This is a genomic window from Burkholderia sp. BCC0506 (genome assembly GCF_902833145.1).
GTDB lineage: Bacteria > Pseudomonadota > Gammaproteobacteria > Burkholderiales > Burkholderiaceae > Burkholderia.
On the sequence record NZ_CADFEN010000001.1, the window covers coordinates 115,344 to 226,539 of the forward strand.

The 111,196-nt window shown below is 68.2% G+C and carries 111 protein-coding genes and 4 pseudogenes (2 of these 115 only partly in view); 62 read left to right on the top strand and 53 right to left on the bottom strand.

Annotated elements, in window-relative coordinates; all coding sequences use genetic code 11:
- From HWX62_RS00440 to HWX62_RS00450, 3 genes are all read left to right on the top strand, one after another.
- A protein-coding gene (locus HWX62_RS00440; RefSeq protein WP_175931302.1) for an MFS transporter crosses the window boundary here: on the top strand, positions 1–1,036 show its 3' portion. It extends 284 nt beyond the left edge of the window; the window shows 1,036 of its 1,320 coding nt (coding positions 285–1,320); its start codon lies beyond the left edge, outside the window; its stop codon occupies positions 1,034–1,036.
- A 43-nt stretch (positions 1,037–1,079) separates the two neighbouring features.
- The gene (locus HWX62_RS00445) at positions 1,080–2,027 is read left to right on the top strand and encodes a dihydrodipicolinate synthase family protein (RefSeq protein WP_175931303.1); all 948 of its coding nucleotides are present in this window, start codon (positions 1,080–1,082) and stop codon (positions 2,025–2,027) included.
- Between the two features lie 427 nt (positions 2,028–2,454).
- The gene (locus HWX62_RS00450; RefSeq protein WP_175931304.1) at positions 2,455–3,102 is read left to right on the top strand and encodes a hypothetical protein; all 648 of its coding nucleotides are present in this window, start codon (positions 2,455–2,457) and stop codon (positions 3,100–3,102) included.
- Positions 3,103–3,232: 130 nt separating this feature from the next.
- Here the strand turns inward: HWX62_RS00450 and fliD are convergent, their stop codons facing one another.
- Complete coding sequence (gene fliD, locus HWX62_RS00455) at positions 3,233–4,747, bottom strand: flagellar filament capping protein FliD (RefSeq protein ID WP_175931305.1); 1,515 nt, start codon at positions 4,745–4,747, stop codon at positions 3,233–3,235.
- A gap of 947 nt (positions 4,748–5,694) precedes the next feature.
- On the opposite strand from fliD, the gene HWX62_RS00460 reads away from it, so the two are divergent.
- The 12 genes from HWX62_RS00460 to HWX62_RS00515 all read left to right on the top strand — a co-directional run bounded on the left by HWX62_RS00460 (position 5,695) and on the right by HWX62_RS00515 (position 17,958).
- Complete coding sequence (locus HWX62_RS00460; RefSeq protein ID WP_175931306.1) at positions 5,695–6,108, top strand: DoxX family protein; 414 nt, start codon at positions 5,695–5,697, stop codon at positions 6,106–6,108.
- 305 nt (positions 6,109–6,413) lie between these two features.
- Entirely contained in the window at positions 6,414–7,379 is a 966-nt protein-coding gene (locus HWX62_RS00465; RefSeq protein ID WP_175931405.1) for an SDR family oxidoreductase, read from the top strand.
- A gap of 512 nt (positions 7,380–7,891) precedes the next feature.
- Complete coding sequence (locus tag HWX62_RS00470) at positions 7,892–8,752, top strand: transporter substrate-binding domain-containing protein (protein WP_175931307.1); 861 nt, start codon at positions 7,892–7,894, stop codon at positions 8,750–8,752.
- A 92-nt stretch (positions 8,753–8,844) separates the two neighbouring features.
- A complete protein-coding gene (locus HWX62_RS00475) occupies positions 8,845–9,567 on the top strand; it encodes an ABC transporter permease subunit (RefSeq protein WP_175931308.1) in 723 nt (240 codons plus the stop codon).
- Between the two features lie 12 nt (positions 9,568–9,579).
- Entirely contained in the window at positions 9,580–10,329 is a 750-nt protein-coding gene (locus HWX62_RS00480; RefSeq protein WP_175931309.1) for an ABC transporter permease subunit, read from the top strand.
- A 27-nt stretch (positions 10,330–10,356) separates the two neighbouring features.
- On the top strand, positions 10,357–11,148 hold the full coding sequence (locus HWX62_RS00485; protein ID WP_175931310.1) for an ATP-binding cassette domain-containing protein: 792 nt from the start codon (positions 10,357–10,359) through the stop codon (positions 11,146–11,148).
- A 7-nt stretch (positions 11,149–11,155) separates the two neighbouring features.
- Complete coding sequence (gene hutH / locus HWX62_RS00490) at positions 11,156–12,649, top strand: histidine ammonia-lyase (RefSeq protein ID WP_175931311.1); 1,494 nt, start codon at positions 11,156–11,158, stop codon at positions 12,647–12,649.
- A gap of 50 nt (positions 12,650–12,699) precedes the next feature.
- Positions 12,700–13,455, top strand: a complete 756-nt coding sequence (hutC, locus tag HWX62_RS00495; protein WP_175931312.1) for a histidine utilization repressor — start codon at positions 12,700–12,702, stop codon at positions 13,453–13,455.
- A gap of 368 nt (positions 13,456–13,823) precedes the next feature.
- A complete protein-coding gene (locus HWX62_RS00500; protein WP_175931313.1) occupies positions 13,824–15,173 on the top strand; it encodes a reverse transcriptase family protein in 1,350 nt (449 codons plus the stop codon).
- Between the two features lie 325 nt (positions 15,174–15,498).
- Positions 15,499–15,828 carry an H-NS histone family protein gene (locus tag HWX62_RS00505; RefSeq protein ID WP_175931314.1) on the top strand — a complete coding sequence of 110 codons (330 nt, stop codon included), beginning with the start codon at positions 15,499–15,501 and terminating at the stop codon, positions 15,826–15,828.
- A gap of 280 nt (positions 15,829–16,108) precedes the next feature.
- Entirely contained in the window at positions 16,109–17,356 is a 1,248-nt protein-coding gene (locus HWX62_RS00510; protein ID WP_175931315.1) for an MFS transporter, read from the top strand.
- On the top strand, positions 17,353–17,958 hold the full coding sequence (locus HWX62_RS00515) for a DNA-binding protein (protein ID WP_175931316.1): 606 nt from the start codon (positions 17,353–17,355) through the stop codon (positions 17,956–17,958). The genes HWX62_RS00510 and HWX62_RS00515 overlap by 4 nt, the downstream gene beginning before the upstream one ends.
- 99 nt (positions 17,959–18,057) lie before the next feature.
- Here HWX62_RS00515 and HWX62_RS00520 read toward each other — a convergent pair whose 3' ends face one another.
- The gene (locus tag HWX62_RS00520) at positions 18,058–19,038 is read right to left on the bottom strand and encodes a helix-turn-helix domain-containing GNAT family N-acetyltransferase (RefSeq protein ID WP_175931317.1); all 981 of its coding nucleotides are present in this window, start codon (positions 19,036–19,038) and stop codon (positions 18,058–18,060) included.
- A gap of 273 nt (positions 19,039–19,311) precedes the next feature.
- Between HWX62_RS00520 and HWX62_RS00525 the strand changes: the two genes are divergently transcribed.
- Positions 19,312–19,689 carry a sugar ABC transporter ATPase gene (locus HWX62_RS00525; RefSeq protein WP_175931318.1) on the top strand — a complete coding sequence of 126 codons (378 nt, stop codon included), beginning with the start codon at positions 19,312–19,314 and terminating at the stop codon, positions 19,687–19,689.
- Between the two features lie 81 nt (positions 19,690–19,770).
- Here the strand turns inward: HWX62_RS00525 and HWX62_RS00530 are convergent, their stop codons facing one another.
- The 5 genes from HWX62_RS00530 to HWX62_RS00550 form a co-directional block, all read right to left on the bottom strand.
- The gene (locus tag HWX62_RS00530; RefSeq protein WP_175931319.1) at positions 19,771–20,946 is read right to left on the bottom strand and encodes an ABC transporter ATP-binding protein; all 1,176 of its coding nucleotides are present in this window, start codon (positions 20,944–20,946) and stop codon (positions 19,771–19,773) included.
- On the bottom strand, positions 20,943–21,596 hold the full coding sequence (locus tag HWX62_RS00535) for an ABC transporter permease (RefSeq protein ID WP_175931320.1): 654 nt from the start codon (positions 21,594–21,596) through the stop codon (positions 20,943–20,945). Before HWX62_RS00535 ends, HWX62_RS00530 begins: the two co-directional genes overlap by 4 nt.
- Positions 21,597–21,606: 10 nt before the next feature.
- Entirely contained in the window at positions 21,607–22,518 is a 912-nt protein-coding gene (locus HWX62_RS00540; protein ID WP_175931321.1) for a glycine betaine ABC transporter substrate-binding protein, read from the bottom strand.
- Entirely contained in the window at positions 22,515–23,231 is a 717-nt protein-coding gene (locus HWX62_RS00545; RefSeq protein ID WP_175931322.1) for an ABC transporter permease, read from the bottom strand. Before HWX62_RS00545 ends, HWX62_RS00540 begins: the two co-directional genes overlap by 4 nt.
- 604 nt (positions 23,232–23,835) lie before the next feature.
- Positions 23,836–24,930, bottom strand: a complete 1,095-nt coding sequence (locus tag HWX62_RS00550) for an AraC family transcriptional regulator (protein ID WP_175931323.1) — start codon at positions 24,928–24,930, stop codon at positions 23,836–23,838.
- A gap of 251 nt (positions 24,931–25,181) precedes the next feature.
- Between HWX62_RS00550 and HWX62_RS00555 the strand changes: the two genes are divergently transcribed.
- Genes HWX62_RS00555 through HWX62_RS00565 form a run of 3 tightly spaced genes read left to right on the top strand, consistent with a single transcriptional unit; the run spans position 25,182 to position 29,488 of the window.
- Positions 25,182–26,570, top strand: a complete 1,389-nt coding sequence (locus HWX62_RS00555) for an APC family permease (protein ID WP_175931324.1) — start codon at positions 25,182–25,184, stop codon at positions 26,568–26,570.
- Positions 26,571–26,620: 50 nt separating this feature from the next.
- The gene (locus HWX62_RS00560; protein WP_175931325.1) at positions 26,621–28,018 is read left to right on the top strand and encodes an aspartate aminotransferase family protein; all 1,398 of its coding nucleotides are present in this window, start codon (positions 26,621–26,623) and stop codon (positions 28,016–28,018) included.
- A 30-nt stretch (positions 28,019–28,048) separates the two neighbouring features.
- A complete protein-coding gene (locus tag HWX62_RS00565) occupies positions 28,049–29,488 on the top strand; it encodes an aldehyde dehydrogenase family protein (protein ID WP_175931326.1) in 1,440 nt (479 codons plus the stop codon).
- A 62-nt stretch (positions 29,489–29,550) separates the two neighbouring features.
- Here HWX62_RS00565 and HWX62_RS00570 read toward each other — a convergent pair whose 3' ends face one another.
- The gene (locus HWX62_RS00570; RefSeq protein ID WP_175931327.1) at positions 29,551–30,381 is read right to left on the bottom strand and encodes an FCD domain-containing protein; all 831 of its coding nucleotides are present in this window, start codon (positions 30,379–30,381) and stop codon (positions 29,551–29,553) included.
- A 229-nt stretch (positions 30,382–30,610) separates the two neighbouring features.
- On the opposite strand from HWX62_RS00570, the gene HWX62_RS00575 reads away from it, so the two are divergent.
- From HWX62_RS00575 to HWX62_RS32935, 11 genes and pseudogenes are all read left to right on the top strand, one after another.
- On the top strand, positions 30,611–31,819 hold the full coding sequence (locus HWX62_RS00575; protein WP_175931328.1) for an ABC transporter substrate-binding protein: 1,209 nt from the start codon (positions 30,611–30,613) through the stop codon (positions 31,817–31,819).
- Between the two features lie 70 nt (positions 31,820–31,889).
- Positions 31,890–32,750 carry a branched-chain amino acid ABC transporter permease gene (locus HWX62_RS00580; RefSeq protein WP_175931329.1) on the top strand — a complete coding sequence of 287 codons (861 nt, stop codon included), beginning with the start codon at positions 31,890–31,892 and terminating at the stop codon, positions 32,748–32,750.
- Positions 32,747–33,790: a branched-chain amino acid ABC transporter permease gene (locus HWX62_RS00585; RefSeq protein ID WP_175931330.1), complete on the top strand. Its 1,044-nt coding sequence runs from the start codon at positions 32,747–32,749 to the stop codon at positions 33,788–33,790. Before HWX62_RS00580 ends, HWX62_RS00585 begins: the two co-directional genes overlap by 4 nt.
- Entirely contained in the window at positions 33,787–34,554 is a 768-nt protein-coding gene (locus HWX62_RS00590; RefSeq protein WP_175931331.1) for an ABC transporter ATP-binding protein, read from the top strand. Before HWX62_RS00585 ends, HWX62_RS00590 begins: the two co-directional genes overlap by 4 nt.
- Positions 34,551–35,252: an ABC transporter ATP-binding protein gene (locus HWX62_RS00595; RefSeq protein ID WP_050013633.1), complete on the top strand. Its 702-nt coding sequence runs from the start codon at positions 34,551–34,553 to the stop codon at positions 35,250–35,252. The genes HWX62_RS00590 and HWX62_RS00595 overlap by 4 nt, the downstream gene beginning before the upstream one ends.
- Before the next feature lie 34 nt (positions 35,253–35,286).
- Positions 35,287–36,576 (top strand): Zn-dependent hydrolase, encoded by a 1,290-nt coding sequence (locus tag HWX62_RS00600; RefSeq protein ID WP_175931332.1) that lies wholly within the window; start codon positions 35,287–35,289, stop codon positions 36,574–36,576.
- A complete protein-coding gene (locus tag HWX62_RS00605) occupies positions 36,573–38,075 on the top strand; it encodes a M81 family metallopeptidase (RefSeq protein ID WP_175931333.1) in 1,503 nt (500 codons plus the stop codon). Before HWX62_RS00600 ends, HWX62_RS00605 begins: the two co-directional genes overlap by 4 nt.
- Before the next feature lie 127 nt (positions 38,076–38,202).
- Positions 38,203–39,390, top strand: a complete 1,188-nt coding sequence (locus HWX62_RS00610) for a beta-propeller fold lactonase family protein (RefSeq protein WP_175931334.1) — start codon at positions 38,203–38,205, stop codon at positions 39,388–39,390.
- Positions 39,391–39,437: 47 nt separating this feature from the next.
- Positions 39,438–39,701 carry a hypothetical protein gene (locus HWX62_RS00615; RefSeq protein WP_175931227.1) on the top strand — a complete coding sequence of 88 codons (264 nt, stop codon included), beginning with the start codon at positions 39,438–39,440 and terminating at the stop codon, positions 39,699–39,701.
- A 378-nt stretch (positions 39,702–40,079) separates the two neighbouring features.
- Positions 40,080–40,541, top strand: a complete 462-nt coding sequence (locus HWX62_RS00620) for a hypothetical protein (RefSeq protein WP_175931335.1) — start codon at positions 40,080–40,082, stop codon at positions 40,539–40,541.
- Between the two features lie 40 nt (positions 40,542–40,581).
- A pseudogene (locus tag HWX62_RS32935) lies at positions 40,582–40,779 on the top strand (alpha/beta hydrolase); the annotation flags it as partial.
- On the opposite strand, the gene HWX62_RS00625 reads toward HWX62_RS32935, so the two are convergent.
- From HWX62_RS00625 to HWX62_RS00635, 3 genes are read right to left on the bottom strand one after another with little or no spacing between them, the layout of a single operon-like run.
- Positions 40,736–42,724: a DUF4034 domain-containing protein gene (locus HWX62_RS00625; protein ID WP_244135906.1), complete on the bottom strand. Its 1,989-nt coding sequence runs from the start codon at positions 42,722–42,724 to the stop codon at positions 40,736–40,738. The pseudogene HWX62_RS32935 and the gene HWX62_RS00625 sit on opposite strands and share 44 nt — an antisense overlap.
- Before the next feature lie 14 nt (positions 42,725–42,738).
- A complete protein-coding gene (locus HWX62_RS00630; RefSeq protein ID WP_175931337.1) occupies positions 42,739–43,521 on the bottom strand; it encodes a DUF1266 domain-containing protein in 783 nt (260 codons plus the stop codon).
- Positions 43,515–44,846: a hypothetical protein gene (locus HWX62_RS00635; RefSeq protein ID WP_175931338.1), complete on the bottom strand. Its 1,332-nt coding sequence runs from the start codon at positions 44,844–44,846 to the stop codon at positions 43,515–43,517. Before HWX62_RS00635 ends, HWX62_RS00630 begins: the two co-directional genes overlap by 7 nt.
- A gap of 608 nt (positions 44,847–45,454) precedes the next feature.
- Here HWX62_RS00635 and ampC point away from each other — a divergent pair.
- The gene (gene ampC, locus HWX62_RS00640) at positions 45,455–46,624 is read left to right on the top strand and encodes a class C beta-lactamase (protein ID WP_175931339.1); all 1,170 of its coding nucleotides are present in this window, start codon (positions 45,455–45,457) and stop codon (positions 46,622–46,624) included.
- A gap of 359 nt (positions 46,625–46,983) precedes the next feature.
- Here the strand turns inward: ampC and HWX62_RS00645 are convergent, their stop codons facing one another.
- Positions 46,984–47,439 carry a DUF4148 domain-containing protein gene (locus HWX62_RS00645; RefSeq protein WP_244135907.1) on the bottom strand — a complete coding sequence of 152 codons (456 nt, stop codon included), beginning with the start codon at positions 47,437–47,439 and terminating at the stop codon, positions 46,984–46,986.
- 220 nt (positions 47,440–47,659) lie between these two features.
- Between HWX62_RS00645 and HWX62_RS00650 the strand changes: the two genes are divergently transcribed.
- Complete coding sequence (locus tag HWX62_RS00650; RefSeq protein WP_175931340.1) at positions 47,660–48,679, top strand: aldo/keto reductase; 1,020 nt, start codon at positions 47,660–47,662, stop codon at positions 48,677–48,679.
- Between the two features lie 17 nt (positions 48,680–48,696).
- Positions 48,697–49,113 (top strand): SRPBCC family protein, encoded by a 417-nt coding sequence (locus HWX62_RS00655; RefSeq protein ID WP_175931341.1) that lies wholly within the window; start codon positions 48,697–48,699, stop codon positions 49,111–49,113.
- Between the two features lie 122 nt (positions 49,114–49,235).
- On the opposite strand, the gene HWX62_RS00660 is transcribed toward HWX62_RS00655, so the two are convergent.
- The 5 genes from HWX62_RS00660 to HWX62_RS00680 form a co-directional block, all read right to left on the bottom strand.
- On the bottom strand, positions 49,236–50,147 hold the full coding sequence (locus HWX62_RS00660; protein WP_175931342.1) for a LysR substrate-binding domain-containing protein: 912 nt from the start codon (positions 50,145–50,147) through the stop codon (positions 49,236–49,238).
- A gap of 136 nt (positions 50,148–50,283) precedes the next feature.
- Complete coding sequence (locus HWX62_RS00665; RefSeq protein WP_175931343.1) at positions 50,284–51,066, bottom strand: ABC transporter substrate-binding protein; 783 nt, start codon at positions 51,064–51,066, stop codon at positions 50,284–50,286.
- 40 nt (positions 51,067–51,106) lie between these two features.
- Positions 51,107–52,543, bottom strand: a complete 1,437-nt coding sequence (locus tag HWX62_RS00670) for a (2Fe-2S)-binding protein (protein WP_175931344.1) — start codon at positions 52,541–52,543, stop codon at positions 51,107–51,109.
- Positions 52,540–52,839 (bottom strand): (2Fe-2S)-binding protein, encoded by a 300-nt coding sequence (locus tag HWX62_RS00675; protein WP_175931345.1) that lies wholly within the window; start codon positions 52,837–52,839, stop codon positions 52,540–52,542. The genes HWX62_RS00670 and HWX62_RS00675 overlap by 4 nt, the downstream gene beginning before the upstream one ends.
- Positions 52,832–53,956, bottom strand: a complete 1,125-nt coding sequence (locus tag HWX62_RS00680) for an FAD-dependent oxidoreductase (protein ID WP_175931346.1) — start codon at positions 53,954–53,956, stop codon at positions 52,832–52,834. The genes HWX62_RS00675 and HWX62_RS00680 overlap by 8 nt, the downstream gene beginning before the upstream one ends.
- Positions 53,957–54,105: 149 nt before the next feature.
- Here HWX62_RS00680 and HWX62_RS00685 point away from each other — a divergent pair, with 149 nt between their 5' ends.
- The gene (locus HWX62_RS00685; protein WP_175931347.1) at positions 54,106–55,020 is read left to right on the top strand and encodes a LysR substrate-binding domain-containing protein; all 915 of its coding nucleotides are present in this window, start codon (positions 54,106–54,108) and stop codon (positions 55,018–55,020) included.
- Between the two features lie 67 nt (positions 55,021–55,087).
- On the opposite strand, the pseudogene shc reads toward HWX62_RS00685, so the two are convergent.
- Positions 55,088–57,124 (bottom strand): annotated as a pseudogene (gene shc / locus HWX62_RS00690) (squalene--hopene cyclase).
- Between the two features lie 53 nt (positions 57,125–57,177).
- Between shc and HWX62_RS00695 the strand changes: the two are divergent.
- Positions 57,178–57,861 (top strand): TetR/AcrR family transcriptional regulator, encoded by a 684-nt coding sequence (locus HWX62_RS00695; protein WP_175931349.1) that lies wholly within the window; start codon positions 57,178–57,180, stop codon positions 57,859–57,861.
- Between the two features lie 197 nt (positions 57,862–58,058).
- On the opposite strand, the gene HWX62_RS00700 is transcribed toward HWX62_RS00695, so the two are convergent.
- Positions 58,059–58,967 (bottom strand): LysR family transcriptional regulator, encoded by a 909-nt coding sequence (locus tag HWX62_RS00700; RefSeq protein ID WP_175931350.1) that lies wholly within the window; start codon positions 58,965–58,967, stop codon positions 58,059–58,061.
- 130 nt (positions 58,968–59,097) lie between these two features.
- On the opposite strand from HWX62_RS00700, the gene HWX62_RS00705 reads away from it, so the two are divergent.
- The 6 genes and pseudogenes from HWX62_RS00705 to HWX62_RS32945 all read left to right on the top strand — a co-directional run bounded on the left by HWX62_RS00705 (position 59,098) and on the right by HWX62_RS32945 (position 61,616).
- Positions 59,098–59,508, top strand: a complete 411-nt coding sequence (locus tag HWX62_RS00705; protein WP_175931351.1) for a cupin domain-containing protein — start codon at positions 59,098–59,100, stop codon at positions 59,506–59,508.
- Positions 59,505–60,431, top strand: a complete 927-nt coding sequence (locus tag HWX62_RS00710; RefSeq protein WP_347879927.1) for a carboxymuconolactone decarboxylase family protein — start codon at positions 59,505–59,507, stop codon at positions 60,429–60,431. Before HWX62_RS00705 ends, HWX62_RS00710 begins: the two co-directional genes overlap by 4 nt.
- 71 nt (positions 60,432–60,502) lie before the next feature.
- Positions 60,503–60,633, top strand: a pseudogene (locus tag HWX62_RS33265) (oxidoreductase); the annotation flags it as partial.
- 48 nt (positions 60,634–60,681) lie between these two features.
- Positions 60,682–60,909, top strand: coding sequence for a tautomerase family protein (locus HWX62_RS00715; protein WP_175931352.1), 228 nt, complete (start codon positions 60,682–60,684; stop codon positions 60,907–60,909).
- 94 nt (positions 60,910–61,003) lie between these two features.
- A pseudogene (locus HWX62_RS32940) lies at positions 61,004–61,148 on the top strand (LysR family transcriptional regulator); the annotation flags it as partial.
- Positions 61,149–61,220: 72 nt separating this feature from the next.
- Entirely contained in the window at positions 61,221–61,616 is a 396-nt protein-coding gene (locus tag HWX62_RS32945) for a hypothetical protein (RefSeq protein ID WP_244135908.1), read from the top strand.
- Here the strand turns inward: HWX62_RS32945 and HWX62_RS00730 are convergent.
- Together HWX62_RS00730 and HWX62_RS00735 are read right to left on the bottom strand one after the other, a co-directional pair.
- A complete protein-coding gene (locus tag HWX62_RS00730) occupies positions 61,553–62,497 on the bottom strand; it encodes an alpha/beta fold hydrolase (protein ID WP_175931408.1) in 945 nt (314 codons plus the stop codon). The genes HWX62_RS32945 and HWX62_RS00730 overlap by 64 nt on opposite strands.
- Positions 62,498–62,549: 52 nt before the next feature.
- Positions 62,550–63,443 (bottom strand): LysR substrate-binding domain-containing protein, encoded by an 894-nt coding sequence (locus HWX62_RS00735; RefSeq protein WP_175931409.1) that lies wholly within the window; start codon positions 63,441–63,443, stop codon positions 62,550–62,552.
- A 169-nt stretch (positions 63,444–63,612) separates the two neighbouring features.
- On the opposite strand from HWX62_RS00735, the gene HWX62_RS00740 reads away from it, so the two are divergent.
- The 4 genes from HWX62_RS00740 to HWX62_RS00755 all read left to right on the top strand — a co-directional run bounded on the left by HWX62_RS00740 (position 63,613) and on the right by HWX62_RS00755 (position 67,212).
- Positions 63,613–64,143, top strand: a complete 531-nt coding sequence (locus tag HWX62_RS00740) for a sugar ABC transporter (protein ID WP_175931353.1) — start codon at positions 63,613–63,615, stop codon at positions 64,141–64,143.
- Positions 64,136–64,462, top strand: coding sequence for a hypothetical protein (locus HWX62_RS00745; protein ID WP_175931354.1), 327 nt, complete (start codon positions 64,136–64,138; stop codon positions 64,460–64,462). Before HWX62_RS00740 ends, HWX62_RS00745 begins: the two co-directional genes overlap by 8 nt.
- A gap of 18 nt (positions 64,463–64,480) precedes the next feature.
- Positions 64,481–65,326: an MBL fold metallo-hydrolase gene (locus HWX62_RS00750; RefSeq protein ID WP_175931355.1), complete on the top strand. Its 846-nt coding sequence runs from the start codon at positions 64,481–64,483 to the stop codon at positions 65,324–65,326.
- A gap of 320 nt (positions 65,327–65,646) precedes the next feature.
- Entirely contained in the window at positions 65,647–67,212 is a 1,566-nt protein-coding gene (locus tag HWX62_RS00755) for a methyl-accepting chemotaxis protein (protein WP_175931356.1), read from the top strand.
- Positions 67,213–67,221: 9 nt separating this feature from the next.
- Here HWX62_RS00755 and HWX62_RS00760 read toward each other — a convergent pair whose 3' ends face one another.
- Complete coding sequence (locus HWX62_RS00760; RefSeq protein WP_175931357.1) at positions 67,222–67,629, bottom strand: DUF3224 domain-containing protein; 408 nt, start codon at positions 67,627–67,629, stop codon at positions 67,222–67,224.
- Between the two features lie 79 nt (positions 67,630–67,708).
- On the opposite strand from HWX62_RS00760, the gene HWX62_RS00765 reads away from it, so the two are divergent.
- Positions 67,709–67,852 carry a hypothetical protein gene (locus HWX62_RS00765; protein WP_244135910.1) on the top strand — a complete coding sequence of 48 codons (144 nt, stop codon included), beginning with the start codon at positions 67,709–67,711 and terminating at the stop codon, positions 67,850–67,852.
- A gap of 73 nt (positions 67,853–67,925) precedes the next feature.
- On the opposite strand, the gene HWX62_RS00770 is transcribed toward HWX62_RS00765, so the two are convergent.
- Positions 67,926–68,756 carry an alpha/beta hydrolase gene (locus tag HWX62_RS00770; protein WP_175931358.1) on the bottom strand — a complete coding sequence of 277 codons (831 nt, stop codon included), beginning with the start codon at positions 68,754–68,756 and terminating at the stop codon, positions 67,926–67,928.
- Positions 68,757–68,923: 167 nt separating this feature from the next.
- Here HWX62_RS00770 and HWX62_RS00775 point away from each other — a divergent pair, with 167 nt between their 5' ends.
- The 4 genes from HWX62_RS00775 (at position 68,924) to HWX62_RS00790 (ending at position 72,359) form a co-directional block, all read left to right on the top strand.
- Positions 68,924–69,373 (top strand): MerR family transcriptional regulator, encoded by a 450-nt coding sequence (locus tag HWX62_RS00775; protein WP_175931359.1) that lies wholly within the window; start codon positions 68,924–68,926, stop codon positions 69,371–69,373.
- Positions 69,374–69,545: 172 nt separating this feature from the next.
- Positions 69,546–70,463, top strand: a complete 918-nt coding sequence (locus HWX62_RS00780; RefSeq protein ID WP_175931360.1) for an acetoacetate decarboxylase family protein — start codon at positions 69,546–69,548, stop codon at positions 70,461–70,463.
- A 43-nt stretch (positions 70,464–70,506) separates the two neighbouring features.
- On the top strand, positions 70,507–71,757 hold the full coding sequence (locus HWX62_RS00785; RefSeq protein ID WP_175931361.1) for a saccharopine dehydrogenase NADP-binding domain-containing protein: 1,251 nt from the start codon (positions 70,507–70,509) through the stop codon (positions 71,755–71,757).
- A 122-nt stretch (positions 71,758–71,879) separates the two neighbouring features.
- Positions 71,880–72,359, top strand: coding sequence for a MerR family transcriptional regulator (locus HWX62_RS00790; RefSeq protein ID WP_175931410.1), 480 nt, complete (start codon positions 71,880–71,882; stop codon positions 72,357–72,359).
- Here the strand turns inward: HWX62_RS00790 and HWX62_RS00795 are convergent.
- Together HWX62_RS00795 and HWX62_RS00800 are read right to left on the bottom strand one after the other, a co-directional pair.
- Positions 72,356–73,063, bottom strand: coding sequence for a type 1 glutamine amidotransferase domain-containing protein (locus HWX62_RS00795; RefSeq protein ID WP_175931362.1), 708 nt, complete (start codon positions 73,061–73,063; stop codon positions 72,356–72,358). The two genes, HWX62_RS00790 and HWX62_RS00795, sit on opposite strands and share 4 nt — an antisense overlap.
- A gap of 131 nt (positions 73,064–73,194) precedes the next feature.
- Positions 73,195–73,848, bottom strand: coding sequence for a TetR/AcrR family transcriptional regulator (locus tag HWX62_RS00800; protein ID WP_175931363.1), 654 nt, complete (start codon positions 73,846–73,848; stop codon positions 73,195–73,197).
- Positions 73,849–73,947: 99 nt separating this feature from the next.
- Here HWX62_RS00800 and HWX62_RS00805 point away from each other — a divergent pair, with 99 nt between their 5' ends.
- Positions 73,948–75,423, top strand: a complete 1,476-nt coding sequence (locus HWX62_RS00805; RefSeq protein ID WP_175931364.1) for a coniferyl aldehyde dehydrogenase — start codon at positions 73,948–73,950, stop codon at positions 75,421–75,423.
- 52 nt (positions 75,424–75,475) lie between these two features.
- Here HWX62_RS00805 and HWX62_RS00810 read toward each other — a convergent pair whose 3' ends face one another.
- Positions 75,476–76,354, bottom strand: a complete 879-nt coding sequence (locus tag HWX62_RS00810) for a LysR substrate-binding domain-containing protein (RefSeq protein WP_175931365.1) — start codon at positions 76,352–76,354, stop codon at positions 75,476–75,478.
- A gap of 132 nt (positions 76,355–76,486) precedes the next feature.
- Here HWX62_RS00810 and HWX62_RS00815 point away from each other — a divergent pair, with 132 nt between their 5' ends.
- Complete coding sequence (locus tag HWX62_RS00815; RefSeq protein ID WP_175931366.1) at positions 76,487–77,119, top strand: NAD(P)H-dependent oxidoreductase; 633 nt, start codon at positions 76,487–76,489, stop codon at positions 77,117–77,119.
- Between the two features lie 34 nt (positions 77,120–77,153).
- Here HWX62_RS00815 and HWX62_RS00820 read toward each other — a convergent pair whose 3' ends face one another.
- Positions 77,154–77,771, bottom strand: a complete 618-nt coding sequence (locus tag HWX62_RS00820; protein ID WP_175931367.1) for a LysE family transporter — start codon at positions 77,769–77,771, stop codon at positions 77,154–77,156.
- A 67-nt stretch (positions 77,772–77,838) separates the two neighbouring features.
- Between HWX62_RS00820 and HWX62_RS00825 the strand changes: the two genes are divergently transcribed.
- On the top strand, positions 77,839–78,762 hold the full coding sequence (locus tag HWX62_RS00825; RefSeq protein WP_175931368.1) for a LysR family transcriptional regulator: 924 nt from the start codon (positions 77,839–77,841) through the stop codon (positions 78,760–78,762).
- A 738-nt stretch (positions 78,763–79,500) separates the two neighbouring features.
- Positions 79,501–79,833, top strand: a complete 333-nt coding sequence (locus HWX62_RS00830) for a cupin domain-containing protein (RefSeq protein ID WP_175931411.1) — start codon at positions 79,501–79,503, stop codon at positions 79,831–79,833.
- A 169-nt stretch (positions 79,834–80,002) separates the two neighbouring features.
- Here the strand turns inward: HWX62_RS00830 and HWX62_RS00835 are convergent, their stop codons facing one another.
- A complete protein-coding gene (locus HWX62_RS00835) occupies positions 80,003–80,302 on the bottom strand; it encodes an H-NS histone family protein (RefSeq protein ID WP_175931370.1) in 300 nt (99 codons plus the stop codon).
- A gap of 228 nt (positions 80,303–80,530) precedes the next feature.
- On the opposite strand from HWX62_RS00835, the gene HWX62_RS00840 reads away from it, so the two are divergent.
- Entirely contained in the window at positions 80,531–81,019 is a 489-nt protein-coding gene (locus HWX62_RS00840) for a RidA family protein (protein WP_175931371.1), read from the top strand.
- 57 nt (positions 81,020–81,076) lie between these two features.
- Here the strand turns inward: HWX62_RS00840 and HWX62_RS00845 are convergent, their stop codons facing one another.
- Positions 81,077–81,322 carry a hypothetical protein gene (locus HWX62_RS00845; RefSeq protein WP_175931372.1) on the bottom strand — a complete coding sequence of 82 codons (246 nt, stop codon included), beginning with the start codon at positions 81,320–81,322 and terminating at the stop codon, positions 81,077–81,079.
- Between the two features lie 81 nt (positions 81,323–81,403).
- On the opposite strand from HWX62_RS00845, the gene HWX62_RS00850 reads away from it, so the two are divergent.
- The 4 genes from HWX62_RS00850 (at position 81,404) to HWX62_RS00865 (ending at position 84,847) form a co-directional block, all read left to right on the top strand.
- Positions 81,404–81,784, top strand: coding sequence for a hypothetical protein (locus tag HWX62_RS00850; protein ID WP_175931373.1), 381 nt, complete (start codon positions 81,404–81,406; stop codon positions 81,782–81,784).
- 103 nt (positions 81,785–81,887) lie between these two features.
- Positions 81,888–82,940 carry an ankyrin repeat domain-containing protein gene (locus HWX62_RS00855; RefSeq protein ID WP_175931374.1) on the top strand — a complete coding sequence of 351 codons (1,053 nt, stop codon included), beginning with the start codon at positions 81,888–81,890 and terminating at the stop codon, positions 82,938–82,940.
- A gap of 356 nt (positions 82,941–83,296) precedes the next feature.
- Complete coding sequence (locus tag HWX62_RS00860; RefSeq protein WP_175931375.1) at positions 83,297–83,548, top strand: hypothetical protein; 252 nt, start codon at positions 83,297–83,299, stop codon at positions 83,546–83,548.
- A gap of 324 nt (positions 83,549–83,872) precedes the next feature.
- Positions 83,873–84,847: a helix-turn-helix transcriptional regulator gene (locus HWX62_RS00865; RefSeq protein WP_244135911.1), complete on the top strand. Its 975-nt coding sequence runs from the start codon at positions 83,873–83,875 to the stop codon at positions 84,845–84,847.
- Positions 84,848–84,879: 32 nt separating this feature from the next.
- Here HWX62_RS00865 and HWX62_RS32905 read toward each other — a convergent pair whose 3' ends face one another.
- Positions 84,880–85,074, bottom strand: coding sequence for a hypothetical protein (locus HWX62_RS32905; RefSeq protein WP_175931377.1), 195 nt, complete (start codon positions 85,072–85,074; stop codon positions 84,880–84,882).
- A gap of 566 nt (positions 85,075–85,640) precedes the next feature.
- Here HWX62_RS32905 and HWX62_RS00870 point away from each other — a divergent pair.
- From HWX62_RS00870 to HWX62_RS00880, 3 genes are read left to right on the top strand one after another with little or no spacing between them, the layout of a single operon-like run.
- Positions 85,641–86,627 (top strand): TRAP transporter substrate-binding protein, encoded by a 987-nt coding sequence (locus HWX62_RS00870; protein ID WP_175931378.1) that lies wholly within the window; start codon positions 85,641–85,643, stop codon positions 86,625–86,627.
- Complete coding sequence (locus HWX62_RS00875) at positions 86,624–87,202, top strand: TRAP transporter small permease (protein WP_175931379.1); 579 nt, start codon at positions 86,624–86,626, stop codon at positions 87,200–87,202. The genes HWX62_RS00870 and HWX62_RS00875 overlap by 4 nt, the downstream gene beginning before the upstream one ends.
- Positions 87,203–87,206: 4 nt before the next feature.
- On the top strand, positions 87,207–88,559 hold the full coding sequence (locus HWX62_RS00880) for a TRAP transporter large permease (protein WP_006481162.1): 1,353 nt from the start codon (positions 87,207–87,209) through the stop codon (positions 88,557–88,559).
- A gap of 96 nt (positions 88,560–88,655) precedes the next feature.
- On the opposite strand, the gene HWX62_RS00885 is transcribed toward HWX62_RS00880, so the two are convergent.
- The 23 genes in view from HWX62_RS00885 to HWX62_RS00995 are tightly spaced (at most 58 nt apart) and all read right to left on the bottom strand, a layout consistent with a single transcriptional unit that may run on beyond the window.
- The gene (locus HWX62_RS00885) at positions 88,656–88,898 is read right to left on the bottom strand and encodes a hypothetical protein (RefSeq protein WP_175931380.1); all 243 of its coding nucleotides are present in this window, start codon (positions 88,896–88,898) and stop codon (positions 88,656–88,658) included.
- A gap of 32 nt (positions 88,899–88,930) precedes the next feature.
- Positions 88,931–90,349 (bottom strand): FAD-binding oxidoreductase, encoded by a 1,419-nt coding sequence (locus HWX62_RS00890; RefSeq protein WP_175931381.1) that lies wholly within the window; start codon positions 90,347–90,349, stop codon positions 88,931–88,933.
- 2 nt (positions 90,350–90,351) lie between these two features.
- A complete protein-coding gene (locus tag HWX62_RS00895) occupies positions 90,352–90,894 on the bottom strand; it encodes a permease (RefSeq protein ID WP_175931382.1) in 543 nt (180 codons plus the stop codon).
- A 37-nt stretch (positions 90,895–90,931) separates the two neighbouring features.
- Positions 90,932–92,011 carry an ABC transporter permease gene (locus tag HWX62_RS00900; RefSeq protein WP_175931383.1) on the bottom strand — a complete coding sequence of 360 codons (1,080 nt, stop codon included), beginning with the start codon at positions 92,009–92,011 and terminating at the stop codon, positions 90,932–90,934.
- The gene (locus HWX62_RS00905) at positions 92,004–93,017 is read right to left on the bottom strand and encodes an ABC transporter ATP-binding protein (RefSeq protein WP_175931384.1); all 1,014 of its coding nucleotides are present in this window, start codon (positions 93,015–93,017) and stop codon (positions 92,004–92,006) included. The genes HWX62_RS00900 and HWX62_RS00905 overlap by 8 nt, the downstream gene beginning before the upstream one ends.
- A gap of 11 nt (positions 93,018–93,028) precedes the next feature.
- Positions 93,029–94,102, bottom strand: coding sequence for a TauD/TfdA family dioxygenase (locus tag HWX62_RS00910; RefSeq protein WP_175931385.1), 1,074 nt, complete (start codon positions 94,100–94,102; stop codon positions 93,029–93,031).
- 3 nt (positions 94,103–94,105) lie between these two features.
- Entirely contained in the window at positions 94,106–94,768 is a 663-nt protein-coding gene (locus HWX62_RS00915) for a class I SAM-dependent methyltransferase (protein ID WP_175931386.1), read from the bottom strand.
- 28 nt (positions 94,769–94,796) lie between these two features.
- On the bottom strand, positions 94,797–96,041 hold the full coding sequence (locus HWX62_RS00920; RefSeq protein ID WP_175931387.1) for a citrate/2-methylcitrate synthase: 1,245 nt from the start codon (positions 96,039–96,041) through the stop codon (positions 94,797–94,799).
- A 1-nt stretch (position 96,042) separates the two neighbouring features.
- On the bottom strand, positions 96,043–97,893 hold the full coding sequence (locus HWX62_RS00925; protein ID WP_175985062.1) for an acyl-CoA dehydrogenase: 1,851 nt from the start codon (positions 97,891–97,893) through the stop codon (positions 96,043–96,045).
- On the bottom strand, positions 97,893–98,984 hold the full coding sequence (locus HWX62_RS00930) for a hypothetical protein (protein ID WP_175931389.1): 1,092 nt from the start codon (positions 98,982–98,984) through the stop codon (positions 97,893–97,895). Before HWX62_RS00930 ends, HWX62_RS00925 begins: the two co-directional genes overlap by 1 nt.
- The gene (locus tag HWX62_RS00935; RefSeq protein WP_175931390.1) at positions 98,981–100,555 is read right to left on the bottom strand and encodes an acyl-CoA ligase (AMP-forming), exosortase A system-associated; all 1,575 of its coding nucleotides are present in this window, start codon (positions 100,553–100,555) and stop codon (positions 98,981–98,983) included. Before HWX62_RS00935 ends, HWX62_RS00930 begins: the two co-directional genes overlap by 4 nt.
- Positions 100,556–100,571: 16 nt before the next feature.
- Positions 100,572–101,747, bottom strand: a complete 1,176-nt coding sequence (locus tag HWX62_RS00940) for a PLP-dependent decarboxylase (protein ID WP_175931391.1) — start codon at positions 101,745–101,747, stop codon at positions 100,572–100,574.
- Positions 101,737–102,726 carry a 3-oxoacyl-ACP synthase gene (locus HWX62_RS00945; protein WP_175931392.1) on the bottom strand — a complete coding sequence of 330 codons (990 nt, stop codon included), beginning with the start codon at positions 102,724–102,726 and terminating at the stop codon, positions 101,737–101,739. Before HWX62_RS00945 ends, HWX62_RS00940 begins: the two co-directional genes overlap by 11 nt.
- A gap of 1 nt (position 102,727) precedes the next feature.
- Positions 102,728–103,711 (bottom strand): ferritin-like domain-containing protein, encoded by a 984-nt coding sequence (locus HWX62_RS00950; RefSeq protein ID WP_175931393.1) that lies wholly within the window; start codon positions 103,709–103,711, stop codon positions 102,728–102,730.
- 1 nt (position 103,712) lies between these two features.
- Positions 103,713–104,342 (bottom strand): hypothetical protein, encoded by a 630-nt coding sequence (locus HWX62_RS00955; RefSeq protein WP_175931394.1) that lies wholly within the window; start codon positions 104,340–104,342, stop codon positions 103,713–103,715.
- A 1-nt stretch (position 104,343) separates the two neighbouring features.
- Entirely contained in the window at positions 104,344–105,225 is an 882-nt protein-coding gene (locus tag HWX62_RS00960; RefSeq protein WP_175931395.1) for a hypothetical protein, read from the bottom strand.
- Between the two features lie 7 nt (positions 105,226–105,232).
- On the bottom strand, positions 105,233–105,487 hold the full coding sequence (locus tag HWX62_RS00965; protein ID WP_011350104.1) for an acyl carrier protein: 255 nt from the start codon (positions 105,485–105,487) through the stop codon (positions 105,233–105,235).
- A 58-nt stretch (positions 105,488–105,545) separates the two neighbouring features.
- Positions 105,546–106,631 carry a hypothetical protein gene (locus HWX62_RS00970; protein WP_175931396.1) on the bottom strand — a complete coding sequence of 362 codons (1,086 nt, stop codon included), beginning with the start codon at positions 106,629–106,631 and terminating at the stop codon, positions 105,546–105,548.
- Between the two features lie 13 nt (positions 106,632–106,644).
- Positions 106,645–107,982 carry a hypothetical protein gene (locus HWX62_RS00975; RefSeq protein WP_175931397.1) on the bottom strand — a complete coding sequence of 446 codons (1,338 nt, stop codon included), beginning with the start codon at positions 107,980–107,982 and terminating at the stop codon, positions 106,645–106,647.
- Positions 107,972–108,715 (bottom strand): outer membrane lipoprotein-sorting protein, encoded by a 744-nt coding sequence (locus HWX62_RS00980; RefSeq protein ID WP_175931398.1) that lies wholly within the window; start codon positions 108,713–108,715, stop codon positions 107,972–107,974. Before HWX62_RS00980 ends, HWX62_RS00975 begins: the two co-directional genes overlap by 11 nt.
- A complete protein-coding gene (locus tag HWX62_RS00985; protein ID WP_175931399.1) occupies positions 108,712–109,929 on the bottom strand; it encodes an ABC transporter permease in 1,218 nt (405 codons plus the stop codon). The genes HWX62_RS00980 and HWX62_RS00985 overlap by 4 nt, the downstream gene beginning before the upstream one ends.
- Positions 109,901–110,611 (bottom strand): ABC transporter ATP-binding protein, encoded by a 711-nt coding sequence (locus tag HWX62_RS00990; RefSeq protein WP_175931400.1) that lies wholly within the window; start codon positions 110,609–110,611, stop codon positions 109,901–109,903. The genes HWX62_RS00985 and HWX62_RS00990 overlap by 29 nt, the downstream gene beginning before the upstream one ends.
- Positions 110,608–111,196: the end of a fatty acyl-AMP ligase gene (locus HWX62_RS00995; RefSeq protein WP_244135912.1), read on the bottom strand. 1,175 nt of this gene lie beyond the right edge of the window; only the last 589 of its 1,764 coding nucleotides appear in the window; the start codon falls outside the window, past its right edge; its stop codon occupies positions 110,608–110,610. The genes HWX62_RS00990 and HWX62_RS00995 overlap by 4 nt, the downstream gene beginning before the upstream one ends.

Sequence of the window (111,196 nt, forward strand, 5' to 3'; positions counted from 1 at the left end):
GTCGTTCGCGCAGGCGGCGGGCGGCATCGTGTCCACCTTCGGCTGGTTCATCGTCGCGCGCATCGTGCTCGGCATCGGCGAGGCGCCGCAATTTCCGTCAGCCGCGCGCGTGGTGAGCAACTGGTTTCCGCTGCGTGCGCGCGGCACGCCGACCGGCATTTTCAATGCCGCGTCGCCGCTCGGCACCGCGCTTGCGCCGCTGCTGCTGTCGGTGCTGGTTGCTGCGTTCCACTGGCGTTGGGCGTTCATCGTGACCGGGGCGCTCGGCCTCGTCGTCGCCGTCGTGTGGTTCGCGCTGTATCGCGATCCGGTGCGCGCGCAACTGTCCGCCGCCGAACGCGCTTATCTCGATGCCGATGCGCAAAGCGTCGCCGCCGCACCGAAGCTGACCTTCGCCGAATGGCGCAGCCTGTTCTCGCACGGCACGACCTGGGGGATGCTGATCGGTTTCTTCGGATCCGTGTACCTGAACTGGGTCTACCTGACCTGGCTGCCGGGCTACCTGACGATGGAGCGGCACATGAGCCTGATCCGTACCGGGTTTGCCGCATCGGTGCCGTTTCTGTGCGGATTCGTCGGGTCGCTGGTCGCCGGCTGGCTGTCGGATCTCGTCACGCGCCGCAGCCGGTCGCCGGTCGTGAGCCGGCGCAATGCGGTGGTGGCCGCGATGCTCGGGATGGTCGCGTTCACGATTCCGGCCGCGCTCGTGCAAAGCAATACGGTTGCGCTTGCCTGCATCTCGGTCGTGATCTTTCTCGCCAACGCGGCGTCCGCGTGCTCGTGGGCGCTCGCGACGGCGGCCGCGCCGCCGAGCCGCATCGCGTCGCTCGGCGCGATCCAGAATTTCGGCGGCTTCATCGGCGGCGCGCTGGCCCCGATCCTGACCGGCATCATTGCGCAGCAGTGGTCGTTCGTGCCCGCGCTGCTCACCGCGGCGGCGATTGCGTTCACCGGTGCGATGGCCTATCTGCTGCTCGTGCGCAAGCCGATTCCCGAGCAGGCCGCGAACGCCGCGCCAGGACCGTTGCCGGCGTAATCGTGCCGCCTGCATTCGCATTCACTGAAGGAAGGAGAAACCGATGCAACACCCGCAGCAATCGAACGTGATCATCGAAGGGATCGTACCCGTGATGCTGACGCCGTTCGACGATGCCGGCGCGATCGACTACGCCGGGCTCGAGCGGCTCATCGAATGGTATCTGGCGCACGGCTCGGATGCGCTGTTCGCGGTCGCGCAATCGAGCGAGATGCAGTTCCTGAGCCTGGCCGAACGCGCGGCGCTCGCGCGCTTCGTGGTCGAGCGGGTGGCCGGGCGCGTGCCGGTCGTCGCGTCCGGGCACATCAGCGACGATCTCGACGCGCAAGTCGCCGAACTGTGCGCGGCCGCCGAATCGGGCGCGCAGGGCGTCGTGCTCGTGACCAACCGGCTCGATCCGCAACGCAAGGGCAGTGCCGCGTTGCTCGACCATCTCCGCCGGCTGCTCGCGCGATTGCCGTCGGATCTGCCGCTCGGCCTGTACGAATGTCCGGCGCCTTACCGGCGGCTGCTGTCGGATGACGAACTGCGCGCGTGCATCGACACGGGCCGGTTCGTGATGCTCAAGGACGTGAGCTGCGATCTCGCGACGGTGAAGCGGCGCGTCGCGCTCGCCGCCGGGTCGCCGCTGAAGATCCTGAACGCGAACGCCGCGATCGCATGGGACGCGATGAAGGCCGGGTCCGCCGGTTTCAACGGCGTGTTCACCAATTTCCATCCCGATCTCTACCGGTGGCTGCGTACGCAAGGCGACACGAATCCGGCGCTGGCCGACGAACTGTCGACGTTCCTGGTCGTCTCGGCGGTATCGGAGGCGCTCGGTTACCCGGCGCTCGCGAAGCTCTATCACCAGCGGATCGGCACGTTCGGGTCGATCAAATGCCGTGCGATCGATTACGACGTGCGCGAACGGTTCTGGGCGCTCGATGCGGTGCTCGACAAGATCGTGGCCGGCACCGAACATTTCCGGCGACGGATCGCCGCGTCATGACATAGGACGCGCCGCGCCATTGGCACGGCGCGTGATCGTCTCGCGTGCCGTGCAGGTGGCCGGCACGCCCGCTGCGTGCAAGAACGACTTGCTTTGCGCGATGCGCCGCAATCGCGGCGCCATCATCGGGATTCCGATCCTGTCGACGGCGGTAACGCCTGCCGCCTTACCATCCGACCGTCATTCGGCGGTCATTCCCGATATCACGAACGCGAACCGCGGCGATCCGCGAGCGCGGTGTCGATGCACGCGTGGCCAACCTGCCACGCGTCGTATCGACCGTGTCTGACGGACTGTCGACATGTCTGGCTCAGAGACGACAAAAGCGCACAAATCTGCGCAATCCCGCGCCCGTCCGTTGTAACGGTTCGTAATACCATGCCGCGGAGTGATTTTTGCCGATGAACCGCTGAAGCCGCATCCGCCCATGCAACACATGACGACGACAAGCCAGCCGCCGATCCTGGCGGCGCCGGTTGATCCGATGCTGCACGCCGTGATCGACGAGGTCGTCCACCGGAGCGTGTCGGAGGCGACGACGCGCAGCGGCTACATGCGCTGCGCCGACTATGCGATCGTCGGCGCGCGGGTGCTGACGCTGCTGACTGGCAAACCCTATCGGCCGTTCGCGGGCGGCGAAGTCATGGATTTCGGCGACGGCATCCTGTACGCGCTATGTACGACGCGCGAGCGGCGCCGCACCGCGCGGCATCTGTCGCAGCTCGCGCGGTATCACTGCTGGATCGAAGCGCGGCACGACGACGTGGGCGGGCACATGCGCAAGGAGATCGTCGACTTCACGCTGCGGCATGACCAGACCGTCGCGAACCAGCTGGGCATGCCGTTCGCGCGTGCTTACCGGGCCTATTTCTGGGGTTGGGAGGACGAGCATGCGGTACCGGCCGAATTGCACGATCATCCGGTGTTCGCGAAGCAGGGGCCCGTATGGCGCTGGGCCGAGCGTGAATGCACGTCGCTGCTGCGTGCGTACGAGCACGAACGGCCCGGCTATTTCGGGCGTCGGGTGTCGCGTGCGATCGATTTGTTCGCCGACCGCGTCGAAGGTCTCGGCTGACGCCTCCCTGCTGCAACGACAACCGCGAGCCGTGTGCGGGCGACGATGAGGCGAACCCGGCGGGCGCTGGCGCATCGCCGGGCAGGAACGACGCTGTCTTCCGGCCGCGCGCACTGCGCGACCCGGCCATTCACTTGCTGGACAGCGTGCCGTTGCTGTTCGCACCGCCGAACAGTCGCGTGAGGTACTGCGTGTTGGTGTTCATCCGGGCCATCAGCGTGTTGAGCGCGGTGAACTGCGCCTGATACTGCCTCGTCAGTTGCGCGGCATAGTCGGACAGATCCGACTGCTGCTGCGCGACGCGTTTCAGATCGGCGGTCAGTGCGGTCGTGCGTACGTCGATCATCCCGTTCTTCTTCGTGAACAGCGCGATCTGGTCGGCCAGGCGCGTGCCGATCCCGTTCTCCGGATTGAACAGGCGCGCGACCCCCGACGGATTGGCGGACAGCGCGCTGTCGAGCTTCGCGCTGTCCACGTTCAGCGTGCCGTCCTTCTCGAGCTTGATGCCGATCGACAGCAGGTTCACGTGTGCGTTTCCGTTCTCGGCGACGGCGCCGCCGTCGACGCCGCGCGCGACGATCGACGCCAGCGAGTTGCGGATCGTGTTCAGCGTCGAATCGCCGATCAGCGCGCCTTGCGAGCTCGCGCCTGCCGTGTAGCTCGACAGCGCGCCCATCGTCTTGACGACCGTGTTGTACAGGCTCGCGAAATTCGCGATCGTGGCGGCTTGCGACTTCGTGTCGGGACTGACCGTCAACGTCTGCGTATCGGTCGCGCCGACCGCGGCCGCCGACAGGTTCAGCGTGATGCCGGTCAGCACGCCGGATACCGCGTTGCTCGCGCTGGTCGATGCGATCCCGTTGAGCGTGAATTTCGCATCCTGCGCGACGGCGCTTTGCCGCCAGGCCGCCGCGCCGTTCGCCGAATCGATCTTCGATGCGCCGCCGGACGGGTCGGCCGTCGACGTGACGCCGAGGTTCGACAGGCCGTTGTCGTTGGACACGTTGCCGACCGCGACGCTGATCGCGTTCGCCGCGCCCGTCTTCGACGATGCGAGCACGAGGTGGGCGCCGTCCGTGCCGTTGATGACCGTCGCGCTGATCCCCGGATTGCCCGCCGCGCCGTTGATCGCCGCCGCGATACCCGCCAGCGTGTTGTTCGTGCCGCCGACTTCGACCTTGAACGGCTGGCTGCCGAGCGACAGCGTGAGCGTGCCGGTGCCGAGCGCGTTGCGGCCGTTGAAGCCGGCGGACGACAACGCCTGCGCGGTCGCGATCTGCGTGACGCCGACCGTGTAGGTGCCGGCGACCGCCCCCGCGCCGGCCGTCGCGGTCAGGCCCTTGCCGCTCGCGACGGCGTTGAACGTCGACTGCAGTGCGCCGTTCTTCAGCGACGTCAGGCCCGCCTCCAGCGCACCGAGCGCCGACGACAGCGCGCTGAATGCGGAAATCCGCGTGTTGCCGGTCGTTTGCGAAGCGGCAAGCGTTGCGGCCCGGCCGGCCGTTTTCGCGTTCACGAGCGTCTTGACGAGCGAGCCGACGTCCATCGCCGGATTGCCGGTCGAACCGTTGATGATCGATTGCGCGGCCTGCTGCATCAGGCTGTTCGCGTTCGCGCCGCTGTTGACGGGCGTGTTCGTTGGCATGGGTGAGCTCCGGTTGAAAGGGGCGAACGGCGTCGTGCCGGCTTGCAGTGATCGGGGTGGGCCGGCGCGGTGCTCTCGCGTGCATGCCGCTTCCCGCGACGCCCGCAACGAGGTGTCGGGAAAACGTAAGAATGAATCGGTGCGCTATCGTATTCTTAAATCGATATGGGTCGGTAATTTTTGGTCATCTTTTTTGAGAAAAAATATACGTTCCGGGTGGGTAAGAAATGAGTATTAAAGGCTCGAAGTTTTTTGCCGTTAACCGACAACTTCGCATGTATCCATTCACGGTTTTCCAGAATGGAAATGCACGGAACGCGTGAACGTTTGCAGCGAATGTTTCGGCCGGATCGCTGAACATCGTGCAGGCGGGGGGTACCTAAATAGCGGATTGCACGCTGGATATCGGACGCCGATCCGTGCGCGTCCGACATATCGCTCCGCATGCCGTGTCAAGCGCGGATGCATGAAGCGCATTCGTTTGCCGATTCATTTTTCCGAACCATCTGGCGTTGCACGATTTCGCGGACTTACCCGATGGTCGAGCAGGTCCGTTTAATTGGATTCGGAAATGTTGATTGAATGCGGTGACGTAAAAACCGCGACAATTCTCGTATGCCTGAAGTTGGAAGAGGCGTCTGGAGTCCCCTCCCGGCCGGCATTTGCCGGCGTCGGCAGTTTCTTCACTTTGTCCACTCAAACGAGACAGAAAATAACTTTTTGAAGGATTGATGATTTGCTGCGGGACAGTAGACTGCACCCGTGCTTCGCCAGAACCGATCCCGAGCGTGCCGCCCGTCGTGGCGGCACCGGCCGGATTCTTCGGCGGCCGGCCATGTGGCTTGCCGTCCGATTGCGCGAAGCGTGGTCCGTTGCCGGCATCGCGCGCCGATTGGGCGCGCAGCGGCACCGGCTGCATCAAACCGTCAATTCAAAGGGTGATTGCCATGCGTTACGTTTCGCTGGAGTCGAAGAAGGACGAGCTGCTGCTGGCGGCTCGCGTGCTGATGATGATTTTGTTCGTGCTGTTCGGCTGGCAGAAGCTGAACGGTTTTTCGGGCACCGTCGCGTATATGGCGTCGACCGGGAACCCGGCGCCCGAGCTCGCGGCCGTGATCGCGGTGGCGGTCGAACTGGTCGGCGGCGTGCTGATCGCGATCGGCTTCTATACGCGTCCGCTCGCGCTGGCGTTCGCCGCCTATACGCTCGCGACCGCGCTGATCGGCCATCGCTACTGGGCGCTGCAAGGGATGGAGCAGTACATGGCGATGATCAATTTCTACAAGAACGTGAGCATCATCGGCGGGCTGCTGTTGCTCGCGTCGACCGGGCCGGGGCGGTATTCGGTTGATCGGAGGTAAGGCGGGGCGGCGTTTTCGTTCGGTATCGGCAGGCCCGGTGCGCGCGAGCGTGCCGGGTTTCGTTTTGGCACATGCCCGAGGATCGACGCGCGTGCCGACTACAGAACGGGGGGCGTGACCAGGCAAGGCGGACAGCGCGTGCGCTCGCGGCCGGATTCCGCATCGCGTCACGCATTGCGCGAAGCCGTTGGCCGGCGCGAAACGGGCGAAGAACGGGGGCGATCATGTTCCCGACGGGATGCGAGTCGTTCATGTCGTTCAATAGGCCCGATAATCCCTTCGTTTCCCGTGATTTATCGCTACCCATGCCAAACCCGATTTCGCCGACCGACCGTCCGACCGTCCTCCTCATCGGCGCCGCTGGCCTGCTCGGCCGCGCGGTGGCCGCGTCCTTGTTCCGTGAACCGTCGCTGACGCTGCTCGCGACCATCCGGAACCCACACAGTGCCGGCGCGAAACTGCTCGCATTGCCGCCGGAAAACCTCGCCGAACTCGACGTCCTCGACGAGCCGGCCCTCGAACGCCTGTTCGAAACCCGCCGGCCGGCTGCCGTCGTCATTTGCGCGGCCGAGCGCCGCCCCGACGTCTGCGAACGCGACCCGGCCGCGGCCCGCGCAATCAACGTCACCGCTCCGGCCCGCATCGGTGCGCTCGCCGCACGATACGGCGCATGGACGCTCGGCATTTCGACCGACTACGTGTTCGACGGCAAAGCCGCCCCCTACACCGAAGACGCCGCCCCGAACCCGCTGAACATCTACGGCCGCACCAAACTGGAAGGCGAGGCCGCGCTCCTCGCCGCCTCGCCGCTGTCGTGCGTGCTGCGCCTGCCGCTGCTGTTCGGCCCGATCGCGGACTGGAGCGAATCGGCCGTCACGAGCCTCGTGCCCGCGATTGTCGCTTCCGCGCGGCCAGGCGCCCACGCTGTCGGCATGGACGCATGGGCGATCCGTTACCCGACCTATACGCCCGACGTCGCGGACGTCATCCGCGACCTGACGTTGCGCCATCTCGCGGGGGCATCGATCACGGGCATCCGCCATTGGTCGGGCGAGGAGCCGATGACGAAGTACGACATCGCGCAGCGGATTGCGGCCGCGCTCGGCATCGATGCCGCGCTCGCACCCGTCACGCAACCGACCGACGCGACGCCGCGCCCGTACGACTGTCATCTGGATGCCGCGCGCGTGCGCGCGCTCGGGATCGATTACGCGACGCCGTTCGATACGGCGCTGCGGGCCGTGCTGCGCGATGCGCCACAGGCACCGTAGGACCGGCACCTTTCGCACGGCTCGCGGTATCCCGTCGGCATCGACTCACCGCTTCACCGCCGACCGGACAGCCGCTCATCGCCTACGGAAGCCGGGCAAGCCACCGCCCGATTCATTGGACAAACGAAGCGTCCGCGCCGCTGACGATGCGCGGCCGTTGGACTTCGATGCGGGGGCTGTACTGCGCGAGGCCATCGCATGCGGTAGCGCGCAGGCACCGCGCGGCGACAATCCTCAGACGTGTGTCACGGTCGAGCGGCTTCGTGATCGAATCCGGAATTTGTCTAGTCATCCTTGAGATTCGGCCACTCGAATTGCACCAGAAATGTGCCGGAATTCCCCGTAACGACGCGCGCCAGGCCCCTGAAATTAGGGGATTTCCCGCGTTTACCCCGTTTTTATTGATCACCGCTTGTCGCGCTGTTTTTCTTCTTGCATGCTTGTATAGACAAATTCCTGAGGCGGCTTGCTGCACCGAAGGGATGGCGAACTTCAACGCAAGGAGAACTCTCGTGAACGGCAAGCGCATCAAGTGGGCAATCAGGACGATCGGCGTCATCGCGGCTGCGGCGGCAACGCTCGCGGCGCCGGTACAGGCCAAGGAATGGAAGACGGTGACGGTCGCGCTCGAAGGCGGCTACGCGCCGTGGAACCTCACGCTGCCGGGCGGCAAGCTGGGCGGTTTCGAACCGGAGCTGCTCGCCAACGTGTGCGAGCGGATCAAGGTGCAGTGCAATATGGTCGCGCAGGATTGGGACGGAATGATTCCCGGCCTGCAGGCCGGCAAGTTCGATGTCCTGATGGATGCGATTTCCATCACGCCGGAGCGCGAAAAGGTCCTGCTGTTCTCGCGTCCGTATGCGGCGACGCCGGCGACGTTCGCCGTCACCGATACGAAGATCCTGCCGAAGGCCGCGCCCGGCGCACCGATCGTCAAGCTGACCGGTGACGCCAACGCGGACAAGCCGACCGTCGACACGCTGCGCAAGCAGCTGAAGGGCAAGACGATCGGCATCCAGTCGGGCACCGTCTACACGAAATTCATCAACGACAGCTTCAAGGACATTGCGTCGATTCGCGTGTACAAGACGTCGCCCGAACGCGATCTCGATCTGGTCGCCGGGCGCATCGACGCCTCGTTCGACGACGTGACGTACTACGCGGCGAACAACGCGAAGAAGGAAAACGCATCGATCGTGCTCGCGGGGCCGAAGCTCGGCGGCCCGATCTGGGGGCCGGGCGAGGGGCTCGCGTTCCGCAAGCAGGACGCCGACCTGAAGACGAAGTTCGACACGGCGATCGCCGCGGCGCTCGCGGACGGCACCGTGAAGAAGCTCGCCGACAAGTGGTTCAAGACCGACGTGACGCCGTAACGGCGTGTTCGGCCGCCGCCGCGTCAATCCGTCGAACGATACGCGGCGGCACGCATCCAGCGGATTCACTCAACGCATGCCGGGAGGCACGCATGGCGATTCTTGAAATGCTCGGTTTCGGTACCGAAGGCTGGGGCGGCGTGCTGCTGCTCGCCGCACTGATGACGGTCGCGCTGACGCTCGCCGCGCTCGCGGTCGGCGCCGTGATCGGCGCGGCGATCGCGGCGGCGAAGCTGTCGCGCTACCGCAGCCTCCGCCTGCTCGGCGATCTGTATACGACGGTATTTCGCGGCGTGCCCGAGCTGCTCGTCATCTATCTGTTCTACTTCGGCGGCTCGACACTCGTGACGGCCGTCGGCCAGTGGTTCGGCGCGGAAGGCTTCATCGGCGTGCCGCCGTTCGTGATCGGTGCGCTCGCGGTCGGGATGATCTCGGGCGCCTATCAGGCGGAGGTCTATCGCGCGGCGGTGCTCGCGGTGTCGAAAGGCGAGCTCGAAGCGGCGCGCTCGATCGGCATGCCGCGCAGCATGGTGCTGCGGCGCATCCTGGTTCCGCAGGTGCTGCGCTTTGCGCTGCCCGGTATCGGCAACGTGTGGCAACTGAGCCTGAAGGATTCCGCACTGATCTCGGTCACCGGTCTTGCCGAGTTGCTCCGCACGAGCCAGATCGCCGCGAATTCGACGCACCAGTACTTCGTGTTCTTCGTCGCGGGCGGTGCGCTGTATCTGCTGATGACGGGCTTGTCGAACCGCGTGTTCAACCGCGCGGAAGCGATCGTCGGCCGCTCGTTCCGCCGCAATTTCGCGCGCAACTGACGGAGAACGGGCATGTCCATCGATTTCGCTTTTCTCGTCGACACGCTGCGCCAGCTGCTCGCGGCCGTGCCGACCACGCTCGGCCTGTTCTTCGCCTCGCTCGTGCTCGGCGGCCTGCTGTCGCTCGTGATCGTCACGATGCGCGTGTCGCCGCACTGGCTGCCGAACCGCTTCGCGCGTGCGTACATCCTGGTATTTCGCGGCTCGCCGCTGCTGATCCAGATGTTCCTCGTGTATTACGGGCTCGGTCAGTTCGGCGTGATCCGCGAGAGCTTCATGTGGCCGCTGCTGCGCGAGCCGTACGTCTGCGCGGTGTTGTCGCTCGCGCTGTGCACGGCGGGCTACACGGCCGAGATCGTGCGCGGCGGGTTGATGGCCGTGCCGGTCGGGCAGATCGAGGCCGGCTATTCCATCGGCTTGTCGGGCTTTGCGCTGCTGCGGCGCGTGATCGGCCCGATCGCGTTGCGCCAGTGTCTGCCCGCGTATTCGACCGAGGCCGTGCTGCTCGTCAAGTCGACCGCGCTCGCGAGCCTCGTCACGGTGTGGGAAGTGACGGGCGTCGCGCAGCAGATCATCCAGCAGACCTACCGGACGACCGAAGTGTTCGTCTGCGCGGCCGTCATCTATCTGGGCCTGAACTTCATCGTCGTGCGCCTGCTCGGCGCGCTCGAATGGCGGCTCTCGGCGCACCTGCGTGCGCCGAAGCCGTCGTCCGGTGCGTCGGCCGCGGCGACCCGCAATGCCCAGCGCGTCGCGTCCTGAGCGCGCCATTCTTTCCAGGAGAATCCGATGAACACCGCTGCTCCCGTTGCGCTGTCGGTCAGAAACATTCACAAGTCGTTCGGCGATCACCACGTGCTGAAGGGCATTTCGCTCGACGCGCACGAGGGCGACGTCATTTCGATTCTCGGCGCGAGCGGATCGGGCAAGAGCACGTTCCTGCGCTGCCTGAACCTGCTCGAGACACCCGACGACGGCTCCGTCGCGCTCGCCGGAGAGCAGTTGGCGATGAAGCGCGCCCGCGACGGCAAGCTGCACCCGAGCGACCGGCGCCAGGTCGACCGGATCCGCTCGCAGCTCGGGATGGTGTTCCAGAACTTCAACCTGTGGTCGCACATGACGGTGCTCGACAACCTCGTCGAGGGGCCGCTGCGCGTGCAAAAGCGCAGCCGCGCGGAAGCGGTGGAGGAGGCCGAGGCGCTGCTGGCGCGCGTCGGCCTCGCGGACAAGCGCGGCTACTATCCGGCGCACCTGTCGGGCGGCCAGCAGCAGCGTGTCGCGATAGCCCGCGCGCTCGCGATGCATCCGAAGGTGATGCTGTTCGACGAACCGACGTCGGCGCTCGACCCGGAACTGGTGGGCGAGGTGTTGCGCGTGATGCGCTCGCTGGCGGAGGAGGGGCGCACGATGCTGGTCGTCACGCACGAAATGGGTTTTGCGCGTCACGTGTCGAATCGCGTGATGTTCCTGCATCGGGGCGAGGTCGATACGGACGGGGCGCCCGACGAAGTCTTCGGCGGCCAGGCCTCCGAGCGCTTCCGGCAATTCGTGTCGAGCCACCACGACCGCACCGCGAACTGAGGCTGCCATGACCGTATTCCGTGCGGCGCAGCCGCTCGACTGGCGACAGGTTGCGGCGGTGGCGGCCGGCGAGCCGCTGGCGCTGGCCGACGAGACGCGCGCGCGCGTCGTGGCCGCTCGCGAACTCGTCGACGAGATCGTCACGCGCGGGATTCGCGCATACGGCGTCAATACCGGCGTCGGCGCGCTGTGCGACGTGATCGTGTCGCCGGCCCAGCAGAGCACGCTGTCGCACAACATCCTGATGAGTCACGCGGTGGGCGTCGGCATGCCGCTCGGCGCCGCCGAAACGCGCGCGATCATCGCGGCCGCGATCAACAACTATGCGCACGGGCATTCGGGCGTGCGTGCCGACGTCGTCGAACAGCTCGTCGCGCTGCTCGAGCACGATTGCCTGCCCGAAGTGCCGGCGCACGGCTCGGTTGGGTACCTGACCCACATGGCGCACGTCGCGCTCGTCTGCGTCGGGCACGGCCATGCGCGCCATCGCGGCGAGCGCCTGCGCGGCGACGAGGCGCTGCGGCGCATCGGCCGCGAGCCGCTCGTGCTCGGCGCGAAGGAGGGGTTGAGCCTCGTCAACGGGACGCCGTGCGTCACGGGGCTGGCGGCGCTCGCGCTGGCCCGCGCGGAACGGCTGCTCGACTGGGCCGACTGGATCGCGGCGATGAGTTTCGAGAACCTCGGCGGGCAACTCGCCGCGTTCGATCCGGCTTCGCTCGCGCTGCGGATTTCCCCCGGTATCGAGCAGGTCGGCGCCCGTTTGCGTGCGCTGCTGGCGGACAGCGTCATGCTTGCCGCGGCGAGCGGCCGGCATACGCAGGACCCGCTCAGCCTGCGCACGATTCCGCATGTGCACGGCGCGGCGCGCGACGTGTTCGACGTCACGGCGCAGGTCGTCGATCGCGAACTCGCGTCCGTCACCGACAATCCGATCGTGGCCGGCACGCGCGACGCGCCGGCCGTGCATTCGCAGGCGCATGCGGTCGGCGCCGGCATCGCGCTCGCGATGGACAGCCTCGCGGCGGCGATGGCCCAGGTCGCGGCGATCGCCGAGCGGCGTCTCGACCGGCTCGTGAATCCGCTCGTCAGCGGGCTGCCGGCGTTTCTTGCTGCGCCCGGAGGGAGCTGTTCGGGTTTCATGATCGCGCAGTACACGGCGGTCGCGCTGGTCGCGCAGAATCAGCGGCTTGCCGCGCCGGCGAGCCTCGACGGCGGCATCACGTCGGGGCTGCAGGAAGATCACCTGTGTCATGCGACGCCGGCCGCGCTGAAAGCGCTCGACATCATCGAGAATACGACGCGCGTGCTCGCGATCGAGCTGCTGGCCGCCGCGCAGGCGTACGATCTGCAGCCGGGCGAAACGGAGCGGGCCGCATCGACCGACGCGCTGTGGCGGCATGTGCGCGAACGCGTGCCGGCGTATCACGACGACCGGCCGCTCGCGGACGATATCGCGATCGCGGCCGGCATCGTCGCCGGTGTGCCGCCTTCGTTGCAGTGACGACGATCAAAGGCGGGCCCATCACCCCACATTCATTCGGTCGAGGGCGCATGAGCGAAACGGTACGCAAACTTTCCGCAGGGCCGGCGCAGGCATCGGCCGACACCGTGCCGGCGCGGGCGCTGCCGGCCTATCAGCAGATCAAGCGCTACGTCGTCGAGCGGATCGCGAAGGGCGACTGGAAGCCCGGCGCCGCGATCCCGACCGAGGCCGAACTGGTCAAGGAATTCGGCGTGGCCCGGATGACGGTGTCGCGCGCGCTGCGCGAACTGACGGCCGAGCGCGTGCTGACGCGCATCCAGGGGGCCGGCACGTTCGTCGAGCGCCGGCATTACGAATCGACGGTGCTGGAGATCCGCAACATCGCGGACGAGATTGCCGAGCGCGGCCATCGGCACAGCGCGCGCGTGCTGCTGATCGAGCGCAGCGTCGACCCGGACGCGATCGATGCGCTCGGACTGCGCGCCGGCCCCGTGTTTCATTCGCGCATCGTGCATTACGAGGAGGACGAACCGATCCAGTTCGAGGATCGCTACGTCAATCCGGCCTTGTTTCCCGCGTATCTGGAGCAGGACTTCACGCTCGAGACACCGAATCACTATATGGTGCGACTGGCGCCGATCCAGCGTGCGGAATTCCGGATCTACGCGGAGAAGCCCAATGCGCAGGTGCGTCGGCATCTCGTGATGGAAATCGGCGAGCCGTGCTTGCTGCTCCGCCGCCGCACGTGGGTCGGCGAGCAGGTCGCCACGTCGGTCAGGCTGTGGCATCCGGCGTCGCGGTTTCATCTGGCAGGCAAGATGTAGGGAAGGGGCGCGTGGGCATGGGCCGCAGCGGCGCCACGTCGTTCCTGCATCGAAAGGCGATACACTGCGCGGGTTCCCCGATTCAGTCTGGAGCATCGGGGAGCCGGGCGGCCGCATCGCGGCGTCGCCGCGCATCCCGTCTCGTCCGGCGCGATTTGACACCCGGCGTCGCCGCCCATTAAAGTCGCGACGCGGGGCGGTGGGTCAAGCACACGCCCGGAACAGGCAGCCGATGTTCCAGGACTACGGGGCTACCCCGTGGATCAGATCGACACGCCGATGCGTCGCAAGTGCGCATGTTGCGCGTTGCGCAACGACTGCTCTCGCAGCACCAGTCACGTTGGCTCATCGTCCCGCCTCTCATTCTCATGCACTCATCCCTGCGCGACACCACCCGCACGATTGCCGAGGCGATGCTCGCCGGTTCGCCCGAACGCGACGGCGTCGCCGCCCGGATGGCCGCCGTGCTCGGCGAAGCGCCGCCGTGGACGCACGAATGCGCGGCCCTCGCGCTCGTCCGCTTCGGCGCGAACTGGGCCGATACCGACACCGACGCACTCGCGGCGGTCCTGGCCGACGCGCCCGCGTTCGTGCGCGCATGGTATGGCGACCGGCGGCCGGCGGTGATCCGCATCGTGCGGCGGCCGCTGGTCCAGCGGCCGCTCCCGGCGCCGCTTGCCGGCTGCGACGTGCCGCATTGGCCGACGCCCGGCGATCTGGCCGGGTGGCTCGGCGTGAGCGTGCCGGAACTCGACTGGTTGTCCGATCACTGGCGTGTCGACGCGCGCAGCAGCGCGACGCCGCTGCATCACTACACGTACGTCGCGGTCGACAAGCGCAGCGGCGGGTGCCGCCTCGTCGAAACCCCGAAGGGGCGGCTGCGCGAAGCGCAGCGCCGCCTCCTGCACGGGTTGCTCGACCGCATTGCGCCGCACGGCGCGGTACACGGTTTTCGCAAGGGGCACGGGATCGTGTCGTTCGCGGCGCCGCATGCGGATCGCGATGTCGTCGTGCGCTTCGATCTCGCGGATTTCTTCGTGTCGGTGCGCGCCGCGCGCGTCCATGCGCTGTTCGCGACGCTCGGGTATCCGGCCGAAGTCGCGCGCACGCTCACCGGGCTGTGCACCAATCGCGTGCCGTCGGCGCGGCTGCTCGCGCCGGACCTGCGCGACCGGTTCGACTGGATCGGCCGCCAGCGCTATCGGGAACGGCACCTGCCGCAGGGTGCGCCGACGTCGCCGGCGCTCGCGAACCTGTGTGCGTTCCGGTTCGACATGCGGCTCGCCGCGCTCGCGCGTTCGCTCGATGCGACCTACACGCGCTATGCGGACGATCTCGCGTTTTCCGGCGGCGACGCGCTGGCGCGCGACATCGAGCGACTGAAGATCCGGGTCGCGGCGATCGCACTCGAGGAAGGCTTCGCGCTGCAATGGCGCAAGACCCGCGTGATGCGGCGCGGCGCGCGGCAGCAACTGGCCGGCGTGGTCGTCAACCGTCATCCGAACCTGGCGCGCGACGCATTCGATCGCCTGAAGGCCATCCTGACCAACTGCATCCGGCACGGCCCGGCGTCGCAGAATCGCGACGCGCATCCGGATTTCCGCGCGCATCTGGCCGGACGCGTCGCGCAGGCGACGGCGCTGAACGCGGCGCGCGGCGCGAAACTGCGCGCGCTGTTCGACCGGATCGCATGGGAGGCCGGCGGCGAGGACTGCTGAACCTTCGGCCCCGCATCGTCTCCGGTCGGCAGACTTCTGCATCGCGATGCCGCGCACTGCTATCATTCGCGCCATGCCGCACCGGTGCCACGTGCGGCGACCCCTCGCCGCCGCCGTTCGCCCCATGCATGCGGACGCGGCGTGCCGCCCGTTGCCGGCCTGGTCCTGTTCGTCAGTGACGCACGACGTCGTTTAGTGCGCATCGCGCAAACCATGCCGGCTCAGGTGGACGATTCGCCTATTTGACAGCCCCGATCGGCGGAACTTCGTGGTAGGTTCGGCCATCGGAGCTTTTTGCAAAAACATGCCCAAAGAGGATGAATACATGACCCAGGCCCTGCAGGAACTCGAAGCACAACTTCGGGACCTGAACATCAAGCTGTCGGAGGCAAAGCAGAAGGAGAAGCAAGCCGCGCTCGCGGCCTTCAAGGAACAGGTCGAGCTGTTGGGCATTTCGCAGCAGGAAGTGCTGAGCGCGCTCGGCTACATCGTCCAGCGCAAGCGCAAGGCGCCTGCCAAGTACTACGATCCGTCCACTGGCCGCTCATGGTCGGGGCGCGGCCCGCGGCCGAAATGGCTCGAAGGCAAGGATCTCGACGCGCTCGCCGTCGACCGCGGGGCCAAGACCTGGTGGCCCGGCGACGACCAGGGCTGAAGCCCGCCGCGCCGCACTACCCTCCGGCGCCGTCCGGTTCGCGTACGCGCGCCGGACGGCCATCTCCCGGCAGCCTGCCGTCTTTCATCCGGTGTCCGGCCTGATCGCGACATCGTCTGCCTCGCCGCCGACACCGGATCCACCTTTTCCCGTTCTCTGTTCCGCTCGTTGCCCGCCGTTTTCCGCCTGGCGCGCGGCCAGCGCGCGCCGACGCGCGTCCGCCTCCGTCGTTCGCGGGCACAGGCCTTAGAATGTCGCCGGACATTCGTGGCAGGACACCATGGCAGCAAACATGAAATCTTCGGCGCTCGGCGGCCCGTCGGCCCCGCGCGTGGAGCAGGGCGGCGCGTACGCGTGGAAGGCGCTGGCCGGATCGGCGATCGGCTATGCGATGGACGGCTTCGACCTGCTGATCCTCGGCTTCATGCTGCCGGCGATCACGGCGGCGCTGCACCTGACGCCCGGGCAGGGCGGCGCGCTGGTCACGTGGACGCTCGTCGGCGCGGTCGCGGGCGGCATCGTGTTCGGCGCGCTGAGCGATCGCTACGGGCGCGTGCGCGTGCTGACCTGGACGATCCTGCTGTTCGCGATCTTCACCGGCCTGTGCGCATTCGCGCGCGGCTTCCAGGATCTGCTCGTCTATCGCACCATCGCGGGCATCGGCCTCGGCGGCGAGTTCGGGATCGGCATGGCGCTCGCGGCCGAAGCGTGGCCGGCAGCCAAGCGCGCCCGCGTGTCGTGCTACGTCGCGCTCGGCTGGCAGGTCGGCGTGCTGCTGGCCGCGCTGCTGACGCCGGTGCTGCTGCTCCACATCGGCTGGCGCGGCATGTTCGTGGTCGGCGTGCTGCCCGCGCTGCTCGCATGGGCGATGCGCAACAAGCTGCACGAGCCGGAGGCGTTCGTGCGGCGCGCGACGCAGCCGACGTCCAACGCGTTCCGCATGCTCGTCGCCGACGGCCGCACCGCGCGCACGAGCCTCGGCATCGCGATCCTGTGTTCGGTCCAGAATTTCGGCTACTACGGGATCATGATCTGGCTGCCGACTTTCCTGTCGAAGCAGATGGGTTTCTCGTTGACGAAATCGGGGCTGTGGACCGCGGCGACCGTCGTCGGGATGATGATCGGCGTCTGGGTGTTCGGCCAGCTGGCCGACCGCATCGGCCGCAAGCCGACGTTCCTGCTGTACCAGCTCGGCTCGGTCGTGACGGTCCTCGCGTATGCGCGGCTGTCGGACCCGACGGCGATGCTGTGGGCCGGCGCGCTGATGGGGATGTTCGTCAACGGGATGGTCGGCGGCTACGGCACGCTGATGTCGGAGGGCTATCCGACGGCCGCCCGCGCGACCGCGCAGAACGTGCTGTGGAACATCGGCCGCGCGGTCGGCGGCTTCGGCCCGGTCGCGGTCGGCGCGCTGGCCGCGCACTACTCGTTCCAGACGGCCATCGCGTTGCTCGCCGGCCTCTATGTGCTCGACATGGTCGCGACGCTGTTCCTGATCCCCGAACTCAAGGGTGTCGAACTCGAATGAACGCGCCGCGCGCACGCGCCGCCTCGACTTCACCGGAAACCACGATGCAACGGAACAACAGGACGATCGGCGTGATGGGCTCGGGCAAGGAGCCGTGGCTCGCGTTTTCGGAACCGCTCGGCGCGTGGCTCGCGCAGGCCGGGTTCAACCTGCTGACGGGCGGCGGGCAGGGCGTGATGCTGGCGGTCGCGCGCGCGTTCGCCGGCGTGCCCGGTCGGGCCGGGCGCTCGATCGGCATCCTGCCGACGCGGGCCGATCCGGTCGCGGGTTTCGTGCCGCTCGACGGCTATCCGCATCCGTTCGTCGACATTCCGGTCCTCACGCCGCTGCCGCGACGCGAACCGGGCGCCGCGCCGGACACGATCAACCGCAACTACGTGAACGTGTTGAGCAGCGACCTGATCGTCGCGCTGCCGGGCGGGCACGGGACGGCCGAGGAGATCGCGCTCGCGCAGCGCTGGCGCAAGCCGCTCGTGTGCTTCGGGCCGGACGGTGCGTTTCGGGACCTCGCGCCGGGCGCCACGTGCACGTCGTCGCTCGACGACGTGATCCGGTTCGTCGACGATGCGTTTGCGGTGGAGCGGGCGGAGGCGGTGCGATAGGTCGGTCGAGCCATTCGACGATTGCCGCTGTGTAGCGTCCTGTTTTTGTGGCGAGTGTCATGACGCCCGCCGGATCGACGATGGATGGTCCATTGCGCCTCAACCGCCCGCCGGCCCGGCCCGACTGAAGCGCTGCTCGACCACCTCGGTCCCCCACTGCGTGCCCGCGGATTCGCTCGTCAGCGCAAAGCCGAACGACTCGTACAGATGGCGTGCGGCATCGAGCCCCTTGAAGGTCCACAGGTAGGTCTCGCAAAACCGGTGTTCGTCGACGAATCGCATCGCGAGCGTCATCAACTGTCGCCCGACGCCCGAGCCGCGCAATGCGTCGTTGACGATGAACCAGCGCAGGTGCGCGACACCTGACGCCGGGTCGCCGTCGATCGCGAGCGATGCGAGCGTCCGGCCGTCTTCCTGGCACAACCAGAGCGTCTTGCCGTCGGCCGGCAGCGCGCCCGCGAAGGCAGCCAGTTCGGTCGCCACCCGCTGCTCGAAGAACGCGCCGAAACCCCAGTGTTCCGCGTAGAAGCGCGCATGCAGGCTCGCGATGTCGCCGATACAGCCCGGCTGGTAGCCCTCGCGAATCGCCGGTGCGTCGGCGGGCGCGACGGGCGCCCTGGCTGCGTTGTCCTGCGCGAGCGCATCGGCATACAGCGCGAGCGAACGCAGCAGCGCCTGCTGATCGGCCGGCATCATGCGGCGCAGCGCGTTCGACACCTGATCGGTCGCGAACGTGTCGATTTTCTTCCGGAGCTTTTTGCCTTCGGCGGTCAGGTACAGCTCGATCGCGCGCGCGTCCTCGCTCGACACGCGCCGCTCCACGATACCGGCCGCTTCGAGCCGCGCGAGTTGCCGGCTCGTGTTCGACTTGTCGAGCCGGAGGATGGTGCCGAGATCCTTCGCGTTGATGCCGGGCGCCATCCCGATCTCGAGAATCGCATGCACGGCCGACGGGGCCCAGTCGCTGTCGGCCAGCGTCGCGCGCATGAAGCCGAGCTCGCGCACCAGTTTGCGCGAAAAATCGCGCAGCTCGAGGATGGTCGCGTCGCGCGGTTTGGCCGGCGCGTCGATGAGGTCCATGGTGTGCCCCCAAAAAAGGTTGCGGATCGCAATCAATAATAGTTGCGGGTCGCAACTTGAGCAAGGCGGATCTCTACGTGGATCGATTGCTTCCGGGCGATGGGTTGCGCCGGCACGGCGAGCGCGGGGACCCGCCGAACCGGCGAGGCCGAGACTGGTAATGAAGCGGATGGCCCGGCGCGGCGAAGTGGCCGCATACTGCGTGGAGCTGGCCGACCTGCGAGCAGGCATCGACCGATTCTCGATCGACGACCGAGCACCCCGGAGATCACGATGAACAAGCTGTTGCCGATAACGATCGCGTTGCTTGCCGGAAGCGGCATCGGCGCGGCGCCGCTCGATGCTGCCGGCGCGACGGATGCGTCGCCGTGCAGCGCCGCGCATGCGGCCGATCAGGGCGGCGGGAACGCCGCGATGCCGGGTACCTCGGTGCGCAGTTTTTCGACGGCCGGTTGTTCGGGCGCGGTATTGCAGGGCGACCGCGCGAGCGCGACCGTCAACGGCGACAGGATCGAGTTGCGCGACGGCGTCGTCTATGTGAACGGCCGGTCCTATGGCGCGGTCACGCCTGCGCAGACGGTCGAATACGAGGCCGCGCGCGACCGGCGCACGTTGAAGGTCGACGGAAAAATCCGCACGCCGCTGCGCTGATGCGTACCGGCTTTTTCTGCAACGTGCGGCATCGATTCGCTTCCCGAAGCCGGTGCAACGAAGCACCGGCCCGGGCGCGATTCAGGACGTCGCGAGCGCGGCCACCGCGTCGGCCGGACTGCCCGGCGGCTGGCCGGTTTGCCGGCGCGACCGGCCGGAGCTGAGATACGCGGCGATCGAGTCCTGCGTGATCTCGCCGAGCCACGCTCCGTCGGGATCGAGCACGGGCATCCACGAAACGCTGTACTGATACATCTTCGACAGCACGATGCGCAGGTTGTCGTCCGCCGCGACGCCGGCCGGGAACGGCGTCACGCGTTCGCCGCACACGCCGCCGTCGGTGCGTGCCGCGCGGCGCGTCACGTAGCCGAGCGCCCGGCCCGCGTCGTCGAGCACGGTCAGGTAGCGGCAGTCGGTTTCGTCCATCACCGCCAGCGCGTGCGCGAGCGGCGTATCGACGCGCGCTGTCTCGGGCTGCGTGGCGGCGTCGCCGGCCTTCACGAGCAGCAGACGCTTGAGCGTGCTGTCCTGGCCGACGAACTGCGCGACGAATTCGTCGCGCGGGCGCGCGAGCAGCGTGTCGGGGTGATCGTACTGAACGAGCTGGCCGCGCCGGAACACGGCGATGCGATCGCCGAGCTTGATCGCCTCGTCGATGTCGTGGCTCACCATGATCACGGTCTTGTTCAGTTGCCGCTGCATCTGGAAGAACTCGTTCTGGATCGATTCGCGATTGATCGGGTCGACCGCGCCGAACGGCTCGTCCATCAGCAGCACGGGCGGATCGGCGGCCAGCGCGCGAATCACGCCGACGCGTTGCTGCTGCCCGCCGGAGAGCTCGCGCGGATAGCGTTTCAGGTACAGCTTCGGATCGAGCGCGACCATCGACATCAGGTCGCGCGCGCGCTCGGCGCAGCGCTTCTTGTCCCAGCCGAGCAGGCGCGGCACGACGGTGATGTTCTCCTCGATCGTCATGTTCGGGAACAGCCCGATCTGCTGGATCACGTAGCCGATGTGGCGCCGCAGGTCGACTTCGTTCAACTGCGCCGTATCCTCGCCGTTGATGCGCACGCGGCCCGACGTCGGGGCGATCAGCCGGTTGATCATCTTGAGCGTGGTGGTCTTGCCGCAGCCCGACGGGCCGAGGAACACGCAGATTTCTCCTTCGGGCACCGACAGGCTCACGGAGTCGACCGCGCGCACGGGCTGGCCGTCCTTGCGCGTGAAGGTCTTGGTCAGTTTGTCGAGTTCGATCATGTCTTCTGCACTCCCTTCGGTGTCAATGCACGTTGCAGCATCTGCAGCAGCCGGTCGGCGACGATCGCGAGCAGGCTCACGAGCACCGCGCCCACCAGCAGTTTCATCATGCTGCTCTGTCCGATCGCGCGCAGGATCAGCGTGCCGAGGCCGCCCGCGCCGATCACGGCGGCGATCGTCATCACGCCGATGTTCATCACGACCGCGGTGCGCACGCCCGCGAGAATCACGGGCACCGCCAGCGGCAGGTCGACGAGGCGCAGGCGCTGCCACGACGTCATCCCGATGCCGGTGCCGGCTTCCTTGATCCCCGCATCCACGTTATGCAACGCGAGGTAGGTGTTGCGCATGATCGGCAGCAGCGAGTAGAGGAACACGGCCGTGATCGCGGGCGCCGCGCCGATGCCCTGGCCGAAGCGCGAGAAGAGCGGGATCATCAGGCCGAACAGCGCGATGGACGGCAGCGTGAGCACGAGCGTGGCGACGCCGAGCAGCGGCCCGGCGAGCCAGTCGTGGCGATTGATCAGGACGCCGAGCGGTACGCCGGCGACGATCGCGCAGCCCACGGCAATCGCGACGAGCCACACGTGCTGCAGCGTGAGCTGCAGCAGCTCGGGCCAGCTCGAAGCGAGATAGTCGAATACGTTCATCAGTTCTCCTTCAAGGTAGCGGGTGGGTGCGCAGGAACGCATCGGCGACGTCGCGCGGAGATCGGCCGTCGAGGTCGACGGCCTTGGCCATCGCCTGCATCGCGTCGTTGTCGAGCGCGGCCGACAGCGCGTTGAGCTGCGTCGCGAGTTTCGGATTGCTTTCGAGCGTACCCTTGCGGACCACGGGCGTCGCGTTGTACGGCGGGAAGAAATGCCTGTCGTCCTCGAGCGGCACGATGCCGAAGCCCTTCACGCGGCCGTCGGTCGTATAGACGAGGCCGATCTTCAACTGGTTGTTGTGCAGGGCCGTATAGACGAGCCCCGGATCCATCTGCTTCAGTTGCGCGCGGCTGAACTGCATGCCGTAGGCGGCGAGCAGCGGCTTCAGGCCGTCGGGGCGGTTCGCGAATTCCGCATCCATGCCGAATACGTAATGCTTCGCGGCCGGATCGTTCTTCAGGTGCTCGGCGAGCTGCGACACCGTGCGGATGCCGGTGGCCTGCGCGAGTTCGCTCGGCAGGCCGATCGCATAGGTGTCGTTGAGCGGCGACGCATCGAGCCACACGAGTCCGCGCGGCACGTCGAGCGCCTTGACGCGCCGGTACATCTCCTCGGGCGACAGCTTGTCCGGGATCTTGTTGTAGACGAGCGCCGCGGTGCCCGTGTAATCCCACATCAGGTCGAACTGGCCGTTTTCCAGTGCGCTGCGCGCGAGCGTACTGCCGAGCCCGGCGCGGACTTCGACGTCGTAGCCGCGCGAGCGCAGGTATTGCGACGTGAGTTCCGCGAGCACGTATTGCTCGGTGAAGTTCTTCGCGCCCAGCACGAGCTTCGCGGCGAATGCCGGCGTGCTGGCCGCGACACACAGTGCGCCGGCGGCGCCCAGGCGCGCGAGCGATCGAAGGAAGCGTTGAAGCGTCATGCGGCACCTCCGTGGCGGGCGAGCCAATGGCGGCTGCCGGCAGCGACGATGCCGTCCAGCACCAGCGCGAGGATCGCGGTGAGCGATGCGCCGAGCAGCAGCAGCGGCTGGTTGTCGAGGTAGATGCCGGGGAAGATCAGCGAGCCGAGGCTGTCCGCGCCGATCAGGTACGCGAGCGGCGCCGTCCCGACGTTGATCGCGAGCGCGGTGCGCACGCCGCCGACGATGATCGGCAGCGCGTTGGGCAGCTCCACGCGCACCAGCGACTGCCAGCCCGTCATGCCGATGCCCTTGGCGGCTTCGCGCAGCGCGGCCGGTACGTTCTTCATGCCTTCGTACGCATTGCGCGTGACGGGCAGCAGCGACGCGAGGAACAGCGCGACGATCGCCGGCACGTCGCCGATGCCGAAGATGCCGAGCGCGATGGCGAGCACGGCGAGCGACGGAATCGTGTTGCCGATGTTGAAGACCTGCATGAAGCGCTCGGCCTGGTGCTGGAAGCGCGGCCGGCTCAGCAGCACGCCGGCCGGCACGCCCACGGCGATGGCCAAGGTCATCGAATAGGCGACCAGCAGCATGTGCTGGCCCGCGTAGTAGCCGAGATCGTCCGAGCGCTGATGGAACGTCTCGGCGCCGATGCCGCGCGCCAGGGCCCATCCCACGGCGATGATTGCCACCAGGCTGCCCACCCGCTGGACAGTGCGTCGAGTCATGAAGATACGCCTCCTCGATTCGGTGCGGCGCGCGCAGGCGCACGCCGCGATGACGCCGAACGGCGCCGCGATGGAAGTTCGTGATCCCGGCATGGCCGCGATTGAACTGACGGAAACAGTGCTGCCGGCTGCACCGAGGTGCGGCTGGCGTCGGGTGAACGCGACGACGCGTTCGTCTGATTGTCAGGTTCGGCTCGGCGGCGCCGTGACGGCGAGGCGCGTTCGAGCAGGGCACCGTCGTGTGAAGACGGCATGGATGCGCTCGGCTGGAAGCCGACCGCTGGGGCCGGTGGCCCCTTTGACGTGGCGAAACGGATGCATACGCAACGAAGTGCGAAATGACATCACGTTGCGCACGAGATCATGCGTTTTGTGATGAAGTTGACGCGAGTATAGAACAATCGATGGAGCGCGTCCAGCGTGGCGGACGATCGCGGCGACGCGTCGCCGGGCATGCGGGAGCGAAGAAACGGATGAGTGGAAGTTGATTCGAACAACGTATCAGTTGAAAAAATCCGTCGTTGCGGCAGGACGTTCGCCTGCGGTTTCGCTGCCGAATGCCGTAGACGCACCCGCGTTCGGCAGGTGCGCCGGCACATCGGGTTCACGCGTCGACGTCCGACTCCGCGCGCGGCGTCTTGCCGGTCCAGCGCCGGTACGCATGACGGAAACTGCGCGGCTCGCTGTAGCCGAGCCGCTCCGCGATCGCGGCGACCGTCAGCGCGTGATCGTCGAGCAGCCGCACGGCTTCGTCGCGACGCACGTCGTCGAGCAGCGACTGGAACGTGATGCCGTCCTTGTCGAGCCGGCGGCGCAATGTGCGTTCGGTCAGGTGCAGTGCGCTCGCGAGCGCCGTCATCGACTTGAAGCGCGCGAGGTCGCGCGCCATCAACTCCTTCGCGCGATCGGCGAAGCGCGTGCCGACCGACGCGGCCCACTGCCGTTCGAGTATCTCGCACTGGCCGTGCAATGCATTGAAGCTGACTTCGTTCGCGAGACGCGGCGCTTCCGTGCCGTTCACCGACGTGAACACGAGCCGGTTATCGTCCGCATTGAAGACGACCTGGCAGCCGAAGTGGCGCGCGTAGTCGGCCGCGTTGCGCGGCGTGCGGCGTGCGAGCCGCACCTGCTCGGGCCACACCGGCTTGCCGACGAGATCGGACACGATCAGGCGCAGGCTCGACAGGCACATGTCGGTCTGGAACACCTCGAGATCGGGCTCGCCGTTGTAGCGGCCGATGGTCACGCTCATGCCGCCCGCATGCGCGTCGACGCGCACGTCGAAATACAGCCCCATGAACAGCGGAAACTGGCCCATGCAGCGGAATGCCTGCATCACGGAGCCGCTGATCAGCATCGCGTAACCGGCGAGACCGAGCGTCGACACATGCAGCCGCGCGCCGATCGACAGCCCGATCGACGGCACGCCGCTGCAGCGCAGCAGGTTGCGGAAGCAACGTTGCTCCTGGCCGCGATTCACGTGCAGGTTCGGCGACGCGACTTCGTCCGCGCCGAGCCCCGTGCCTTCGAGCAGCGCGGCGCGGTCGATGTGCCGCACGCGGCACTCGTCCAGCGCGACCGCGATCGCATGGACGGTGGCGGGAATATCCTCCTGGCGCCCGGCCGGGCGCGCGAGGCCGAGCGCCGAACGCAGGCTGCGTTCGGCCCGGCTCTGGTTGCGTTGGGAGCGGCTGGTCATGATGCCGATGCGGTGACGGGGTCGCGTAGAACATAGCCGGAATGTCCGCAAAACGCCAGTGCCGCACAGCAGCATGCAAGGCGGAACGGCACGATGCGCGACCGTATGTCCGGAAATATCCCTCGATAACGTCCGCTTTTCTCATTCGTCGTCGATTTTTTGACGCACCACACTTTCTGCCAGTCGTGCCCTGGCGGCAGTGCCGGATGCACGCGTGTTGAAGTCATGGACGCCACCCACGTGAGGACAGCATGGACAACGCCAGGCCAGGTCGAACCGCATCAGCCGCCGCGACGCAAGACTTCGGCGAATACGCGCGACGCGGCGGCACGGACACGCGCAAGCCGCATCCGCTCGGACTCGCGACGCTGGTGATCTTCGGCCTCGCGTACATGCTTCCGATGACGGTGTTCACGACCTACGGCCTCGTCACGAACGAGACGAACGGACACCTGACGGCCGCGTACGCGGTCACGCTGATCGCGATGCTGTTTACCGCGCGCAGCTACGGCCACATGGCGCGGCTGATGCCGAGCGCCGGGTCGGCCTATACGTTCGCGAGCCGCAACTTCGGCACGTCGGCCGGCTTCATGGTCGGCTGGGCGTTGCTGATGGACTACCTGTTCATCCCGATGATCAGCTATCTCGCGATCGGCATCTACATGAAGCAGATCTTTCCGACGGTGCCGGCCAGCGTATGGATCGTCGGCAGCATCGCGCTGATCACCGTGCTGAACATCGTCGGCATCCGGCTCGTCAATCGCGTGAACCTGATCCTGATCGCGAGCCAGCTCGTGTTCATCGCGGTCTTCGTCGTCGCGTCGGCGCAGGTCGCGGCCGGCGAAGGGCTGTCGATGGCCGTCGAGTTGCCGTCGTCCGGCGATGCGCGCGCGATCTTCGCCGGCTCCGCGATCCTGTGCCTGTCGTTCCTCGGCTTCGACGCGGTCACCACGCTGTCGGAGGAAGCGCACGAGCCGCGGCGCACGGTGCCGCGCGCAATCGTGCTCTGCACGCTCGCGAGCGGCCTGCTGTTCATGCTGATCGCGTATGTCGGCCAAGTGGTGTTTCCCGACTGGCATGCGTTCAAGGATCTCGATTCGGCGAGCCTCGAACTGATGCGGCGGGTCGGCGGCCGCACGCTGTCGGCGTTCTTCGTCGCGGTGTACGTGGCCGGCTGCTTCGCGAGCGCGATGGCGGGCCAGGCGAGCGTGACGCGCGTGCTGTTCGCGATGGGCCGCGACCGCGTGCTGCCCGAATGCGTGTTCGGCCATCTGCATGCGCGGCTGCGCACGCCGGTGCGCGCGACGCTCGCGGTCGGCGTCGTGTCGCTGTCCGCGCTGTTCATCTCGCTCGATCTCGCATCGACGATGATCAGTTTCGGCGCGCTCGTCGCGTTCGCGATCGTGAACCTGTGCGTGATGCGCAGCTATCTCGGGCGACCCGAACATCGCGATGCCGCGGGCTGGATCGCGTACGGCCTGATGCCGGCGATCGGCTTCGCGATGAACGTGTGGCTCTGGTCGGGGCTGTCGCGCCAGACGTTCTACGTCGGCATCGGCTGGCTCGTGCTCGGGTTATGCCAGCTCGTGTGGCTGACGCGCGGCTTCACGCGCCCGGCGCCGACGCTGTCGATGCATTGAATGACCGGCCGCGCGATGCCGGTTCTGAAACCCTGAAGGAGGAGTGATCCATGAACGCCGTTGACGTCAATTCCGCCGCGGACCTGCAGGCGCTCGGCAAGCGCCATCTGCTGATGCACTTCACGCATGCCGATGCGTACCGCGACAACGCGCTCACCGTGTTCGACCGCGGCGAAGGCTGCTGGCTCGTCGATCGCAACGGAAAGCGCTATTTCGACGGGCTGGCCGGGCTGTACTGCGTGCAGGTCGGCTATAGCCACGGTGCGGAGATCGGCGACGCGATCCGCGAGCAGATGGCGCGGCTGCCGTTCGCGACCAACTGGGGCGTGGGCCACGAACCGGCGATCCGGCTCGCGCATCAGCTCGCGGCGCTCGCGCCCGACGGCTTGAACCGCGTGTTCTTCACGTCGAGCGGCTCGGAGTCGAACGAATCGGCGATCAAGCTGGTACGCCAGTATCACCAGTCGCGCGGCGAGCCGCAGCGGCGCAAGTTCATCGCGCGGCGCGTCGCGTATCACGGCACGTCGTTCGGCGCGCTCGCGCTGAACGGGATGACCAATTTCCGCAAGCACTTCGAACCGTTGATGTCGGGCGTGCGGCACGTGGGCAACACGAAACGTTACGGTCGCCCGGCCGGCGAGACGGAAGCGCAGTTCACGCGGCACCTGCTCGACGAGATCGAATCGCTGATCGTGCAGGAGGGGCCGGACACGGTCGCCGCGATCGTCGTCGAGCCGCTGCAGAACGCGGGCGGCAGCCTGACGCCGCCGGCCGGTTATGTGGCCGGGCTGCGCGACATCTGCGACCGGCACGGCGTGCTGCTCGTGGCCGACGAGGTGATCTGCGGGTTCGGCCGGCTCGGCGAGTATTTCGGGTCGGCGCGCTACGGGCTGAAGCCGGACATCATCACGTTCGCGAAAGGCATCGCGTCGGGCTACGTGCCGCTCGGCGGCGTGATCGCGAGCGACGCGGTCGTCGACACGGTACTCGACGGGCCGCAGCAGATGTTCCTGCACGGTGCGACGTACGGCGGTCATCCGGTCGCATGCACGGCCGCGCTCGCGAACCTCGCGATCATGGAGCGCGAAGGCGTGCTCGCGAACGTGCGCGACAACGAAGCGGTGTTCCGCCGGACGCTCGACGGGCTGCTCGAACTGCCGTGCGTCGGCGACGTGCGCGGCGACGGCTATCACTACTCGCTCGAACTCGTGACCGACAAGGCCGCGCGCCGCTGGGCGGCTGATATCGGCGCGCAGGCGTTCGTGTCGACGATGCTCGCGCCGGCGCTCGTCGACGCGGGGCTGCTGTGCCGCGCGGGCGTCGATCACGAAGGCACGCCGATCGTGCAGTTCTCGCCGCCGCTTGTGATGTCGCGCGACGAAATCGGGTGGTTCGTCGCGCAGATCCGCGACATCCTCGTCGATACCTACGCACGGGCGACGCGCTGAGCGCGGCGTCCTTCATTTCAGGAGCATTCGATGCGAACGTCACGACAATCCTACATCGACGGTCAGTGGCTCGATCCGGCCGACGCACGCTCGATCGACGTGATCGATCCGGCTACCGCGCGACCGTATGCACAGCTTGCGATCGGCGATGCGGCCGACGTCGATCGCGCGGTTGGCGCGGCGAAGCGGGCCTTCGATACCTATTCGCGTTGGTCGGTGGACGAGCGCGTCGCGTTGCTGACGCGCGTCCTCGACATTTACCAGCGCCGCTACGAAGAAGTCGCGCAGACGATCAGCCAGGAGATGGGCGCGCCGATCGCGTTCGCGCGGGCGATGCAGGCCGCGGTCGGCACCGCGCACCTCGAACAGACGATCCGCGCGCTGCGGTCGTTTCGCTTCAGCACGCAGACCGGTTCGCTGCTGGTGTCGCACGAGCCTATCGGCGTGTGCGCGCTGATCACGCCGTGGAACTGGCCGATCAACCAGATCGTGTGCAAGGTCGCGCCGGCGCTGGCCGCCGGCTGCACGATGGTGCTCAAGCCGAGCGAGATCGCGCCGTTCAGCGCGATCCTGTTCGCGGAGATCCTGCACGAAGCCGGCGTGCCGCCCGGCGTGTTCAACCTCGTGCACGGCTACGGGTACGAAGTGGGCGACGCGCTGTCGCGGCATCCGGACGTCGACATGGTGTCGTTCACGGGCTCGACGCGCGCGGGCATCGAGGTCGCGAAGGCGGCGGCCGATACCGTGAAGCGCGTGCATCAGGAGCTCGGCAGCAAGAGCCCGAACCTGATCCTGCCCGACGCCGACATCGAGGACGCCGTCGCGCGCGGCGCGCGCAGCTGCTTCAGCAACAGCGGCCAGTCGTGCAACGCGCCGACGCGCATGCTGGTGCACGTCGATCATCTGGCGCGGGCCGAGCAGGCGGCGCGTCGGGAAGCGGCGCGCACCGTCGTCGGCAATCCGCGTTCGGCGGAAACCGGCATCGGGCCGGTGGTCAGCCGCACGCAGTTCGATCGCATCCAGCACTTCATCCGGCTCGGGATCGAGGAGGGTGCGACGCTCGTCGCCGGCGGCCCCGGCCGGCCGGAGGGGCTGGCGGACGGGTTCTACGTGCGGCCGACGGTGTTTTCGAACGTCACGCCGCGCATGACGATCGCCACGGAGGAAATCTTCGGGCCGGTGTTGTCGATCATGACCTACCGAACCGAGGACGAGGCCGTCGCGCTCGCGAACGATTCGGTCTACGGGCTCGCGGCCTACGTGCAGTCGAAGGATCTCGAGCGCGCCCGCCGCGTTGCGGCGCGGTTGCGCGTCGGCAACGTCCACATCAACTACCCGGCATGGAACCCGGCCGCGCCGTTCGGCGGCTACAAGCGCTCGGGCAACGGGCGCGAGTATGCGGAGTTCGGCCTCGTCGAGTATCTGGAGACGAAGGGCACGACCGGGTACACGGAAGACGGCGCCCGATGACGACCCGGTCGCCCGGATGAACCGCGCGGCGCTTGCGTTGCTGCGGGTGTCGGTGCCGCCGCTCAGCGTTCTTCCGGATCGACCGCGGCCGCGGGCCGCCTGCGGATCTCGGAATCGAGGATCAACCGCCCGCGCAGCTTGCCCTTCATCCGCTTCACGTGCTTGGGCGCCTCGGTCATGTGCTCGACCATCAGCGCACGGACGCGCTCGGTATCGCGCTCGCGCGCGGCCTGCAGGATCGCCTTGTGAATCGATACGTTCGCTTCGCCGAAGCGCTTGTGCTCGGCGAGCGGCGTATCGTTCCGGAACTCGATCAACTGCCGGATCATCTCGTTGATCAGTTCGCAGCTGAAGCGCAGGAACGGATTGGGATTCGCGGCCGCGAGGATGTCGTGGAACGTCGTGTCCTCCTGCCGCTGGCGCAGCATGTGGCCGCGATCGTGCACGCCCGAGCCGCCGTCGCAGCACGCGATGTTCGCTTCCAGCGCCGCGAAGTCGCGCTCGGTCAGGTGCGGCACGGCGCCGGCGGCCAGCTCGGGTTCGAGCAGCTTGCGCACCGTATAGATGTCGTCGATCGTCACGTCCTTGAAGAACAGGTAGTTCTGCAGCAGCTGAAGCGTGCGGTCGAGCGGCACCTCGACGACCATCCCGCCGCCCGACGGCCCCGTCGTGACCTTGATGAGCCCCTGCACCTCGAGCGACTTCAGCGCCTCGCGGATCGTGCTCTTGCTCACCGCGTAGAGCTGCTGCAGCTCGGCCTCGCGCGGCAGGCGGTCGCCCGGCTTCAGGTCCTTCTCGGTGATCAGCCGCTTGATCTCCTCGGCGACGAGGTCGGCCCGCTTCGGCTGCTTGATTTCGACCGCGAGGCCCGCCCTGGCTCGGTCCATGACCATCTTCACGACTCCTTTGTCTGGCTGCGCGCCGCGTCATCGTCGACGACCGGTCCCGGCGCGGGTACGGAATTTTGCCTGATTGACACCAATTTTGATCAACTCTAGCATCAGGTTCATTCTATTTATCATGATAAATAGAATGAACCGGCGGCGCGCAGCCAGCAAGGGCGTGGGCACGGTTTGGCAGTCGGTCGTATCGCGTGTGTCCCCCATCATGAGGAGCGTCAACTTGAATCGCCGAGAACTGTTGAAACTGGCCGCGCTGTCGGCCGTGCCGGGCGCGCTCGGCAGCATGTCGTCCCGTGTCGCGTTCGCGCAGGGCGCGCCCATCCAGCTTGCCTGCCCGGTGCCGATGTCCGGCCCCTTCGCCGCCAACGGCAAGTACGCCGATCTCGGCATGCAGCTCGCGGTCAAGCAGTACGGCAAGGTGCTCGGCGCGCCGCTCACCTATACGGCGCTCGATACCGAGGGCAAGCCCGCGACGGCCGTGCGGCGTGTGCAGGAGATCGCGCAGCAGAAGGGCGTGCGTTTCTTCGCGGGCGGCATCCTGTCGTCCGAATCGCTGGCGATGGGCAAGGAAGTGCAGAAGGCGGGCGGCGTGTTCATCACGACGGCCGGCGCGGACGAGATCACCGGCAAGGATTGCAACGCGGCGACGTTCCGCTGGTCGGTGCCGACCTTCGGTGCGATCGAGCAGACGGTGCGCCCGTTGATCCAGATGCTGCCGAAGGCGAAGCGCTGGTACACGATCACGCCGCAATACGTGTTCGGCGACGGCCTGCTGTCGGCCGCGAAGGCGGTCTTCAAGGAGAAGGGCATCGAGCACGTCGGCAACAGCTATCACTCGCTCGCCGAAAAGGAGTTCAGCGGCTACCTGACGAATGCGGCGGCCGCGCAGCCGGACGTGCTGCTGATCCTGAACTTCGGCTCGCAATCGTCGGACACGCTGCGCCAGGCCGTCAGCTTCGGGATGAAGCGCAACTGCACGATCCTGCTCGCGTGGGCGTCGGGGCTCGAGCAGTTCGAGGCGCTCGGCCCGGACATCTGCGACGGCGTGTATTTCGGCGCGCAGTACTGGCACGGCATCGATTCGCCGCTGAACCGCGATCTCGTGAAGCGCGCGAACGCCGCGTTCAACGCGAACCCGAACTACAGCCTCGCGGGCTCGTACATCTGCTCGAAGATCCTGATCGACGCAATGGTGAAGGCCGGCAGCGCCGATCCGAAGAAGGTCGTCGCCGCGATGGAAGGGATGAAGTACGACGGCCTCACCGGCCCGGAGGAAATCCGCAAGGGTGACCACCAGGTGCTGAAGAACTACTACCTGCTGAAGGGCAAGCCGAAGAGCCGGATGAAGAACGCGGACGACTATGCCGACATCGTCAGCTCCGGCCAGTCGTTCCTGCCGCTCGACAAGACGGGCTGCAAGCTCGCGTGACGCCGCGCATGCGTTCGCGGCGCCGCGCGCGCCGCGGGCGTCCGTTACCTTCCTTTCCGACACGGAAGCCATGAACGTCTATCTGCTGCAGATCGTCAACGGCATCGGCGTGGGCATGCTGTATTTCCTGCTCGCCGTCGGCCTGTCGATCGTGTTCGGCCTGCTGCGCTTCGTGAACTTCGCTCACGGCGCGTTCTATCTGCTCGGCGCGTATCTCTGCTACCAGGCGCTGCAATGGTCGACGAATTTCTGGGTCGCGCTCGCGATCGTGCCGCTCGTGGTCGGCGCGTTCGCGTGGGGCGTCGAAAAGCTCGTGCTGCGCCATGTGTACGCGCAGCAGCACGAATTCCACATCCTCGCGACGGTCGGGCTCGCGCTCGTGCTGCAGGAATGCGCGATCCTCGCGTGGGGGCCGCTCGGCGACAACGTGCCGCCGCCCGACGCGCTGAACGGCGTCGTGATCTGGGGCGGCTTCGTCTACCCGAAGTACCGGCTGTTCGTGATCGGGTTCACGGCCGTTCTCGCCGCGCTGCTGTGGTGGGTACTCGAAGGCACGCGGCTCGGCAGTACGGTGCGCGCGGGCAGCGAGTCGACGGAGATGGTGGCGCTGCTCGGCATCAACGTGACGCGCGTGTTCAGCCTCGTGTTCGCGCTCGGCGCGGCGACGGCCGCGCTGGCCGGCGTGCTCGCCGCGCCGATCCGCGGCGTCGATCCGTTCATGGGCATCGAGGCGCTCGGCGTCGCGTTCGTCGTGGTCGTCGTCGGCGGGATGGGGAATTTTCTCGGCGCGCTCGTCGGCGGGCTGCTGGTCGGCATCGTGCAGAGCCTGATGAGCACGCTGTGGCCGGAAGGCGCGCGGCTGATGATCTACGTGGCGATGGCGGCCGTGCTGCTGCTGCGTCCGAACGGTTTGCTCGGGAGGGCCGCATGATCGATTCATCGAAACCGCTGCCGCCGGGCGCGGCGGCGTCGCGACGCCTGCAGCCGTGGCGCGGCGTGCTGCAGCGGCCGGAAGGCTGGCTCGCGGCGGTGGCCGCGTGCGCGTTGCCGCTCGTGTTGAGTTCGGGCTCGCTCGCGACCGAAGTGCTGGTGTTCGCGCTCGCCGCGCTCGGCTGCAACCTGCTGCTCGGCTATACGGGGCTGTTGTCGTTCGGGCAGGGCATCTTCTTCGGGCTCGGCAGTTATGCGGCGGGGCTGGTGCTGACACGCGGCGTCGCATCCGTGACGGCCGCGCTGGCTGCTGCCGCGGTGCTCGGCGCGGTCGCGGCCGCACTCGTCGGCTGGTTCTCGATCCGGCAGCGCGGCACGTACTTCGTGATGCTGACGCTCGCGTTCGGGCAACTGTTCTACTTCCTCGCGTACACGACGCCGGACGTGACGGGCGGCGACAACGGGCTACTCGACATCCCGCGCCCCGCGCTCGCCGCATTCGGGCATCCGCTCGTCCCGCTCGATTCGCCGTGGCGCTACTACGGCTTCGTCGCGGTGCTGTTCGTCGCGGTGTTCTGGCTGCTGCTGCGCGTGTCGCGCTCGGTGTTCGGCCGCACGCTGCTCGCGATTCGCGACAACGAGGCGCGCGCGGCGGCGGCCGGCTACGACGTGAAGCGCTTCAAGCTGGCCGCGTTCGTGATCTCGGGCGCGGTCACGGGCCTCGCCGGCGCGCTGCACGCGCTGATGACGGGCATCGCACCGCTGTCGAACATCGACTATCACACGAGCGAGATGATCCTCGTGATGACGGTGATCGGCGGCACGGGCAACCTGTTCGCGTCGGTGCTCGGCGCGGCGTTCTACGTGCTGTTCGCGGACTGGCTGTCGACGCTGTGGCCGCGCTGGCTGCTGCTGCTCGGCCTCGTGCTGATCGCGGTCAGCCTGTTCATGCAGCGCGGGTTGTGGGGGCTGGGCGAACGCATCGCGGCGTCGCTGCGGCGTGGCGATCGCACGGTGGTCACGGTCAAGGAGCGGCAATGAGCGAAGCGATTCTCGAAGCGCGCGGCGTCGTCAAGCGCTACGGCAAGTTCACCGCGCTGGGCGGCGTCGATCTGCGCATCATGCCGCGCACCGTGCATTCGGTGATCGGCCCGAACGGCGCGGGCAAGACGACGCTGTTCCATACGCTGACCGGCACGTTGCCGATCACGTCCGGCTCGATCCTGTTCGACGGCCACGACGTGTCGCACGAACCCGATCACAAGCGCGTGCGGCGCGGCATCGCGCGCTCGTTCCAGGTGACGAGCCTGTTTCCGAACCTGAGCGTGCGCGAGAACCTGCGCGTCGCCGCACAGGGCGTCGAATCGCGGCGGGCGCTGAATCCGTGGGCGCCGCCTCGCGGGGCGCTCGCGCAAGACGGCATCATCGACGACGTCCTCGAGCGGCTCGGCCTGCAGCGCTTCGCCGAGACGGCGTCCGGCGCGCTGTCGCATGGCCAGCAGCGCCGGCTCGAGGTCGGCATGGCGCTGGCCGCGCGCCCGCGTGCGATCTTCCTCGACGAGCCGACGTCGGGCATGGGCATCGACGATCTCGACGACATGAAGGCGCTGATCCGCGGCCTGCGCGACGACTACACGGTCGTGCTGATCGAACACAACATGGGGATCGTGATGGACATCTCGGACACGATCACGGTGATGCAGCAGGGGCGCGTGCTGGTCGAAGGCACGCCCGACGCGATTCGCGGCGACGCGCGCGTGCGCAGCGCCTATCTCGGCAACATGATCACCGGAGGCCGCGCATGATGCTCGACGTGAAGGAGGTGCATGCCTGCTACGGCAAGAGCCACGTGCTGCAGGGCATTTCGCTGAACGTGAACGAAGGCGAGACGGTGACGCTGCTCGGCCGCAATGGCGCGGGCAAGTCGACGACGCTCAAGACGATCGCGGGCGTCGTTGCGCCGACGGGCGGCACGGTGACGTTCGCGGGCCGGCCGGTATCCGGGCAGCCGGCGCACCGGATCGCCGCGCGCGGGCTGTGCTTCGTACCCGAGCATCGCGGGATTTTCCGGCTGCTGTCGGTCGAGGAAAACCTGCGGCTCGGCGCGCGCCGCGATTCGCCGTGGCAGCTCGACGACATCTACCGGATCTTCCCGCGCCTGAAGGAGCGTCGCCGCAACGGCGGCGCGCAGTTGTCGGGCGGCGAGCAGCAGATGCTGGCGATCGGCCGTGCGCTGATGAATCATCCGCGGCTGCTGATGCTCGACGAGCCGGTCGAGGGGCTTGCGCCGGTGATCGTCGAGGAGATCGTCGAGCAGCTGAAGCGGATCAAGGCGGCCGGCGTCGCGATCCTGCTCGTCGAACAGAACCTCGAAGTGTGCACGCAGCTTGCCGACCGCCACTTCGTGATCGAGCAGGGCGTGATCGTCTACGAAGGCAGCAACGCGGCGTTCGCGGCCGATCACGACGTGAAGGACCGGTACCTGGGCGTCGGCGTCGCATGAGCGCCGCGCCCTGTCAATGCGAGGAATGGCAACGATGCAAGTACAGGATTTGACTCCGGGCGTCGCGGCGTCCGGCTTGCGCGTCGACGGCGCGCGGCTGTGGGACAGCCTGATGCGTCTCGCGCGGATCGGCGCGACCGACAAGGGCGGCGTGTGCCGTCTCGCGCTCACCGAGCTCGATCGCGACGCGCGCGACCTGTTCGTCACCTGGGCGAAGGCAATCGGCTGCACGGTGCGCGTGGATGCGATCGGCAATATCTTCGCGCGGCGCGCGGGCGAACGGGACGACCTGCCGCCCGTGACGACGGGCAGCCATATCGACACGCAGCCCACTGGCGGCAAGTTCGACGGCAACTACGGCGTGCTGGCCGGCCTCGAGGTGCTGCGTACGCTCGACGACGCCGGGGTGCGCACGCGTGCGCCGCTCGAGGTGGCCGTCTGGACCAACGAGGAAGGGTCGCGCTTCGTCCCGGTGATGATGGGTTCCGGCGTGTTCGCGGGCGCATTCACGCTCGACCATGCACTCGCGCAATGCGACCGCGACGGCGTGTCGGTGCGCGACGCGCTGGCCGCGATCGGCTATGCGGGCAGTGCGGACGAGGGGCATGGCGCGCATCCGGTCGGCGCGTATTTCGAAGCGCATATCGAACAGGGGCCGGTGCTGGAAGCGCACGACACGACGATCGGCGTGGTCGAGGGCGCGCTCGGACAGCGCTGGTACGACGTGACCGTCCACGGGATGGAGGCGCATGCGGGCCCCACGCCGATGGAGTTGCGGCGCGATGCGCTGCTGGTCGCGGCCGATCTCGTGCGAGCGGTGAACGGCATCGCGCGCGCGCATCCGCCGCACGGCCGCGGCACGGTCGGCTGGGTCGACGTGCATCCGAATTCGCGCAACGTGATTCCCGGCCGCGTGACGCTGACCGTCGACCTGCGCGCGGCCGACGACGCGACGCTGACGGCGATGGATACGGAATTGCGTGCGGCATGCGCGGACCTGGGCGCGGCGGCCGGGATGCGGATCGACATCGAGCCGGTCGTGTATTTTCCGCCGCAGCCGTTCGATCCGGCGCTGGTCGAGCAGGTTCGCGCCGGCGCGCGCGCACTCGGGCTGTCGTCGATGAACGTGATCAGCGGCGCGGGCCACGATGCGGTGTATCTCGCGCGCGTCGCGCCGACCGCGATGATCTTCGTGCCGTGCAAGGACGGCATCAGCCACAACGAGATCGAAGATGCCGATCCGGTGCATCTGGAGGCCGGCTGCAACGTGCTGCTGCACGCGATGCTCGGCGCTGCCGGGATCGCGGAGGGCGCTGCCCGATGAAGATCCTGATCGCCCGGATGAACCACGAGACCAATACGTTCTCGCCGGTGCCGACGCCGCTCGCCGCGTTCGGCCGCAACGGCCCTGACTGGGGCGACGACGCGTATCGCGCGAATCGCGGAATGCGTACCGCGATGGCCGCGTTCATCGACGCCGCCGAGCGCGCGGGCGCCGACATCGTGACGCCCGTGTCGGCGGCCGCGAACCCGAGCGGGCCGGTCGCGGCCGACGCGTATACGGCGATCTGCGATGCGATCGTCGCGGCGGCGCCCGGCTGCGACGCGGTGATGCTCGACCTGCACGGCGCGATGGTCGCCGAGCAGAGCGCGGACGGCGAGGGCGACCTGCTCGCGCGCGTGCGCGCCGCGCTGCCCGATGCGCCGATCGCGGTCGCGCTCGACCTGCATGCGAACGTCACGCAGAAGATGATCGACAACGCAGACGTGATCGTCAGTTTCAAGACCTATCCGCACGTCGACATGTATGAGACGGGCGACCACGCGGCGCGGCTGCTGCTCGACCGGCTGCACGGCCGCGCGCGGCCCGTGCTCGCGTGGCGGCAGCCGCCGCTGATGACGTCGACGCTGCGCAGCGCGAGCGCCGAAGGCGCGATGCGGCGCGCGGTGGAGGCCGCGCGCGCGGCCGAGGCTGAAGGGATGCTCGCGGTGTCGATCCTGCCCGGCTTCTCGCTCGCGGATATTCCCGCGCCGTGCATCAGCGTGGTCGTGGTGGCCGACGGCGACCGCGCCGCGGCCGACGCGGTGGCCGAGCGCATCGCGCGGCAGATCTGGGATGCGCGCGACGAATTCGTCTATCGCAGCGCGCCGCTCGCCGAATCGGTCGCGCAGGCCGCCGCGCTCGCCCACGGCGCGAGCCGCCCGGTACTGATGCTCGATCACGGCGACAACTGCATGTCGGGCGGCCCGTGCGACACGATGGACCTGCTCGAAGCCGCGCTCGCGCATGGGCTCGACGGGATCGTCAGCGGGCCGTTGTGCGACCCCGAAGCCGTCGCGGCGCTGATCGACGCGGGCGTCGGTGCAACCGTCACGGTGCCGGTCGGCAATCGGCTGCCGTCGCACGGCGGCGTGCGGCGCGAACCGTTTCGCGCGACGGGCATCGTGCGCGCGATCACCGACGGCGAATACGTGATCACGGGGCCGACGTACACCGGGCAGCGTGCGTACATGGGGCGTGCGGCCGTGCTCGACATCGGCACGGCCACGCTCGTCGTCACCGAGCGCACGCAGGAGCCGTGGGATCTCGGCGTGTTCGAGAGCGTGGGCGTCGATCCACGCCGGGCGCGCTTCCTGCTGCTGAAGTCGCGGATGTATTGCCGGCCGGTGTTCGTGCCGATCGCGGCCGCGCTGGTCGAATGCGACAGCCGGGGCGTGACCGGTTCGGATTTCGGGCTGTTCCGCTACGAGCGGCTCGCGCGGCCGGTCTATCCGCTCGACGACGTCGTCGCGTGGTCGTCGGGCACGCGTCGCACGGATTGACGGAATCGAACCGGGAGCGAGACGCCGGGTCGGCCCGCTTTCGGGCATCATCCGATGGCGCCGGCCCGTCGGGCAGCAGGGCCGGGCAATCCATTGCGTCCGCAACCGATCCGGAGAACCGACCGCCATGCATTCGAATCCTTTCCGCCTGCGCAGCGCGCGCCTGCTCGCCGCGCTGACCCTCGCCACGACCGCCGTTGCCGTGCATGCCGCCGACTGGATCGTGTCCGGCAACGACGGCAAGTACCAGCGCGTCGAGGGCCGCGACACCTATCTGCCTTCTCCGCCCGCCGACACGCTGACGTTGCTCGACGCCAGCACGTTCCCGCCGAAAGTCGCGCTGCAGGTCGACGTCGAGAACGGTATCCAGGGGCCGCCGCAGGCCGTCGCGATCACGCCCGACGCCAAGCTTGCGCTGGTCGGCGCGCCGACGCGCTATGACACGGCCGCGAAGCAGCTCGTATTCGATACGTTTCTACAAGTCGTGAATCTCGACGGCGCACCGCCCGCGATCACGCGCATCGAGCTCGGCACGCATCCGCAAGGGATCGCGATCGACCGCTCGGGCCGGCTCGCGCTCGCCGCCAATGTCGACGGCAGCGTGTCGATCCTGCGCATCGACGGCGCGCAGGTGACGCTCGACGGCAACCTGAAGATCGGCAAGAAGCGGCTGGCCGGGATCAGTTTCACGCATGACGGCAAGCATGCGCTCGTGTCGCTGCGCGACGAGCAGGGCATCGCGGTGCTGAACGTCGACGACGGCAAGGTGACCGACAGCGGCGCGCGCCTGAGCACGGGCGTCGCGCCCTACACGATCGACGTGTCGAGCGACGGCCGCTGGGCCGTCGTCAGCAACGTCGGGCTCGCCGGGCTGCCGGGTTACACCGGCACGCTCGCGGGCGACGCCGATTCGGTCGCGCTGATCGACGTGTCGCGCGTGCCGTTCCGCACGGTCCAGTACCTGACGGTGCCGTCGCTGCCGGAAGGCGTCGCGATCTCGCCGAACGGAAAATGGATCGCGGTGCAGGCGATGGACGGCTCGAACCTGACGGCCGACAACCCGGGCCGCCACAAGCGCGGCAAGGTGCTGCTGTTCGAGATCCGCGACGGGCAAGCCGTGAAGGTGAACGAGGTGCCGGGCGGCGAAGCCGCGCAGGGCATCGCGTTTACCGCCGACAGCCGGCACGTGATCGTGCAGTTCAACGTCGAACGGCAGCTTGCGCTGTATGCGGTCGACGGCGGCAAGTTGCGCGATACGGGCAAGCGGATCGCGTTGACGGGCGGGCCGTCTTCGTTGAGGACGTTGCCGCGCTGACGCGCGTCGCGGCGCTTGTTCGCGGCTCGTGGGTCAGCCGTGAGACGGTGGAATACATCATCGCGCGGCGCGACGAAGCGTCGTGGGCCGCGCAAGCCGGCGGCGCCGATCGCGACGAAACGTACGCGGGCCGTCCGGCCGCGCCCTTACGGACGCAGCAGATCGAATCCGCCGAATACCACGACACCGCTGAGCACGATCATCGCGACGGAGTGCTGGCCGAAGTAGAGAATCGCGGCGGCGAGCCACGTCGTGATGCAGAAGGCGCCGATGCGGGCCATCGTGTGTTCCTCGAATGTACGATGAATTGAATGCGTGCCACGCGCGGCGTTCGCCGCTCGAGCGGTGAGCAGGGCACGCACGCAGGCGAACGGAAAAGGCGACCCGGGAAGCCGCGATGGCGTCGTCGGCACATGCCGCATGCCGCGCGTCGACGGGCCGGGAGTCGAAGCCGGCTGCATCGCGCAAGCGGGCCCGAACGCGGCATCCGACGTGCGCATTCAGCCGGCGAAGCGGCGATTTTACCAGCGCTATCGTGCCGCCAATCTGGCCCTTTCGCGATCAATTGCGGTCATCGTCGGGCAATCCATCCGGCCCCGAGATTCAAGTTTCGTGTGACGAATGCCGTCAACGAACTGGAAGGCGATTTCCGCCCCGTCCCCTCGTTTACCGACCCACGGACCGATACGATGCAGATCGATTTCTCCACGACCGCGCGATCGCCGCTCGCGGACAGCGGCGCGACCGCGAACCCGCCCGTCGCGACGGCGTCCACCGGCGGCGCAACGGATGCCGCGAGCACGCCGGGTACGGCCCGCGCCACCGACACCACCACCGGCACGAAGGATTCGACCGGCGCCACCGGCGAAACGCTCGGCGCGGCGGGCGCGTCGGCGGAAGACCCGGCGGTCGCCCAGTTGAAGGCGCTGATCGAGCGGCTGCAGAAGCAGCTCGCGACAGTGGAGCGGCAGATGGCCACCGCGGCGCAGCGCGCGAAGGACGACCCGGCCGCGGCCGTCGAACAGCAGTCGCTGAGCGCGCAGGCCGGCGCAATCTCGGCCGCGCTCGCGACGGCGATCTCGCAACTCGCCGCGGCGCTCGAAAAATCCGGCGGCTCGCCGTCGGGCGGGCTGGTGTCGACGCGGGCCTGAGCGGCCACGGCCGCGGCCGCTCGGGCCGCGCGCATGACGATCGGCGATCGCCGTGCCGGTGGCGATCGTGCAGGGCGAGCACGACGAATTCATCCGGCTCCGGGATGCGGCGCAGCTCGCGCGCACGATCCCGGGCGTGCCGCTGACGATCCTGCCCGGCGTGAGCCATTTCGCGCCGCTGCAGCGGCCCGCGTTCAGACCATCGCGTTGTCGGCGCCGGGGATTTCGTGCGCCTTGATCTGCTTGCGCTGCAGCTTGTAGCGCAGCTTCCCGAGCATGCCGTCCTCGTGGCTGACGCGCGTGATGGTGCGCACGTACTCGTCGTCCGGCGCGATGGCCTGCGCACCCATGATCCAGCGCACGCTTTCGCGATAGTCGTACAGCGACTTGTCGTTGATGTCGGCGAGGAAGAACGACAACGATGCCATAGCGGTGGGATGGCCGGCTTCGGCATGGCGACGCAGTTCGTCGACGTAACGATGGCGCGACGCGTGATCGTCGATGTCGCCGATGAACATCAGCATGCAATCGAGGCCGTCCGTATGCCCCATCTCGTGCGCCTTGCGCGCGGCCTCGACGGCCTCGACCTGCATGCGCGCACGTTCGGCGCGGTCCGTGCTGGCCTGCCCGATGTGATGGTACGTGTAGCCGAGCTGGTACGCGGCCATGTTGCCGCCGGCTTCCATCGATTCGCGGAAGTAGTGGGCGGCGCGGTACGGATCGCGCTCGACATGCATGCCTTCCTTGTAGAAGCAGCCGAGCAGGTAATCGCACGAATCGCCGCCCGCCTCGTAGCCAAGCTTGCAGATGGCGAAGGCGTCGGCGGGGCGCCGGTTTTCATACTCCAGTGCGGTGGCGATCTGGTTCCATGCGAGCGAGCCGGGCTCGTTCAGGCGTGCGGCTTCGAGCCACGCATCGCCGCGCACGGGGTCCTGCGCGAAACCGAACGTGCCGATGCGGTGCCCGTAGCCGCGCAGGATCATCGCCGACGTGCACGCGCGCGCGTCCGATGCCCGTTCGATTGCGCGGGTCAGCCAGTCGCCGTCCGGATCGAGGCCGAGCGCGAGCCGCACACCCATCGCCATCGCGCGGTTGTCGTCGATCGGCTCGTTGCGTTCGGCTTCCCGCAGCCGTGCGTAGGCCTGTTCATACTCGCTGCGCTTGAAATGGCTGTAGGCGAGCCAGTGCAGCGTCTCCCAGCGGTGATACGGATGCAGCGCGGCCTTCGCGCGTGCGAGCGTCGCGGCGATCGCGTGGCGCGCATCGTCGTCGTCGTCGTTCGCATCGAGCGTGTTGCCGGCGTAGTCGTCGCGCCAGATCTCGTGCAGCAGCCGGTCCTTCTCGACCGCATCGAGGTGCGCGCACGCGTCGGACCCGACGAAGGCGCGGATGTGCTCGTGCGAGCCGCCCCAGCGCGGCTGCATGTACCAGATGAACGTGCGCATCGACAAGAACTGTTTCGGGTGGATGTGCAGCGTCGCTTCCATCCAGTACCACTTCTCCTTGCGCAGCTTCCTGCCCTGGACCGGGCCGGGCAGCGCGTCCGGAAATTCCGCCGGGCAGGCGACCGGCAGGTCGGGGTTCAGTCCCGAACGCGCGAACATGTGCTGCAGTTCGGTGCGCGTGGTTTCGTCTTCGGTACCGACGTTCAGATGCAGTTCGGTGACGGGCCAGCGGCGCTCGCGCACGAGCCGCGCGAGCCATTCGGGTTCGCCGAACGACGACACGCTCGTGAAGATCGCCATCGGCGCGCTCCACATCGTCGGCGCGAGCACCAGCGCGCGCAGCGCGGCGACGAGCGTCAGCGTCGCGCACGCATGCGCGCCGATCCAGCCGGCTTCGGTCACCGTTTCGGCCCAGCCGCTGCCGCGGCACTCGTAGGCCCAGTGATGCCAGTAATGCGCTTCGCACAGCCAGGCGTGCGCGGAGCGCGGGTTCGCCGCCTGCCATGCGCGCAGGCGCGCGAGGCCTTCGGCGCCGGCGTCGATGCACGGCTGCACGTCGGCCGGCAGCGCGCCGACGTATTGCGCTTCGGCGCTGCGATCGGCGAAGCTGGCGGCGAGCGCGGCATCGAGTCGCGCGTCGAGTGCGGCATAGTCGCCTGCGCGCAGCAGCGCGTCGACGTCGCAAATGAACCAGCGGGATTTCGCGGGCGGAATCGGGTCGGCGGAAGCGGGGGACATGTCGGTATCGGCGGTCATGACGAAACGGGTTGGGGATCGAAGATGCGGTAGCGCTTCCACGGCAGCGAAAGCCAGTTTCCGGACGGATTGCGCAGGTACTCGCGCACTTCCTGCGTCGCGCGCGACGACGCGGGGCCGTCCTGTCCGCTGCCGCGCAGCCACTGCTGGCGCGCTCGCGCATACGCGAGCCCGAAGTCTTCCCAGCTGTCGAAGCTGTCCTGCGCGCGCTGTGCGTTGAGCAGCAGCACGACCCAGGCATGCTGCTCCGACGCCCAGCCGAGCAGCGCGATGCAGCGCACGAGAAACGCGGTGCGCGCGCAATCGAACGCGAGTGCGTCGCGCACGCGCCCGACGGCGGCGAGCTGTTCGTAGAAGCCGTCGTGCGAGCGGCCGACGCCGCGGATCCAGCCCGCGAGGATCGCCGGTACGCGCTGCACGATCTGCCACTCGGGCAGATCGGCCGGCAGGTCGAGTTCGCGCCGTAACTGGCGCGCGAGCTGTTCGCGCTGCGAGTCGGGCAACGCATAGACGAGGTCGTCGCAATCGCAGCGCAGCCCGTTGCGGATCAGCAGGATGTCGGCCAGCGCGAGCGACCAGCGGCGGCGGTTCGGCGGCGCCTGCTCGGCCCGCGCATGCGCGAGCCTGACGGCCGCGGTTTGCCGCACCGGCACCGCGCTGTCGGCGCCCGCGGCCTGGTCGGCGTCGACTTCGCGAACCATCCGCGCGGCGATGCGGAACGAACGCCACACGTACCACACGAGCCACAGCACGGCCGCGCCAAGCAGCAGTTTCAGCATGACGGGCTTCCCTCCGCCGGCACGGGGAACGCGAACGCCACGCACAGCGCGGGATCGATCGCGATGCCTTCTATCTCGAATGCGGCCGCGGCCGGCGGTGCGTCGGCTTCGCGCGTGGCCGGCAACGCGTGGCGCGCGGCCGCCGCGACGGCCGGATCGATCTGCCGCAACTGGCCGAGCGCATAGGGTGCGTTGCGCAGCAGCAGCCATTGCAGCACGGCCGGCGGCTGCTCGAAATGCTCGATCAGGTGGAAGTTCGCGCTCATCACGCTCAGCAGATGGTCGGGCGAGCGCACGTCGGTGACGAAGGTCCAGGCGCCGGTGGTCGCGCCCGGCGCATCCGGCTCGAACACGAGGCCCATGCCCTCGCAATCGGGATGACGCTCGCCGCGCGGCGCGAGCGTGCGCAGGAACTGCCGGACGTCGTCGGCATAGCGGCGCACCGGATGGCGATTCTGCTTGCCCTTGATCTGGTCGATGCGCAGGCCCTCGCTGCTCGCCTGCAGGCTGATCGTCACGTGCGGCTGGTTGCCCGCGCCGCGCAGCGTGAACAGACGCAGCCGGCCGTCCCGCGCGGCTTGCGCGTACTGCTCGCCGTAGCCGCCGCGCAGCCGGCGGCGATCCGCGAACTGGCCGAGGCAGTGCTGCATGTAGTACGACTCGTAGGCGAGTTCCTCGCGCAGCGCGGCGTGATCGCCGATGAATTCGAACACGATCCCGTTCGGCGTGCGCAGCACCTCGCGCAACGCGAGGCCGCTGCTCGGCACCCAGCCTTTGTCGCGGCGCGCCTGCATGCGCTGGTGCTCGCGCTCCCACATGTCGAGCGCCATCGCGCAGGTGATGCGTTGCAGTTTCTGCGCGAGGCGCGTGCCGGCACGCGAGCGCAGGAATTCGACCAGCACGCGCTCGCGATCGATCAGCAGCATGTGCTCGGGATCGATGAAGTAGAGCGGCGCCGGCCGGGCGGCGGGCGGCAGCGTCGCGTCGGCCGGTGGGCCGGATACTGGGCCGGATGCCGGGGATGCCGGGGATGCCGGGGATGTCGCTGACGCCACGGCCCCCGATTGCGCGCGGAACCGGCGCACGAGCCATTCGGGCGCCGGCCGGTCGGCGCCGGCGAGCGCGCGGTAATCGGCGAGCGAAACGAGCGGCTGCGCCTGCTCGAACGCACCGACGACCCAGCGGAAGAAATGGTTGCCGAGCCACGCGCGGATCTCGGCCGGATCGCCGCGCTCGGTGCTGCGGCGAGCGATGGCCGCCTTGATGTCGGGCGCATTGACGACGTCGCGCGGCCGATAGGCCGACGCGGCCACGGTTTCGGTCACGGGCTCACTCTCCGGTCGGGCAGGGCGTGCGCGGGCGGGGCGCGCGGAACCCTGGCGGTTCTTTTGGCTCAAGGGCGAAACGGCGGACGTGCGCGCAAAACGCGCTGGCGTCGCGTATTCCGGTTCAGGTCGGTCGACGCGTGACGATCACGTGACCGAACGGGAGCCGATGACGCGGGAGCGGGCGATCGGGAAAGGGCGATTCATTGTTTCTCTCAGGTCGAATTTTATTTTTTGCTGCCGCGAGTCTACTTCGATCCGTGCGGATGAAGCAATCGCGAGGCTCGCCGGCGCCCGTGGATCTGACAAGTCTTATCTCTTTTTCGTCGATTTTCGATGCGGCGCCATTCGGCCGCCGGATTCGATACTGTTAAAACCGACAGGTTTTCCCGGAAAACCGGCGGGCGGCCCCTGCGATGGCGGCGTCGTCGTCCGGTATGCCGCGTACCTCATAAGTTTTTCTTTCGGCTCGCGCAACATATCGTCGATTGTTGGCGGCCTGGCGGTAGCGGATAGTCGCGCTTCGACAGGCCGGTCGCCGCCCTTTTCGCGTTGCACGGCCGGCTCTGTTGTCCATGCAACCATCTGAAATCGAAGGAACCGCACCCATGCGATTCAATGCGACACGCTTCGCCGCGACGCTGTTCGTCGCCGCATGCGCGACCGCGATGGCCGGCCGCGCGGCCGCCGTCACGCCGGACGCACTCCACGACACCGTCACGCGACAGATCGCGCCGCTGATGAAGCAGTACGCGATTCCCGGCATGGCGATCGGCATCGTCGCCGACGGCAAGCCGTACGTGTTCGACTACGGCGTGATGTCGAAGCAAACCGGCAAGCCCGTCACCGGCGACACGCTGTTCGAGATCGGCTCGGTCAGCAAGACGCTGACCGCGACGCTCGCCGCCGACGCGCAGGAAGGCGGCGAGCTGTCGCTCGCGGACCCGGCGGCCAAGTACCTGCCGGCGGTGCAGGGCAAGCCGTTCGGCGTCGTCACGCTGCTCGATCTCGGCACGCATACGCCGGGCGGGATGCCGCTGCAGGTGCCGGACAGCATCCGCGACGACGCGGCCCTGATCCGCTACCTGCAGGCGTGGCGGCCCACGTACGCGCCGGGCACGACCCGCACGTACTCGAACGTCGCGATCGGGATGCTCGGGTGGCTCACCGCGAAGGCGATGCACAAGGATTTCGCGGTGCTGATGGAGCAGCGGCTGTTCCCCGCGCTCGGCATGACGCACACGTACATCGACGTGCCCGCCGCGCGCGAGGCCGACTACGCACAGGGCTATACGCAGGACGGCAAGCCGATCCGGATGACGGGCGGCATGCTGTGGCAGCCGGCCTACGGCGTGCGGACCACGGCGGCCGATCTGCTGCGCTTCGTGCAGGCGAACATGGGGCTGGTCGATACGGCGCCGCGGCTGAAGCGCGCGCTGGAGCGCACGCAAACCGGCTATTTCCGCGCGGGGCCGCTGACGCAGGACCTGATCTGGGAACAGTATCCGTATCCGGTCGCGCTGCCGACGCTGCTCGAAGGCAACGCGCCGAAGATGCTGTTCGATGCGACGCCGGCGAGCGCGATTCAGCCGCCGCTCGCGCCGAGCGCGGACACGTGGATCAACAAGACGGGTTCGACCAACGGCTTCAGCACGTATGTCGCGTTCGTCCCCGCGAAGCGGATCGCGATCGTGATGCTCGCGAATCGCAGTTTTCCGATCGACGCACGCGTGAAGACCGCGTACCGGATTCTCGCAGCGCTTGGCGACGGGCGGTAGCGTCGTGTCGTCCGCCGATCGGGAAATGCCGATGGGCCCGTCGGGCGCAAAACCGTTTTGACATGCATCCGCCGCCGGACGGCAATCTCGCCGGGTTGCTCGTCGACGAAACCGTCGAGTTCCGTCAGTCGGTTCATACGGTCTACTACCGAAACGCACGATCGTCGTCGCGCGTCTCCGGCTTTCTGGACGACCATTTCAAGCCTGACGACGCAACGCGTCGATGCAGTCGTGTAGCCGATGGCGTTCGCCACGCGCGCGGCCCGAATGCCTGGTCAGGCGATTCGGGCCCGCCATGCGAGGGACGGACGAGCGGTTGCGCGTATCGAAAGGCGTGCTCTCTTGCGCGTCGATGCGACTCAATGTCCGCGATAGATCGAGTCGCGGCCGTTGATCATCGTCGCGCGGCCGGATTCGCTGGTGGTGCGGGCTGCGCTGCCGTAACCGGTTTTGTCGGAGGACGGTGAGGCGTTCGGCGCTGCCTGCGCGACGGCGTTTTCACGCACGCGCTGTTCGGCGGCGAGGATCGCGGCCGGATACTGGTTGTGATCGAGCGCCGGCGTGTAGCCGACGGCCGCGAGGCGGGCCATCTCGGCTTTCACTTCGGCACGGGTCAGTTGATGGTCGGCCGGTTGCGCGAACGACAGCGCCGGTGCGGAAAGGATCAGCGCGGCAAGGGTGGAAGAAACGAGCGTTTTCATCGTGGGTACCTGTCTGGTTGAGTGAGCCGCAACCGACGTCGACCGCGTCGATGTCGTTGCGCGTGCAGCCAATATAGGGATGGCGGCGCGCAGGAAAAACGGCTGCCGGCCCAAATGATTTTTGACATGGAGTCACGAATTGAACGTGGATTCGCTCGAAAGCCTTGCCGGTCGGGCGTCCTGCCGGAACAGGGAGGAGGGGCGGGACATCGGTACAGGCCGAAAAAAGGCCATTCAGACCTCCCGGGACTCAACTGTGTCGAATTCCGTCTTGGACAGACTTAACCTGCGTCCCTAGACTGAACTCGCTTTCCCTCATTCCCTGGAGAAAACCATGAGTCTCAAAGACACGTTGCCCGGCCACAAGATCCTCGGTTTCGGTACGGCCCCGCTCGGCAACATGTTCCGCAACATCCCCGACGCGGAAGCCGCGGCCACCGTCGAAGCCGCGTGGCAACACGGCATCCGCTATTTCGATGCGGCCCCGTTCTACGGTGCCGGCCTGGCCGAAATCCGCCTCGGCGACGCGCTCGCGAACCATCCGCGTGACGAATACGTGCTGAGCACGAAGGTCGGCCGCGTGATCCTCGACGAAATCGAAGACGTGTCGGCGCGCGATCTCGGCGAAAAGGGCGGCCTGTTCGAACACGGCCGGCCGAACCGCATCGTCAACGACTACTCGGCCGACGCGACGCTGCGCTCGATCGAGGACAGCCTGAAGCGTCTGCGCACCGACCGCCTCGATATCGTGTGGGTGCACGACATCGCGCAGGACTTCTACGGCGACGAATGGCTCGCGCAATTCGAAGTGGCGCGCAAGGGCGCATTCCGCGTGCTGAGCAAGCTGCGCGAGGAAGGCGTGATCAAGGCGTGGGGCCTCGGCGTGAACCGCGTCGAACCGATCGAACTGGTGCTCGACCTCGCGGAGCCGCAACCGGACGGCATGCTGCTGGCCGGCCGCTACACGCTGCTCGATCACGAGCGCGCGCTGCAACGCGTGATGCCGGCGGCGGCCGCGCAGAACGTGGGGATCGTCGTCGGCGGCCCGTACAGCTCGGGCGTGCTCGCGGGCGGCACGCACTTCGAATACCAGAAGGCGTCGCCGGACATCCTCGCGAAGGTCGACCGGATCAAGGCGATCGCCACGCGCTACGACGTGCCGATCAAGGCCGCCGCGCTGCAGTTCTCGATGTCGCATCCGGCGACCGTCGCGGTGATCCCGGGCGCGAGCCGTCCGGAGCGGATCGCGGAAGACCAGGCCGCGCTGAACGTGGCGATTCCGGCCGACTTCTGGCGCGAGATGCGCGAACAAGGTCTGATCGCGGCCGATGCGCCGCTGCCGGCCGGTCGTTGATCTTCGAAGGTGATGACATGGCACAGGCCAATGCAGGTATCGAGATCGCGGCTTCGGCCGACACGGTCTGGCAACTGATCGGCGGCTTCGGGTCGCTGCCCGACTGGCTGTCGTACATTCCGGCCAGCGAGCTGAGCGAAGGCGGGCGCGTGCGGCGTCTCGCGAATCCGGCGGGCGACGCGATCGTCGAGCGGCTGGTCGCGTTCGACGAAGCGGAGCGCAGCTATACGTACGCGATCCTCGAGGCACCGTTCCCGGTCGTGAACTATCGCTCGACGCTGCGCGTGCGCGAGAACGGCCCGAACGCGTCGACCGTCGAGTGGTCGGGCACGTTCACGCCGCACGGCGCGAGCGACGACGAAACCGTCAGGCTGTTCCGCGGGATCTACGAAGACGGCCTCGCGGAACTGGCGAAGCGCTTCGCGGCGGCTTGACGGCAGCACGTCGCATCGTGCGATGCGAGCCGGATCGTCCGGCGCCTGCCGCGCCTTCGTCCTGGGTCTCGACCTGCGGCGAAGGCGCGGGCGCATCGATGGCGCGCCGCGCGTTCACGGCTTCATTTCCCGACCGCCGCCGCGACGTCCTCGCCGGTCAGGATCTCGCGGAAGATCCCGACCAGCGGCCGCAGGTTGACCTTGTGCCATGCGGCCCACAGCGGCGTGCGGTAGCTGAACCACGGCAGCTCGCGCAACACGACGCCTTCCGGCACCTGGTGCCGCAGGCTCTGCTGGATCATCGTCACGCCGAGCCCCGCGGCGACGAGGCCGAGCGCGGCGAGCGGCTCGGTCGCCTCCACCGAAATGTCCGGCGAAAAGCCGGCCTTCGCGCAGGCCGCGACGAACGCGCCGTGACGCGGCGCGCTGTCCTGCTGCGTGACGCCGATCCACGCCTGCGCGGCGAGATCGTCGGCGACGAGCTTCTTTTTCTTCGCGAGCGGATGCCCGTCGGGCATCGCGAGCAGCATCGGATCGTCCAGCACCTTCGTCGAATCGAGTTCGGGATCGTCGGGCGCCGGCGGCTCGGTGACGAGCGCGATGTCGAGGCTGCGCTCGCGCAAGCCTTCGAGCTGCGCGGCCGATTGATAGTTATACAAAGCGATATGAACGGACGGGCGCTCGGCGCGCAATGTTTTCAGCGCGCGCGGCAGGACGCCCGAGTGCGTCGCCGTTTCGAGGTAGCCGATGCACAGGCCGCCTTCGTCGCCGCGACCGAGCCGGCGCGCGAGCGATTCGAGCCGGTTCGCGTGGCGCAGGAACGCGTGCGTTTCGCTGAGGAACGTGCGCCCGTCACGCGTCAGGCGAATGCGCTGCTGGCTGCGTTCGAACAGCGTGAGGCCGAGCTTTTCCTCGAGCTGGGCGATCTGGCGGCTGAGCGGCGATTGCGAGATGTGCAGGCGTTCGGCGGCGCGGCCGACGTGTTCCTCTTCCGCGACCGCGATGAAGTACTGAAGCTGGCGGATGTCGAGCATGTCAGACCTTACGGGACTCAAGTTGCAAAGATTATGTCCCAAATGGACTTATTCATGCAACCGGGACCGGATCCAGCTGCCTGCCACGACGCGGCGCGCACGAGCTTCACGAGCGGGGTCTGGCCCGCCCGCGGCGTCAGTTCCCGTACATGTCGAAATCGAAATACTTCGACTGGATCGCGTGGTACGTGCCGTCGCTGCGAATCTGCGCGATGGCGCGGTTCAGCGCGTCGCGCAGGTCGGTGTCGGCCTTGCGCACGCCGGCCGCGTCGCCGTTGCCCATGATCTTCGCGTCGTACACCACGCCGCCCGCGAACGAGAAGCCCTTGCCGCGCGGTGTCGCCAGGAACCCGAGCTGGCCCTGCACGGCATCCATCAGCACGGCGTCGACGCGGCCGGTGACGAGATCCGCGTACGCCTGGTCGTAGCTCGGATACGGCACGACCTCGACCTTCGCGGCCGCCCACTTCTCGCGCGCATAGGTTTCCTGGACGGTGCCCTGTTCGACCGCGACGCGCTTGCCGGCGAGCTTCGCCGCGTCCGGCAGCAGCCCCGATCCGGTGCGCGCGATCAGCCGCGTCTGGTTGCGGTACAGGCGATCGGTGAAGTCGATCTGCTGGCGCCGCTGTTCGGTCGCGGCCATCGACGACAGGATCACGTCGAACTTGCGCGCCTGCAGCCCGGGGATCAGCCCGTCGAAACTGCTCGACACCCACACGCATTTCGCATTCAGCTTCGCGCACAGCGCGTTGCCGAGATCGATGTCGAAGCCTTTCACGCTGCCGTCGGTCGCGGTCGATTCGAACGGCGGGTAGGTCGGGTCGACGCCGATGCGGATGGTCGTCCATTCCTTCGCCGACGCCAGCGACGCGAAGGCCATCGCGGCGGCGGAAAGGAGAATCGTGATGCGCGTCTTCATGGTCAGGCTCCGTTCGTGTGGGGAAGAGTGGGCATGCGCGTCAGCTCGGGAATTCGCCGCGCTCGAAATCGTTCGACAGCTCGAGGGCGTCGGCCATCTCGCCGACGGTGACCGGCTTGATCGGCGCGCGGATCCGGTAGTGACCGACGTCGCCGACGCCGCGCTGCTGCACGTCGGCGATCAGTTCGCCGACCGTCGTGCCGCACCAGCGTCCCTGGCACGGGCCCATCCCGCAGCGCGTGAACGCCTTCATCTGGTTCGGCCCTTGGCAGCCGAGCGCCGCGAGCGTGCGGATCTCGCCGGCCGTGACTTCCTCGCAGCGGCACACGATCGTGTCGCCATCGGGGCGGCGCAGCGCGGCGGGCGGCGTGTACAGCGCGTCGAGCAGCGGGCGTACCGCGAGATGGCGGTGCAGCGCGCGCAGCAGCGGGCGTTCGCGCGCGGCCTGCCGTTGCGCGTCGAGCGCGCCGAGTTGCGCGGCGATGTCGAGCGCCGATATTTCGCCGGCGAGTGCCGCCGCCTGCGCGCCGCCGATGCCCGCGCCGTCGCCGGCGATCCACACGTGCGGCACGCTGCTGCGGCCGCGCGCGTCGCGCTGCGGACGCCAGCAGGCCGACGATTCGTCCCATTCGTGTGCGCAGCCCATCGAGCGCGCGAGCTGCGTCGACGGAATGACGCCCTGGTGGAGCAGCACGAGCGACGTGTCGAGCGTGTGCACGATGCCCTCTTCGTCGCGAAAGCGGATGCGTTCGGCGCGCGTGCCGCCGTCGATGCCGATATCGGTCGCGCCGCGATAGACGGGCACGCCGGCGTGGCGTACCGCGCGCAGCATGCGCCAGCCTTTGAGCAGATAGTCGGCGCCGCGCAGCGCCGGCAGCGCATGCGCAAGCGCACGCCGCCACGCATCGCGCGGTGTGGTATCGACCAGCGCGCGCACGCGCCGGCCGGCATGCAGCAATTGCGCGGCGAACAGCCACAGCAGCGGGCCGCTCCCCGCGAGCACGGCGTCGGCGGACGGCGCGAGGCCCGACGCTTTCAGCAGCGTCTGCGCGGCGCCGACGCCCATCACGCCGGGCAACGTCCAGCCGCGCACCGGCCACGGCCGCTCCTGCGCGCCGGTCGCGATCAGCACCGCGCGCGCGCCGATTTCGAGCGTGCCGCGCGACGGGCCGCCTTGCGTGAGCATCGCGACAGGCGCCGGCTCGAACGCGACCTGCCACACGACGCTGCGCGGCAGGTAGTGCGCGCCGCTGGCGAGCAGGCCGTCGACGAGCGGGCGGCCGGCCGTGTAGTCGGCACCGAGCCATTGCGCGAGCGGCGCCGGCGCATCGGCCACGTTGCGGTAGATCTGGCCGCCGGGCGCGCGGCCTTCGTCGGCGACGACGACCGACAGGCCGGCCGCGCGCGCGGCGATGGCCGCCGCCATGCCGGCCGGCCCGGCGCCGACGATCAGCAGGTCGCACTGGCGGCGCGTCATGCGAGCCTCGCGTTGCCGTGCATCGAGCGCACCTGCATGCCGTCGGCGACGGGCATCATGCAGCCTTGCAGGTTCGGCACGCCGTCGATTTCGACGAGACAGTCGAAGCACACGCCCATCATGCAGAACGGGCCGCGCGGCGCGCCGCTCACCGCGCTCGTGCGGCAGGCGGCCGAACCGGCGGCGAGCATCGCGGCCGCGACGCTGTAGTGCGCGGGCACGTCGTGCGGCGTGCCGTCGATATGGAGACGCACGCGTTCGGGCGTCGCGGCGGCGGGAATGACGGATTCAAACATGCCGGGCTTCCGTGGGCGCGGCGAAGCGCGCGGTGGTAAAGGCGGACAGGTCGGCCGGCGGGGCGCCGCCGGCGATCCACGGCGCGACGAGATCCGCGTGGGCCGCCGCGAGCGTCACGCCGCTGTGGCAGATCGCGATGAACGCGCCGGGATACGTGGCCGACGCCTCGTAGACGGGCAGGCCGTCGGGCGTCATGATGCGCAGCGCACCCCACGCCCGCACGATGCGCGCCTGCGCGAGGGCCGGGAACGCCGTGCGGGCGCGGCGCGCGATGTCGACCATCGCCGGGCGCGTCTGGCCGTCGTCGAAGCCGACGTCTTCGGCCGAGTCGCCGAGCAGCACCGAGCCCTCCGGCGTCTGCCGGACGACGAGCGTCGGATAGTCGAGAAACGGCGCGAGGCGCTCGGTGACCATGATCTGGCCGCGCAACGGCGAGATCGGGGCGCGCAGGTCGACCATCGGCGCGAGCCGCGCGTTGTCGAGGCCGGCCGCGAGCACCACGCGGCCGGCTTCAAGCCGCGCATGGCGCGTGTCGATCTCGAAGCGCCCGGCGCGCGGACGAATCTCGGCGACTTCGCTGCGCGGCAGATAGACGCCGCCGCACTGCTGGAATGCCTGCAACATTGCGCGCAGTGTGGTGAGCGGATTCGCGTGGCCGTCGTTCGGCGACCACAGCGCGCCGGCCAGCAACGGCGACGCCGCGGGAACGAGACGGCGCAGCGCCGCCGGATCGAGTACCTCGTACGACAGCGCGGCATCCTGCCGGCGCAGCGATTCGAGCAGGTCGGCCGCGCCGTCGAGTTCCGCGCGATGCTCGAACAGCTCGATGCCGCCCGGGCGTTCGAACGCGCAGTTCACGCCCGTGTCGCGCTGCAACTGCGCGGCGAACGCATGCCAGCGCTCGGACGATTCGCGTGACCAGCGCGCATACGGCAGGCAGCGGCCACCCTTGCCCTGCACCCACACGAGCCCGAAATTGCCGCGCGCCGCGCGAAACGCGATGTCGTCGCCGTCGCACACCGCGACGCGCTGGCCGAGACGCGCGATGCCCCACGCGATGGCCATGCCGACGAGCCCGCCGCCGGCCACGACGACGTCGAAGCGGCGCGCGGTCATGCGCGGCTCCGGTGTCGCGGGCGAGGCGGTTGCGTGTTATATCCCATGGCGGCGCGGTTCCTTGCTTTCGGTAAGTTGCGAAACCGATGTTCGGACAGGCAAAATGGGCTGTCCAATACAGCTTGATCAACGATCCATAATCCAGTGTTATGACCACGCCCTCGCTCAGGATTCGCCAGATCGAAGCGTTTCGCGCGGTGATGCAGCGCCATACCGTCACGCGCGCGGCGCGCGAGCTCCATATCTCGCAGCCGGCCGTGAGCCGGCTGATCGCCGATCTCGAGGAGCGGGTCGGCTTCGTGCTGTTCGAGCGGCAGCAGGGGCGCTTCACGCCGACCGCGCAGGCGCGCGTGCTGTACGAGGAGGTCGAACGCGCGTTCGTCGGCCTCGATCGCGTCGCGCAGGCCGCCGAACAGATTCGCGCGATGCGTCGCGGCACGCTGCGCGTGGCCGGCTCGCCGGCCGTCGCGCTCGACCTGCTGCCGGAGCTCGTCACGCGCTTCTCGCACGCGCACCCGGGCGTCGACATCACGCTGCTCGCGCACAGTGCGTCGACCGTCGTCGACAAGGTCGCGTCGGGGCAATGCGATGTCGGGCTGATCGCCGAGCCCGTCCCGCATCCGGCCGTGCGCGGCGAACGGCTCGCGGAGGCGGCGATGCGCTGCATCGTGCCGCGCGGGCATCGGCTCGCGCGCAAGCGCGTCGTGCAGCCGGCCGACCTGCGCGACGAATCGTTCATCTCGTTTCCGCCGAGTTTCGAGGCACGCAGCGCGATCGATCGCGTGTTCGTCGAAGCCGGCGTGTCGCGCGTGCTGTCGATCGAGGCGCAGCTGTCGCGGACGATCGTCGCGTTCGTCGCGAACGGCGCAGGCGTCGCGCTGATCGACCCGGTGACGGCCGCGTATGCGGACCGGCGCGTGGCCGTCAAGCCGTTCGAGCCGGCCGTGCCCGATCACTTCTATCTGGTGACGTCCGCGTCGCAGCCGCTGTCGATGATCGGCGATGCGTTCTGCGCGGCGTTGCGCGATGCGTTCGCGCGGATGCGGGAGAAAGAGGCCGAGTGAGTCGGCGCGGGAAGGAAATCCGTCATGGCCGCGCCGGGCGCCGTCGGGCACCGCGGCGCGTGGTCGTTCAGGCGACAGCCGTGTCGGCTGCGTCGACGGCTGCGGGCGCCGCCGCGGCAGCGCCCGCCAGCCGCCTATAGCGCGCGAGCGCCCACAGCGGGAAGTACGCGGTATAGCCGTGATACTTCAGGTAGAAGATGCGCGGAAAGCCCGGCGCATTGTGCGAGCGGTGCCACCAGAAGCCGTCTTCCTGCTGCACCGACTGCAGATACGCGATGCCGCGCTTCACCGAATCGGATTCGCAGTCGCCGAACGCCATCTGCGCGAGCAGCGCCCACGCGGTGCAGTTCGACGTGCTCTCGCCGCCATTCGTGCCGGCCAGCTTCGGGTCGAGGTAGCTGTCGTTCGTCTCGCCCCAGCCGCCGTCGGCATGCTGCCGGGCCCGCAGCCACGCGATCGCGCGTGCGATATAGGGCTGCGACTTGTCCTCGCCGGCGAGCGCGAGGCCGGCCAGCACGCTCCATGTGCCATAGAGGTAATTCGTGCCCCAGCGGCCCCACCAGCTGCCGTCGGGCTGCTGCGTGCGCTTCACGTACTCGATGCAGCGCGCGAGCGACGCGCGTTCTTCCGCGCGCTTCGTCACGCCGAAGCACAGCAGCACGCGGCCCGATACGTCCTCGGTCGGCGGATCGAGCAGCGCGCCGTGATCGGCGAACGGAATCGCGTTCAGGTACATGCGGTCGCAGTCGGCGTCGAATGCCGCGAAGCCGCCGTTGCGCGATTGCAGCCCGCGCATCCAGTCGAGCGCGCGCGCGACGCGCGGCGCATACGGGTGCGTGCCGTCCGTGTGGCGATGCGTGCGGCCGCGGCGATCGAGCATCGCGGTGACGACCGCCGTGTCGTCGATGTCCGGGTAGTACGGGTTCGCGTACTGGAACGCCCATCCGCCCGGCTCGACGTCGGCCGGGACGTTCTCGATCCAGTCGCCGCGCAGGTCGTTCACCTGCCGCCCGGCCAGCCAGTCGTACGCACGTGCGATGCGTGCATCGAGTTCGCGCAGCGCGCCGGCCGGCTCGCCGGTGTCCGGCGCCGCGACGCCGCGCGCCTGTTCGAGCGCCATCGTGCTCCACGCGGTGTCCCACACCGGCGACAGGCACGGCTGGCAATACATGCTGCCGTCCGGGCGCGTGACCAGCAGCTTGTCCAGCGCGTTTTCGCAATCGCGTCGCAGCGGATGGTCGTCCGGCTAGCCGAGCACCTGCATCATCTGGTAGCTGTACACGATCGGCGGGAAGATGCCGCCGAGCCCGTCCTCGCCGTTCATCCGCTCCGCGCACCAGGTTTCCGCATGCCGGATCGCGCGCTGCCGCAGGCGCTTCGGCATCAGCGGCTCGATATGGCGCACCGTGCGGTCGAGCGCGAGGAACAGGCGGCGCATGCCGCGCGCGGGCGGGAAGTACCGGCGTTCTGCTTCCGGCGGCGTGACGAACAGCTCGCGGATCGAGACGTTGCGCGGATTGCGCGCACGCGCCTTCAGCGAGCACAGCACCAGCAGCGGCACCATCGTCGTACGCGCCCAGTACGCGACCTTGTACATCGAGATCGGCACCCACTTCGGGAACAGCACGAATTCGACCGGCATGAACGGCGCCGCGCGCCACGGCACCTGGCCGAACGTCGCGAGCAGGATGCGCGTGAACACGTTCGCGCGCGCCGCGCCGCCGAGCCTCAGGATCGCGTCGCGTGCGCGGACCATGTGAGGCGCCTGTTCGCTGTCGCCGGCCGCCTTCAGCGCGAAGTATGCCTTCACGCTGCACGACACGTCCGGCGCGCCGTCGACGTACAGGTCCCACGCGCCGTGCGTGTCGAGCCGCTGGTTCGCGCGCAGGTAGCGCGCCATCTTCTCCTGGCGCACGTCGTCGATCTTGTCCATGAAATGCATCATCAGGATGTATTCCGCGGTGATCGTCGCGTCGGATTCGAGCTCGAAACACCAACTGCCGTCGGGCTGCTGAAGACGCACGAGTGCGTCGCGTCCACGGGCGATCGCAGTGTCGAGCGCGGACCAGGGAGAGGGGGCCGTTTTGTTCATGCGGCGGATCATACCATCCAGCCGGAATGTTTATATCGAGACGCGCGGGTGCTACCATCCGCACCATGAAAAAACGCCTCGAACCCGCGCCGCGCGACGTGTCCGCGCCCGTCGAAACGGCTGGCACGCCCGGTGTACGGGCACCGGAAGGATCATCGGCACCGGCTGCCGCCGTGGCCGGCGTGCGGCGAAAAAAAGCGCCGGACCAGGTGCGCGCGCAATTGCTGGCGGCGGCGTCGGAGATCGCGACGCATCACGGCGTGGCCGCGTTGACGCTCGATGCGGTGGCCGAACGGGCCGGCGTGACGAAAGGCGCGCTGCAATATCACTTCGCGAACAAGCAGGGGCTGCTGGATGCGCTGTTCGGACAGGCGACCGAGCGGTTCGGCGCGCAGATGGCCGCGCGGATCGCGGCGGATTCCGGCGGCGACGGCGCGGCGGCGCGCGCGTATCTGCATGCGGTGCTCGATACGGCCCATCCGGCCGCGAGTATCGAGGTGCTGCGCGTGCTGGTCGCGTCGATGATCACCGAGCAGGACACGCGCGCGCGATGGTCGGTGCCGATGCGCGAGTGGACGCGGCCCGACCCGGTGCCGCTCGGGCAGGCCGCGACGCTGATGATCTGCCGGCTCGCGGCCGACGGGTTGTGGATTTCGGAACTGCTCGACAGCGTCGAGGTATCGGCCGAATTGCGCGCGGAGATCGTCCGGCAGCTCGATGCGATGACCAAGGGCGTGTTTCCGAAGTGATGCGCGGCACGGGATCGATGTCGTCAGGCGAGAATTGGTCGCACGAGGGTGGGGTTCGACGTGCCACGCGTATCGAGGTCGTGATGGCCGATCACGTTTGCCCGGGACTCAACTCCGTTCCGTTCGATCCCGCGGCAGCGCCTGCATGGGGCATGGCCTTTCGGACGCTGCCGGCTGTTACCCACGGGCGTGACCGCTCATCCTTGCCGCGGGTTGCGTTGATACCCGGCCCTGAGCGCGTCGACCACGAGCTCCACCGCCCGCGACGATTTGCGCCGGCTCGGGTAATAGACGTGATGCCCGACGAACGTCGGGAACCAGTCCTCCAGCACCCAGCCGAGCCGGCCGGCTTCGACGTGATGCGCGACCAGATCCTTCGGCACATACGCGAGCCCGAAGCCGGCGAGTGCCGCGTCGACCATCTGATAGACGTTGTTGAACGTCAACTGCCCTTCGACGCGAACCTGCAACTCGCGGCGTCCCTTGCTCAACTCCCACGATAGCAGCGCGTTTCTGGTCGGCAACCGCAGATTGATGCAGTTGTGTTGTGTCAGGTCCTGCGGCGTTTTCGTCGCGGGCCGGGACGCGAGGTAATCGGGAGAACCGATGATCGACATCGTCATGTCCGGCGCGATACGCTGCGCGATCATGTCCTTGGCGACCTGGTCGCCGAGCCGTATGCCGATGTCGTAGCGGCCCGCGACGAGGTCGGCCAGACCATAGTCGTTCACCAGCTCGACCTTGAGCGCCGGATACCGGCGCAGCAGCGGTTGCAGCCGTGGCCACACGTACTCGTTCGCCGCATAGTCGGTCGCGGTGATCCGGACGTTCCCGGCCGGCTGGTCCGTCATCGCGCGCAGCGATTCCAGTTCCGCCTCGATTTCCTGAAAGCGTGGGGCGATCGATTCCAGCAACCGCTGGCCGGCCTCGGTCGGCGACACGCTGCGCGTCGTGCGCGTCAGCAACGGAATGCCCATGCGCCCCTCCAGCGCGCGCACCGTTCGGCTCAACGCCGATTGAGACACGCCGAGTTGCGCGGCCGCTCGCGTGAAATTGCGCTCGCGCGCGACGGTCATGAACGCCGCCAGATCGTTGAAGTCTTCCATTGATTCATGCACCACAGCATAGGCCTATGCCGATTTTGCCATCTAGTCGCATGAATTGCGAGTCATTAAAGTGGAATGGCTGGCCGCCGGAACGATCCATGCGGCACCCTTTTCGATAGAGGACGACATCATGGAACTGAAGCGCGCGGGCTCGCAGCCCTCGATCAAGGGCCCCGACGAATGGTTCACCGGCACGGTCCGGATCGACCCGCTGAACGCACCGCCGCCGCCGGCGCGCGTGTCGTGCGCCAGCGTGACGTTCGAGCCGGGCGCACGCACCGCGTGGCACACGCATCCGCTCGGCCAGACGCTGCTCGTGACCGCCGGCTGCGGCTGGACGCAATGCGACGGCGAGCCGCGCGTCGAGATCCGCGCGGGCGACGTGATCTGGTGCCCGCCCGGTCACAAGCACTGGCACGGCGCGACGTCGACCACCGCGATGACCCATATCGCGATTCAGGAAGCGCTCGACGGCAAGAACGTCGACTGGCTCGACAAGGTGACGGACGAGCAATACCTCGGTAGCGGCGCACCGCAATGAACGCGCCCGCTGCCCTGACTCCGATGCCGGCTCGAGGTCGTTGGCCGCGTCGGTCGGCGGGGCGAAAAGCGATGGACGCAACGTCAACTGACCCGAACCCGTCACCGATGTGCAATACGGCGCACGGTGACGATCGCACGCGTCGCCCGTTGCGTTTCGTCGCCGCGACGGGCCTGGCCCTGCTCGCCGCCGCGTGCACTCACATGCAAAGGACCGACACCATGCAGGAACCCTTGTCTTCCCCCGATCTGAAAGCGGTCGCCCCGGCCTTCGAGCGATACACGACGCACACCGTGTTCGACGGCCTGTGGAAGCGGCCGCACCTGTCGCCGCGCGATCGCAGCATCGTGACGCTGTCGGTGCTGATCGCCCGCGGCCAGACCGTCGAAATGCCGCTTCATGTGCGCCTCGCGCTGGATCACGGCGTGAAGCCCGCGGAAATATCGGAAATGATCGCGCACCTCGCCTTTTACGCGGGATGGGCCAATGCGAGCGCCGCATCGATCGTCGTCAAGCACGTCTATGACGAACGCGGCATCGGGCCCGATCAGCTCGCGCCGGCGGACGTCACGCCGCTGGCGCTGAACGAGGCGGCCGAGGCGCAGCGCGCACGGACGGTCGCGGAAAACTTCGGCGCCGTCGCGCCGGGCGTGGTCGAGTACACGACCGATGCGCTGTTTCGCGACTTGTGGCTTCGCCCGGGGCTCGCGCCGCGCGACCGCAGCCTGGTGACGGTGAGTACGCTCGTCGCCAACGGCCAGGTGGCGCAGATCCCGTATCACCTGAACCGTGCGATGGACAACGGGCTCACGCAGGCCGAGGCATCCGAGGCGTTGACGCAACTGGCGTTCTACGCGGGATGGCCGAACGTCTTTTCGGCGATGCCCGTGTTCAAGGACGTGTTTTCACGGCGCGCGGCGTGACGCGCGCGCAACTGAAAGCGAGGCACGTCATGACCGACAACATCGATGGCAAAGTCGTCGTCATTACCGGCGTGAGCAGCGGCCTCGGCGAAGAGACCGAGCGATATCGGCGTTCGCGCGCGCGGTGGGATACGCGATGAGCCGGCCCGACGACGTGGACATCAACGAAGTGCTGTTCCGGCCCACGAATCAGGCCTATTGAGTACGGCCGCGCGCATGCGGCCGTTGTCGAGTGTCGGAGAAGAACGCTATGCCCCACATTATCGTCAAAGCGTGGCCCGGGAAAACCGAGGAGCAGAAGCAACGTCTGGCGGACGCCATCACGCGCGACGTGATGGCGATACTCGGTTATGGTCAGGAGTCCGTGTCAGTCGGCTTCGAGGAAATTTCCTCGGATAGGTGGAAGGAAGAAGTCTATCGTCCGGATATCGAGGCGCGTGCCGCAACGCTGTACAAGAAACCGGGCTACCGGATGTAAGCGCGCATCGCAGGCACGCCGGTTTTGACTCGGGTAGCTTTGCAAGTACCCGTGCCGAAGCCACCATGAAGTGCGGCTGCGCCTATGTCGACGCGGCGCGCTCGTCGAGGTGTTGCCGGGGACTTGCGGCCCGAGCCGCTCGCAGCATCGCTCGTCGTCGCGCATCGGCGCAACCTTTCGCCGTGCGTGCGGGCTTTCATGGACTGATTGGGGGCGTATTGGCGCCGTATCTGGATTAACAGGGTAGGGGCGACGTGTCGGGGGATGCGGTCCGTTGGCGTTATGCAAACTTGCCGACATCCGCGGCTTCCTTGACGAATCGTCCGGTCGCCAGCAGCCGCCTGTTCGATGTCAGCGACGATGGCCCGATTGTTGACCGGCGCGGTCCCGCACCATCCCCAGAGATCGTCGTCGATTTCATAGTGGCCGCGGGCATACGACCAATAGCTGAAATAGCGGTCCTGCGACCCGGCGATCTGCGGATCGTCGAGGCCGTCCGGATGCGCGAGCCGGACGGAATGCAGCGCATCCCGGAGCATGGCGGCGACGTCGGGAAAGTCGGCTGCACGATGGTCGTCGAGTATTTCGAGCAGCAGATCGCTACTGTGATAAGCCGGTCGAACCCGGAATCGAATCATGTGGATCATCGCTCCGTTTTTTGTTGCGGAAACGCGTGGCGCGCGCACCGATCGTCTGGCGATGCCTGAACGAACGCCCCAATGGCTTCCACCACACCGCTTGCCAAAGGAAGATCCGGGTTCGCATAGGCGGCCAGGTTGTCGTCGAGCGTGTCCGTGTGAACGGTCTTGAGCACATGATTGGCATTGGCGACGATCGTCAGCCTCGCGCCTGGACTCGCGTCCTTCAACCGTTGCGCGTCCTGCACGCCCACCTGAATATCGCGCGCGCCCTGCACGATCAGCACCGGCTTCGTATAGCCGGCCAGGAGCGCGGCCGGATCGATCGCCAGTTCGCTCATCAGGAATCGCTGAACCTGCGGCCTGAACAACGGCATCAGCGCGGGATCGATCGCGGCCGCATCGACCGTCTTCCCGGCTTCGAGCGATGCGAGTATCGACAGCGCGTTGCCCAGAACGGCGGCATTCGCGGGGTTCGACCGCAGTTGCTGCGCCAATACCTGTCCGAGCGGCCGTCCCGGCGTGGACACGAGGATCAGGCCACGGATGCCGGCGGCTTGCCGCGCCGCCGACAACGCGACCCATCCTCCCTCGCTATGCCCCAGCACCCATACGTGGCGTGCACCGGTCCGCGCCCGGATGGCCGCCACCCACGCGCGGACGTCAGCCGCGTAGTCGTCGATCGTGACGTCGTCCGCATCCGCGACCGCCGACGCGCTGCCGTACAGGCCGCGCTTGTCGATGCGAACCGACGCGATGCCTCGCTCGAGCAATCCTTCGGCAAGCAAACGATAGGTCGATGCCTGAATACCGTAGGGATTGTTGCCGTTGCGGTCGGTCGGACCCGATCCCGGCACGATCAGCACGACGGGAACATCGCCTGCCGCCGGAGACAACAGCGTGCCTTTGAGTGGGCCGTCAGGCCCGGGTGCTTCGATTTCCGTCTGCATCGTCTGTGAAGGATTTGTCTGATTCGTGTTGCGATGAACGACAGGCACGGCATCAACGCGCCAAACCTTGCGCCTCGCCAAGCAACCACTCCGCGAACGCCCGCACCGGCGCCGCGCTCAATTCGACCGGCTCGGGCAGCACGAGGCAGAAGTTTTTCGTCACCGCCTGGCCGTCCGGCCAGGGCGCGACCAGCCGCCCTTGTTCAAGCTCGGTCCCGATGTAAAGGCGCGGCACCAGTGCGACACCGAGGCCGGCCAGCGCGGCCTCGATCAGCATCGAGTGCAGATCGTAGCGCGGGCCGACCGCCGGATTGCTCAGCGCGATGCCGGTCTCGTCGGCATAGCGCTGCCACGCATCCGGATTCTGCCGCCGGTGAAGGCGCGGCAGCGCGTCCAGCGACGGATTCGCGCCCACGCCGTCGAGCAGCGCCGGGCTGCAGACGGGCACCAGCACCTCCTCCAGCAGCGGATGCAGATGCACGCCGGCCCACGCCGGATGCGCGAAATGAATGGCCGCGTCGAACCCGCTGCCGGCCAGCAGGAAGGGTTCCATCCGTTCGGCGATATGCACGGTGATGTTCGGATGGCGATCCTGAAAGCGCTTCAGCCGCGGAATCAGCCAGCGGGTCGCGAAGGTCGGGATCGCGGCGATGTCGATGCTCGCGCCTTCCGCGGGCTGCCCCATCAGATACAGGCTGTCCCGCTCCAGCCGATCGAGGATCTCGCGCACCTGCACCGCGTATCGCGTGCCGTTGGGCGCCAGCCGCACCCGGTTGCCGACGCGCTCGAACAGCGTCACGCCGAGGAACGCCTCCAGCCGGCCGATCTGGCGACTGACGGCGCCTTCGGTGCGGGCCAGCTCGTCGGCGGCGCGGGCGAAGCTGCCGTGTCGGGCCGCCGCCTCGAAGGCCAGGAGCGCGGAATTGCTCGGGATCTTGCGTCGCATCGGGGTCTCGTCGATGAGTGCGCGTTCGACCATCAGCTTGATCAAATATCACTGAAGGCTGAATTTAAGTCGATATCTGCGCGGGAAACGGCAGATTAGCATTACGTCACTGCACTGAATATCCCGCATTCGAAGCGCAGGATGCGCATCCGTCACGAAGGACAACCCGATGATCTATACCGTGGAATGCAGCTTCGCCGACCCTGCCAGCGAAGCCGAATGGAACGACTTCTACAGCCTCGAGAAACTGCCGGCCCTCATCTCGGTGACCGGTTTTCACACGTCGCAGCGCTTCAGGGCGATCGGCGCCGGTTGCCCCGTCTATCTGGCCGTTCACACGATCGACGGTCTCGATGTGCTGACGGGCGACGAATATCGGCAGAAGGGCGGCGGCAATTTCGCACGGTGGCAGCCGCACATCACCGACTGGCACCGCAATCTGTACGGCGATATCGGTCGTGCGCCGGCAGTCGACGCCGACGAACTGCTCGTGCTGAGCGCGAGCGGGCCGGACGCGCTGATCGGGCTGGGCCTGAAGCCGCTCGCCATGCAGGCCGTGGCGCTGGCGCAGTGTCCGGCGCGCCGCTGGCTCGCGGTCCTGCCGCGCAGCGACGCCCCGCTTGCCGGGAACGTGCCGGCCGGCCTCGACCTGTACGCACCGATGACCGCGCAACTGACGAAGCAGGCTCGCGATGCCTGACGTGACTTTCCATATCGATGCCGAGCGCATGCCGCCCGACGCGTGCCTCGCCGAATTGTCCGCCGACTGCGTCGAACTCTGTACGGATGTCCTTCAGGCGAAAGTCGGGAACGTCCACGTGATTTACGTGGCGGTTCGGCATGGATGCGGGCATCCCGTGTTCGCGGAAATCCAGTATCGCGACGCGGCGTTTCGCCCGCCCGCGGTCATGAACGCGTTCATGGAGGCGCTCGATCACGCCATCGTTGACCGCACGGGCCTGACGGCGCGCATCCGTTGCTTCGGTCATGCCGCGCCGAACATTCACGCCCGAAACTAGCCGTCGCGGAGAAGCACGATGTCCGACGTTACGTTTCCCGGCCAGCGTGTCGGGGATTTCACGATCACCGCGATCAGCGACGGCTACCTCACAGCCAGCCTCGATTTCCTGTCGAATATCGACGTATCCGACGCTACCGCGATGCAGCGCGCGGCCGGGCAGCGGGAGCCGTCCGCCGTGCACATCAATTGCTACGTGGTGCGCGGCGCGGGCCGCACGATCCTCGTCGATGCAGGGGCCGGCGGCATCAGGCAATGGGGCGGCCGCCTGATGGACAATTTGCGGCTCGCCGGCATCGACGCCGCCGCGATCGACACCGTCCTGCTCACCCACGCCCACCCCGACCATGTCGGCGGCCTGGTGAACGCCGCCGGACACGTTGCGTTCCCGAATGCGGAGCTGGTCGCGCATCGACGCGAGGTCGAATTCTGGCGGGACGACGGCAACCTGAGCCGCGCCAGCGAGCGCGCCCGCGGCAATTTCCGGATCGCACGCCAGATATTCGACGCTTACCGCGACGCGCTCCGGACCTTCGATGCCGGCGAGGTGCTTCCCGGAATCTCGGCCGTACCGCTACCGGGGCATACCGACGGACATACCGGATACCTGCTCGAATCCGGCGACCGGGGCTTGCTCGTGTGGGGCGACGTCGTGCATTTTCCGCACATCCAGATCAAGCGGCCGGACGTGTCGATTGCGTTCGATCAGGATGCGTCGCAGGCGGCGACGACGCGTTCGTGGCTGCTGGACCGGGTCAGCGCGGAAGGGCTGCTGATCGCCGGCATGCATCTGGGCGAAGCCGGGTTCGCGCGCGTCAGGCGAACGAACGGCGAATACGGCCTGTGTTACGAGACCGACGCGTGACGCGATGCACGGAAGCGACCGGCGGGCGATGGTGAAGGATGCGTGGGGAAACGTTTGGCGGAGCGCCACGCATCGTCGCGACCTGTCGGCCGACGAGACGCACGCCACGCGCGGCGACGGCGGCTGGCCGCGCTGCTTCCGGTTTCCCTCTGTCGCAATCGTCAAGATTCGCGTCGCGTACGGATAAAAGCCGCCCGTTCCCTGCGCCGTTAACCCGTTCGCAGCCCCGCGCCGCGTGCGTATTGCGCGACGGCCCGCGTCGTTCGTGTTCCGGAATTCACCTCCGCCGCTGGCCGTGCCGGCCGGCTCAAGGGAACGTCATGCGAAAACAACTCACTATCCGTGGTGGTCTCGTCGCGACCATCGCCGGCTATACCGTGCTGCTCGTGCTGGTGGTCGGTGCCTGCATCGCCGCCCTCTACACGGGTAACGGTTCGCTCGAGGCGATGTACCGCGACGATACCGCGTCGCTGCTGCACCTGAAGACCAGCTCCGAGCGGATGCTCGTGCTGCGCGAACGCATGAGCGACGTCGCGCAGATCATCAGTGCCGGCCAGCCGGCGAAGGACGAAGTCGCGCAACTCCACACGCTGCTCAAGCAGAGCAACGACGAACTGGACGCGTACACGCGTCTGCACGCGCGCGACGCGAGCGAGCAGGCGCTGTTCGACACGCTGCAGAGCCGGCGTCGCACGCTGCTCGACAGCGTGTTCCTGAAGGCGCTGTCGCAGCTCGACGGCGACGACGCATTCAACTTCCTCGACACGCAGCGCACCGCGCCGCCGGCGCTGTTCGCCGCCTATCAGGCGGCGATCGACGCGCTCGAAGCATTCCAGGTCACGCGCCAGAAGGCCCGCTACGATGCGGCCGGCGTGCAGTTCCACCGGATCGTGTGGGGGATGGGGGCGGTCGCGGCGCTGGCGCTCGTCGTCGGCTTCGTGGCGCAGCGCGTGCTCGCGAAGGCGATCATCGAGCCGATCAACGTCGCGGTCGACCAGTTCGAGAAAATCTCGAAAGGCGACCTGACCGGCACCGTCGTCGTGCCGGGCGAGAATGAAATGGCGTATCTGCTGAATGCGCTGAAGCGGATGCAGGACGGCCTCGTCGATACCGTGAGCCAGGTGCGCGCGAGCACCGAGACGATCGTCGGCGACGTGCGCACGATCGCGAGCGGCAACGTCGACCTGTCCGCGCGCACCGAGCAGCAGGCCGTGTCGCTGCAGCAGGCGGCCGCGAGCGTCGAGCAACTGACGGCGGCCGTGCGGCAGAACGCGGACAACGCACGCGACGCGCGCACGTACGTCGAGGGCGCGGCCGGTATCGCGTCGCGCGGCGGCGAAGCGATGCAGCGCGTCGTCGAGACGATGTCGGAAATTTCGCAGAGCTCCACGCGCATCTCCGGCATCGTCGGCGTGATCGAAAGCATCGCGTTCCAGACGAACATCCTCGCGTTGAACGCCGCCGTGGAAGCCGCGCGCGCGGGCGAGCAGGGGCGCGGTTTCGCGGTCGTCGCGACCGAGGTGCGCGGGCTGGCGCAACGCTGCGCCGCGGCAGCGAAGGAAATTCGCGACCTGATCGGCCATTCCGCGCGACGCGTCGAAGACGGCAGCGGCCTCGTCGCGCGGGCCGGCTCGGCGATGACCGAGCTCGTCGCGGCGGTCGAGCGCGTCAACGCGATCATGAGCGAAACGAGTCAGGCATTCGACGAGCAGTCGTCGGGCATCGAGCAGGTGAACGCCGCGGTGATCCAGATGGAACAGACGATGCAGCGCAATGCCGCGCTGGTCGAGGAGGCGGCGGCCGCGGCGCTGTCGCTCGACGAACAGGGCGCGCGGCTGAGCGCGGCCGTCGCGCAGTTTCGCTTGCGCGAAGCGGCGCTCGCGTGACGTGCGCGCTTATTGCGGCGCGTCGGGCAATGCGTAGTCGAAGCGGTACGCATGCTGGCCGTTGTCGATGTCGATGAGCATCGAGCCGGAGAGCCCGAGCAATTCGTCCGTGCCGGAATCGGGCACGACCGTGATCGACTGCACCGGCTGCCCGCGCGTCATCGTCGAGCTGTGCTGCAGGACGAAGCTGCCCTTGCGTCCGCCGAGCACGCCTTCGACGGTCTCCATCGCCACGTAGCCGGCCGAACCCTGGACGCTGCTGCGAAACGCGAGCATTTCTCCGTGGCTGACGGCTTCCAGGTCGCCGTGAAAATGCTTGTCCAGCGACATGCGGCCAAGCCCGCTGTTTTCCGCGACGTGACTCAGGGGTTCCGGATTGAGCTTCACTTCGAACGGACCGCTGGCCTGCAGTTTCATTGCTGTTCTCCTCGTTGAATGGGTACTGCGCACTATAAGCCAACGCGATCGTCGCCCGATCGATAAAGCGTCTTTAACGATGACTGAAGAAACGCCCAACCTGCTCGCGTGGCGCGAGCGGGTGACCGCGCGTCCCGCGGCGCGGAAAGTGGCCGGTGCGATGGCTGCGGATCTGGCGTCGATCGGCGAGGCGGTGCCCGATTTTCCTCATGGAACCCGCTAGCTGCGTGTGCCAGCCGTTCCATGCGGCCTTCAACCTGCGTTCAGGCTGAAGGCCGTGCCGGCATCCGCCGCGTTCAGCTGCGGATGAACGCGAGCAGATCGGCGTTGATCGTGTCGGCGTTGGACGTGGGCATCCCGTGCGGGAAACCCGCGTAGACCTTCAGCGTGCTGTTGCGCGCCAGCTTCGCCGACAGGAGACCGGAATCCGCATACGGAACGATCTGGTCGTCGTCGCCGTGCATCACGAGAACGGGAATCGTGGTGCGTTTCAGGTCTTCGGTGAAGTCGGTCTGCGAAAACGCGACGATGCCGTCGTAGTGAGCTTTCGCGCTGCCCATCATGCCTTGCCGCCACCAGTTCCAGATGACGCCCTGCGACGGTGTCGAGCCCGCGCGGTTGTAGCCGTAGAACGGGCCGGCCGGCACGTCGTAGTAGAACTGCGCGCGGTTCGCCGCGAGCTGCGCCTGGAGGTTGTCGAATACGTCTTTGGGCAGACCGCCGGGGTTGCTGTCGGTCTTGACCATCAACGGCGGCACGGCGCTGATCAGCACGGCCTTGGCGACGCGATCTTCGCCATGACGCGCGACGTAGTGAATGACTTCGCCGCCGCCGGTGGAATGGCCGACGTGGACGGCACCCTGCACGCCGAGATGATTCACGACCGCGGCGACGTCGTCCGCGTAGTGATCCATGTCATGACCGTCCCAGACCTGGCTGGAGCGTCCGTGGCCGCGACGGTCGTGCGCGATCACGCGGTAGCCCTGAGCGAGGAAGAACAGCATCTGCGCGTCCCAGTCGTCGGCGCTGAGCGGCCAGCCATGATGAAAGAAGATGACCTGGGCGTCGCGCGGACCCCAGTCCTTGTAGAAAATGTCGACCCCATCTTTCGTGGTGACGTATCCCATGTCGGCTCCTGTTCGGTGGGCGATATCGATTCGTGGCGTGCTTGCGGTTGCCGCGATCGCCAGGCCGGCGCGGCATGTCGGGCGGCATCGGCCGTCCGTCCGGCTTGGCGACACCACAACTCTAGGTTTAAAGTCAGGTTTAATGTCAATGAGCAGGCGAGGCAGGTATGCGAATCGGGGAGCTCGCGAAGCTGAGCGGTCTTTCGGCATCACGGATCCGCTTTTACGAGGCTGAAGGGCTCATCACGGCCGTCGAACGCAGCGCGAACGGCTATCGCGATTACGCCGAGGATGCGGTGTGGATGCTCGAGATCATTTCGAGCGCGCAGCGCGCGGGGTTCTCGCTCGAACAGATCCGTCATCTGCTGCCGGTGAAAGCGGGCAACTGGCAGCACGACGGGCTGGTCGCGGCACTCGAACGGAAGATCGCCGAGATCGAGGCGATGCAGAAGCGCCTCAAGGAAAACAAGGCGCAGCTGCTCGTCGCGATCGACAGTATCCGGAATCGGCCGACCGAACTGGACTGTGCCGAGCGCACACGATGGGTGATGGAGCGGCTGCGCGATCACGGCGTGGTGCCGATCCGCGGCAAGGGGAGCCGGACGAAGGCCAAATGACCTGCCGGAAAGCCGCGCAACCGCAGTCAGACTTATCCCTCCAGACTTATCCCTCTATTCGGTGCCTTGACCTTAAAGTTGACTTAAAGCTTAGAGTGCTTGCCGACGACAGTGAATCGGCAGGCTTGCGGTGTTGCCTGCCAGGATCGACCCTCGACGGGAGGCAACGAACATGGACAGGCGCTTTACACAGGTCGAATTCGGGCCGCATACGGTCGACGTGCCCGAGGGTGGGTACTACGACCGGTTCCGGATGAATCCGGACCTCGACGCGGTGGCGCGCGACCCCGCCGCGGGGAACATCGATTTTTTCCGCCGGATTCCGAAGCGTCAGGTAGCGTCGCGGGTCGGTCCGACATGGGCACCGAATTTCTACTATCGCTCCAGCAGCATTCAGCTGCTGTTCCTTGCGCCGCTCGATCGCCTGCGAACCATGCTCCCGGTACCGCTCGAACCGCTTCGAGCACTCCCCGGACGCGGGCTCGTCGCGCTGACGTTTTTCTCGTATTCGGTGTGCGACAACGACCCGTACGACGAAGTGTCCGTCGCGGTGGTGATCCGCCAGCCCGGCGCGAAAGGCTCGCACGCGCTCGAGCTGGTCGACTCGATGCGGCGCCGAAATTTCTTCGCACACGTGCTGGCGTTGCCGGTCACGACTGAAATCGCGCGGGTGCGCGGCGTGCACGGCTATCAGTTGCCCAAGTGGCTCGCGGATATCGACGTGCATATCGACGCCACGGCGCGCGCGCGTATCGCCGGCCCCGGCGGGCGGCCGGACCTGAGCCTGAGCGTGCCGCTGCCCACGCTGACCGACGTTCCGTCGCAATCGCACATGGGCACGACGACGATGGTCAACTGCATCGACGGCGCATGGCATCAGTCGTCGGTGCAGACCAACATGCTGTCGTTCGCGCAGCGCCTGTTGCCGCGCAACGTCGAGCTCGTGCGGCACGGCGGGCCGCTGAGCCAGTTGCTCGACGGGCTCGGCGCATCCACCATCCTGCGTCTCGACGTGGTCAAGGATGCGCAGTTGGTCCTGAATTTGCCGACGCCGTTGACGAGCTTCGATGAACCCCGAAAGCCACGCTAACGATACGGATGCGTGCGACACGCGCGCGCCGAAGGAATCGTCCATGCCCCAACCGACCTACGATCTCGTCGTATTCGGCGCCACCAGTTTCGTCGGGCAGATCCTGGCCCGCTATCTGTCCGATTATCTGTCCGGCGCGGGCGTCGGTGAGACGCTGCGCTGGGCGATCGCGGGCCGGTCCGACGCGAAGCTCAGGCAGATCAGGGACACGCTCGGCGCGGCCGGGCCATCCGTGCCGATCATCGTCGCCGACGCGGCCGACGAAGCGCAGCTGCGGGCGCTGTGCGCGCAAACGCGGGTGGTGGTGTCCACCGTCGGCCCCTACGCGCTGTACGGCGAGCCGCTGGTCAGGGTCTGTGCGCAGACCGGCACCGACTACTGCGATCTCACCGGCGAGACGCAGTGGATCAGACGGATGATCGACAGGTACGAGCCCGTGGCCCGCCAATCGGGCGCGCGTATCGTACATTGCTGCGGCTTCGACTCGGTGCTTTCGGACATGGGCGTTTTCTTCCTGCAGCAACAGGCGCGCCAGCAGTGGGGCGTGCCGGCCGCTCACGTGAAGATGCGCGTCAAAACGCTGAAGGGCGGGGCGTCGGGCGGCACCGTGGCCAGCGTGATCAACGTCGTGCGCGAAGCGGCGGCCGATCCGGCATTGCGCCGGGCACTCCTCGATCCCTATTCGCTGTGCCCGCAAGGCCATGGCTTCACGGTGCGGCAGCATGCGGTTCGATCCGCCGAATTCGATCGCGACTGCGACGCGTGGATCGCGCCGTTCGTGATGGCGGCGATCAACGAGCGCGTCGTGCACCGCTCCAATGCGCTGGCGGGCAATGCGTACGGCAGCCGCTTTACCTACGACGAAGCCGTGATGACGGGCACGGGCCTGAAGGGGCGCGTGACCGCGCTGGCGATGGTGGCGGGCCTGGGTGCGTTCATGGTCGGTGTCCTCATCGGGCCGGTGCGCGGCCTGATGGAGCGCTTCCTGCTGCCGAAGCCGGGCGAGGGGCCGAGCGTCGACGCCCAGCAGGCCGGTCGCTACGATTTGCGCTTTTTCGGCCGCACCGACGACGGGCGAACCTTGCGCGTGAAAGTCACCGGCGATCGCGATCCCGGTTATGGCTCCACCGGCAAGATGCTCGGGCAGGCCGCCATCAGCCTCGCGCTCGATTGCAGCCGCGATGGCGTGAAGACCGGGCGCGGCGGCGGTTTCTGGACGCCCGCGACGATGTTCGACCGGCGTTTTATCGACCGTCTCGTTCGCCACGCGGGAGTGCGTTTCGACGTGATTTGAATACGAATCCTGTCGTCGGACAGGTCACGATAAAGATCGGATTGCGAATCAACCCGAGGAGACTGCCGGCTGTCGCGTTGGTATGAATGGCCGGATTCGTCCCGGCCGGGGAGTATCGGACCATGAAGATCGGAGAACTGGCGCAACGCACCGGGCTGGCGCCTTCGCGCATCCGCTTCTACGAACGCATCGGCTTGTTGACGCTGGTCGAACGCGAAGCGAACGGCTATCGCGCCTATCCGCAGGAAGCGGTGACGGTGCTCGATCTGATCGCGGCTGCCCAGAGAGCGGACTTCAGTCTGGACGAGATTCGCACGCTGGTTCCGTCCGACCTCGCGCAGTGGCAATGTGGGCCGTTGCTGGATGCACTGTGCCGCAAGGTGCAGGACATCGAGGCATTGGAGGCACGGCTCGCGCGCAGCAAGGCGCACGTCGTTGCGCTGATCGCGGGGATCGGCGAGAAATCCGGTACGGTCGATTGCGCGACCCACGCGAAAAGACTGCGGTCGCGCATGCCGTCAGCGCATGCGGCGCGCACGGGCGATGCTGCCGCCTCCGACCTCGGCGACCAACCGGCGCCGCGCCGGACGACCGCCCGTTAGGCGTGCGCCGGCGCGCCGCGTGACAGCAGCGCGACGACCTGTTCGGCCGTGGCCTTCGCCGATTGCGGATTCTGGCCGGTCACGATGCGGCCGTCGACGACGACGTAGGACGTGAACGGCAGCAGTGCCTTCTCGTAGCGCGCGCCACGCTGCCGCATCTGCTGTTCGACGTTGTACGGCACCTTCTTCGCGACGCCGGCCAGGATTTCCTCCATCCACGAGTAGCCGGTGATCCGGCGCCCGGCGACCAGCAGCGCACCGTCCGACAGCTTCGTATTCAGCAGCCCGCAGTAGCCGTGGCAGACCGACGACACGACGCCGCCGTGCTCGTAGATCTCGCGCGTGAGCCGCTGCAGTCCCGCATCGTCGGGGTAGTCCCACATCACCGCGTGGCCGCCGGTGAAGTAGATCGCGTCGAACTCGCCCGGATCGATCTCGTCCGGGCGCGCGGTGTGCGCGAGCAGCGCCTCGTTCGCCTTGTCGGCGCGCCATGCCTTCGACGCGGCGTCGGCGTGCGGCCATTTGAGCGAGCGCGGCTCCAGCGGCGACACGCCGCCTTTCGGGCTCACGAGCTGCTGCTCGTAACCCCTCGCCGCGAAGATGTGATGGGCATGGGTGAGTTCGGACAGCCACAGGCCGGTCGGTTGCGACGGATCGGCGTAGTGCGCGACATTGCTGACGACGTGAAGGATGCGCTTGCTCACGATGCGGTTTCCTTGTGACCGGCCACGGGCGGACGTCTTCGACGCGCCGCCGGATTGTCGGATGGCAGTGTTCATACCATGGCCTCGATACGCTGCCGACGCAAACCATAACCTTTAAGTGAAGTTCAAGGTCAAGTCTTTTTCCCTTTGGTCGCCCGTGCGCGCTTCTCAGGCAGCAAGAGTCCGTCCAGCAACGTCGTCAGCGCGTCTTCGATCGCGTGATCGCCGACCTTCTCGCGCACCAATCGCCCGTCGATCGCGAGCATCGTCAGGCCATGGAGGTGCGCCCAGCACGCGGTTGCCTGACCCAGCGCCGGGCGCGGGCGAATCGTGCCGGCACGCTGCCCGTGTTCGAGGATCTCGACGACCAGCAGGAACGGCGCCTGCACGCGCGGGTCGAGATGGATATCCGAAGGCTCTCCGGCATCCGCGGCAAACATCAGTCGATACAGATCCGGGTTGCGTTGCCCGAACGCGAGATGGGCATGGGCGAGCGCCAGCAGGACGTCCGGTGCGTCGGCCGCATGATCGACGGACGCGACGAGATCGTCGTGCAGGCGATCGAAACCGATCAGCGCGAGCTCGTGCAGCAGCGCGGCCTTGTCCGGGAAATGCCGGTACGGCGCGGAATGGCTGACGTTCGCTCGCCGCGCGATTTCGCGCAACGTGAACTGCCAGCCCTGCTGCTCCTGCAGCGTATCGAGTGCCGTTTCGATGATCGCGCGACGCAGATCCCCGTGGTGGTAAGTCTTTTGGCCGGCATCTGCCTCCCCATCCGACGACATCGTATTGCTCCTATGTTGACAGGGAACACATTGTGGCCCTATGATCCGTCTCAGGCAAGTTGACAGTGTCTACATAGGCGCAACCTCGTGAGGTGCATCATGGCCGTTCCCGCAGCATCCAGTTCCAGCATCGACCCGGCGGCGTTGCTCGCCCGCCAGCGCAGCGCGTTCGTCGCCGAGGGGCCGCCGGGCCTGCAGCAGCGCAAGGCCCGGCTCGCGCGGCTGCGGGCCGTGGTGCTGGATCACCGTCGCGACGTGGAGGAAGCGATCAGCGCCGATTTCGGACATCGCTCGCGCCATGAGACCGCGATCATGGAACTGGTCGGCGTGATCCAGGCGATCGATTACCTGACGCGCAACCTGCGTCGCTTCATGAAGCCGCAGCGCCGGCACGTCGGTCTCCTCTATCGCGCCGGGCGGGCGCATGTGGAATACCAGCCGCTGGGCGTGATCGGCGTGATGGCGCCGTGGAATTACCCGTTCTCGCTGACGTTCATTCCGCTGGCCACCGCGCTGGCCGCCGGCAACCGCGCGATGCTCAAGCCGTCGGAGCTGACGCCGCGCACCAGCGAGCTGATGCGGCGCATGCTCGCGGATACCTTCCCGAGCGAGGAAGTCGCGGTCGTCCTCGGCGGCCCCGACGTCGGCGCCGCGTTCAGCGGGCTGCCGTTCGATCATTTGCTGTTTACCGGCAGCACGCAAGTGGGCCGCAAGGTCATGAAGGCGGCGAGCGACAATCTCGTGCCGGTCACGCTCGAACTGGGCGGCAAGAGCCCCGTGATCGTCGCAAGAGGGCATGTCGACGGCCGAACGATGTCGAGCATCGTGTTCGGCAAGCTGTCGAACGGCGGACAGACGTGCGTGGCGCCCGACTATGCGCTGGTGCACGAAGACGATCTGGACACGTTCGTCGCGCAATACGACGCGGCCGTCGCGCGTTTCTATCCGGACGGGCCGACCAGCCCGGACTATACGTCGATCGTCAGCGACCGGCATTACGACCGCCTGAAAGGCCTCGTCGACGAAGCGCGCAGCCGCGGCGCGCGGGTGATCGAGGCCGGCGTGAATCCGCGCGGCGCGGCGACCCGCAAGCGGACGCTCGCGCCGACGCTGATCGTGGGAGCGGCCGACGACACGGCCGTCATGCAGGAAGAGATCTTCGGGCCGATCCTGCCGGTGCGCACGTATCGCACGATCGACGAGGTCGTCGATTACGTGAATGCGCGTCCGCGGCCGCTGGCGCTGTATTACTTCGGCGTGCGGGACGACGACTGCGAGACGTTGCTCAAGCGCACCACGTCGGGCAATGTCGGTATCAACAACACGGTCCTGCACGTCGCGCAGGAAGACTTGCCGTTCGGCGGCGTCGGCCCGAGCGGGATGGGCGCATATCACGGCATCGAGGGATTCCGCGCGATGAGCCACGCGAAGGGCGTGTTCGTGCAGGGGCGCTGGAACCTGCCGAGCCTGCTGCGTGCGCCGTTCGGCAAGCTCGCGGACATGTCGCTGGCGGCGCTGCTCGGGCGGAGCCGCGAGCCGGCCGGCGGGCGTGTCGAATGGAGCGCGAAGCGTTGAGCAAGGCGGAGCGCCGTGCGTGCGCCGCGGGTATCGTCGCGGGCGCGGCCCGCTATACGCGGGTGCGCTTGCCCGCGCCCGTGCGAGCCGCCGTTTCCTCCAGAATCGTCGTGGCGAATTCGACGGCCGCCGGCATCCGCGCGTCGTGCATCATCACGAACTCCATCTCGGGCAGTTCCGGCAAGCCTTCGGGCAAGCCCAATTCGCGAAGCGTGTCGTCGATCGCGCTGCGCGGCACCGGCGCGATCGCGATGCCGGCCCGCGCGAAGGTCCGGATGCCGGTGACGCTCGGGCTTTCGCACGCGATCCGGTAGTGCATCCCGGCCAGCGCGAGCGCCGTGATGGCTGCGCCGCGGTACGGGCATGGATCGGGGAAGCACGCGAGCGGCACGTCCCCTTCCGGAAGCGGCTCGTTGCGCGCGAACGCCCAGACGAGCGGCTCTTGCCACAACGTCGCGCCATGGCCCGCGTGCGAGCACCGGCTGCCGATCACGAGATCGAATTCGCCGTCGGCATGCCGTCGAAACAGGCTGTCGCCGATATCGACGACCAGATCCAGCCGCAGGCCGCGCCGCGCGGCGCCATGGCGGCGCATCAGGTCCGGCAGCCAGCCGCCCGCGAAATCCTCCGACACGCCGATCCGCAGCCTGACGTCGACGATATCGGCCGTTCCCAGCCTTGCGCGGGCTTCCTCGCTCAGATTGAGCATCGCACGCGCGTAGCCCAGCAGCGTTTCGCCATGCCCGGTGAGCGCCACGCTGCGGGTATTGCGCACGAGCAGCGTCTGGCCGACCTGTTCCTCGAGCCGAACGATCTGCGCGCTGACCGCGGACTGGCTGAGGTTCAGCCGGCGTCCGGCACCGGTGAAGCTGCGCACGTCGGCGACCGCAACGAACGTATGAAGCAGCGCCGTGTCGAGAGGAGCATTCATTCATCACCAATCCGGGTTGGTTTGATCAATTAATATCGTTTCCGGATTATAGGCCGACCCGATAGGCTGCGAGATGCCGTGGGCGAGCGCGCATCCCGCGCGCCGTCGTCACGCCTGGCAAGGATCGGCACCATGACACGCGTGCTCTATATCGAAGGCTCACCCAACAAGGCCTATTCGGCGTCCATCGAGGTGTGCAATGCATTTCTCGACACATACCGGCAGGTTCATCCCGATCACGAGATCCGCAAGCTCGATATCTGGGATCTGCCGTTGCCCGAATTCGATGCCGCCGCGCTGGCCGCGAAATATGCCGGCCTGAGCGGTACGACGTTGACGCCGGAACAGGCTGCTGCGTGGCGGCAGATCGAACGGCTCGCGGCGCCGTTCCACGAAGCGGACAAGTTCCTGTTCGGCGTGCCGCTGTGGAATTTCAGCATTCCGTACAAACTCAAGCACCTGATCGACGTGATCTCGCAGAAGGACGTGTTGTTCACGTTCGACGCAGCGGGGTTTACCGGGAAGCTGGCCGGAAAGAAGGCGGCGGTCGTCTACGCGCGCGGGCTCGCGTACCAGTCGCCGGGGTCGTTCACACCGGCCGCCGAGTTCGATCTGCAGCGCCCTTACATGGAAACGTGGCTCAAGTTCGTGGGCGTGACGGACATCACGGGGATCGTCGTCGAGCGCACGCTGTTCGGCCCGGACGGGACGGTCGACCGCAGCCGGGCAATCGACGAGGCACGGGCGATCGCGCGGACGTTCTGACGTTGCCGCGCGCTGCATCCGCGCGGGTTGGGTGTCAGCGCGCGCCGCGTGCGATGGCGAGCGCGACGCCGAAGCCCACCAGCAGGCATCCGAACGTGCGATCGATCCAGTGTCGCAGCGACAGCAGGCGATCGCGGACCGCCGTGGCCGAGAAACAGACCGCCACGACGGTGAACCAGCAGGCATGCGCGGCCGCGATGAATGCGCCGTAGCCGATCTGCACGATCGACGGCGTGTCGGGCCGGACGGCCTGCATGAACAGGCTGACGATGAATACGGTGGTTTTGGGGTTCAACACATTGGTCAGGAAGCCCGTGCGCAGCGCGGCGAGATCGGACAGCGGCGCGACGCGGGTGTCGGCTTGCACGCTGCCGGCTTTCGTCAGGAGCATCCTTGCGCCGAGGTAGATCAGGTAGATCGCGCCGACCAGCTTGACGGCATTGAAGAGCCACAGCGACTGACGAATCAGGAGCCCGACACCCAGCAGCGTGTAGGTCACGTGAACCGTTACGCCGAGCCCGATCCCGCATGCGGTGAGTACGCCGGAACGGCGCGACTGCATCAGGCTGTTGCGCGTGACCATCGCGAAGTCCGGCCCGGGACTGATCACGGCGAGCAGCGTGATGGTGACGACGACTATCAGTTCGGTCATGGTGTCGCTCCCGAGGGAGATATCTTGATGGCACAATCGTACCGATCGTGCTTCATCAGGAAAAACGATGATTTCTGACCGGAATGGTGAATCTGACTCACAATCGATTCGTGCGGACCTGCCGTCGCTGATGGCGCTGCGTTGTTTCGACGCGGCGGCGCGTCACGAGAATTTCAGTCGCGCGGCCGACGAGCTGTGCCTGACCCATGGCGCGGTCAGCCGCGCGGTGCGTCTGCTCGAGGACGATCTGGGCGTGGCGTTGTTCGAGCGGCGCAGTCGTCGCGTGTTCCTGACCGATGCGGGCCGCACACTCGCGCAGGCCGTTCATGATGGCCTCGGCCTGATGCGTCACGCCGTACACGCGTTACGCAGCGAGGCCGCCCGTGCGCGGCGTTCGGTCCTGTCGTGCGAGCCGACGCTCCTGATGCGCTGGCTGATCCCGCGCTGGCCGGATTTCCAGGCGCGGCATGCGGGCATCGATATTCATCTGGCCGCCGCGGGCGGGCCGTTCTCGTTCGACAGCGGTATCGACATGGCGATTCGTCGCAACGACTTCGCGTGGCCGGCGGCGTATCACGCCGAGCATCTGTTCGCCGAACGGGTGGGGCCGGTTTGCCGGCCGGACAAGGTCGGTGCGTGGTTTGCGTCGCGTCGCGGCGGTCGTGTGTTGAAGCCCGACGCCGCGCTACTGCATACGCGGACCCGGCCGGACGCATGGCGTACATGGGCGGTGGCGGCGAATCAGCCGGCCGCGAGCGGGCGCGGGCAGCGGTTCGACCACTTCTACTTCAGTCTGCAGGCGGCCGTCGCGGGGCTGGGAGTCGCGATCGGGCCGTGGCATCTGGTGCGCGACGATATCGAAAGCGGTGTGCTCGTTGCGCCGATGGGGTTCGTCGAAGATGGGTCGGACTACTACCTGCTGACGCCGGCGCCGGTGGCGGACGGGAGTGCGCAGGCGGCGTTGCTGGGGTGGTTGAGGGGGACGGTGTGACGCCTTGCAGTCCCGGGCCTGAATGAAATACGGTGCGTTTGGTCTTGAGGTCGATACCGCACCAGTCGAAATAGCAGCGAACCTGTTCCGTCCATGCATCGGCATTCGGCGCATCGATATCCGCGATCCAGACGATGTCGTCGCTCACGAGATAAACGCGGCTTCGAATCGAAATAAAGAATGAAATGTACTGGCCAGGGCTGATTCGTGCTTGTCTGCGGCCCGTCTGCTAACGACCGACGCGTGGATCGCGGCGCCGACGTAGGCGAACGACGTACGTTGGCGGCATCGGAAACTTGTCGCCGCGAATTGCCGTGCCCGGCGTACGGTATCGCGCGCACACGATCGCGTTCTTCCGCATTCGCGTGCTTTTGAATTGCGGCAAGTGCGTGGGGCGGCTTCAACGCCGCTTCCGGCACGGGGTAGCGACTTTCTCCGCATCCGGAATTGGCAGCGCCGTGGTTCCGCGCTACGCTCGTCTACGTTGAACGATGCAGATGTCGGGCTTTGACGGGCTTTATCGAAATGGCGCGTGATGGCGCGCGCCACTGAAAAATGTCGCGATGTGCTTTATCGGGCCAATGAATGAGCGCAGGTAAAGCTGCGCACATTCTTCATCTTTTTTATCAGACGTTTGACGACGTTCGTGAAACCAGCGCGATGCCAGGCTGCAACGGACATTTTCCGTCGCCTTTAAACCCGCAGCCTTTACCCGAAGATCAACGACGAGGCGAAGCCATGCCACTTCAAACCGGTAATTTATTCAGCGTCGAAGGGCGGCGCGGCGGCGACGAGCGAATCGACATGCTTGCCACGGGCCCGCGCGTGAACGTCGAGCGAATCGTGTCGATGGGCCATGCGAGCCCCGACGGGTTCTGGTATGACGACCCGCGGGCCGAATGGGTCGTGTTGCTGTCCGGTGCGGCCGTGCTCGAATTCGAAGAGGGCGCGACACGGCTCGATATGCGCGCAGGCGATTACGTGCTGATCGAGCCGCATTGCCGTCATCGTGTCGCGTGGACGCATGACGAAGTGCAAACCGTCTGGCTTGCCGTCTATTACGAACGCTGAAGAAAGGATTGGCGTGCGGCGCGATCGGCCGATTGACCGGTGCGCAACACGCCGATCGGGCAAAACCTCGTCAACCGGAGCGGCCATGGAATACCGCCGGTATCGATGCCCCAATCAATGCCTGAATCGCCGGACAGCGCATTGAATCGCGCGGCCCATGCCGGGGATCTTATTCCTGGATCAGGAATCGATTGCGATTCTTCGCATCCTTGATCCATGCGGGCGCGCGACCGCGGCCCGACCAGGTCGCCCCGGTCTTCGGATCGCGATACTTTGCCTGCACGGGGGCGCCCGCCTGTCTGGCCGGCCGACCGCGGCGACTACCGAAAATGTCTTTTTCGGTAATGCCGTATTCCGCGACTTTGGTGCGGATGTCGTCGACGATCGCCTGGAATTCGGCGATGCGCGCTGCTTCGGCTTTCTCGGCCAAAGCATCCATTTGGGCTTTCAGTTCCTTGTAAGTTGCCATATATCACTCTTCAGGTTGTGTCCATACATGATAGCGGTTTCAACCGGAAATGACGAAGAAAATTGCTCCGACTACGAATTTCATTGTCGATATGGCAATACACCACTGCTTCGAACACCTGAGAAGTGGCTCGATTGGATCGTTTGCCGCCGATCTTCTCATGCGGGACAAGCTTCGGAGACTCAATTATTCTTTATCTTTTTTTCATAAGGATCGGGGAATTCACTGATGAACAGGGATGACAAACTGAAACAGGTCGCAGCGGGATTCGGATTCGATCCGGACGAAACGATCAGGATCGGCGGAAAGTACACGCCCGTTCTGGTCGATGGAAGCACGGCCTACATTGCCGGCCAGATTCCGCGAATCGGGGAAATCGTGCATTTCGTCGGCATCGTGGGCGACACCGTTTCGCTGGACGACGGCCGCCGCGCGGCCGGCATCTCGGCGCTGCGTGCGCTGTCGCTGATTCGCAAGCAGTGCGGCACGCTCGATGCGATCGCGACGGTGCCGCGCATGACCGTGTACGTGCGAAGCGCGCCCGGCTTCACGATGCAAAGCGAAGTGGCCGACGGCGCGTCGGACGTGTTGTACGCGGTGCTCGGCGATGCCGGCGTTCATACGCGTTCGTCGGTCGGCGTACTGCAATTGCCGAAGGGCGCGGCGGTGGAAGCCGATTTCATTTTCGGGCTGAATCGCAGCGGCGCGGCCGGTTGATCGAACGCGCCGTTTGTATCGATCGACGCGCGGCGCCTGAGCGGGCGGCTTCGGGTGTCATCCCGCTCCATTCATTGAATGCGCGGGAGAACGAATCCGGATCCTGGGAATCGAGCGGAAAGCGATCTGGCCGTAGCCCAGCTCCGGGCGTTCGAGGTAATGCCACGCGCGCTTCGCGCGAATTTCCGCGAGCAGGGTCTTGAAGCTCGCGAGCGGGCCGGCCCGCGACGACGGCCGTTTCGGCAAAATGCGCCGCGGAATCGGGTCGTCGGCGCCATGCCGTTCGAGCGGCGTGGCGGCCATTGACGCATCGTGCCGTGTCCGATTACGCTCGTCGCGATCTCATTGCGGGGGCGATCGGTGAACGACGACGCGACAGAAAGGGTGATCGAACTTGCCCGGCACGTGATCGGCTACATGCAGGCCGCCTTCCCCGGCTGGCGCGAAGTTTACGTGTGTTTCAGCGCGCCGGGCGACGTGCAGTACGGCGTGCGTGCGTCCTACGCGACCGCGGCGGGCGTCGAGCTCGTTTCGACGATGCAGCATCGGGATTTCATCGACGGGATCATGCGCATCGGGCCGCAACTGCGCGATGCGCTCGCCAACGACGGCAGGAAATTCCGCGCCGCGCTGTTTCGTGCCAATGCGCGGTTTTCCTATCGAATGGATTACGACTGGAACGACGCCGCACGCTGGAACATCACGAAGCTCGGCGGCGCATCCGGCCGCCCGGACGGGCTGGACGCGCTGGAGCCGCTGGATTGACGGGGCAGCGGGTTGCATGCGCACCGGCAACGGATGCAAAGCCGCGTTATCACATTGACGAATGCCCGACGATACGGACGCGATCGAAGGCAGGAGAGCCGCCATGCCGAAAGCAAAAAAGAAGCTGCTGCCGAAGGACTTCGACGCGCTGCTCGACGAAGGCGACCTGGCGAAGCTTCAGGCAGTATTCGACACCTGCGACGTGAATGCGCGCGGCGGGCCGAGCAAGCGGACCGCGCTGTCGTTCGATCGGTGTCCCGACGATCTCGCGCGCTGGCTCGTCGCGCAGGGCGCGGATATCGGCGCAGCCGACGCGTACGGCAACACCGCATTGCACGTGCGTGCCCGCAGCCGGCGCAGCCGCATCGACGTGCTGCTCGAACTCGGCGCGGACGTTCACGACGACCGGGCATCGATCGGTACGCCGCTGCATGCGGCGGCCGACTCGCGTCATGCGCTGTCCGCGCGCGTGCTGCTCGAGCACGGCGCGCGCGTCGACGCGTTGAACCGGGACGGGCAGACGCCGCTCGAGCGCGCGTTGCACACCTGCGGCAATGCGGACCTCGAGCACATGGCGGCACTTGCCGACGTGCTGCTCGACGCCGGTGCGGCGAAGACGCCGCGGATGCAGGCCAGCGTCGCGGAAATCGGCGAGCGTTTCGAGTTCATGCGCGAGCGCTACAACGCGCAAACCGTCGACGCCGCGAGTGCCGCGCTGGACCGTCTCTACACGTTGTTCGGCGTGCCGCCGGCGCCGCACCGTCGGTTGCACGACGGCCGGTCGCCGATCGTCGTCGCGGCCGGCACGTGGCAGGCGCAGCATCAGGCGCTGTGGACGCAACTCGTGCCGGGAACGGGGCACGCGGCGACGGTGCAGGGCGAACTCGTCCGGATCTCGGGCCGCATCGCGCATGAACTCGAACACAACGGCGGCTGCAACTGGGACGCCGATTTCAGGAAGATGGCCGACGCGTTCGCGGCGATCGTGCGTACCGGTACGCCGTTGCCGGCGGCCGATCTGTCGGACATGGAGGCCGTCGTGCAGGACGTCAAGCGGCAATCCGGCGACCCGGCGCAGCTGTGCCGGCTCGCGGTTGCGTGGGTGCGCCTGAACCCCGATCCGGTCGAACTCGCGCCGCCGTCCTATCGCCGGTAGCGCGCGGCGGCGTCGCCGGGCCGCGCCGGCCGGCATCCCGATGCCGGCCGTTCGTCGCCCGTCATTTCCGCAAGCCCTCGCCCGACTCCTGTCGGCCCGCATCCCCACTTTTGGGGATGCCGGCGCCGGGCGCTGCGCCTACGATGATCGACAAGGCACCGTGGGCCGCCGATATCATCAGAACAATCGAACAGGCCTGTCGTCCCGCGCCGGTCGCCGTAAGCGGCCGCACGGTCGATTGACACAGTCGTCGCATACGCTGATGCCTATCGTATGCGCGGCGCCGTTGGCGCCGCGACCGACGGCGCGTTGATGACGAAAGGCCTGATGTCGTATTTCGGGGGATTTCAATCAATATGCTCGCACGAGACTATGTGGAACGAGAGCTCTCGCACATCCAGCGGATGGTGGCGCTGCTGGACAGCGAGACGAACGTCGACGATGTGTCGATGTGGAGCGCGGGGCGTGTCAGGCATCCGAGCTACTGGCGCGGGCGTATCGAGGAACTGCTGTCGACGCCCGACGTGCCGCGTCACGTCAGAAAGCTGAGCGAAGCGGTGCTCGCGAAGATCGACGAGATGGAAGTGCGGTTCGCGACGATGAAGTAAGTGCATCGTCGGACCGGGCGGCGAAACGCGTTTCGCCGCGTCGTCCGCGCTTGCGTCGCCATGTCGACAACGACCCTTACGTCTGACGAGAAACGGTAACAAACGTGGTATTTCGACCAAACCCGCATCGGCGATTTGAACAATCGGATCGATTGACTAAGATGCCCGAACGGCGTTCGACAAAAACGCACGGCGTGGGGTGGCCAGATGCAGACGAACGGGTTGGTTCCATCGGCATGGATCGATGACGTCTACGCTGCGGCACTGGGCGATCAACGATGGGAAGCGGTGCTGGACGGGCTGCGTTTGTCGGTCGGCGTCCGCATGGCCACCCTGCTGTCGTTCGACGATGCGGCGAGGCTGCCGGCGATCGAGCAGGCGGCCGGCGACGATCCGTCATGGGTCGCCGCCTGCCAGCGCCGCTACAACACCGAGTTCTACCTGTACGACCCGGTCGTGCCGGTTGCCGCCGACTGGCCGGCCGGGCGCTGGTTCGAGGACACCAGGCACCTGTCGGTGCGCGAGCGCACACATGGCGTGTTCTATCGGGAGTTCATGCAGCCGTTCGGGCTCGGCAGCATCTCGGGCCTGTACCTCCATCGCGGCGAGGGCGCCGGCGCTTTCCTCAGCGTACAGGGCGGCCCCGAATCGCAAGGCTTGTCCGACGAGCAGCGCCGCACCATCGAAATCATGGGCACCCACATCAGCCGCGCGCTGCGCATCCATGCGCGCATCGGCGAGCTCGAAGCGCGCGTGGCCGCCGCGGAATCGGCGCTCGATGCGGTGCCGGTGCCGGTATTCCTGCTCGGTGCGCTGCGCGAACTGCGTTATACGAACCGCGCGGCCGATCAACTGATCGCCGCCGAACCGGCGCTGCGGATCGTGAACGGCCGCTTCGCGCCGGAAGGCTGCATCGACGATGCGCAATGGCGGCACGCGTTCGCGCGCGGCGGGCTGTTGCTGCGGCGCAAGACGGGCGAGCCGCTGGCGCTCGCGCTGATTCCCGTTCCCGAACAGTCGCGCCTCGCGCGCGAGCGGCCGGGCGTCGCGGCCTTGATGACGGCCGCCGATCTGCGTTCGCCGTCGGCGCGCGCGCAGCGTTTGCGGGTGTTCTACGGGCTGTCGTCGGCCGAGGCCGAGCTTGCCGTGCTGCTGTGCTGCGACGGGCGCTCGCCGCAGGAATGCGCGGCGCTGCGCGGCGTGTCGATCGGCACGGTGCGCGCGCAGATCAAGTCGATCTACACGAAGACGGACGTGGCGCGCGCGGCCCAGCTCACGTCGCTGGTCATGCAGACCTGAGCGGCCGATGCGCCGGGCGACCGCCTTTTCGTCTATCCGCCGCCGATTCCCTGCAGTATCTTGCCGGTCCCGCCGCAAACGGTGCAGGGCCGACCCTCCACCCGGCCGGTGCCGCGGCAGACGCGGCACGTGTCCTCGCCGATGCCCGGCGCGTCCGCCGGGCCTTCGTCGCCGGCATTCGGCGGCGTATCCGGGGCGGGGGTCGCTGCTGGCTTCGTGGTCGACATCACGGGCTCCTTTTTGCGTTGCACGCGGTCGCGGTGCGCATCGCGCGTGCCTGCGAGGCCGCACGCGCGACGACGAAGGCTCGACCGCGCGGGACAATGCCGGCGCCCGCGTCGGCCCGACGGATTCGACCGATCGATGCCCGGGCACGTGGCGAACCGTCGCCGTAGTCGAGCACGCTGGCCGGATCGAGCGCAGGGGACATCGCGGCGACATGACGATTTTGTGATCAGTCATCCTATAACTTTTGTAACAGATGCAGGAAAAACGCGGCCGATTGTCCGGACGCCGCCGCACCGGTGTCCAATTTACATCCCGCCCCGTTTCCGGAAAACGTTTCGCAGAAGGTGGTAAAAACAGAGAATGCGATTCCTCATTCTGAGCAAAGCACCCTTGATGGCTGGGGTTATAGGGGTATGCACCAAGTGAGTTAAACGATTAACCGACGTACAGTCGCTCAACACGTCATACGACGTATGACTCTACAGCTCAAGCGAGCGTATCGGCGAAGCGGGCGCGTGCCGCCGGATCGCCGCACAACAACGATCGACCATCAAGGAGACTCACCATGAAGCACCGATTCACCGGCTCCCGCACCGCCCTGGCCGTCGCGCTGATGGCCGGCTTCGCGATGTCCGCGCAGGCGCGCGTGTTCCGTTCGGCGGACGTGCACGGCGACAACTTCCCGACCAACATGGCCGTGAAGTTCATGGGCGAGGCGCTGTCGAAGCAGACGGGCGGCAAGGATTCGATCAAGGTGTTCGGCAACAGCGCGCTCGGCTCCGAGAAGGACACGGTCGACCAGGTGCGGATCGGCGCGATCGACATGGCGCGCGTGAACGGCGCGTCGTTCAACGAGATCGTGCCGGAGTCGCTGATCCCGTCGTTCCCGTTCCTGTTCCGCGACATCGACCATTTCCGCAAGGCGATGTACGGCCCGGCCGGCCAGAAGATCCTCGATGCGTTCACCGCGAAGGGGATGATCGCGCTGACGTTCTACGAGAGCGGCGCGCGCTCGATCTACGCGAAGCGCCCGGTGCGTTCGCCGGCCGACATGAAGGGGCTGAAGGTGCGCGTGCAACCGTCGGACCTGATGGTCGACGAGATCAAGGCGATGGGCGGCACGCCGACGCCGATGCCGTTCGCCGAGGTGTACACGGGCCTGAAGACGGGCCTCGTCGACGCGGCGGAAAACAACCTGCCGTCGTACGAGGAAACCAAGCACTACGAAGTGGCGCCCGATTACTCGGAGACGCAGCACGCGATGACGCCGGAAGTGCTGGTGTTCTCGAAGAAGGTCTGGGACACGCTGTCGCCGCAGGAGCAGGCGGCGATCCGCAAGGCGGCGGCCGATTCGGTGCCGTACTACCAGAAGCTGTGGACCGCGCGCGAGGCGTCCGCGCAGCAGCTGGTGACGAAGGGCGGCGCGAAGATCCTGCCGGCCGCGCAGATCGACCGCGCGGCGTTCGTGAAGGCGATGCAGCCGCTGTGGACCAAGTATGAAAAGACGCCGCAGATGAAGCAGATCGTCGACGAGATCGAGGCCACCAAGTGACGCGTCGCACTTCCCTGAATGGCGCCGCGGCCGTGGGCTCGCCGGACGCGGCCGCCGCCGACGGCGCGACGCCGTGCCGGCCGCGCGCGGCCGCGCCGCTGTTGCGCTGCGTGAACGACGTGCTGTTCCGCGTGCTGGCGGGAATCGCGTCGGCGTGCCTCGCGGTGCTCACGGTGCTGGTGTTCTACGCGGTCGTGATGCGCTACGTGTTCGAGAACGCGCCGGATTTCGTCGAGCCGATCGCGCTGTTGCTCGTGATCGTGATCGCGATGTTCGGCGCGGCGATGAAGGTGCGCGACGGCGGCCATATCGGCCTCGATTCGCTGGTGCGCCGGCTGTCGCCGAAGGCGCGCACGGTGGTCGTCGCGATCCAGCACCTGAGCCTGATCGCGTTCGCGATCATGATCATGATCGGCTGCGGCAGCATGGCCGCCGAGACGATGGGCGACCGCATCCCGATCATCGGGCTGCCCGAAGGCGTGCGCTACCTGATCACGATGCCCGCGGCGGTTGCGATCATCCTCTTCTCGCTCGAGCACCTGCTCGCGCTTCGTCGTTCTTCGTCGGGACAATAACGCCATGGAACTCGCGATCCTGTCCGTCAGTTTTCTGATATTTCTCGTTCTCGGCGTGCCCGTGTCGTTCGCGCTCGGGATAGCGTGCGTGCTGACCTACATGGTCGAAGGCCTGCCGATCGCGACCGCGATGCAGGCGATGATCTCGGGGATGAACGCGTTCTCGTTCCTCGCGGTGCCGTTCTTCATCTTCTCCGGCGAACTGATGCTGCATGGCGGCATCGCGGACCGGATCCTGCGCTTCGCGCAGGCGACCGTCGGCCACTTCCGCGGCGGCCTCGGGATGGCGAACGTCGTCGCGTGCACGCTGTTCGGCGGCGTGTCGGGCTCGCCGACCGCCGATACGTCGGCGATGGGCGGCGTGGTGATTCCGCTGATGAAGCGCGAAGGCTACAGCGCCGCGTACGCGGTCAACGTGACCACGCATGCGTCGCTCGCGGGCGCGCTGATGCCGACGTCGACCAACATGATCATCTACGCGTTCGCCGCGCAGGGCATCACCGGGATGCTGCACGGCCAGCCGGTGAGCGGCGTGTCGATCGGCGACCTGCTGTTCTCGGGGCTCCTGCCGGTGTTGTGGGTGATGGGCTTCGTGCTCGCCGCCGCGTACTGGCAGGCCGTGCGTCACGGCTATCCGCGCCGTGAAGACGGCTCGTCCGCGCTGCCGCGGTTTCCCGGCTGGTATGCGGTGCTGCGCAGCTTCGTCGGCGCGGTGCCCGGGCTGATGGTGATCGCGATCATCCTCGTGTGCGTCGCGAAGGGCATCGCCACTGCGACGGAAGCGGCCGCGATCGCCGTCGTCTACTCGCTCGTGCTGACCGCGGTGGTCTACCGGACGCTGACGGCCGAGAAGCTGCGCCGTGCGCTGTCGCATGCGGCGCGCACGACGGGCGTCGTGCTGCTGCTGATCGCGGTGTCCAACATGCTGCGCTTCCAGATGTCGTACCTGGAGATTCCGGATGCGATCGAAGGGCTGCTGAAGCAGTCGACCGCGGCGCCGTGGCTGATGCTGCTGTACATCAACATCATCCAGGTGTTTCTCGGCACGTTCGTCGACATGGCCGCGCACATCCTGATCACGACGCCGCTGTTCCTGCCGATCGCGATGGCGTGCGGCGTCGGGCCGGTGCAGTTCGGGATCATGCTGCTGCTGAACTGCTCGCTCGGCCTCGTGCACCCGCCGATCGGCTCGGTGCAGTTCGTCGGCTGCGCGATCGGCAACGTGTCGATCGGCGAGACCACGAAGATGGCGTGGCCGTACTACCTCGCGATCTTCAGCGCGATCAACATCGTCACGTACATGCCGTTCTTCTCGACGTGGCTGCCGAGCCTGATCAGCGGGCACGCGGTGTTCTGACGGCGCGTGTGGCCCGTCGCGGCGCCGGACGACCGAGGGGGTCCGGCGCCGCGCCCGCCCATGCGGCGCGCTCGCCGGGCGCCGGGCGCCGGCCGCTCAATCCGGCCGTCCATCCGGTGCGACGTCGCGATCGACCGACCGTTCGTCGCGCCAGTCCGCCAGTTCGCGCCACAGCGCCGGGCGCGCATGGTCGCGCGGCGGCAACGGGATCACGCACGCGACGCCCCGCACGTTGACCACCACGCCCGAATCGGGCAGCGTGGCCGGGATGCCGGAGGACGAAAGATCGGCGTCGGGTTCGGAAGGGGTGCCCTGGCCGGGCGGGTGTCGAAACATCATGCGAAATCTCCGTGGCGCCGCGAACCGGCGCGTCAGTAGCGAACCCGCCCGATCAGGCCGAGCGGGTCGACGGCGTGCTGGATGGCGCGGGCGAGCTGCCGTTGCGTGGCCGGCACATGCTTGCGGTAGTACGCGATATTGACCGGCCCGACGCCATGCTCCGCGCTGAAGCAGCCGCCTGCCTGCGCGACGCGGTCGTACAGCGCGCCGCGCAATGCCACCTGCTGCAGCGGCCCGTAGCGGTGCGCGTCGGCATGCGGGATCGACACGACGAGATGGCAGCCGCCGTCGCCGAAATGCCCGAACGCATGGCAGCGCAGCGACGGGTGCGCGGCGGCGAGCCACTGCTCGGCGTCGGCGACGAACCCGGCCAGCGCGCCGCGCGGGAACGACACGTCGAACGACAGCGGCAGGCCGTCGTGCGCGACCGCGGCCGGCAGCGCGTCGCGAATCCGCCAGAACCGTTCCGCCGGCGCGCATGCCGCGTCGAGCGCCACGCGTTCGGTCGCGAGCGCGTCGAGCGTCGCGACGGTGCGCGCCTCGAGCAGCGCGTCGAGGCCCGGCATGCCGGTCGCGATCTCGACGAGCGCGTAGCACGCGGCGGCGCTCGCCTCGAACGGAATGCGCAGCGCCGGATATACCGCCGCGACGCAACCGACCGCCGCCGCCGACATGAATTCGAACGCCGACAGCATCTCGCCGAACGCGCGTTCGAACGCGAGCAGGCCGGCGAGCGCCGCGTCGTACGACGCGAACGCGACGAACGACGCGCACGATGAGCGTTCGAGCGGCGCGAGCGCGAACGACACGGCCGTCACGAGTCCGTTCGCGCCATTCGCGCCGATGAAGCACTGCGCGACGTCGAAGCCCGCGTTGCGCTTGCGCAGCGGCGCGAGCGCGTCGATCACGGTGCCGGCTTCGTCCGCCAGCACGACTTCGACGCCGAGCACGTGACGGCGCACGTCGCCGTACTTGATCAGGCGGCTGCCGCCGGCATTCGCGCCCACGAGGCCGCCGGCGGCCGGATCGCTGCCGAGATCGATCGGCATGCAGAGCCCGGCTTCGCCCGCCACGCGGTTGATGTCGGACAGCCGCACGCCGGCCTCGACCGTGATGCTGCGATTGGCCGGATCGAACGCGCGAACCGCGCGCATCCGCTCGAACGACACCACGCATTGCGTGCCGCCGCGATCGGGCACGGCGGCGCCGACGAGCCCGGTGCGCGCGCCCTGGGCGACGAGCGCGATCCGGTGCGCGACGGCCACGCGGGCGAGCGCGCGCACGTCGGCGGTCGACGCCGGCCGCGCGACGCCGAGCGGCACGCCGCCGTGGCGCGCGACGTCGGTCGCATACGGCTCGCAGGCCGCGCCTTCGAGCCAGCCGTCGCCGAGCGCCGCGGCGAGCGCGTGCCGTTGCGTGGCGGGTGCCGCGTGTGCAGGCAGCGCGTTCATCGTCAGCCGGCCCGCGCGAGCTGCCTGCGCAGCCGGCCGCGCACGACGACCAGCGCGATCAGCGGCACGACGCCGCCCCACAGCGGGCTGTGGCGCATCGCGATCGATACCGCGAGCGCGACGGCGGTGACGGCGAGCAGCACGAGCGACAGCGAACGCGCACGCGCGTGGTCGACGAACGTGCCGTCGACGAAGCCGCCGTCCGACCACGCCGTATGCACGATGCCGACCACCAGCACGCAGACGAGCATCGCGGCCGGCCCGAGTTCCTCGCCCCACAGACGGCTACCTGTCGGCGAGACGAGCGCGAGCACCGCGCCGATCACGAGGAACAGGTCGACGCCGATCGCGATGCTGTTGCGCTCGGCGCGGCGGATCAACCACGCGCCGTGCACGAGCGCGAGCACGCCGCCGATCAGGAACGCGTGGGTCCAGCGCAGGTCCGGCTGCCCGGGGCCGAGCCGGCCGTAGAACAGGAACACGATCGCCGGCAGGAAGTTGCTCGCGTGCAGCAGGTAGCCGGTTATGGGATGGGTCGATTTCATCGGTGTTTCTCCTTCGTCGAAACTGCGGGGCGACGCGTCACGCGTCGTGCCAGCGGAACAGCCGCGCGGCGGCGAACAGGAACAGCGCGGTGCACACGGTCATGCCGAGCAACTGCGGCGCGAGCTGCGCGTACGGTGCGCCGTCGACCAGCGCGCCGCGCAGCGCGACCGCGAACTGGTTGGTCGGCAGGAACGCGAGCGCGGCCTTCAGCCACGCGGGCGCGTCGTGCATCGGGATCGTCAGGTCGCTGAAGAACAGCAGCGGGTAGTAGGTGACGTTGCACGCGAGTTCGGCGGCCGCGAGCGAGCGCGTGCGGCTGGCGAGCAGCACGCCGATGCTCAGCACCATCGCGGCGCCGAGCAGCACGATCGGCAACGCGCGCAGCCCGTCCGGCGTCGCGATCGGCAGCGCGATGCCGAACGCGACGCGCGCGACCGTCAGCAGCACGAGCGCCGACAGCGCCATCATCGCCATGCGCGCGACGATCAGCGCGGCGAGGAATACGCCGCGCGACACCGGGAAGCACACGTACAGCTTGAACGTATTGCGCTCGCGCAGCGCGGCGATCGCGGTGGTCGTCGAGTTGAGGCCGATCGCCATGAACGCCATCACCAGGATGCCGGTCGCGAAGAACGCGCCGTAGTCGAACGGGCGGCGCGCCGGCGCGGCATTCTCGAAGCGCGCCTGCGCGGCCGGCAGCCCGAGCCGCTGCGCGGCGCAGCGCGCGAGCGCGATCTCGACGACGCGCGACGCGGCCTTGACCGCGAGCGAGCCGTTGAAGTCGTAGCGGATCGTCGCCGGCGTGCGCTCGTCGGCGCCGAGCACGACGGTCACGCGCTCGGCCGGCGCGCCGCGGCCGCCGAAGGTCGCCTTCACCGTGTCGCTGTGCGACAGGCTGGCGACGATCTCGGCCTTGCACGCCTGGTTGTACGGCGTCGCGCCGCCGGGCAAGTCGAATGCGATGTCGGCCGTGCCGAGCGAGCCCGAGCCGCCGAACGCGAACAGCATCACGCTCAGCAGGAACACCGGGAACACGAGCGTCCAGAACAGCGACGAGCGGCTGCGCAGATAGCCGAGCAGCTCGTTGCGCACGAGGATCAGGAATACCTTAGTCATGGGTCGGCCCCTCGGTGCACAGGCGCAGCAGGTCGCCCGGCGTGCTTGGCGCGAGCGCGAGATGCTGGATGCCGCGTTCGCCGACGATCCGGTGCACGTTCGGATGCAGCGTCGCATCGCCGAACGCCTCGACCACGTGCGCGGCCGACACGCGCACGCCGGTCACGCCCGGCAGCGCCGCGAGCCGCTTGCGCAGCGCGCGCGCATCGGCTTCGTCGCGGCAGTGCAGCACCGCGCGCGCATCGCCGACGAGCTCGGCGCGCAGCGTGTCCTGACTGCCCTGGTAGCGCACGCCGCCGTCGCGCACCCACACGAGATCGTCGACCACGCTCAGTTCTTCCTCGGAATGGCAGATCATCGCGACGCTCGTGCCGCTCGCGCGGTGCCGCAGCAGGTCGATCACGACGCCCGCATAGCGGCGATCGAGCCCCGTGAACGGCTCGTCGAGCACGGCCAGCTCGGGCCGGTGCGCGAGCGCGACGTAGAGGTCCACGCGCTGGCGCTGCCCCTTCGACAGCGCGCGGCACGGCTTGGCGAGCAGTTCGGCGATGCCGAGCGCGTCGGTGATCGCCGCATCGGTGTGCGCATACATCGCGCGGTGCAGCGCGACGATCTCGGATACGCGCAAGTGATCGGGATATTCGACCTTCTGCAATTGCGCGCCGATCCGCCGCAGCGAGCGCGAATCGCGCATGAAGCGTTCGGCCGGCACGTCGAGCACGCGCACGTCGCTGCCGCCGCGCCGGAAGCCGAGCAGCGTTTCCAGCAGCGTGGTCTTGCCCGAGCCGTTGGGGCCGACGATCGCGGTGATCGCGCCGCGCCGGAACCGCACGTGGCGCGCGCGGAAGCGGAAATCGCCGGCCGCGACGTCGATCGCGCGCGCGCCGAGCGCCGCGCCCGGCGCATGCGCATCCGGCTGCGACGGCGTGCCCGCGCGCCGCGGCCGGTCGAACGCGGCGGGCGGGCCGAACATCGCGCGCACCGAGGAGAGAAACGAAACGCTCATCGCCCGCGCCCTCAGTCGAACAGCATGACCTGCGTGTCGCGCGCGCCCCGGTACGGGTTGCGGCCGTGCGCGACCAGCATGTTGTCGACGACGAGCACGTCGCCGGCCTGCCACGGGAACGCGAATTCTTCGTCGTCGAGCGCGTCGTAGATCGCCACGAGGTCGTCGAACGGCATCGGCGAGCCGTCGCCGTAGCGGATCTCGTACGGGAACGCGGCGCGCGTGCCGTACATCCGCTGCAGGTAGCGGTAGCTGAGTTCGCCCATCGAGCGCGGGTTCGGGTGCTGCGCGCTCGCCTGGTTGAACCACACCGTCTCGCCGGTGCGCGGATGCGTGCGCAGCGCGCTGCCGACGTGCGACACGGTCACGCTGCCGTCGTCGAGCCAGCGGCAGCCGACGCCGCGCTGCGCGCACAGCCGCTCGACTTCGTCGCGCTCCGTCGTGCCGAACGCGTCGTCCCACGGCCGGTGGTACGCGGCGAACGGCAGGTTCGGGTTCGCGGCGAGGCCGTCGGCGCGGTCGCCCGGCGCCGCGAAATTGCGCAGGTACATCACGCCGCGCTCGGCGAACCGTGCGCGCAGCGCGGCCGGCACGCGCGCGGTCACGCGCCGCATGTCGCAGATCGGCGTCTCGCCGCCGGCGTCGGCCGGCAGCCGGCAGTAGAACGCGACGAGGCGCGGGAACGCGGGCATGTAGGCCATCTCCTGGTGCAGCCCGATCCTGAACGGCGGCGGCATGCGGGTCGACTCGTAGACCTGGCCGTCGATCTGCCGGCGCGGGGCGGCGCCGGCCGTATAACCGTTCGCGTGCGGCGGATACAGCGCGCCGAGGCGGCCGAACGCGGCGGTGTCGGGCACCGCGAAGCCGCGCCACAGCAGCGCGCCGCATGCGTCGAGCAGCGTGTCGATCGTGTCGAGCCGCGAGCGGTACCACGCGACGAACATGTCCGGCGACGTCGCGAGTTCGGCGCTGCGCGGCGTCACGCACAGCGGCAGCGTCGCGCCGGGCGCGACCGGCGCGCAGTGCACGTCGTCGGCGCCGAGCCGTACGGCGGCATGCGCGGCGAGGAAGGCGAGATCGGTCATCGCTCAGGCCAGCGCCGGTTTCTTCAGCAGGATTTCGAAGCCGAGCGCGCCGAGCCCCGCGCTCGGGCTGTAGATCGACGCAACCTCGGCCAGACCGGCTTCGGCCACCAGCGCATGCGCTTCGTCGAGCGTGATCTTTTCCTCGACGTGGGTCGGCGGATAGTCGGCGGCGGCGCGCATCTCGGTGAAGCGGTCGAGCAGGTGCTGCGGCGCGTCGCGGCGCATGTCGTGCACGAGCGCGATGCCGCCCGGCTCCAGCACGCGGTACATCTCGGTCAGGCTGAGCGCCTTGTCGGGCAGATGGTGCAGCGTCGCGCGGCCGACCGCCATCGTCAGCGTGCCGTCGTCGAACGGCAGCGCGAGCGCGTCGCCGACGCGCATCTCGATCGTGTCGTCGAGCCCGAGTTCGCGGATGCGCGGGCGGCCTTCGTCGAGCATCGCCGGATCGAGGTCGATGCCGACGTAGCGCCAGCCGCGCATCGCCGGATCGGTCGCGAGCCGCACCGGCACGACGCCGGTGGCCGTGCCGATGTCGGCGATCGTGCCGGGCGTCATCCCGCGCGCCAGCTGGCGGATGCGGCTGATGAACAGCAGGTCCCACGGTTCGAGCGTTTCGGTGGCGAAGCGATCGTAGTCGTTCGCCGGGCGCAGGTTCTTGAGCAGCATGACGTTCCTTGTGCGAAAGGGTGAAGGTTCACAGCCAGCCGACCGGCACGGCGGCCAGCAGCCGTCGCGCGGTCGCGCTGTTGACGCCGAACGCCGGGCGGCGGCGCCGTTCCACTGCATGCGCGGCCATCGCCGCGATGCGTGCGCCGAGCCCGACGCCGACGCCCCACGACGACGCGGCGACGCCGAGTTCGAGCAGCGTCGCGGCGGTCAGGAAATCGATGTTCGGCCGCAGCGCGCGGCGCGCGTCGGCCTGCGCGCAGCACGCGTCGAACAGCGTCACGTAGCCGCCGTCGAAGCCGCATGCCGCGAACCGGCCGCGCAAGTGCGGCGGCCGTGGATCGGCGACGAACAGCGGGTGGCCGAAGCCGTACAGCGTGCGTTTGGCGTCGAGCGCCGCATCGATCGCCGCGCGCCCGGCCGCGTCGAGCGCGGCGGCCGGCGCGCCGGCGCCGCCCGGCACCGACCGCGCGAGCGCCGTGAGCCACTGCATCGCTTCGAGCGCCGCGCCGACGTGCGACGGCCCGCTCGCGAGGAAGCCGGACGCGATCGCCTGCGTGAGCGTGACGCCGGTGCCGATCGCGACGCGCGGCGCGAGCACGGTCGGCGTGATGTAGCCGAAGCCGGCGTGCCACGCGACGAGCAGCATGTCCATCGCCGCTTGCGCCGGCGCGTCGGCGCGCGTCGCGCCGGTCAGCACGAGCATGCGTTGCGCGTGCGTCCGCGCTGCGTCGAGCGCGGGGCCGCCGCGGGCGTGCGGGCCGGCGGCGAACGGCCGGCCCTCGATCGCCGCGTGCAGCAGGAACGGCGCGGCGGCCGCGCACAGCAGCATCGTGTCGAGATCGGCATCGTCCGGCGCCGGGCCGCGCACGCGGTCGGTCACGTCGTCGAGGCCGCGCAGCAGGCCGGACGCAGCCGCGAATACCGGCGCGACGCCCGCCGCGCCGAGGTCGGCGGCGACCGACTGGGCGACCGAGCCCGGCGCCAGCGCGTCGGCGAACGCGGCGAGCCGCGCGCCGATCGTCGCCTCGTGCGCATGATGGTCGGCGTGGCCCGGCGCGACGTCGAACCACAGATGCGCGAGCGCGCCTTCGAACGTCGTCGCGCCGATCAGCGCGTTCAGGTCGAGGTCGCGCACGCGCAGCGCTTCGGGGTCGAGCGTCGCACCGTCGATGTCGGTGCCGCGATGGCGCGTAGTCGGCCGGCCGAGCAGGTTGCGCGGCGCGTCGTTGGCCGCGGTGGCGGCGGTGCGGGAGTCGAGTGTCGTGTCCATGTCATTCCGCCGCGGCGAGTTCTTCGGTGCTGACGCTGATCGCCGCATGCGCCATCGCGGCGATCACGGCCGCGTGCTGGTCGACGACGGGCAGCACGTTCGCGAAGTAGTAGCGCGCGCTTTTCAGCTTGCCGCGATAGAACGCGAGTTCGGCCGGCGCGTCGGCCGTCTCGGGCGCATCGAGCCGGCGCGCGGCGATCGTCGCCGATTCGAGCAGCACCCACGCCGACGTGACGACGCCGAACATCTCCAGGAAGCGCGTGTAGAACTGGCTGCTGCGATGCGTGTGGCCGTCCTGCACGTCGCGCGCGATGTCGTCGAGCGCGACGCCGATGCGGTCGGCGCCCGCGCGCAGCGCGTCGAACAGCGGCCGCAGCTCCGCGTGCGTGCCGGCGTGATGCTGCTGCGCGAGGAACGCGTCGAGTTCGTCGCGGTAGTACTGGATCAGCCGCGAATGGCGGCCGAAGCCGAGCTTGTCGCGCACGAGATCCTGCGCCTGGATGTAGTTCGTGCCTTCCCAGATCGACAGGATCTTCACGTCGCGCGCGTTCTGCTCGACGGGGCTCGCGTCGGTATAGCCGAGCCCGCCGTGCACCTGGATCGCCGTTTCGCAGATGCGCCACGCCTGGTCGGAGATGAACGCCTTGCAGATCGGCGTCAGCAGCAGTTGCAGCTTGCGATGGCGCTCGATCTCGGCCGGGTCGGCGTCGGGCGTCGCCTCGAGCATCGCCGCGCGCGTCGCGGTGGCCGCGAGCTTGCCGAGCAGGCCGCGGCAGCCGTCGACGCGGCTCTTCATGTCGACCAGCATGCGCTGCACGTCGGCATGCTCGACGATCGCGACGCGCGCCGCGTTCGTATTCGACGCGCGCTCGATCGGCCGGCCCTGCAGCCGGCGGCCCGCGTATTCGACCGCATGCAGGTACGCGCTCGACGCGACGCCGACGCCGAACATCCCGGTGCTCATGCGCGCCTGGTTCATCAGCGGCATCAGCTGCAGCAGGCCGACGTTGCGCCGGCCGCCGAGCAGCCAGCCTCTGGTCGTGCCGTTCGCGCCGAACACGAGATGCGTGTTCGCGCAGCCCTTGAGCCCCATCTTGCGCGGCAGGCCGATGCAGTCGACGTGGTTCGGCTGCAGTTCGCCGGTTTCCTCGTCCGGCCAGAAGCGCGGCACGACGAGGCACGACAGCGAGAACGAATCCGGCGACGCGGTATCGATGCGCCCGAGCACGAAATACAGCGTGTTTTCCGTCAGCTCGTGCATGCCGGCCGAGATGTACACCTTCTCGCCGTCGATCGCGTAGATATCGCGTTCGAGCGGCGTCGCGCGCAGCGCCACGGCGGTGAGGTCGGTGCCGGCCTGCGGCTCGGTCGCGCAGAAGCACGCATCCCAGCGGTACGCTTCGAGCGGGGCGATGAGCGCTTTCTGGTGCGGCGTGCCGTGCATCTGCAGCAGCTTGATCGCGGGGCGCGTGAAGCCGCCGTAGGTCATGAACGACGGATTCGCGCCCATGAACATCTCGTAGATCATCTGCGTGACGATCGGCGGCAGCCCGTGCGCGGTGCCGAACAGCGTGTTCGACCATTCGTCGCGAAAGCGCGCCCACAGTGCGTGGAAATGCGAAGGAATCCGGACCTGGCCGTCGTCGAGCAGCGTGCAGCCCTCGACGTCGGCCTGCTGGTAGCTGCGGCCGAGGTCGAGCGCGAAATCGCGTGCGCGTTCGAGCAGCGCGTCGACCGATGCGCGGTCATGCGTGCCGTACAGGCCGTGTTCCGCCAGGAACCGCTTGTCGGCCTCGAACAGTTCCCACAGAAAGAAGCGCAGCTCGCGCAGGCTCACCTTGTATGCGCTCATCATGCGTCTCCTTCGATATCGAGCGCGGCGTCGAGACCGCCGGCGAGATCCACGACGGCGGCCGCCGCCGCGCCATGCAGCGCCGCGTCCCACACGAGCACCGCGCGGCGTTCGCCTTCGTCGAGCGCGCCCGCGAGCCGGATCAGCGCGGCGGCCGATTCGGCCGACGACAGGTGGCCCGACCCGTCATGCTGGATGCGCGCGCCGACCGGGATCGACGCGGCGTCGGCCACGCGCGCCGCGAAGCCGGGATCGAAGCCGGGCGGCACGCACCAGTCGATCTGGTTCGCGCGCAGCCTGGCCTGCTCGAGCGCGCGGCGGATCGCGCGGGCGGCGACCGGCGCGAGCGTGTCGCGCAGCGCGGCCGGCGCATCGGCCCACGGATCGGCGATCGACGGCCCGAACTCCATCGCGACGGCGCGTACGCCGCCCCACGCGGCCGGCTCCGCCGCCGGGCCCGCGCGCGATACGAGCAATGCGGCGGCCGCGTCGCCGTAGCCGACCAGGTCGCCGAACTGGCGGAAGAACGGGTAGAGCCACTTGTCGCTGAGGATCACGAGCGCCTGGTCGCCTTCGTCGAGCAGCCCGTCGAGCAGCATCAGCGCCGAATACCAGCCGAGCGTGCCGTTCTGGCCGAGCGCGAACGGCGTTACGCGCTGCAGCCCGAGTTCGTACTGCATGCGGCCGACGACCGAATCGCCGATGCCTTCGTTGAGCGCGCTGCTCGCGACGATCACATGCGTCGTGCGCGCCAGCGCGCCGGAGCCGAGCTGGTCGCGCAGGTCGAGCGCCGCGTCGGCGGCGAGATCGGCGAGGCTGCGCCCGGGCGGCGCGACGCGCAGCGCGGGCCGGCCGCCCGGCGCGAGGCGCGTGCCTTCCTCGGGCGTGAGGGCGCCCATGCCGCGCGGCCGCGCAAAGCGCGCCTGCGGCAGCAGCAGATGGCGGTAGCCGGGATGGCGCTCCTGCGCCTGGATCGCGCTGAACACGACGGCGGGCGGCAGCACCACGACGCCGCCGGACAACGCGAGCATGCCGGGCGCCGCGACGCGCGGCGCGCCGACACAGGTTTCATCGAGCGTCGACAAGGTCATGCTGCGGTCTCCTCGAGGTTCGGGCGCGCGAACGCGTCGCGATACTGCGCTTTCAGCGCCGGTCGGTCGATCTTGCCGTTCGGGTTGCGCGGCAACGCCGGCAGCGGCTCGACGACGAGCGGGCTCATGTAGGTGGGCAACGCGTCGCGGCATGCGCGGGCGATGTCGGCGCGGCACGCGTCGGCGTCGAGCGTCGACACGACGCACGCGGCGATCGCCTCGCCGAGCGCCGGGTGCGGGACGCCGAACACGGCGGCCTCGCGAATGTGCGGCAGCGCGAACAGCACGTCCTCGACCTCGGTGGGGCTCACGCGATAGCCGGACGTCTTGATCATGTCGTCGCCGCGCGCGACGAAATACAGATAGCCGTCCGCGTCGCGCCGCACGATGTCGCCGGACCACACGGCGACGTCCGGACGCGGGATCTCGCCGTGCCGGCGCGGCAGCGGGCGAAAGCGCTGCGCGGTCAGCTCGGGCCGGTTCCAGTAGCCGAGCGTGACGAACGCGCCGCGATGCACGAGTTCGCCGGGCTCGTCGGCCGCGCATTCGCTGCCGTCCGCGCGCAGCACGAGGATCTCCGCGTTCGGCACGGCCTTGCCGATCGACGTCGGGCGCAGCGCCGCGTCGGCCGGTGCCAGATAAGTCGAGCGGAATGCCTCGGTCAGCCCGTACATCAGGTACGGCGACGCGTGCGTGAACAGCGCCTGCAGGCGGTGCAGCAGCGGCGTCGCGAGATGGCCGCCGGTGTTCGCGAAGCGGCGGATCCGCGTGCGTGCGGCGTCGCTCCAGCCGGCGGACGCGAGCTGCATCCAAAGCGGCGGCACGCCGGTGATCGACGTGACGCCGAACGCATCGCAATGGCGCGGCACTTCGGCCGGCTGCAGGAAGTCGAGCGGCGTGTAGCACGCGCCGGACGCGAGCGCGGTCGTGAGCTGGCTCAGGCCCGCATCGAAGCTGAGCGGCAGCACGCCGAGCACGACGTCGTCGTCGGCCAGCCGCTGGTACGCGGCGACGCTGAACGCGCCCGACACCAGGTTGCGGTGCGAGACGACGACGCCTTTCGGCTTGCCGGTCGAGCCGGACGTGTAGAGCAGCGCGGCCGGATCGTCGTCGACCGGCCGGCCGGCGGGCGCCGCGGGCGCGTCGGTGCCCGGCGAGTCGATCGCGTCGGCCAGCTCCTCGATCAGCAGCGTGCGCGCGCCGACGAGCGCGGCGAGCGCCGGCAGGCGCTTGAGCCGCTGCGCGCCGGTCACGAACAGCGCGGCGCCGCTGTCGGTGACGATGTGTTCGATCTGCGCTTCCTTCAACTGCGGATTGACCGGCACGAAGATCGCGCCGAGGGCGTTGGCCGCGAGCATCGCGACGACGGTCTCGATGCGCTTCGGCGCGTAGATCGCGACGCGTTCGCCGGGCTGCACGCCGCGTGCCGCGAGGACGGCGGCGGCGCGCCGCACCGCGCGGGCGAGCTGGTCGTAAGTCAGGGTGCCGCCGCCGTCGGCATACGCCGGACGATGCGGCCAACGCTCGGCGCCGTGTTCGAGCAGGTCGGCGATGCTGATCAATGCGTTCATGATCGGCTCCTCTGGTTCAGGCAGGCCGCACGTACACGTGCGCGGCTTCGTGGGACAGGAAATGCGCCATCGAGTACGTGCGGTGATAGGCGCCGCAGCGCGCGAACACGGCGATGTCGCCGACCTGCGGCGGCGCGCCCGCGTCGTCGCGGCCGATCACGTCCGCGCGGCTGCAGGTGCTGCCGACGTAGAGCGTCGGCACGCCGCGCGACGGCGGCGCGGGCGTGCGGCGCACGAGCGACGGCGTGGCCAGCCGGCGCATCACCGATTCGGTCTGCGCGAGCAGGAATGCATGCGACAGGCCGCCGTCGCAGACGGCGATCGTGCGGTCCTGCCACGCTTTCACCGCGACGACGCGCGTCGCGAACACGCCCGCATCGGCGAAGATCGCGCGGCCGGATTCGTGCGCGAGCGAATGCCGGCCGGCCAGCGGCGCGAGCGCGGCGGCGTAGCGCTCGAACGCCGCGTCGCCCGGGTGATCGTCGGCAAAGCCGCCGCCGAGGCTCAGCGCGCCGAGCGGCGCGCCGTTGGCCGGCGCGAGATCGCGCGCCAGCGCCGCGAGCAATTCGGGCAAGACGAGCGTGTCGGGCTGCGTCGCGTCCTGACGGATGAACGAATGCGGGCCGGAGAATACGTGCAGCCCGGCCACCGGCAGGCCGGCGGACGCAAGCGTGCGCACCGCGTCGTGGGCCTCGTTCGGCGTCATCCCGAAGTGGTCGTGCCACGATGCGCGCGCGTGAGCGCCGGCCAGCGCACCGGCGTTCACGCGCAGCAGTACGGCGCCCGGCGTGCTGCCGCCGGCCGCCGCTTCACGCGCGAGCGGCACGAAACGCGCGACCGCGTCCGGGTTGTCGAGCACGAAATGGCAGCGCGACGCGAGCCCCGCCCGCATGAACATCTCGTCCATCGACGGATTGTTCAGGTAGCGCGGCGTCTTGATCCGGCCGATCACCGCGTCGAGTTCGCCGCGGCTCGCGAGTTCGACACCGTCCTCGTACGCATGCGCGCAGCGCGCGAGCATGTCCTGGTTCGGGTTCGCCTTCAGCGACACGATCAGCCGCGTGCCGAGCCGCGCCTTCAGCGACCGGTAGCGGGCGATCGCGACCTCCGGCTCGTACACGTAGCACGGCGTGCGCAGGTCGGCGATCCATGCGTGGTCGCCGGCGGGCGGAAGCGGGCGCTCAGGCGTCATGGCGGCCCACCGGATGGAGCGTGGCGGCCGCGTACGCGCCGCAGTTCGACTGCATCACGCCGAGCACGCGCTGGCCGCGCGCGAGCGCATCGAGCCCGACGTCGGCCAGGTTGATCGGAAAATCCGAACAGCACGCGTGGCCGCGCGCATGGATGTTGTCCGCGTAGAGCCGCTCGGCCGGCACGCGCATCGCGCGGCACAGCGCGTTCCAGCCGGGCAGGTCGGCGTTGTGCGGCAGCACCAGGTCGTACGCGTCGAGCGCATGCGGCTCGAGCGCGACGGCCGCGTCGATCGCGCGGCGCGTGTACGGCCACTCCATCATGATCAGGTCGGCCTCGTTCGCGGCGACGGTGTCGGAGCCGCGATGCCATTTCGCGTGCGTCTCGATCGCGATGCCGCCGAGCCGGTTCTTCGTGCTGTTGCGCGCGATCAGCATCGCGGCCGCGCCGTCGCACTGCACGCCCGTCATCTGCCGCATCCGGTAGTCTTCGCCGTACACGCGGTCGGACGACACGACGAGCGCCGCGTCGAGCTGCGGATGGCGGCGCATCAGCGCGCGCACGGTCTCGATGCCGGCCGCGACCGACACGCAGTTCAGTTGCGCGACGGAGCCGAGCCACAGCGGCTCGATGCCGAACTGCGCCGCCACTTCGTGCGGCAGGCTGCGCGGCGCGGGCGGCACGCTGAATTGCTGTGTGTGCACGTGCACGATCGCGCCGACGTCGGACGGATGCACGCGCGCGGTGTCGAGCAGCCGGCCGACCGCCGCGATCGCGAGATCGGTCTCGCTCGTGTCGAGCGCCATGTGGAAATAGCGGCTGCCCGACTGCGCGATCGCGGCCGCCCGCTGCGCCGGATAGTCGCGTTCGGCGGCCCAGGCCTCGATATCGACGGGTGGGCCCGGCAGCTCGTAGGCCACCGCGTCGATGCCGATCCAGAAGCCGGCGTCGCGGGATGCGTGGGAAGAAGGCATCGTCATGTCAGTTGAGCGGCATCGCCGCGTAGTCGAGGACGTCGAGCTTTTCGAAGGTCGCCTGCACGGTGGGCGTGAGCAGGCCCATTTCGCGGATCGTCGGCACGAGGCGCCGGAAGATCGAGCGGCGGATCGAGCTCGACACCGGCGATTCGCGCACCATCGCGCTGCATTCGCGTTTCGACAGCCCCATCGGTTCCCAGATGTCGTCGGCGCACAGGTGTTCGTACAGCACGGCCGCGCCTTCGCAGACGAACTCCTCGCGCTCGCGCAGCTCGTGCGCGCTCATCTCCGCGTACACGCGGCACAGCGTGATCCGGCCGACCGCGAAATGGCGCGATTCGTCGCGCTGGATGCGTACGAACAGGTCCTTGATGAACGGATCGGTGCTGTACGCGACGACGCTCTGGAAGATCGACAGCGCGATGCCTTCGACGAGCACCTGCATCCCGAGGTTCGTCATGTCGAGCGCGCTGCTCGTGATCGTGTCGTGCAGCAGCCCTTTCAACGAGCGGCTCATCGGGTAGCTGACGTCGAGCTTCTCGTTGACGAGCTTCGCGTACGCCTCGACGTGGCGCGCTTCGTCCATCATCTGCGCGGCCGCGCACAGCCGCGCGCTCAGGCCGCTCTCGGCCGACGCGAGCTTCGACGCGCAGATCAGCGCGGCCTGCTCGCCGTGCAGGATCTGCGACAGCAGCCAGCCCTGCGCGTGATGGCGCACCTCGCGCTTGTCGGCGTCGGCCAGCTTGCCCCACAGCTCGGTGCCGTAGATCAGCAGCGTCGGGTCGGGCATGCCGAGCGGATTCGCCGGGTCGAGGTCGTGGCTCCAGTCGACGTCGGTCGCGACGTCCCACTGCGCGGCCTTCGCCTTCTCGTACAACCGGTTCAGCGCCTCTTCGCGCAGCGCGTAGTCGTTCGACATCAGTGCGTCGACGGGCATCGACCAGCGGATATCGGCGGTGTCCTGCATCACGGTCAGCGTGTCATTCATCTCAAGGTCTCCCCGGCCGCGCGGCGGCGCCGGAATGATGGGCGGAATCGGTGAACGGGGCGGCGCCGCGCAACGCGCCCGGGTGAGGCGCGAGGCGGATCGCGAACGACGGCCACGCGCCGCGCAGTTGCGCATCGAACGCGTCGGCGAGCCGCGCGGGCCAGATCGCGCAGCACACGCGGTTGTCGCCGGCGAATTCCGCGTCGCGCAGGATGCGGTCGCCGATCCAGACGACCGGCGCGCCGCGCGCGGCGTCGCGCAAGGCTTCGTCGTACAGGTGCACGCCGAGCAGCACGTGCGGCGCGAGCAGGTCGGCCGGCAGCGCGCCGAAATACGGTGCGCACACTTCGATGAACAGGCGCGCGTCCGGATGCACGGCCTCGCGAATCCGTGCGGTGACTTCCGCGAGGAACGCGAAATACTGGACGTGGTCGAGCAGCACGCGGCGCTCGCCGCCGGCCGCGTCGTACGTCTCGCCCGCGTCGTACGCATCGCCGGCCGCTTCCGCGAGCGCGGCGCGCGCATAGTCGGCCGGCGTGTCGAGCGGCATCCGGTACGCGCTGGCCGCGACCGCCACCGGCCGCCGCGCATCGCGCTCGATCCGGTAGGTGAAGTGAACGGGTCGCACCATGTCACGCCTCGCCGTCGAGAGAGAACGTCGCATCCGGCGCGAACGCGACGTCCGCGATCGCGTAATAGCCGTTCAGCGCGAGCGAGCAGACGGCCGCGCGGCGCGGCGTGTCGCCGTCGCGGTGCGCGAGCAGCACCGACAGCCACGGGTCGCTGCCGAACGCATGACCGAACACGCCGTGGCCGTCCGGCAGCAGCGGCGTCTTGCCGACCGACGCAAGCAGCGCGCGGCGCGACGTGGCCGGGAAGAACGGCAGCGCCGCGTGCAGCCCGGGGCGTGCCGCGCAGAACGTGCGGATGTCGCGGCCGAGCCGCACGACGGCGCTCGCCGGCGGCGCGGCGTCCGCGATCACCGACTGCGCCGGTTCGCGGCCGACGTCGACGAGCAGCGTGCACACGCCGAAGCCCGAGCGCCCCCAGGCGGGATTGCCGTGCCAGTACGTGTAGCCGTGCACGTCGAGGTCGACGATCTGCAGCAGCAGCGTGCGCGGCCCCGTTTCGGCCGCGGTCGCGAGCGTGCGGCGCAGCACGTAGCCCCAGCCCGCGCATTCGTACGAGCAGGTCATCCAGTCGGGCGTGTAGTCGTTCGCGCCGGCGAGCGCCTGCGCGAACACGCGATGCTGCGGCGAGTCGTTCATCAGCAGCATCGACAGGATCGTCGAGCTCACCACGTAGTCGTCCGCGCCGACCGCGCCGCACAGCCGCTCGCGTTCGGCGCACGCGAGCGTGCCGATCGCGCGGGCCGCGTCGTCGAGCGGCACGGCCACGCCGTCGCGCGACGGCGCGACGCGCCGGTACGCGAGCGCCTGCACGGTCAGCGCGGTCGCCGGGGCCGGCTGGACGGCGGCGGGCGCGGCCGCCGCGGGGGCAAGGGGCGCGAGCATCGCCGTATCAGGCCGCGTGCTGCTGGCGGCGCAGTTGCGCGTCGAGCTGCTGCAGCGTCGTGTATTGCGTGATGTTCAGCGCTTCCGGGTCGATCGAACCGTACAGCTGTTCGCAGAACACGATCAGCTCGACGATGTTCAGCGAATCGATGCCGAGTTCGCCGATGCCGGCGTCCGTGTCGACGGTTTCGACGTTGAGGATCTTCGCGACTTCGCGGGACAGGATGTCGAGCGCGTCGGCCGGAACGTTCTGGGTCGTCATGAGGGGAGCTCCTGAAGTTGAGTTGAATTGATCGGGATCGATCGGCCTGTCGCGTGGGTCAACTGCCGGCTTCGCAGCGCAGGCTCTTGCGAAGCTCGTGATAACACCGGTACGAACTGCCTTCCATCTTCGAAAACGCCAGCAGGTCGCGCTGGTCGTCGAACAGCGCGACCTTGCCGTCGCGCACGAGCGCGGTGAGGAACTCGTTCGACAGCAGCTTGATCGCGAGCACGCGCTGCACCTTGCCGAAGCTGTAGTGCGCGTCGTCGGTCTGGCTGCGCGCGGCGTCCGCGATGAAACGGTGCACGGCGCGCGCGTCGGCATCGAGCTCGACGCGGCCGGTTCGTTCGAGCCAGCCGACGTGCGCCATCAGTGCGCGGACGAAGTACGGCCGCACGACGGTCAGGTATTTGTTGAACACGGTCGGGCCGCCGATCCGCAGGCGGTCCTCGGCGGCGACGCGTACCTGGCCGCCGACGTTCGCGAGCTGCAGGTTGCCCGCGAGGAACGGCGCGCCGCAGGTCGTGCGCGCGAGCTTGCGGTATTCGTCGGGCCACACGAGGTACGCGGCCGGGAACATCACGCCGGGCAGGCGCGCGGCGACGACGGCCATGCAGTCGCGATGCGCCTCGATGCCCCACACCTTGTCGACGGTGAGCGCGAGCCCGCTGTCGTCGCTGCGCACGACGGTGCGCCACGCGGCCAGCGTCGGGCCGCCGCCGTCGCTCATCAGGAACGCGAAGTTGTGGCCGGCGTCGATGCAGTCGCAGGCGCGGCGGTTCTGGTCGTCGGAGAAGAACAGCCCGAACATGATGCGGATGAACGCGCGCATGAACGGCTTGAACAGGTGATGAAACCCCTCGCGGCCGATCTGCTCGAGCAGCGCTTCGGTGAGCGGCGCCTCGTCGTGCCGCAGCGGCGTCGACGCGGACGCATCGGGCAGCACGTCCGGCATGGACGCGCGCAGCGCGATCACCATCTCGCTGTCGAGCAGCCGCACGGCGGCGGCTTCGACGAGCCGGGCGGCCGCGCGCGGCGGCGTGCCGATGGCGTCGAGGTGGCGCAGTACCGGATACGCGGCCTGGTCGGCCACGCGCAGGAGCGGTGGCGGTGCGACCGGGGCGGGGGCGGAAAGCGTGGACATGGCTGGGTTCCTGTCAGAAACGCACGCGCACGGCGGCGTCGATACGGGTGCCGAGACCGACCATCCGGTACTCGGACTGGCTGTCGGAAAATGCGCGGGTGAGCGCGACATCGACGCTCACGCGCTTGTTCACGTCGGCGACGACCTGCGCGATCGCGAGCAGGCCCTTGTCCTGCGGCGAGTACACGCCGCGCAGCGAATACTCGACGCGGCCGACCTTCTTGCCGAGCCGAGCGAACAGGTAGTCGCGCAGGCTGCCGTCGACGCTCACGAAGTTGGCCGTGCCGCCGAGGCCGGCCAGCGCGGCGCCGGGCGCGACAGGCAGCAGCGCGTTGTTCGCCTGCACCGCGCCGACCATCCGGCGCCACTGGCGCGCGTCGTAGCGCGCTTCGTCGTGCGACCACTCGACGATCAGCGACAGGTTGCCGGGCAGCGCGCTCTGCATGCCGAGCGCGCTGCGCCACATGTACTGGCGATCGTTGCGGCGGTCGACGGCGTCGTAGGCCGCCGCCGAATCGAGCGGCGTGCCGTTCGCGATGAAGGCGGGCAGCGGCCGCGTCGTGCCGTGTTCGAGCCACGCGCTCGCATAGACGGTGTTCGAGCGCGCGACGTCCAACGACAGCGTCGCGCCCGCGCCGCCGCGGCCCGCGTGACGGCCGGCCAGCAGCGCGGCCGAGCCGCCCGACCAGTTGTACGCGCCACGCACGAGCTGCGTCGCGCCCTCGACGTCGCGGTTGTCGACGTCGTTGCGCAGCGTGCGGTTCTCGCCGGCGATGAACTGCAGCGTGGTCTGCTCGCCGGCCCATTTCGCCTCGACGAGCGGCGTGCCTTCGACGTCGCCGTAGCGATCGTAGATGTCGGCCGTCGCGGCGCGTTTCTGGAAGAAGCCGAGCGGGAAGAACGCCTGCGACGTGTCGAGCGCGTCGATCCGCTTGCCGGCCGTGAGCGTGATGCCGTTGTCGAACGCGTAACGCATGCCGGCTTCGTTGAAGCGGCTCGCCTGCGCGCCGAGCGAATGGTTGCTGGCGACGACGCGGGCATTCACGAACAGGTTCTCGCCGTCGATGCGCGCGAGCAGGCCGGCTTCCTGCTGGTTGCGCGGCGTGTCGCCGATCAGGCGGCCGAGCAGCGCGTGGCCGTCCATGCTGTCGACGGAGCGCACGTAGCCGATGCCGTTGAGCGTGCCGAGCTGGTCCATCAGCGAATCTCCGTGCGCAAGCGTGCAGCCGAGCGCGAGCGGGAGGGCAAGCGCGACACCGGGCCAGCCGCGGCGGGCGCGGCGGGCGCAGCCGGACGATGAACGGAGGCGGTCACGATGAGCATCGGCATCGGCGTCGTACTCACTGGCCATCGGCGAGCGTGTCGGGGTTGAACCAGCCCGACGGAATCTTGCGCGGCTGGCCGTCGAGGATGTCGACGACGCTCGCGCGCTGCTTCTCGACCTCGTTGCGATACGTGATCTTGCGGATCACCTTGCGACCGTTCGCGTCGACCGGCGCGGAGAAATCCGCGCTGCGAAACAGCAGGCCGCTTGCCAGGAAGAACTGCGCGCGCAGCGGCACGTCGGTATCGGGCGATACCCACAGCTTGATCGTCGGGTACACGTTGTCGGGATCGGTCGCGGTCAGGTCGAGCTCGGTGGCCGGCTTGCCGGCGATCGGCGTCGTGCCGGGCGCGGCCGTCGCGCGATAGCTGTCCGCCCAGTGCGTGCGCGTGATGTCGCTGATCACGACTTCGCCCTGCAGCCGCTGCATCCCGTTGATGCGCACCGCGCTGCGCGTGTTCGGCACGTAGAACCAGTGCCCGCGCGTGGTCGCGAGGTACTTCTGGCCGTCGTTCTCGCCGCTGCGCGTCAGCGCGAGCGTGTCGCCGTTGCCGCGCGTGTAGACGAGATAGCGGGTCGCGTCGCCGGCTTGTCCGCCGACTTCGTTGGTGATCTGGATGTTCGTCTGCGTATCGGCGGCCGTGCTCCGGTAAGCGTCGGCGCGGGCGAGCATGGTCTGGGCCGTCGGCGCGTCGGCCGCCGGCGCGGCGAGCGGCGCGCACGCGACGAGCGCGGCGAACGTAAGGCGAATGCGATTCATGGGGCGAGTCCTTCGAGGATGTTGCGTTTCGCGAGCCCGAGCGTCGCGAGCAGCGCCGCGGCCACGCCGAGCACGACGAACGCGGCTTCGACGGCGGCCACGGCGGCCGGCGACACCGTGAATTCGAGCAGGATCGGTTTCACGCGGCCGGGCGGCGCGGGCAGGTGGATCTGCGCATGATTGAGCGCGACCATCGTCAGCAGCGCCACGGCGATGCCGGCGGCCGCACCGAGCAGCCCGAGCAGCGCGGTTTCCTGGACCAGCACGCCGCGCACCGTGACGGCCGGCACGCCGAGCGCGCGCAGCGTCGAGATCTCGCGGCGTCGCTCGACGATGCTCATCAGGATCCAGTTGCTCATCGACAGCAGGATCGTCACGCAGAGGATCGCGCCGAACACCGAGAACTGGTTCTTGTACAGCGCGACGACCTGGTGATAGAGCGACACGAGCTGGTCCCAGGTCTTCACGTCGAGCGTCGGCAGCGCGGCGCGCAGCGTCGCGGCGGCGGCCGGCGTGCCGGCGGTGTCGTGGAGAAACACCGCGATGCGCGACGCACGGTCGGTACGCAGCAATGCCTGTGCGGCCGTGAACGTCACGTTGACGATCCGTTCGTCGACGTCCTTGTTGCCCGTGCTCATCACGCCGACGATCTGCGCGTCCGTCGCGTTGATGCCGCCGTGCGCGGTCGACGCCATCAACTGCACGACCGAGCCGACGTGCACGCCGAGCTTGCGTGCGAGTTCAGCGCCGACGACGACTTCGGTACCGGCATTCGTCGGCGACAGATAGCGGCCCGACAGTACCGTGTGATAGTCGAAGAAGCCGGGCGGTTCGCGGTTCGGCTCGATGCCTTCGCCGACGAAGCCGTAACTGAGATCGCCGTTCGACACGAGCCCGTCGAAGTCGATGCCGCGCGCGGTCGTCGCGACGTCGTGCAGCGTGGCGATCGCGCGGGCGGCGGCGGCTTGCTCGTCGGCGCTCAGCCCGTACTGCAGCGGCCGCTCGCCGATCAGGTCGAGATAGCCGTGGTGCAGCACCTGCACGTGGCCGACGCCGCTGTCGATCGAGCCTTCTCGCACCGCGTCGAACGTCGCGATCACGTAGCCGAGCGCGAGGCTCGACGCGAACGCGGCGACGCCGATCATCGCCATCGTCAGCACGGTGCGGCGCCGGTTGCGCCAGAGGTTACGCCACGCAAACGTCGACCAGTTCACGATTCACTCCCGGTACGCCATCGCGCATCTCGATGCGGCGCGGCAGGTGCGCGCACAGACGATCGTCGTGCGACGCAATCAGAAAGGCGGTGCCCAGCGTGCGGTTGGTGTCGAGGATCAGCTCGGCCACCGCGCGCGCGTTGGTGCTGTCGAGGCTCGCGGTCGGCTCGTCCGCGATCACGATCGCCGGCTCCTTGGCGAGTGCGCGGGCCAGCGCGACGCGCTGTTGCTCGCCGCCGGACAGCTCGCCGGGGCGGTGGCGTTCGCGCGCGGCGAGCCCCACCGCGTCGAGCATCGCGCGGGCGCGTTCGCGCCGTGTGCGCGGCGTGCCCCACGCGAAGCAGCCGAGCTCGACGTTCTCGAGCGCCGACATCACCGGAATCAGGTTGAATTGCTGGAACACGAAGCCGATGCGTTCGCGGCGAATCCGTTCGAGCGTGTCCGGCGTGTCGTCGATGCGGCGGCCTTCGAGCCAGCGTTCGCCGCTGCTCGGTACGTCGAGAAAGCCCGCGAGATTGAGCAGCGTGCTCTTGCCGCTGCCCGACGGGCCGACGAGCGCGATCACGTCGCGCCGGCCGATCGAGATCGTCGCGCCGCGCACCGCGACGACGCGGCCCGCGCCCTCGTACACGCGCGTGACGTCGCGCAGCTCGAGCACGGCGCCAGGCGAGGCGGCCGTCATGCGAACGCTCCCTGGCCCGCTTCGACGGCGGCCGACGCGGGAATCACGGGCAACGCGCCGTTCGCATAGAGATCGCGACACTTCAGGCGCTGCAGCTTGCCGCTCGTCGTGCGCGGCAGCGAGCCGGGCTCGACGAAACACAGATCCTGCGCGGCGAAGCCGATGCGCGACGCGAGCAGTTGCTGGCATTCGGTGCGCGTTTGCGGCGTCGCGTCGACCGGCCGCGCCTCGATCGCGACGACCAGCCGCTCGGTGCCGGTTTCGGGGTCGGGCAGGCCGAACGCGATGCACGTACTCTTGCGCAGCGCGCTGTGCGACGCCAGCGCCTCCTCGATCTCGTGCGGGAAATAGTTGCTGCCGCGAATGATGATGACTTCCTTCTTGCGGCCGAGGATATGCAGCTGGCCGTCCGCGACGTAGCCGATGTCGCCGGTGCGGAACCAGCCGTCGGCCGTCAGCGGCGCGGCGATCGTGCCGTCGGCGGGGTTCAGGTAGCCGAGCATCACCGACGTGCCGCGGATCGCGACTTCGCCGACGGCGCGATGGCCCAGCACATGGTCGCCGTCGTCGAGGATGCAGAACGCC

Excerpts from the sequence above, each read along its gene's own strand:
- HWX62_RS00445 (WP_175931303.1), top strand. The coding sequence starts at position 1,080 with ATGCAACACCCGCAGCAATCGAACGTGATCATCGAAGGGATCGTACCC.
- HWX62_RS00450 (WP_175931304.1), top strand. The coding sequence starts at position 2,455 with ATGCAACACATGACGACGACAAGCCAGCCGCCGATCCTGGCGGCGCCG.
- fliD (WP_175931305.1), bottom strand. The coding sequence starts at position 4,747 with ATGCCAACGAACACGCCCGTCAACAGCGGCGCGAACGCGAACAGCCTG.
- HWX62_RS00460 (WP_175931306.1), top strand. The coding sequence starts at position 5,695 with ATGCGTTACGTTTCGCTGGAGTCGAAGAAGGACGAGCTGCTGCTGGCG.
- HWX62_RS00465 (WP_175931405.1), top strand. The coding sequence starts at position 6,414 with ATGCCAAACCCGATTTCGCCGACCGACCGTCCGACCGTCCTCCTCATC.
- HWX62_RS00475 (WP_175931308.1), top strand. The coding sequence starts at position 8,845 with ATGGCGATTCTTGAAATGCTCGGTTTCGGTACCGAAGGCTGGGGCGGC.
- HWX62_RS00480 (WP_175931309.1), top strand. The coding sequence starts at position 9,580 with ATGTCCATCGATTTCGCTTTTCTCGTCGACACGCTGCGCCAGCTGCTC.
- HWX62_RS00485 (WP_175931310.1), top strand. The coding sequence starts at position 10,357 with ATGAACACCGCTGCTCCCGTTGCGCTGTCGGTCAGAAACATTCACAAG.
- hutH (WP_175931311.1), top strand. The coding sequence starts at position 11,156 with ATGACCGTATTCCGTGCGGCGCAGCCGCTCGACTGGCGACAGGTTGCG.
- hutC (WP_175931312.1), top strand. The coding sequence starts at position 12,700 with ATGAGCGAAACGGTACGCAAACTTTCCGCAGGGCCGGCGCAGGCATCG.
- HWX62_RS00500 (WP_175931313.1), top strand. The coding sequence starts at position 13,824 with ATGCACTCATCCCTGCGCGACACCACCCGCACGATTGCCGAGGCGATG.
- HWX62_RS00505 (WP_175931314.1), top strand. The coding sequence starts at position 15,499 with ATGACCCAGGCCCTGCAGGAACTCGAAGCACAACTTCGGGACCTGAAC.
- HWX62_RS00510 (WP_175931315.1), top strand. The coding sequence starts at position 16,109 with ATGGCAGCAAACATGAAATCTTCGGCGCTCGGCGGCCCGTCGGCCCCG.
- HWX62_RS00515 (WP_175931316.1), top strand. The coding sequence starts at position 17,353 with ATGAACGCGCCGCGCGCACGCGCCGCCTCGACTTCACCGGAAACCACG.
- HWX62_RS00520 (WP_175931317.1), bottom strand. The coding sequence starts at position 19,038 with ATGGACCTCATCGACGCGCCGGCCAAACCGCGCGACGCGACCATCCTC.
- HWX62_RS00525 (WP_175931318.1), top strand. The coding sequence starts at position 19,312 with ATGAACAAGCTGTTGCCGATAACGATCGCGTTGCTTGCCGGAAGCGGC.
- HWX62_RS00530 (WP_175931319.1), bottom strand. The coding sequence starts at position 20,946 with ATGATCGAACTCGACAAACTGACCAAGACCTTCACGCGCAAGGACGGC.
- HWX62_RS00535 (WP_175931320.1), bottom strand. The coding sequence starts at position 21,596 with ATGAACGTATTCGACTATCTCGCTTCGAGCTGGCCCGAGCTGCTGCAG.
- HWX62_RS00540 (WP_175931321.1), bottom strand. The coding sequence starts at position 22,518 with ATGACGCTTCAACGCTTCCTTCGATCGCTCGCGCGCCTGGGCGCCGCC.
- HWX62_RS00545 (WP_175931322.1), bottom strand. The coding sequence starts at position 23,231 with ATGACTCGACGCACTGTCCAGCGGGTGGGCAGCCTGGTGGCAATCATC.
- HWX62_RS00550 (WP_175931323.1), bottom strand. The coding sequence starts at position 24,930 with ATGACCAGCCGCTCCCAACGCAACCAGAGCCGGGCCGAACGCAGCCTG.
- HWX62_RS00555 (WP_175931324.1), top strand. The coding sequence starts at position 25,182 with ATGGACAACGCCAGGCCAGGTCGAACCGCATCAGCCGCCGCGACGCAA.
- HWX62_RS00560 (WP_175931325.1), top strand. The coding sequence starts at position 26,621 with ATGAACGCCGTTGACGTCAATTCCGCCGCGGACCTGCAGGCGCTCGGC.
- HWX62_RS00565 (WP_175931326.1), top strand. The coding sequence starts at position 28,049 with ATGCGAACGTCACGACAATCCTACATCGACGGTCAGTGGCTCGATCCG.
- HWX62_RS00570 (WP_175931327.1), bottom strand. The coding sequence starts at position 30,381 with ATGGTCATGGACCGAGCCAGGGCGGGCCTCGCGGTCGAAATCAAGCAG.
- HWX62_RS00580 (WP_175931329.1), top strand. The coding sequence starts at position 31,890 with ATGAACGTCTATCTGCTGCAGATCGTCAACGGCATCGGCGTGGGCATG.
- HWX62_RS00585 (WP_175931330.1), top strand. The coding sequence starts at position 32,747 with ATGATCGATTCATCGAAACCGCTGCCGCCGGGCGCGGCGGCGTCGCGA.
- HWX62_RS00590 (WP_175931331.1), top strand. The coding sequence starts at position 33,787 with ATGAGCGAAGCGATTCTCGAAGCGCGCGGCGTCGTCAAGCGCTACGGC.
- HWX62_RS00595 (WP_050013633.1), top strand. The coding sequence starts at position 34,551 with ATGATGCTCGACGTGAAGGAGGTGCATGCCTGCTACGGCAAGAGCCAC.
- HWX62_RS00600 (WP_175931332.1), top strand. The coding sequence starts at position 35,287 with ATGCAAGTACAGGATTTGACTCCGGGCGTCGCGGCGTCCGGCTTGCGC.
- HWX62_RS00605 (WP_175931333.1), top strand. The coding sequence starts at position 36,573 with ATGAAGATCCTGATCGCCCGGATGAACCACGAGACCAATACGTTCTCG.
- HWX62_RS00610 (WP_175931334.1), top strand. The coding sequence starts at position 38,203 with ATGCATTCGAATCCTTTCCGCCTGCGCAGCGCGCGCCTGCTCGCCGCG.
- HWX62_RS00620 (WP_175931335.1), top strand. The coding sequence starts at position 40,080 with ATGCAGATCGATTTCTCCACGACCGCGCGATCGCCGCTCGCGGACAGC.
- HWX62_RS00625 (WP_244135906.1), bottom strand. The coding sequence starts at position 42,724 with ATGTCCCCCGCTTCCGCCGACCCGATTCCGCCCGCGAAATCCCGCTGG.
- HWX62_RS00630 (WP_175931337.1), bottom strand. The coding sequence starts at position 43,521 with ATGCTGAAACTGCTGCTTGGCGCGGCCGTGCTGTGGCTCGTGTGGTAC.
- ampC (WP_175931339.1), top strand. The coding sequence starts at position 45,455 with ATGCGATTCAATGCGACACGCTTCGCCGCGACGCTGTTCGTCGCCGCA.
- HWX62_RS00650 (WP_175931340.1), top strand. The coding sequence starts at position 47,660 with ATGAGTCTCAAAGACACGTTGCCCGGCCACAAGATCCTCGGTTTCGGT.
- HWX62_RS00655 (WP_175931341.1), top strand. The coding sequence starts at position 48,697 with ATGGCACAGGCCAATGCAGGTATCGAGATCGCGGCTTCGGCCGACACG.
- HWX62_RS00660 (WP_175931342.1), bottom strand. The coding sequence starts at position 50,147 with ATGCTCGACATCCGCCAGCTTCAGTACTTCATCGCGGTCGCGGAAGAG.
- HWX62_RS00665 (WP_175931343.1), bottom strand. The coding sequence starts at position 51,066 with ATGAAGACGCGCATCACGATTCTCCTTTCCGCCGCCGCGATGGCCTTC.
- HWX62_RS00670 (WP_175931344.1), bottom strand. The coding sequence starts at position 52,543 with ATGACGCGCCGCCAGTGCGACCTGCTGATCGTCGGCGCCGGGCCGGCC.
- HWX62_RS00675 (WP_175931345.1), bottom strand. The coding sequence starts at position 52,839 with ATGTTTGAATCCGTCATTCCCGCCGCCGCGACGCCCGAACGCGTGCGT.
- HWX62_RS00680 (WP_175931346.1), bottom strand. The coding sequence starts at position 53,956 with ATGACCGCGCGCCGCTTCGACGTCGTCGTGGCCGGCGGCGGGCTCGTC.
- HWX62_RS00685 (WP_175931347.1), top strand. The coding sequence starts at position 54,106 with ATGACCACGCCCTCGCTCAGGATTCGCCAGATCGAAGCGTTTCGCGCG.
- HWX62_RS00695 (WP_175931349.1), top strand. The coding sequence starts at position 57,178 with ATGAAAAAACGCCTCGAACCCGCGCCGCGCGACGTGTCCGCGCCCGTC.
- HWX62_RS00700 (WP_175931350.1), bottom strand. The coding sequence starts at position 58,967 with ATGGAAGACTTCAACGATCTGGCGGCGTTCATGACCGTCGCGCGCGAG.
- HWX62_RS00705 (WP_175931351.1), top strand. The coding sequence starts at position 59,098 with ATGGAACTGAAGCGCGCGGGCTCGCAGCCCTCGATCAAGGGCCCCGAC.
- HWX62_RS00710 (WP_347879927.1), top strand. The coding sequence starts at position 59,505 with ATGAACGCGCCCGCTGCCCTGACTCCGATGCCGGCTCGAGGTCGTTGG.
- HWX62_RS00715 (WP_175931352.1), top strand. The coding sequence starts at position 60,682 with ATGCCCCACATTATCGTCAAAGCGTGGCCCGGGAAAACCGAGGAGCAG.
- HWX62_RS00730 (WP_175931408.1), bottom strand. The coding sequence starts at position 62,497 with ATGCAGACGGAAATCGAAGCACCCGGGCCTGACGGCCCACTCAAAGGC.
- HWX62_RS00735 (WP_175931409.1), bottom strand. The coding sequence starts at position 63,443 with ATGCGACGCAAGATCCCGAGCAATTCCGCGCTCCTGGCCTTCGAGGCG.
- HWX62_RS00740 (WP_175931353.1), top strand. The coding sequence starts at position 63,613 with ATGATCTATACCGTGGAATGCAGCTTCGCCGACCCTGCCAGCGAAGCC.
- HWX62_RS00745 (WP_175931354.1), top strand. The coding sequence starts at position 64,136 with ATGCCTGACGTGACTTTCCATATCGATGCCGAGCGCATGCCGCCCGAC.
- HWX62_RS00750 (WP_175931355.1), top strand. The coding sequence starts at position 64,481 with ATGTCCGACGTTACGTTTCCCGGCCAGCGTGTCGGGGATTTCACGATC.
- HWX62_RS00755 (WP_175931356.1), top strand. The coding sequence starts at position 65,647 with ATGCGAAAACAACTCACTATCCGTGGTGGTCTCGTCGCGACCATCGCC.
- HWX62_RS00760 (WP_175931357.1), bottom strand. The coding sequence starts at position 67,629 with ATGAAACTGCAGGCCAGCGGTCCGTTCGAAGTGAAGCTCAATCCGGAA.
- HWX62_RS00765 (WP_244135910.1), top strand. The coding sequence starts at position 67,709 with ATGACTGAAGAAACGCCCAACCTGCTCGCGTGGCGCGAGCGGGTGACC.
- HWX62_RS00770 (WP_175931358.1), bottom strand. The coding sequence starts at position 68,756 with ATGGGATACGTCACCACGAAAGATGGGGTCGACATTTTCTACAAGGAC.
- HWX62_RS00775 (WP_175931359.1), top strand. The coding sequence starts at position 68,924 with ATGCGAATCGGGGAGCTCGCGAAGCTGAGCGGTCTTTCGGCATCACGG.
- HWX62_RS00780 (WP_175931360.1), top strand. The coding sequence starts at position 69,546 with ATGGACAGGCGCTTTACACAGGTCGAATTCGGGCCGCATACGGTCGAC.
- HWX62_RS00785 (WP_175931361.1), top strand. The coding sequence starts at position 70,507 with ATGCCCCAACCGACCTACGATCTCGTCGTATTCGGCGCCACCAGTTTC.
- HWX62_RS00790 (WP_175931410.1), top strand. The coding sequence starts at position 71,880 with ATGAAGATCGGAGAACTGGCGCAACGCACCGGGCTGGCGCCTTCGCGC.
- HWX62_RS00800 (WP_175931363.1), bottom strand. The coding sequence starts at position 73,848 with ATGTCGTCGGATGGGGAGGCAGATGCCGGCCAAAAGACTTACCACCAC.
- HWX62_RS00805 (WP_175931364.1), top strand. The coding sequence starts at position 73,948 with ATGGCCGTTCCCGCAGCATCCAGTTCCAGCATCGACCCGGCGGCGTTG.
- HWX62_RS00810 (WP_175931365.1), bottom strand. The coding sequence starts at position 76,354 with ATGAATGCTCCTCTCGACACGGCGCTGCTTCATACGTTCGTTGCGGTC.
- HWX62_RS00815 (WP_175931366.1), top strand. The coding sequence starts at position 76,487 with ATGACACGCGTGCTCTATATCGAAGGCTCACCCAACAAGGCCTATTCG.
- HWX62_RS00820 (WP_175931367.1), bottom strand. The coding sequence starts at position 77,771 with ATGACCGAACTGATAGTCGTCGTCACCATCACGCTGCTCGCCGTGATC.
- HWX62_RS00825 (WP_175931368.1), top strand. The coding sequence starts at position 77,839 with ATGATTTCTGACCGGAATGGTGAATCTGACTCACAATCGATTCGTGCG.
- HWX62_RS00830 (WP_175931411.1), top strand. The coding sequence starts at position 79,501 with ATGCCACTTCAAACCGGTAATTTATTCAGCGTCGAAGGGCGGCGCGGC.
- HWX62_RS00835 (WP_175931370.1), bottom strand. The coding sequence starts at position 80,302 with ATGGCAACTTACAAGGAACTGAAAGCCCAAATGGATGCTTTGGCCGAG.
- HWX62_RS00840 (WP_175931371.1), top strand. The coding sequence starts at position 80,531 with ATGAACAGGGATGACAAACTGAAACAGGTCGCAGCGGGATTCGGATTC.
- HWX62_RS00845 (WP_175931372.1), bottom strand. The coding sequence starts at position 81,322 with ATGGCCGCCACGCCGCTCGAACGGCATGGCGCCGACGACCCGATTCCG.
- HWX62_RS00855 (WP_175931374.1), top strand. The coding sequence starts at position 81,888 with ATGCCGAAAGCAAAAAAGAAGCTGCTGCCGAAGGACTTCGACGCGCTG.
- HWX62_RS00860 (WP_175931375.1), top strand. The coding sequence starts at position 83,297 with ATGCTCGCACGAGACTATGTGGAACGAGAGCTCTCGCACATCCAGCGG.
- HWX62_RS00865 (WP_244135911.1), top strand. The coding sequence starts at position 83,873 with ATGGCCACCCTGCTGTCGTTCGACGATGCGGCGAGGCTGCCGGCGATC.
- HWX62_RS32905 (WP_175931377.1), bottom strand. The coding sequence starts at position 85,074 with ATGTCGACCACGAAGCCAGCAGCGACCCCCGCCCCGGATACGCCGCCG.
- HWX62_RS00870 (WP_175931378.1), top strand. The coding sequence starts at position 85,641 with ATGAAGCACCGATTCACCGGCTCCCGCACCGCCCTGGCCGTCGCGCTG.
- HWX62_RS00880 (WP_006481162.1), top strand. The coding sequence starts at position 87,207 with ATGGAACTCGCGATCCTGTCCGTCAGTTTTCTGATATTTCTCGTTCTC.
- HWX62_RS00885 (WP_175931380.1), bottom strand. The coding sequence starts at position 88,898 with ATGATGTTTCGACACCCGCCCGGCCAGGGCACCCCTTCCGAACCCGAC.
- HWX62_RS00890 (WP_175931381.1), bottom strand. The coding sequence starts at position 90,349 with ATGAACGCGCTGCCTGCACACGCGGCACCCGCCACGCAACGGCACGCG.
- HWX62_RS00895 (WP_175931382.1), bottom strand. The coding sequence starts at position 90,894 with ATGAAATCGACCCATCCCATAACCGGCTACCTGCTGCACGCGAGCAAC.
- HWX62_RS00900 (WP_175931383.1), bottom strand. The coding sequence starts at position 92,011 with ATGACTAAGGTATTCCTGATCCTCGTGCGCAACGAGCTGCTCGGCTAT.
- HWX62_RS00905 (WP_175931384.1), bottom strand. The coding sequence starts at position 93,017 with ATGAGCGTTTCGTTTCTCTCCTCGGTGCGCGCGATGTTCGGCCCGCCC.
- HWX62_RS00910 (WP_175931385.1), bottom strand. The coding sequence starts at position 94,102 with ATGACCGATCTCGCCTTCCTCGCCGCGCATGCCGCCGTACGGCTCGGC.
- HWX62_RS00915 (WP_175931386.1), bottom strand. The coding sequence starts at position 94,768 with ATGCTGCTCAAGAACCTGCGCCCGGCGAACGACTACGATCGCTTCGCC.
- HWX62_RS00920 (WP_175931387.1), bottom strand. The coding sequence starts at position 96,041 with ATGGACACGACACTCGACTCCCGCACCGCCGCCACCGCGGCCAACGAC.
- HWX62_RS00925 (WP_175985062.1), bottom strand. The coding sequence starts at position 97,893 with ATGAGCGCATACAAGGTGAGCCTGCGCGAGCTGCGCTTCTTTCTGTGG.
- HWX62_RS00930 (WP_175931389.1), bottom strand. The coding sequence starts at position 98,984 with ATGACCTTGTCGACGCTCGATGAAACCTGTGTCGGCGCGCCGCGCGTC.
- HWX62_RS00935 (WP_175931390.1), bottom strand. The coding sequence starts at position 100,555 with ATGAACGCATTGATCAGCATCGCCGACCTGCTCGAACACGGCGCCGAG.
- HWX62_RS00940 (WP_175931391.1), bottom strand. The coding sequence starts at position 101,747 with ATGACGCCTGAGCGCCCGCTTCCGCCCGCCGGCGACCACGCATGGATC.
- HWX62_RS00945 (WP_175931392.1), bottom strand. The coding sequence starts at position 102,726 with ATGACGATGCCTTCTTCCCACGCATCCCGCGACGCCGGCTTCTGGATC.
- HWX62_RS00950 (WP_175931393.1), bottom strand. The coding sequence starts at position 103,711 with ATGAATGACACGCTGACCGTGATGCAGGACACCGCCGATATCCGCTGG.
- HWX62_RS00955 (WP_175931394.1), bottom strand. The coding sequence starts at position 104,342 with ATGGTGCGACCCGTTCACTTCACCTACCGGATCGAGCGCGATGCGCGG.
- HWX62_RS00960 (WP_175931395.1), bottom strand. The coding sequence starts at position 105,225 with ATGCTCGCGCCCCTTGCCCCCGCGGCGGCCGCGCCCGCCGCCGTCCAG.
- HWX62_RS00965 (WP_011350104.1), bottom strand. The coding sequence starts at position 105,487 with ATGACGACCCAGAACGTTCCGGCCGACGCGCTCGACATCCTGTCCCGC.
- HWX62_RS00970 (WP_175931396.1), bottom strand. The coding sequence starts at position 106,631 with ATGTCCACGCTTTCCGCCCCCGCCCCGGTCGCACCGCCACCGCTCCTG.
- HWX62_RS00975 (WP_175931397.1), bottom strand. The coding sequence starts at position 107,982 with ATGGCCAGTGAGTACGACGCCGATGCCGATGCTCATCGTGACCGCCTC.
- HWX62_RS00980 (WP_175931398.1), bottom strand. The coding sequence starts at position 108,715 with ATGAATCGCATTCGCCTTACGTTCGCCGCGCTCGTCGCGTGCGCGCCG.
- HWX62_RS00990 (WP_175931400.1), bottom strand. The coding sequence starts at position 110,611 with ATGACGGCCGCCTCGCCTGGCGCCGTGCTCGAGCTGCGCGACGTCACG.